At 63.7% G+C, this 99,484-nt stretch carries 97 protein-coding genes and 5 pseudogenes; 52 read left to right on the top strand and 50 right to left on the bottom strand.

Features of this window, described 5'->3' with window-relative positions; translation table 11 throughout:
* Positions 1–57 precede the first annotated feature (57 nt).
* Positions 58–663: a hypothetical protein gene (locus IPF36_RS18560; protein ID WP_255519833.1), complete on the top strand. Its 606-nt coding sequence runs from the start codon at positions 58–60 to the stop codon at positions 661–663.
* 227 nt (positions 664–890) lie between these two features.
* Here the strand turns inward: IPF36_RS18560 and IPF36_RS18555 are convergent, their stop codons facing one another.
* Together IPF36_RS18555 and IPF36_RS18550 are read right to left on the bottom strand one after the other, a co-directional pair.
* Positions 891–1,586, bottom strand: coding sequence for a hypothetical protein (locus IPF36_RS18555; protein ID WP_195429486.1), 696 nt, complete (start codon positions 1,584–1,586; stop codon positions 891–893).
* Positions 1,587–2,386: 800 nt separating this feature from the next.
* A complete protein-coding gene (locus IPF36_RS18550) occupies positions 2,387–2,965 on the bottom strand; it encodes an NnrU family protein (protein WP_195429484.1) in 579 nt (192 codons plus the stop codon).
* A gap of 78 nt (positions 2,966–3,043) precedes the next feature.
* Here IPF36_RS18550 and IPF36_RS18545 point away from each other — a divergent pair, with 78 nt between their 5' ends.
* Complete coding sequence (locus tag IPF36_RS18545; RefSeq protein ID WP_133098012.1) at positions 3,044–3,448, top strand: VOC family protein; 405 nt, start codon at positions 3,044–3,046, stop codon at positions 3,446–3,448.
* 440 nt (positions 3,449–3,888) lie between these two features.
* Here the strand turns inward: IPF36_RS18545 and IPF36_RS18540 are convergent, their stop codons facing one another.
* The 5 genes and pseudogenes from IPF36_RS18540 to IPF36_RS34740 all read right to left on the bottom strand — a co-directional run.
* Positions 3,889–5,094 (bottom strand): ABC transporter permease, encoded by a 1,206-nt coding sequence (locus tag IPF36_RS18540; protein WP_195429482.1) that lies wholly within the window; start codon positions 5,092–5,094, stop codon positions 3,889–3,891.
* 5 nt (positions 5,095–5,099) lie between these two features.
* The gene (locus tag IPF36_RS18535) at positions 5,100–6,308 is read right to left on the bottom strand and encodes an ABC transporter permease (protein ID WP_133098014.1); all 1,209 of its coding nucleotides are present in this window, start codon (positions 6,306–6,308) and stop codon (positions 5,100–5,102) included.
* Complete coding sequence (locus IPF36_RS18530; RefSeq protein WP_133098015.1) at positions 6,295–6,975, bottom strand: ABC transporter ATP-binding protein; 681 nt, start codon at positions 6,973–6,975, stop codon at positions 6,295–6,297. Before IPF36_RS18530 ends, IPF36_RS18535 begins: the two co-directional genes overlap by 14 nt.
* Positions 6,972–8,150 (bottom strand): efflux RND transporter periplasmic adaptor subunit, encoded by a 1,179-nt coding sequence (locus IPF36_RS18525; RefSeq protein ID WP_133098016.1) that lies wholly within the window; start codon positions 8,148–8,150, stop codon positions 6,972–6,974. The genes IPF36_RS18530 and IPF36_RS18525 overlap by 4 nt, the downstream gene beginning before the upstream one ends.
* 442 nt (positions 8,151–8,592) lie before the next feature.
* Positions 8,593–8,776 (bottom strand): annotated as a pseudogene (locus IPF36_RS34740) (PLP-dependent aminotransferase family protein); the annotation flags it as partial.
* Positions 8,777–9,183: 407 nt separating this feature from the next.
* On the opposite strand from IPF36_RS34740, the gene IPF36_RS18520 reads away from it, so the two are divergent.
* Entirely contained in the window at positions 9,184–9,582 is a 399-nt protein-coding gene (locus tag IPF36_RS18520) for a VOC family protein (protein ID WP_133098017.1), read from the top strand.
* Positions 9,583–9,849: 267 nt separating this feature from the next.
* Here the strand turns inward: IPF36_RS18520 and IPF36_RS18515 are convergent, their stop codons facing one another.
* A complete protein-coding gene (locus tag IPF36_RS18515) occupies positions 9,850–10,758 on the bottom strand; it encodes a LysR family transcriptional regulator (protein WP_255519832.1) in 909 nt (302 codons plus the stop codon).
* Positions 10,759–10,877: 119 nt separating this feature from the next.
* Here IPF36_RS18515 and IPF36_RS18510 point away from each other — a divergent pair, with 119 nt between their 5' ends.
* Positions 10,878–11,273, top strand: a complete 396-nt coding sequence (locus tag IPF36_RS18510; protein ID WP_062799615.1) for a GFA family protein — start codon at positions 10,878–10,880, stop codon at positions 11,271–11,273.
* Positions 11,274–11,397: 124 nt separating this feature from the next.
* Here IPF36_RS18510 and IPF36_RS18505 read toward each other — a convergent pair whose 3' ends face one another.
* Entirely contained in the window at positions 11,398–12,297 is a 900-nt protein-coding gene (locus tag IPF36_RS18505) for an AraC family transcriptional regulator (protein ID WP_195429480.1), read from the bottom strand.
* A gap of 211 nt (positions 12,298–12,508) precedes the next feature.
* Here IPF36_RS18505 and IPF36_RS18500 point away from each other — a divergent pair, with 211 nt between their 5' ends.
* From IPF36_RS18500 to IPF36_RS18470, 7 genes are all read left to right on the top strand, one after another.
* Entirely contained in the window at positions 12,509–13,225 is a 717-nt protein-coding gene (locus IPF36_RS18500; protein ID WP_195429478.1) for a fumarylacetoacetate hydrolase family protein, read from the top strand.
* A gap of 24 nt (positions 13,226–13,249) precedes the next feature.
* Positions 13,250–14,128 (top strand): polysaccharide deacetylase family protein, encoded by an 879-nt coding sequence (locus IPF36_RS18495; RefSeq protein WP_133098019.1) that lies wholly within the window; start codon positions 13,250–13,252, stop codon positions 14,126–14,128.
* Positions 14,129–14,190: 62 nt separating this feature from the next.
* Positions 14,191–15,441 (top strand): MFS transporter, encoded by a 1,251-nt coding sequence (locus IPF36_RS18490; protein ID WP_133098020.1) that lies wholly within the window; start codon positions 14,191–14,193, stop codon positions 15,439–15,441.
* Positions 15,438–16,193, top strand: a complete 756-nt coding sequence (locus IPF36_RS18485; RefSeq protein WP_133098021.1) for a sulfite exporter TauE/SafE family protein — start codon at positions 15,438–15,440, stop codon at positions 16,191–16,193. Before IPF36_RS18490 ends, IPF36_RS18485 begins: the two co-directional genes overlap by 4 nt.
* A 38-nt stretch (positions 16,194–16,231) precedes the next feature.
* On the top strand, positions 16,232–17,695 hold the full coding sequence (locus IPF36_RS18480; RefSeq protein WP_243737074.1) for an amidohydrolase family protein: 1,464 nt from the start codon (positions 16,232–16,234) through the stop codon (positions 17,693–17,695).
* A 154-nt stretch (positions 17,696–17,849) separates the two neighbouring features.
* Complete coding sequence (locus tag IPF36_RS18475) at positions 17,850–18,485, top strand: RidA family protein (protein ID WP_255519831.1); 636 nt, start codon at positions 17,850–17,852, stop codon at positions 18,483–18,485.
* Between the two features lie 253 nt (positions 18,486–18,738).
* Positions 18,739–19,122 carry a cytochrome c gene (locus IPF36_RS18470; RefSeq protein ID WP_133098023.1) on the top strand — a complete coding sequence of 128 codons (384 nt, stop codon included), beginning with the start codon at positions 18,739–18,741 and terminating at the stop codon, positions 19,120–19,122.
* 445 nt (positions 19,123–19,567) lie between these two features.
* Here the strand turns inward: IPF36_RS18470 and IPF36_RS18465 are convergent.
* A pseudogene (locus IPF36_RS18465) lies at positions 19,568–19,905 on the bottom strand (winged helix-turn-helix transcriptional regulator).
* Between the two features lie 90 nt (positions 19,906–19,995).
* On the opposite strand from IPF36_RS18465, the gene IPF36_RS18460 reads away from it, so the two are divergent.
* Together IPF36_RS18460 and IPF36_RS18455 are read left to right on the top strand one after the other, a co-directional pair.
* Complete coding sequence (locus tag IPF36_RS18460) at positions 19,996–20,322, top strand: nuclear transport factor 2 family protein (protein WP_133098025.1); 327 nt, start codon at positions 19,996–19,998, stop codon at positions 20,320–20,322.
* Positions 20,322–21,101 carry an SDR family oxidoreductase gene (locus IPF36_RS18455; protein ID WP_133098026.1) on the top strand — a complete coding sequence of 260 codons (780 nt, stop codon included), beginning with the start codon at positions 20,322–20,324 and terminating at the stop codon, positions 21,099–21,101. Before IPF36_RS18460 ends, IPF36_RS18455 begins: the two co-directional genes overlap by 1 nt.
* A gap of 19 nt (positions 21,102–21,120) precedes the next feature.
* Here the strand turns inward: IPF36_RS18455 and IPF36_RS18450 are convergent.
* The 3 genes and pseudogenes from IPF36_RS18450 to IPF36_RS18440 form a co-directional block, all read right to left on the bottom strand.
* A pseudogene (locus IPF36_RS18450) lies at positions 21,121–21,346 on the bottom strand (DUF308 domain-containing protein); the annotation flags it as partial.
* Between the two features lie 89 nt (positions 21,347–21,435).
* Positions 21,436–22,866 carry an amidase family protein gene (locus IPF36_RS18445; RefSeq protein WP_135706389.1) on the bottom strand — a complete coding sequence of 477 codons (1,431 nt, stop codon included), beginning with the start codon at positions 22,864–22,866 and terminating at the stop codon, positions 21,436–21,438.
* A 76-nt stretch (positions 22,867–22,942) separates the two neighbouring features.
* The gene (locus IPF36_RS18440) at positions 22,943–23,956 is read right to left on the bottom strand and encodes a tripartite tricarboxylate transporter substrate binding protein (RefSeq protein WP_255519830.1); all 1,014 of its coding nucleotides are present in this window, start codon (positions 23,954–23,956) and stop codon (positions 22,943–22,945) included.
* A 173-nt stretch (positions 23,957–24,129) separates the two neighbouring features.
* Between IPF36_RS18440 and IPF36_RS18435 the strand changes: the two genes are divergently transcribed.
* Positions 24,130–25,044, top strand: coding sequence for a LysR substrate-binding domain-containing protein (locus IPF36_RS18435; RefSeq protein WP_133098028.1), 915 nt, complete (start codon positions 24,130–24,132; stop codon positions 25,042–25,044).
* 78 nt (positions 25,045–25,122) lie between these two features.
* On the opposite strand, the gene IPF36_RS35105 is transcribed toward IPF36_RS18435, so the two are convergent.
* Positions 25,123–25,611 carry a DUF1484 family protein gene (locus tag IPF36_RS35105; protein ID WP_368671173.1) on the bottom strand — a complete coding sequence of 163 codons (489 nt, stop codon included), beginning with the start codon at positions 25,609–25,611 and terminating at the stop codon, positions 25,123–25,125.
* Between the two features lie 163 nt (positions 25,612–25,774).
* Positions 25,775–26,716 (bottom strand): AraC family transcriptional regulator, encoded by a 942-nt coding sequence (locus tag IPF36_RS18425; RefSeq protein ID WP_133098030.1) that lies wholly within the window; start codon positions 26,714–26,716, stop codon positions 25,775–25,777.
* 130 nt (positions 26,717–26,846) lie between these two features.
* On the opposite strand from IPF36_RS18425, the gene IPF36_RS18420 reads away from it, so the two are divergent.
* The 5 genes from IPF36_RS18420 (at position 26,847) to IPF36_RS18400 (ending at position 30,644) form a co-directional block, all read left to right on the top strand.
* Entirely contained in the window at positions 26,847–27,500 is a 654-nt protein-coding gene (locus IPF36_RS18420; protein ID WP_195429473.1) for a cysteine hydrolase, read from the top strand.
* Between the two features lie 173 nt (positions 27,501–27,673).
* Positions 27,674–27,886 carry a hypothetical protein gene (locus IPF36_RS18415; RefSeq protein ID WP_368671172.1) on the top strand — a complete coding sequence of 71 codons (213 nt, stop codon included), beginning with the start codon at positions 27,674–27,676 and terminating at the stop codon, positions 27,884–27,886.
* A 195-nt stretch (positions 27,887–28,081) separates the two neighbouring features.
* Entirely contained in the window at positions 28,082–28,906 is an 825-nt protein-coding gene (locus IPF36_RS18410) for an alpha/beta fold hydrolase (protein WP_133098105.1), read from the top strand.
* Positions 28,907–28,985: 79 nt separating this feature from the next.
* The gene (locus IPF36_RS18405) at positions 28,986–29,483 is read left to right on the top strand and encodes a hypothetical protein (RefSeq protein WP_133098032.1); all 498 of its coding nucleotides are present in this window, start codon (positions 28,986–28,988) and stop codon (positions 29,481–29,483) included.
* Between the two features lie 225 nt (positions 29,484–29,708).
* Positions 29,709–30,644: an alpha/beta fold hydrolase gene (locus IPF36_RS18400; RefSeq protein WP_195429471.1), complete on the top strand. Its 936-nt coding sequence runs from the start codon at positions 29,709–29,711 to the stop codon at positions 30,642–30,644.
* A 163-nt stretch (positions 30,645–30,807) separates the two neighbouring features.
* On the opposite strand, the gene IPF36_RS18395 is transcribed toward IPF36_RS18400, so the two are convergent.
* Together IPF36_RS18395 and IPF36_RS18390 are read right to left on the bottom strand one after the other, a co-directional pair.
* Entirely contained in the window at positions 30,808–32,238 is a 1,431-nt protein-coding gene (locus IPF36_RS18395; RefSeq protein ID WP_195429469.1) for a catalase, read from the bottom strand.
* A 134-nt stretch (positions 32,239–32,372) separates the two neighbouring features.
* Positions 32,373–33,203 (bottom strand): alpha/beta fold hydrolase, encoded by an 831-nt coding sequence (locus tag IPF36_RS18390; RefSeq protein ID WP_133098035.1) that lies wholly within the window; start codon positions 33,201–33,203, stop codon positions 32,373–32,375.
* 719 nt (positions 33,204–33,922) lie between these two features.
* Here IPF36_RS18390 and IPF36_RS18385 point away from each other — a divergent pair.
* Entirely contained in the window at positions 33,923–34,597 is a 675-nt protein-coding gene (locus IPF36_RS18385) for an isochorismatase family cysteine hydrolase (protein WP_243737083.1), read from the top strand.
* Here the strand turns inward: IPF36_RS18385 and IPF36_RS35100 are convergent.
* Both IPF36_RS35100 and IPF36_RS35095 read right to left on the bottom strand, forming a co-directional pair.
* Entirely contained in the window at positions 34,518–34,724 is a 207-nt protein-coding gene (locus IPF36_RS35100) for an integrase core domain-containing protein (protein WP_133098037.1), read from the bottom strand. The genes IPF36_RS18385 and IPF36_RS35100 overlap by 80 nt on opposite strands.
* Before the next feature lie 58 nt (positions 34,725–34,782).
* Positions 34,783–36,597: a LysR substrate-binding domain-containing protein gene (locus tag IPF36_RS35095; RefSeq protein ID WP_368671171.1), complete on the bottom strand. Its 1,815-nt coding sequence runs from the start codon at positions 36,595–36,597 to the stop codon at positions 34,783–34,785.
* 233 nt (positions 36,598–36,830) lie between these two features.
* Between IPF36_RS35095 and IPF36_RS18365 the strand changes: the two genes are divergently transcribed.
* The gene (locus IPF36_RS18365) at positions 36,831–38,378 is read left to right on the top strand and encodes a winged helix-turn-helix domain-containing protein (protein ID WP_133098038.1); all 1,548 of its coding nucleotides are present in this window, start codon (positions 36,831–36,833) and stop codon (positions 38,376–38,378) included.
* Between the two features lie 277 nt (positions 38,379–38,655).
* Here IPF36_RS18365 and IPF36_RS18360 read toward each other — a convergent pair whose 3' ends face one another.
* Genes IPF36_RS18360 through IPF36_RS18335 form a run of 6 tightly spaced genes read right to left on the bottom strand, consistent with a single transcriptional unit; the run spans position 38,656 to position 45,846 of the window.
* Entirely contained in the window at positions 38,656–40,311 is a 1,656-nt protein-coding gene (locus IPF36_RS18360) for an acyl-CoA synthetase (RefSeq protein WP_135706401.1), read from the bottom strand.
* 28 nt (positions 40,312–40,339) lie between these two features.
* On the bottom strand, positions 40,340–41,482 hold the full coding sequence (locus tag IPF36_RS18355) for an acyl-CoA dehydrogenase family protein (protein WP_195429466.1): 1,143 nt from the start codon (positions 41,480–41,482) through the stop codon (positions 40,340–40,342).
* An 11-nt stretch (positions 41,483–41,493) separates the two neighbouring features.
* Positions 41,494–42,624: an iron-containing alcohol dehydrogenase gene (locus IPF36_RS18350; RefSeq protein ID WP_195429464.1), complete on the bottom strand. Its 1,131-nt coding sequence runs from the start codon at positions 42,622–42,624 to the stop codon at positions 41,494–41,496.
* 26 nt (positions 42,625–42,650) lie between these two features.
* Positions 42,651–44,219, bottom strand: coding sequence for an acyl CoA:acetate/3-ketoacid CoA transferase (locus IPF36_RS18345; RefSeq protein ID WP_195429462.1), 1,569 nt, complete (start codon positions 44,217–44,219; stop codon positions 42,651–42,653).
* A 37-nt stretch (positions 44,220–44,256) separates the two neighbouring features.
* Positions 44,257–44,697 (bottom strand): MaoC/PaaZ C-terminal domain-containing protein, encoded by a 441-nt coding sequence (locus IPF36_RS18340; RefSeq protein ID WP_133098043.1) that lies wholly within the window; start codon positions 44,695–44,697, stop codon positions 44,257–44,259.
* A gap of 27 nt (positions 44,698–44,724) precedes the next feature.
* On the bottom strand, positions 44,725–45,846 hold the full coding sequence (locus IPF36_RS18335) for a glycoside hydrolase family 88 protein (protein ID WP_195429460.1): 1,122 nt from the start codon (positions 45,844–45,846) through the stop codon (positions 44,725–44,727).
* A 161-nt stretch (positions 45,847–46,007) separates the two neighbouring features.
* Here IPF36_RS18335 and IPF36_RS18330 point away from each other — a divergent pair, with 161 nt between their 5' ends.
* Entirely contained in the window at positions 46,008–46,904 is an 897-nt protein-coding gene (locus tag IPF36_RS18330; RefSeq protein ID WP_133098045.1) for a LysR family transcriptional regulator, read from the top strand.
* Positions 46,905–46,936: 32 nt separating this feature from the next.
* On the opposite strand, the gene IPF36_RS18325 is transcribed toward IPF36_RS18330, so the two are convergent.
* The 8 genes from IPF36_RS18325 to IPF36_RS18290 all read right to left on the bottom strand — a co-directional run bounded on the left by IPF36_RS18325 (position 46,937) and on the right by IPF36_RS18290 (position 55,226).
* Positions 46,937–47,170 carry a hypothetical protein gene (locus tag IPF36_RS18325; protein ID WP_133098046.1) on the bottom strand — a complete coding sequence of 78 codons (234 nt, stop codon included), beginning with the start codon at positions 47,168–47,170 and terminating at the stop codon, positions 46,937–46,939.
* Complete coding sequence (locus IPF36_RS18320) at positions 47,167–48,387, bottom strand: ABC transporter substrate-binding protein (RefSeq protein WP_195429458.1); 1,221 nt, start codon at positions 48,385–48,387, stop codon at positions 47,167–47,169. Before IPF36_RS18320 ends, IPF36_RS18325 begins: the two co-directional genes overlap by 4 nt.
* A 56-nt stretch (positions 48,388–48,443) precedes the next feature.
* Positions 48,444–49,472 (bottom strand): branched-chain amino acid ABC transporter permease, encoded by a 1,029-nt coding sequence (locus IPF36_RS18315; RefSeq protein ID WP_133098107.1) that lies wholly within the window; start codon positions 49,470–49,472, stop codon positions 48,444–48,446.
* A gap of 14 nt (positions 49,473–49,486) precedes the next feature.
* Complete coding sequence (locus IPF36_RS18310) at positions 49,487–50,374, bottom strand: branched-chain amino acid ABC transporter permease (RefSeq protein ID WP_135706407.1); 888 nt, start codon at positions 50,372–50,374, stop codon at positions 49,487–49,489.
* 21 nt (positions 50,375–50,395) lie between these two features.
* Entirely contained in the window at positions 50,396–51,100 is a 705-nt protein-coding gene (locus tag IPF36_RS18305; RefSeq protein ID WP_195429456.1) for an ABC transporter ATP-binding protein, read from the bottom strand.
* A gap of 2 nt (positions 51,101–51,102) precedes the next feature.
* Positions 51,103–51,882: an ABC transporter ATP-binding protein gene (locus tag IPF36_RS18300; protein WP_195429454.1), complete on the bottom strand. Its 780-nt coding sequence runs from the start codon at positions 51,880–51,882 to the stop codon at positions 51,103–51,105.
* A gap of 316 nt (positions 51,883–52,198) precedes the next feature.
* A complete protein-coding gene (locus IPF36_RS18295) occupies positions 52,199–54,190 on the bottom strand; it encodes a thioredoxin domain-containing protein (protein WP_195429452.1) in 1,992 nt (663 codons plus the stop codon).
* A 325-nt stretch (positions 54,191–54,515) separates the two neighbouring features.
* A complete protein-coding gene (locus IPF36_RS18290) occupies positions 54,516–55,226 on the bottom strand; it encodes an SDR family oxidoreductase (RefSeq protein ID WP_133098053.1) in 711 nt (236 codons plus the stop codon).
* 180 nt (positions 55,227–55,406) lie between these two features.
* Here IPF36_RS18290 and IPF36_RS18285 point away from each other — a divergent pair, with 180 nt between their 5' ends.
* The 10 genes from IPF36_RS18285 to IPF36_RS18240 all read left to right on the top strand — a co-directional run bounded on the left by IPF36_RS18285 (position 55,407) and on the right by IPF36_RS18240 (position 62,878).
* A complete protein-coding gene (locus tag IPF36_RS18285; protein WP_133098108.1) occupies positions 55,407–55,877 on the top strand; it encodes an SUF system Fe-S cluster assembly regulator in 471 nt (156 codons plus the stop codon).
* A 30-nt stretch (positions 55,878–55,907) separates the two neighbouring features.
* The gene (sufB, locus tag IPF36_RS18280) at positions 55,908–57,356 is read left to right on the top strand and encodes a Fe-S cluster assembly protein SufB (protein WP_133098054.1); all 1,449 of its coding nucleotides are present in this window, start codon (positions 55,908–55,910) and stop codon (positions 57,354–57,356) included.
* A 51-nt stretch (positions 57,357–57,407) separates the two neighbouring features.
* The gene (sufC, locus tag IPF36_RS18275) at positions 57,408–58,178 is read left to right on the top strand and encodes a Fe-S cluster assembly ATPase SufC (protein WP_133098055.1); all 771 of its coding nucleotides are present in this window, start codon (positions 57,408–57,410) and stop codon (positions 58,176–58,178) included.
* The gene (gene sufD / locus IPF36_RS18270) at positions 58,175–59,506 is read left to right on the top strand and encodes a Fe-S cluster assembly protein SufD (protein WP_195429450.1); all 1,332 of its coding nucleotides are present in this window, start codon (positions 58,175–58,177) and stop codon (positions 59,504–59,506) included. Before sufC ends, sufD begins: the two co-directional genes overlap by 4 nt.
* On the top strand, positions 59,503–60,771 hold the full coding sequence (locus IPF36_RS18265; RefSeq protein WP_133098057.1) for a cysteine desulfurase: 1,269 nt from the start codon (positions 59,503–59,505) through the stop codon (positions 60,769–60,771). The genes sufD and IPF36_RS18265 overlap by 4 nt, the downstream gene beginning before the upstream one ends.
* Positions 60,771–61,217 (top strand): Fe-S cluster assembly sulfur transfer protein SufU, encoded by a 447-nt coding sequence (gene sufU, locus IPF36_RS18260; RefSeq protein WP_133098058.1) that lies wholly within the window; start codon positions 60,771–60,773, stop codon positions 61,215–61,217. Before IPF36_RS18265 ends, sufU begins: the two co-directional genes overlap by 1 nt.
* A 4-nt stretch (positions 61,218–61,221) precedes the next feature.
* Positions 61,222–61,590: an SUF system Fe-S cluster assembly protein gene (locus tag IPF36_RS18255; protein WP_133098059.1), complete on the top strand. Its 369-nt coding sequence runs from the start codon at positions 61,222–61,224 to the stop codon at positions 61,588–61,590.
* 1 nt (position 61,591) lies between these two features.
* The gene (locus IPF36_RS18250) at positions 61,592–61,906 is read left to right on the top strand and encodes a non-heme iron oxygenase ferredoxin subunit (protein WP_133098060.1); all 315 of its coding nucleotides are present in this window, start codon (positions 61,592–61,594) and stop codon (positions 61,904–61,906) included.
* A gap of 224 nt (positions 61,907–62,130) precedes the next feature.
* Entirely contained in the window at positions 62,131–62,421 is a 291-nt protein-coding gene (locus tag IPF36_RS18245) for a hypothetical protein (RefSeq protein ID WP_133098061.1), read from the top strand.
* A gap of 148 nt (positions 62,422–62,569) precedes the next feature.
* Entirely contained in the window at positions 62,570–62,878 is a 309-nt protein-coding gene (locus IPF36_RS18240; protein ID WP_133098062.1) for an EthD family reductase, read from the top strand.
* A gap of 29 nt (positions 62,879–62,907) precedes the next feature.
* Here the strand turns inward: IPF36_RS18240 and IPF36_RS18235 are convergent, their stop codons facing one another.
* Complete coding sequence (locus tag IPF36_RS18235; protein ID WP_195429448.1) at positions 62,908–63,816, bottom strand: LysR family transcriptional regulator; 909 nt, start codon at positions 63,814–63,816, stop codon at positions 62,908–62,910.
* 128 nt (positions 63,817–63,944) lie between these two features.
* On the opposite strand from IPF36_RS18235, the gene IPF36_RS18230 reads away from it, so the two are divergent.
* From IPF36_RS18230 to IPF36_RS18210, 5 genes are read left to right on the top strand one after another with little or no spacing between them, the layout of a single operon-like run.
* A complete protein-coding gene (locus IPF36_RS18230; RefSeq protein ID WP_195429446.1) occupies positions 63,945–64,949 on the top strand; it encodes a tripartite tricarboxylate transporter substrate binding protein in 1,005 nt (334 codons plus the stop codon).
* Entirely contained in the window at positions 64,894–67,023 is a 2,130-nt protein-coding gene (locus IPF36_RS18225; protein ID WP_133098065.1) for an acetate--CoA ligase family protein, read from the top strand. The genes IPF36_RS18230 and IPF36_RS18225 overlap by 56 nt, the downstream gene beginning before the upstream one ends.
* A 4-nt stretch (positions 67,024–67,027) precedes the next feature.
* A complete protein-coding gene (locus IPF36_RS18220) occupies positions 67,028–67,798 on the top strand; it encodes an enoyl-CoA hydratase/isomerase family protein (protein WP_133098066.1) in 771 nt (256 codons plus the stop codon).
* Positions 67,795–69,210 carry an aldehyde dehydrogenase family protein gene (locus IPF36_RS18215; RefSeq protein WP_133098067.1) on the top strand — a complete coding sequence of 472 codons (1,416 nt, stop codon included), beginning with the start codon at positions 67,795–67,797 and terminating at the stop codon, positions 69,208–69,210. The genes IPF36_RS18220 and IPF36_RS18215 overlap by 4 nt, the downstream gene beginning before the upstream one ends.
* Positions 69,211–69,241: 31 nt before the next feature.
* Complete coding sequence (locus tag IPF36_RS18210) at positions 69,242–70,060, top strand: enoyl-CoA hydratase (RefSeq protein WP_195429444.1); 819 nt, start codon at positions 69,242–69,244, stop codon at positions 70,058–70,060.
* A 390-nt stretch (positions 70,061–70,450) separates the two neighbouring features.
* Here the strand turns inward: IPF36_RS18210 and IPF36_RS18205 are convergent, their stop codons facing one another.
* A complete protein-coding gene (locus tag IPF36_RS18205; RefSeq protein ID WP_133098069.1) occupies positions 70,451–70,900 on the bottom strand; it encodes an HU family DNA-binding protein in 450 nt (149 codons plus the stop codon).
* 413 nt (positions 70,901–71,313) lie between these two features.
* Here IPF36_RS18205 and IPF36_RS34730 point away from each other — a divergent pair.
* The 5 genes and pseudogenes from IPF36_RS34730 to IPF36_RS18185 all read left to right on the top strand — a co-directional run.
* A pseudogene (locus IPF36_RS34730) lies at positions 71,314–71,403 on the top strand (transcriptional regulator); the annotation flags it as partial.
* A 206-nt stretch (positions 71,404–71,609) separates the two neighbouring features.
* Positions 71,610–74,870, top strand: a complete 3,261-nt coding sequence (locus IPF36_RS18200) for an AAA family ATPase (RefSeq protein WP_195429442.1) — start codon at positions 71,610–71,612, stop codon at positions 74,868–74,870.
* Positions 74,871–74,991: 121 nt separating this feature from the next.
* Positions 74,992–76,377 carry an FAD-binding oxidoreductase gene (locus tag IPF36_RS18195; protein WP_195429440.1) on the top strand — a complete coding sequence of 462 codons (1,386 nt, stop codon included), beginning with the start codon at positions 74,992–74,994 and terminating at the stop codon, positions 76,375–76,377.
* A gap of 226 nt (positions 76,378–76,603) precedes the next feature.
* On the top strand, positions 76,604–76,957 hold the full coding sequence (locus IPF36_RS18190; protein ID WP_195429438.1) for a hypothetical protein: 354 nt from the start codon (positions 76,604–76,606) through the stop codon (positions 76,955–76,957).
* 676 nt (positions 76,958–77,633) lie between these two features.
* Positions 77,634–78,446, top strand: coding sequence for an SDR family NAD(P)-dependent oxidoreductase (locus IPF36_RS18185; protein WP_133098109.1), 813 nt, complete (start codon positions 77,634–77,636; stop codon positions 78,444–78,446).
* Positions 78,447–78,515: 69 nt separating this feature from the next.
* Here the strand turns inward: IPF36_RS18185 and IPF36_RS18180 are convergent, their stop codons facing one another.
* Together IPF36_RS18180 and IPF36_RS18175 are read right to left on the bottom strand one after the other, a co-directional pair.
* On the bottom strand, positions 78,516–79,274 hold the full coding sequence (locus IPF36_RS18180) for an SDR family NAD(P)-dependent oxidoreductase (RefSeq protein ID WP_195429436.1): 759 nt from the start codon (positions 79,272–79,274) through the stop codon (positions 78,516–78,518).
* Between the two features lie 292 nt (positions 79,275–79,566).
* Positions 79,567–80,583, bottom strand: coding sequence for an AraC family transcriptional regulator (locus IPF36_RS18175; RefSeq protein ID WP_133098075.1), 1,017 nt, complete (start codon positions 80,581–80,583; stop codon positions 79,567–79,569).
* A gap of 126 nt (positions 80,584–80,709) precedes the next feature.
* Here IPF36_RS18175 and IPF36_RS18170 point away from each other — a divergent pair, with 126 nt between their 5' ends.
* Together IPF36_RS18170 and IPF36_RS18165 are read left to right on the top strand one after the other, a co-directional pair.
* The gene (locus IPF36_RS18170) at positions 80,710–81,438 is read left to right on the top strand and encodes an SDR family NAD(P)-dependent oxidoreductase (RefSeq protein ID WP_133098076.1); all 729 of its coding nucleotides are present in this window, start codon (positions 80,710–80,712) and stop codon (positions 81,436–81,438) included.
* A 93-nt stretch (positions 81,439–81,531) separates the two neighbouring features.
* Complete coding sequence (locus tag IPF36_RS18165; RefSeq protein WP_195429434.1) at positions 81,532–82,590, top strand: AraC family transcriptional regulator; 1,059 nt, start codon at positions 81,532–81,534, stop codon at positions 82,588–82,590.
* Positions 82,591–82,718: 128 nt separating this feature from the next.
* Here IPF36_RS18165 and IPF36_RS18160 read toward each other — a convergent pair whose 3' ends face one another.
* The 5 genes from IPF36_RS18160 to IPF36_RS18140 all read right to left on the bottom strand — a co-directional run bounded on the left by IPF36_RS18160 (position 82,719) and on the right by IPF36_RS18140 (position 88,479).
* Positions 82,719–83,579: an SDR family oxidoreductase gene (locus IPF36_RS18160; RefSeq protein WP_133098078.1), complete on the bottom strand. Its 861-nt coding sequence runs from the start codon at positions 83,577–83,579 to the stop codon at positions 82,719–82,721.
* A gap of 35 nt (positions 83,580–83,614) precedes the next feature.
* The gene (locus IPF36_RS18155; protein ID WP_195429432.1) at positions 83,615–84,634 is read right to left on the bottom strand and encodes an NADP-dependent oxidoreductase; all 1,020 of its coding nucleotides are present in this window, start codon (positions 84,632–84,634) and stop codon (positions 83,615–83,617) included.
* Positions 84,635–84,711: 77 nt separating this feature from the next.
* Positions 84,712–85,974: a serine hydrolase gene (locus IPF36_RS18150; protein ID WP_243737079.1), complete on the bottom strand. Its 1,263-nt coding sequence runs from the start codon at positions 85,972–85,974 to the stop codon at positions 84,712–84,714.
* A 258-nt stretch (positions 85,975–86,232) separates the two neighbouring features.
* Entirely contained in the window at positions 86,233–87,210 is a 978-nt protein-coding gene (locus IPF36_RS18145; RefSeq protein ID WP_195429430.1) for a tripartite tricarboxylate transporter substrate binding protein, read from the bottom strand.
* A gap of 258 nt (positions 87,211–87,468) precedes the next feature.
* Positions 87,469–88,479, bottom strand: coding sequence for an AraC family transcriptional regulator (locus IPF36_RS18140; protein ID WP_195429428.1), 1,011 nt, complete (start codon positions 88,477–88,479; stop codon positions 87,469–87,471).
* Between the two features lie 167 nt (positions 88,480–88,646).
* Here IPF36_RS18140 and IPF36_RS18135 point away from each other — a divergent pair, with 167 nt between their 5' ends.
* The 8 genes and pseudogenes from IPF36_RS18135 (at position 88,647) to IPF36_RS18100 (ending at position 95,615) form a co-directional block, all read left to right on the top strand.
* Positions 88,647–89,705, top strand: coding sequence for a 3-keto-5-aminohexanoate cleavage protein (locus tag IPF36_RS18135; RefSeq protein ID WP_133098082.1), 1,059 nt, complete (start codon positions 88,647–88,649; stop codon positions 89,703–89,705).
* Between the two features lie 110 nt (positions 89,706–89,815).
* Positions 89,816–90,562, top strand: coding sequence for an SDR family NAD(P)-dependent oxidoreductase (locus tag IPF36_RS18130; RefSeq protein ID WP_133098083.1), 747 nt, complete (start codon positions 89,816–89,818; stop codon positions 90,560–90,562).
* Between the two features lie 76 nt (positions 90,563–90,638).
* The gene (locus IPF36_RS18125) at positions 90,639–91,610 is read left to right on the top strand and encodes a quinone oxidoreductase (protein ID WP_195429426.1); all 972 of its coding nucleotides are present in this window, start codon (positions 90,639–90,641) and stop codon (positions 91,608–91,610) included.
* Between the two features lie 124 nt (positions 91,611–91,734).
* Positions 91,735–92,715: a tripartite tricarboxylate transporter substrate binding protein gene (locus tag IPF36_RS18120; protein ID WP_133098085.1), complete on the top strand. Its 981-nt coding sequence runs from the start codon at positions 91,735–91,737 to the stop codon at positions 92,713–92,715.
* 12 nt (positions 92,716–92,727) lie between these two features.
* Positions 92,728–93,576, top strand: coding sequence for a TauD/TfdA family dioxygenase (locus IPF36_RS18115; RefSeq protein WP_133098086.1), 849 nt, complete (start codon positions 92,728–92,730; stop codon positions 93,574–93,576).
* A 165-nt stretch (positions 93,577–93,741) separates the two neighbouring features.
* Positions 93,742–94,374: pseudogene (locus IPF36_RS18110) on the top strand (porin); the annotation flags it as partial.
* 68 nt (positions 94,375–94,442) lie between these two features.
* The gene (locus tag IPF36_RS18105; protein WP_133098088.1) at positions 94,443–95,012 is read left to right on the top strand and encodes an alpha/beta hydrolase; all 570 of its coding nucleotides are present in this window, start codon (positions 94,443–94,445) and stop codon (positions 95,010–95,012) included.
* Between the two features lie 99 nt (positions 95,013–95,111).
* Positions 95,112–95,615 carry a hypothetical protein gene (locus IPF36_RS18100; RefSeq protein ID WP_243737080.1) on the top strand — a complete coding sequence of 168 codons (504 nt, stop codon included), beginning with the start codon at positions 95,112–95,114 and terminating at the stop codon, positions 95,613–95,615.
* A gap of 29 nt (positions 95,616–95,644) precedes the next feature.
* Here IPF36_RS18100 and IPF36_RS18095 read toward each other — a convergent pair whose 3' ends face one another.
* The 8 genes from IPF36_RS18095 to IPF36_RS18060 all read right to left on the bottom strand — a co-directional run bounded on the left by IPF36_RS18095 (position 95,645) and on the right by IPF36_RS18060 (position 99,447).
* The gene (locus IPF36_RS18095; RefSeq protein ID WP_133098089.1) at positions 95,645–95,980 is read right to left on the bottom strand and encodes a type II toxin-antitoxin system RelE/ParE family toxin; all 336 of its coding nucleotides are present in this window, start codon (positions 95,978–95,980) and stop codon (positions 95,645–95,647) included.
* On the bottom strand, positions 95,980–96,264 hold the full coding sequence (locus IPF36_RS18090) for a type II toxin-antitoxin system Phd/YefM family antitoxin (protein WP_133098090.1): 285 nt from the start codon (positions 96,262–96,264) through the stop codon (positions 95,980–95,982). Before IPF36_RS18090 ends, IPF36_RS18095 begins: the two co-directional genes overlap by 1 nt.
* A 222-nt stretch (positions 96,265–96,486) precedes the next feature.
* Positions 96,487–97,548, bottom strand: a complete 1,062-nt coding sequence (locus tag IPF36_RS18085) for a patatin-like phospholipase family protein (RefSeq protein ID WP_133098091.1) — start codon at positions 97,546–97,548, stop codon at positions 96,487–96,489.
* Positions 97,549–97,601: 53 nt separating this feature from the next.
* Positions 97,602–97,832 (bottom strand): hypothetical protein, encoded by a 231-nt coding sequence (locus IPF36_RS18080; RefSeq protein ID WP_195429422.1) that lies wholly within the window; start codon positions 97,830–97,832, stop codon positions 97,602–97,604.
* Entirely contained in the window at positions 97,825–98,331 is a 507-nt protein-coding gene (locus IPF36_RS18075) for an FAD-dependent oxidoreductase (protein WP_255519829.1), read from the bottom strand. Before IPF36_RS18075 ends, IPF36_RS18080 begins: the two co-directional genes overlap by 8 nt.
* Positions 98,328–98,468: a hypothetical protein gene (locus tag IPF36_RS18070; protein WP_195429420.1), complete on the bottom strand. Its 141-nt coding sequence runs from the start codon at positions 98,466–98,468 to the stop codon at positions 98,328–98,330. Before IPF36_RS18070 ends, IPF36_RS18075 begins: the two co-directional genes overlap by 4 nt.
* 44 nt (positions 98,469–98,512) lie before the next feature.
* Complete coding sequence (locus IPF36_RS18065) at positions 98,513–99,022, bottom strand: DoxX family protein (RefSeq protein WP_207951295.1); 510 nt, start codon at positions 99,020–99,022, stop codon at positions 98,513–98,515.
* Positions 99,023–99,120: 98 nt separating this feature from the next.
* The gene (locus IPF36_RS18060; RefSeq protein ID WP_133098092.1) at positions 99,121–99,447 is read right to left on the bottom strand and encodes a DUF2282 domain-containing protein; all 327 of its coding nucleotides are present in this window, start codon (positions 99,445–99,447) and stop codon (positions 99,121–99,123) included.
* Positions 99,448–99,484: the final 37 nt, after the last annotated feature.

The following is a 99,484-nucleotide window of genomic DNA, read 5'->3' as shown; positions in this document are numbered from 1 at the left end:
CCTGATCCACGATCTTAATCTAAGGACCAAGCGTGTCCGCCTCGATCAGGCTACCTCATGATCGGCTATTCCAAAGGTGCCCCCGATATCCTAGAGGCTGTCGTGACGTACCCTGAGATTCGCAGCCGTTTGGCCGCCGTGGTCACCGCGGCCGGTGCGGTTGGCGGTTCACCGCTCGCCAATGACGCGGAGCAGTATCAGGCCGACCTGCTGAGGCACTTCCCGGGTGCGACATGCTCGTCGGGAGATGGCGGCGCGGTGGAGAGCCTGCGTCCACAGACGCGCAAGGCATGGCTTGCGCAGAACCCGCTTCCCGACGATCTACCGATCTATTCGATCGTCACGTTCCCCCAGCCAGAGCGCATTTCTTCCATTCTCAGATCGAGCTACGACAAGCTGTCCCACATCGACGGGCTCAACGACAGCCAGATGATCTTCTATGACCAAATCGTGTCCGGCAGTACGCTTCTGGGCTACGTCAACGCAGACCATTGGGCGCTCGCCGTACCAATCGCGCGGACGCATGACACGATCGGATCGCTGTTCGTCACGCAAAATGCCTATCCGCGGGAGGCGCTGGTAGAGGCTTTGCTCCGTTTTGTTGAAGAGGACGGCGACAGCCGACGACCAATTCGGCGTGATCCGAGCATGAAAGGCCGTTGATGGAGCAGACCGGTCGCTTAGATGACCGTACTACCGCGAGGGCGAAGGGCGGCTTATGGCCGACTACAGCCATTGCGTTTCCGTCGTCCTTGGCCAGTTGCGGGGACACGTAATCCCGCGCGCACCGGCGCCGGGGGATGCAAAGGAAGGCCGAGCCCGCAGGGCGAGGCCCGTCGAGTGGAGCGCGTTGGGTTCGCGCCTAGAGCCCCTCATACTTGCCTTCGGCGTCAACGTAGAGAATGCTCGTCAGGAACCACGGAACCTGCTTCGTGAAGGTGATACTCGTAATCAGCGGTGAAAGTCACGTTATGCTTCGTCTTGGTGTGGCGCGTCCTTACTATACTAGCGTTCACCGCGCCGAATTCGGTGTCGAGGATTGCCTCGCGATTGTCGTGTGAACAGTCGTCGCCGAATGACACGGGCTGTGGGCGATGCCCCGGCGGGCAATATTTTGAGATCAGCGCGTTGTAAGCGGATTCCGCAGCATCGATACCTTGGAAAGTATCCTGCGCGTTTGCCTGATTAACGAAATCGTTCCATCTTTCATAGTCAGCGATGAGAGCACGAACCACGTCTTCGGGCTCCAAACCGTCAAGGGACGCTGCTGCCGGAGCGAACTCCGGCAGCGGTGCTTCAGGCTGTGGCGGTGCCTCGGGTTCCTGTAGTGCCTTTCCCCAAACCGCAACGCTTGCCTCGAAGTGACCCGGATCGCTGGCCGAAATCCGGATCATGCTTGGAATAAAACTCTTGCCCTCGTACTCCGGGGTGGCTGAGTAGCGGCGAATCTGCCCTTTCTGAGCGAGTGGCACGACGGTGCGCTGATCGATCCGAGCCTTCGATTCAGCGGCATGAGCCGGCACGTACACTGTGTTCGGAAGAATATCCTCGCCCCCGAACTCGAGAGGCATGAGCACTAGCTTCATGAGCTCTCCTCGCTTACATAAGTCTTCAGCTTTCCCGCGCGAATCGACGTGCCTGTAATCAGGCCCGACGCTGGGTGCGCCGAGCTTTTTGAACCATTTCAACATCGGCCTTCTCCCTGTGCCGCTCAACATTCGGCAGGAACCGCGACTTCCAGATAGCGCAACCGGCTTGAAGTTATCCGCTCGGCGGCGGGGTCACGGTTCGGATTGTTCATGCTCACGAAGCAGTTCCACGGCCCATTCCTGAAGGGACAAATATGCGACGCTTCTCGATTGATCGTCATGCCAGTAGTGCAGCAGCTTGCCCCTCGACGGACCCGCAGTTTCATACACAACGAAGTCTCCCGAGTCGTTGGTTAGAACGGGCAACCACAAGGGGCTCCATGGCTCCATGAAGTCGGACGTCGGATCTGCAAAGAACGAACATTCCCTCCCTATTTCGCTTACCGAGAGCAGCCGCCGATTGTCCTTTCGACTGAGCGGTGAGTTCCATGGCTGCCCATCGTGCCAAGAGAACAGCACGCACACGTCGGCTGGCAGTTGGCCAACTTCTGGGACGGATGAGACAAGCCCAGCCAGGTCTCCCGCCTCAGCCGGAGGCCGAAGCGTCGCGCGGATATGTGGCGGAAGGACTCGCTCGATGCTGGTAAGGACGATCCTCAATGCAGATGGCGCTTGCTCGTTCATTGGTTGAGGTGAACTTATGCTGCGTCCCTGATGTATCCGACGCTTCACAGCGTATAGAACCAAGGCGGGCTTGTCAGCTTCTGGATGAAAAGCCTAACTGCCAGATGTTCTGCTTACGCGAACGCCCGCACGGTGGTCATCCGTTCATGAAGCACGAATCCGAACAACGCCCAGGCCGCTAGTCCGGCGACTGTCACTATTGCATCACGCGCAGGTGTCCCGGCTGGGTAGCTGGTTCTTGCTTCCCGGTCCCGACGGCGCGCTGACACGAAATCTGCCACCGCCCACGCCAGGAACGCGCCAAACAGCACTACTGCGGCGAGTGTTCCGTTGGCAAGCAGGTGCGCCAGGGCCCAGGCCTGCACGCCTGCCAGCATCGGATGGCCGAGCGCAGCCTTGATGCGGTTGCCAGGCACGTATGCCGCCGCAATCAGCACGAAGGCCGGGATTGTGAGAAATGCCGCAAAGTGCCGCCCCCACGCCGGTGGCGTCCAGACCATCACAGGATGCGCGCTGGCCAGGCCGTAGCCCCAGACAACCACCGCCAGGCCGGCAATCGAAACCAGGGTGAACAAGCCTTTCCAGCGACGCGGGCCGAGCTTGGCAATCTGCGCGGTGCGCCATGAGTCAGCAACCATGCGCACCGAGTGCGCGCCCAGGAAAATGAACAATCCCAATACTAGTACCGTCATGAAGCGCCCCATTTCATTAACGTCCGGCACACGCCTAAGCTGGACTTATGCCTCCACCCCTACACAGGAGAGTTTCCCATGCTCCAAAACAGTGACGTCGCGACCAGGATTCCTGCACAAGACCTCGCACGAGCGAGAAGCTTCTACTCGAGCAAGCTTGGTCTTGAGCCGGTAGAGGAACGGCCTGGCGGCCTCCGCTACAAATGCGGCAACAGCTACTTCGTACTTTTCGAGTCGGCTGGATCGGCCTCTGGCAGTCACACACAAATGGCCTGGGAGGTCGATGACATTCAGGCAATCGTTAGCGAACTGCGGCACCGGGGAGTCACATTCGAAGAATACGATCTTCCCGGTCTCAAGACCATCAATGGGATCGCCGAGATCCAGGGAAACTACCCGTCCAAGGGTGGCATTGGCGAGAAAGGTGCTTGGTTCAGAGATTGCGAGGGCAACCTTCTTGCCATCGGCCAACCGGTCAAATGAGTCCGTCGACCTCATCGGACGACGATCAAATCGAAGTAGAGCCGACCACCGTGGCGCGATCAGCGATTCGGGGACAATCCATCCGCCAGATCTGCGTCTCACCCGTCTCACTGAGTGCCACACAATGTTCGCCTTGCAGTCGCCCGTCATCGGTACCTTTGGAACCGCGTCGGGGAATCGGCATGCTCCTGGCCGCGCGGGAGTGGGAGCCAACCGTATTTGCGAGCTTGTACAAACCGTCAAGGTAAGAGGAATGGATGCTATTTCCGCAGTTTGGAGGATGCAGCCATGTGGGCTGGTGCAAATCTACTGGGATGATGACAGTCGCAAAGCGACCCATTGCGGCCTGTCGACCCAGCGTGACATCTATGGCGGCTTGGCGGGTCGATGCAGCTCTATTTGGCTTAAGTTTGCAGAGGAATTTGCAGGCAGTATCTACCTCACTCCGACCGCAGCGCCTGCTGCGGCTCCAGCCGCGCCGCCCGCCGTGCCGGCAGCACGCCGGCGGCCAGGCCCACCACCACCGCCACCACCTCGGCGCCCACGGCGTAGGACCACGGCGTGCGCACCGGCAGCGCAGGCACCAGGACATCGAGCACGACGGCGATCAGCCAGCCCACTAGCAGCCCGGCCAGCCCGCCGATAGCGGCCAGCATGGTGGCCTCGGCGAGAAACAGCGCCAGCACCTGCCGGTGCGTGGCGCCGACCGCGCGCAGCAGGCCGATCTCCGCGGTCCGCTCCGATACCGCGATGGTGAGGATGGTCAGGATGCCCACGCCACCCACCACCAGCGACACCGCGCCGATGGCCGCCACCGCGAAAGTCACCGCATCGAGCACCGTGCCGAACACCTCCAGCATCTTCTGCTGCGGGGTGACGGTGAAATCCTCAGCCCCGTGGCGCGCCCGCAGCAAGCGCTTGATCCCCGCCTCCACCTCGGCCACCTGCGCGGCCGGGTCATAAGTCACCTCGATCTCCACCAGGCTTTCGCGGTTGAACAGCTCCAGCGCTCGCCCGGCGGGGATGTAGACGGTATCGTCCAGGTCGAAGCCGAGCATCTGCCCCTTGGCCTCCATCACGCCGACCACCCGGTAGCGCTGCGCGCCGACGCGGATGCGCGCCCCCAGTGGGCTCTTTGCGCCGAACAGCTCGCGCGCCACGCGGGCGCCCAGCACCGCCAGCGGGCGTGCGGCGCGCTGGTCGTCGTCGGGCAGGAACTGACCACTCGCCACGCGCATCGACAGCGCCTCGGTAAATCCCGCGCCGACGCCATAGAGCGTCACGCGCCGGCGCAGACTGCCGTACTCCACCTCGGCATTACCCTGCACCATGGGATTGGTCATGCGCACGTGCGGGGCCTGGCGCAGCGCCACGGCGTCGTCGATGCTCAGCGGGCGGACGGTGTTGATCGAGCCGAGCGAACCCATCCCGCCCTTGGTCTGCGTGCGCCCCGGCGTCACCCCGATCAGGTTGGTGCCGAACTGCCTGAATTCGGCGATCACGAAGCGGTGCAGTCCCTCGCCAATCGAGGTCAGCAGGATCACGGCGGTGATGCCGATGGCAATGCCCAGCGCGCTCAGTGCGGTGCGCAGGCGGTGCGCCGCCAGCGCGGTCAGGGTGAAGCGGAGCAGGTCGGCCCAGCGCATGGTGATCAGCGGCGCGACAGCGCCTGCACGGGATCGAGACGCGCCGCCTGTGAGGCCGGCGCGAGCGTGAAGGCCAGCGCGGTGGCCAGCGCGGTGCCTGGCGCCGCCAGGAGCGCCCACCACGGTGGCGCGAACGGGATGGAAGGATAGATCCGCCCCACCGCCAGGCAGCCCAGGCCGCCCAGCGCCAGCCCGGCGGCGGCGCCGGCCAGCGCCATCAGCGCCGCCTCGCTGAGGAACAGCAGTCGGATCTCCCCCGCCGTGGCGCCGATGGCCTTCAGCAGGCCGATCTCGTGGCGGCGCTGCGTCACCGCGATCAGCATCACGTTCATGATCAGGATGCCCGCCACGGCGAGGCTGATGGCGGCAATTGCGCTGACGGCCAGGGTCAGCGCGCGAAGGATGCGGTCGAAGGTCGCCAGCACCGCATCCTGCGTGATCACCGTGACGTCGCGCTCACCTTCGTGGCGCAGGCGCAGGATGGCCTCGGCGTCGGCGCGGGCATCGACCACCTGTGCGCGCGAGCGGGCTTCCACCAGGATGCGGAACAGCGAGTTGGTATTGAAGAGCGCCTGTGCGGCCGCGACCGGCACAATCACCAGCTCGTCGGTATTGAAGCCGAGCGACTGTCCCTGTCCAGCCAGCAACCCGATTACGCGGAAGCGTCGGTCGCCGATGCGCAGCCATTCGCCCAGCGCTGGACGGCTGCCGAACAGGTCGGCGGCCACGCGTGCGCCGATCACGCAGACGGGCTGGCCGTGGTGCAGGTCGCCCTCGGGCAGGAAACTGCCCAGCGCCAGCTCCATATGCCGCACCGGCAGCAGCTCGGCGGTGGAGCCCAGCACCGGCGCCTCGCGGCGGCGTGCACCGGCATGCAGGTCGGCGTCGCCGACGATCAGCGGCGCCACGTGCAGTACGGCGGCGCTGCGGCGCAGCGCCAGCGCGTCGTCCAGTGTCAGGTCGCGGGTGGTGGCACCCAGCACGATGCCCGGCGCCGCGCCGACCGTCTCGCTGCGCCCCGGCAGCACGATCACGAGATTGGTGCCGAGCGCGCCGAACTGGTCGACCACGTAGCGCCGCGCCCCCTCGCCCAGCGCCGTGACGATCACCACCGCCGCCACGCCGATGCCCATCGCCAGTAGGATCAGCAGCGTGCGGGCGCGGTTGCCGCGCAGCACCTGCCAGGTGAAAGCGAGCACGTCAGAGCAACGCATGGCGGTCCTCGACGATGGCGCCGTCCACCATGCGCAGGCGACGGTGCGCGCGCTGGCCGATCTCGGGGTCGTGCGTGACCACCAGCAGCGTGCCGCCACGCGTGTGCAGCCCTTCGAGCACGGCCATCACGTCCATGCCGGTGTGGCGGTCGAGATTGCCGGTGGGCTCGTCGGCGAGAATCACCGACGGCTGCATCGCCATCGCACGGGCGATGGCCACGCGCTGGCACTGGCCGCCCGACAACTGATCGGGCCGATGCCCGGCGCGTTCGCTAAGCCCGTACTCCTCCAGCAGCGCGGCCACGCGCCGCTGGCGCTGCGCCGGGTCGATGCCGGCCAGCACCATCGGCAACTCGATATTGCCGGCGGCAGTCAGGCGCGGCACCAGGTGGAACAACTGGAACACGAAGCCCATCTTCTCGCGCCGCACGGCGGCCAGCTCGTTCTCGCTCAGAGCGGTCACGTCACGGCCGTCCAGCAGGTAGCGTCCCGCAGCGGCGCGGTCGAGCAGGCCGATGATATTGAGCAAGGTGGACTTGCCCGATCCGGACGGCCCCATGATCGACAGGTATTCGCCCAGCTCGACCCGCAGGCTGACATCGCGCAGCGCGTGGACGGTCTCGCCGCCAAGCACGAATTCGCGGCGGATGCCTTCCAGCTCGATCATCGCGGGGCCTCCTCCTCCACTGCCCGGGCGCCGGATTTGACGCCGCTGCGGTCAAGCGAGACGACCACCCGGTCCCCGCGCGCCAGGCCGCCGCGCACCTCGGTGAACTCGGGATTGGCCAGCCCGGCCTGCACCTGCCGCGCCTGCAGGCGGCCCCCGGCCAGCACCAGCGCGCGGCCGCCGGCGTCGAGCGCCGCGCTGGGAGCCCGCAGCACGCCATCGCGCACCTCGGTGACGATCTCCACATCGGCGCTGTAGCCGACTAGCAGTTCGCTGGCCGGGGCCCGGCGGTCGAGTTCCACCTCGACCTCGACCGTGCGCGCCTGCTTCTCCAGCGCCAGCACGTAAGGTGCGATGCGCCGCACCTTACCGTCGAAATGCCTGCCGCGGAAGGCATCCAGCGTAATGCGGGCCGGCATTCCGAGGCGCACGCGCGCGGCGTCAATCTCGTCGATGGGCGCGGAAACGTAGAGGCATGAATCGTCGATCAGGTCGACTGCCGGCAAGGTCGGGATGCCGGGGGGCGACGGCGTCAGGTATTCGCCGACCTCGCCGTTGATTTCGGCGATCACGCCGCTGAAGGGTGCGACCAGCACCGTGCGCGCCGTGTCCGCCCGGGCGGCAGCGATGCGGGCGCCGGCTTCCTTGACGGTAGCGCGGGCCGATTCGCAAGCGGCTTGCCGCGATCCGGCCTCGGCATCGGCCCGCTCCATGACCTGCGGCGAAACAAAGCCCTTTGCCACCAGCCCGCGTGTGCGGCGGGCGTCGGACGCCGCCAGCCGCGCCAGCGCGCACACCTCGCCCACATGCGCTGCCGCCGTGCGCGACTGCTCCTTCGCCAGCCGCTCGCGCGCGGCAAGATCGTCGTTCCACAGCGTTAGCAGGACCTGCCCGGTCCGCACGCGGTCGCCCTTGTGAATATTCAGGGATTCGATGCGCCCGGCGGCGGGCGGCGCCAGCTTGGCGCGGCGGCAGGCTTCGACCGAGCCTGCGCGGGTATTGGAGACGGAGGCTTCCACCCGGCCGGGCGCGACCAGGGCAGTGACGACGGGCACCGGCTTGTCACGGGTGGCCCACCAGAGCCCCCCGCCCGCCACGGCCAGCGCAGCCAGCGGCAGCGCCAGCTTGGCGAACAGGCGGCGCGGCGCTTGCGGAGGGCTTGAAGGCGGGGACATGGGCACATCTATCCTAGGAAATCAGGATGACTGTATCCAGGCACCTGAGCGGGGGAGCAGTGGGCAGCGCGGCTCGTGGCGTGCAGCCAGCCGGATGGCCACCAGAATAGGGTAGCGGGGCGGGAATGACGTCGCCTCGCGACGGTGGGCGGGGCGCGGATCGACAGGCCGCGAGCCGGCTTGCCGAGTGCCACAATCTCACGCAACATGCCGGATGCGGCACAACAAACCGCCCATGTTCCCTTTTTAGGCTGAGTGTCAGAAGGATGGCCATTGCTGCCGCCGGTGGGAGTGGGCTTGACCCAGAAGCTGTGACGGTTGCTGCCGAGTTCGTAGCCTGCTCGGACACAGAGGCGCGGGCGCCGCGCAAAGGAGGTCTGTAGCCACCCCATCGGCTTGCGTTATGAGCGGCGATTCACCGGCGCTTTTGGCAGGCATGCCCTGCGGCATTCTCCTGCCGCAGCGCCGCGAGCATCTCGTCCGCCGTGCCGTCCTTGATCCGGGCCGTGGCGAGCAGAGTGGTGAAGGGGGGCCATCACCGTGGTGGCGCGCAAAGTCCCGGCCAGGCGTTGCGCCTGTCTTGGTGTGGGAGCCAGGACGAAGGCGGTACGCAGCCCGGCGCCGAAGCGGCCGACAACGCTCCCGACATGATCCATACACGAGGGGCCGCTATCTGGGCGGGAACTGACGCTCGGATGTCTGTGTGAAGCCTCGGGCGAGAGTCCGCAGATGGCCGGCTGCGGCCGTTGCGACGCTCTCCATCGTTGGCATTTCAATTGGCTCAAGGGTGCGGAAATCCTGGATCGGGGAGGAAGGCAGTCCGGACGGTCGTGCTCAATGACCAGTTGCTGTCGCACGTTGAGCGACGGTTTCCATCTATTGCCGCAGAAGAACAACATCGCCTTGCCGCTTAATTAGCCCCGATTTTGCGTTTCGGTATCGGACCGGCGAGGCTGACGTGGGGAGGCTAGGAGCGATGCCACCTCACAGCCGTGATAATGTTCGTCGCCGCCACCTTCCTGGGAGACGCAAAGTGATTTCGCACATTTTTCTTGGCGTTAACGACTTCGATCGTGCTTTTGAGTTTTATTCGGCGTTGATGCATGAACTAGGACACAACCTCAAATTCTGCGAGCGCGACACGCCATGGGCAGGGTGGATGGCAACGGACGCACCGCGGCCGCTGTTCCTTATTGGCAAGCCATATGACGGCAATGCTGCGCGAGGTGGGAATGGTCAAATGGTGGCATTGCTTGCGCGTGACCGGCAGACCGTTGACCAGGCATACGCCCGTGCGCTCGCAAACGGAGCAAATTGCGAAGGCGCTCCTGGCCTAAGAGCCCAGTATCACCCTCACTTCTACGGCGCATACTTCCGAGATGCTGATGGAAACAAGCTTTGCGTATGCTGTCATCACCCGGTGTCGGTTTAGCGTTATCGATTTAGCACTGACCTGCCTCTACGCCTGTCGACACGGCCAGCGCCTCAGATGGGTGTCGACGCGCTGGCGCGGGCAACGGAAGCCGAAGCGGACGGCGCATATACGGCGTTGAACGCCATCCTTGTCGAAGGAAACCACTTGCCACCGCCGACGATAGCTGTCATCCGAGCCATCCGTCCGGTCAAGGAAACGATGGGCGCCTGCGATCCCAGCAAGACACTCGATATATGGCGCACGACCCTCGCCCCGTTTGTGACGCTACTGGTGGGATGCTGAGGCGATCTTTTGAGAAAAAAACTTCACGAAAGCCTCGACCTTCCTCGGGTGATTGCGAGGTTTCGGAAACACCGCATATATTCCCGGCTGCTTAGACGCACCAATCTCGTCGTACTCTTCCAGCAGCCGAATCAAGCCACCGCTGAGCAAGTCCTGCGCGACAAGCCAGTCGGGCTGCCGGGTGATTCCCTTGCCTGCCTTGGCCCATGCAATCAGCGCATGCGATTCGTTACTCGAAAATGGCCCATCTACCGGAATTGCCATAGTTGTGCCGTCCACCTGGTACTGCCAAGATGAGGAATGCGGTTCATGGCGGTAAATCAGGCACTGATGTCGTGCCAGTTCGGCCGGATGCCGGGGGGCGCCATGAGATGCCAGATAGGCGGGGCTGGCGCATGTTACGCGGCGGTACGTGCTGAGGCATCGAGCGGAGAAATCGGAATCCCCCGGTCGCCCCGCCCGCAGGGCGAGATCGAAGCCGTTGGCGACAAGGTCGAGAATCCGGTCGCTAACCTGGAGATCGAGGCTGATTCTCGGGAAGCGTGCCGTGAACTCATGGAGATGCGGGTACACAAAGGTCAGCGCCACGCCCAACGGTAATGTCACGCGCAGCTCACCCCTTGGTTCCGACGCAAGGCGCCGGACCGCATCTTCAGCTTCATGCGACTGTTCAATGATGCGCTTCGCGTGTTTGTACCAGAGCCTGCCCGCCTCGGTCACGGCGATGCGACGCGTCGTCCGGTCGAGCAGGCGTGCGCCAAGCCGTTTTTCTATTCGAGCTAGTGCGCCGGTCACCGTCGCAGGCGCGAGTCCGAGGACCCGGGCTGCCTGCGCCATGCTCCCCGAGTCCACGATCTGGCAGAACACCTGCATGCTGAACAGCTGATCCATCGTCGATTATTCGTAAATCATGAAGAATCCATTCATGGGCGGCTACTTTATCAAAATTTCCGCACACCCTACGATCTTCTCCAATTTGGCATTCATCGCAACACTACCTGGAGAAGCCCATGACCCAGCACGGCAGTTGTCTCTGCGGACGCATCAAATATCGAATCCACGGCCCGCTAACCGACGTCCTGAATTGTCATTGTTCGATGTGCCGAAAGCTCCATGCCTCGGCCTTCCGCACGAGAGCCAAGGTGGCGATTAGGGATTGGGAATGGGTATCGGGGCAGAACACCGTCAAGTTTTACGAGTCCTCGCCTGGCGAGCACAAGGGATTTTGCAGCGAATGTGGCTCAAGCATATTGACGCGATTTGACTGCAATCCCGAGGTATTCGGATTCCCGCTCGGTACGCTTGATAGCGATCCCGGCGTGAAGGCCGAGCGTCATGTTTTTGTCGGCAGCAAGGCGTCGTGGTATGACATCACCGATACGCTTCCGCAGCACAAGGAATACTGAGGCCAGTCGGAGGGCAGTACACATACAAGGTAAATATCACGAATAAGAAGCTTGAAATAAAGAATAGTGGAAAGCCCCAACAATGCCAGTCTCATCGGCTAGCCCTCAGCTCACCACCGTGGTCTTACTCAACCCAAGTTCGCGCGCCCACGCCTTGGAATTGGCGTCGATATGCCAAAGGTGTCGAACCTACGATCTGCCGAAACCGCCTAGCAAAGTTATTTGGTTCACCGAATCCCGTGCTTTGCCCGATTTCTGCGGCCGAGGCGGATGTGAAAGCCAGCAAAGTCTTTGCCCGCTCGATCCGCCTTTCAGTCACGATCTCCAGAAAGGTCTTTCCGGTTTCACTCTTCAGCAGGTGGGCCAGGTGTGTTGCTGACACATGACTGGCCTGCGCAGCGTCGCCCAAGGTCAGTTCCCGCGAAAGGTTTTGGGTGATATACCGAATGCAGCGCAGCACGGACTGCTTGTACGACTGCAGCAACATCCCGTTGCCCTCGCAAAGACGGATCTTGTCACCGTGGCGTCGCCACACCATGCCAATCAGGTTTAGCAAGTGGCTGCGGATCAGCAAGTTGCTGGCCGTATCGTCACTGGGCGATTGCTGGGATTCTTGCGCCATGCGCTCGCAGAGCTCCTGAAGGTACTGGGTGTCCAGTTCATCGAACTGAAAATCCAGACAATGCTGAAAGCGGAAGGGACCAAGCTCTGGCGCGCGCGCGAGCGGGACTTCCGACAACTCGAAGACATCAAGGTTAAGCGACGGCAGCAAATACTCTTTGCTGATGTTGATTACGTGGAACTTGCCATCCGCTACGTTCGGAATGTAGTGAACCAGAAACGGCAGGACGAAACTCACGGTGCCGGGGTGAATGGGCCGCTGCTGGCCCGCAATGTAGTGAGTGGTCTCGCCTAGCGTGTTGACGTAAATCTGGAAGTACTCGTGACGGTGCGGCACCGGGTTCGGCAGACAGTTGCTCTGATCGTGGATGCCAAAGTAGGCGCTCTGCGCCCGGGCCGCCATGGTGTAGTTCCGGATGACAGCGCCCTTTTTGCCCTCGTGGTCGAGGGGCGTCAGTGGGGCGTTCGAGGGATTCGCTCTGTGCATGGAAACGTGAGGAGCAAAGGATCGTAAGGATTGCGCATCTTTTCGCAAGCCTGTGCGTTGAGGCCGAACGACCGCGTCTCTAAACTCTAGCCACTCCGTTCAATAATCTTACACAGAGACAATCCTTATGCCTAGAGCCAGTGCGGACAGCGTCGTCGTGCAATCGACGAAGGTCCCGAGCGTTACCCCCGCCTTTATTGGTATCGTCGGCAGCGATCAGCGCTTCCCGGTACGGCGCGTCTATTGCGTGGGGCGCAACTATCTTGCCCATATCCGGGAAATGGGGGAGGGTGACGAACGCGACCCGCCATTCTTCTTCCAGAAGCCGGCCGATGCCATTGTGACCGATGGACGCGTCCCGTATCCGACGTTCACAGACGACTTTCAGTTCGAATTTGAACTCGTCGTTGCTATCGGCAGTGAAGCGGCGGACGTGCCGCCGGATACTGCATTGGATCATGTCTTCGGCTACGCCGCAGGGCTTGACATGACGCGGCGTGACCGCCAACGCGAATGCAACAAGCGCGGCCTGCCGTGGGAGCTGGGCAAGTCATTCGACCATTCGGCGCCATGCGGTCCCATCCATCCCGTGGCGAAGGTCGGCCATCTCCGTTCGGGCGCACTGAGCCTGGCGGTAAACGGTGACGTACGACAGCACTCGGTCCTGGAGAAGATGATCTGGAACGTCCATGAAATCGTCAGCGAGCTTTCCAGGCAGTACCGCCTGCTTCCTGGGGACTTGATCTTTACCGGCACGCCAGAAGGCGTTGGGCCGGTGCAGCGCGGTGACAGGTTGATCGGCCGTATTGAAGGACTCGACCCCTTGCAGGTCGAGATCGTCTGAGTCCCGGGTCAAAGGAAACACGCCATGAAACCACTCGAACGCATCTCATTTTCGGCCATTTCCGAGCGTCCCGCCCTGACGCTGCCGGATGGCAAGCGCCTGGCCGTTTGGGTCATCGTCAATGTTGAGGAATGGGATATCAACGAGACCATGCCGCGCACGGTTCTCACGCCTCCGGCGGGCGGTTCGCCGATGCCAGACATCCCGAACTGGGCCTGGCACGAGTACGGTAACCGCGTCGGCTTTTGGCGCATGCTGGACGTCATTGACGGGCTTGGGATCAATGCAACGCTCGCCATCAACGGCTCCGCCATCGATGCCTACGAGCCTATCGCCAAGGCGGCGATGGCTCGTAACTGGGAGTTCATCGGCCATGGCTTTGGGCAGCGCAACATGCAGAAGGTGCCCGACGAAGCGGTCGACATCGCAAAGACCACCGAGGCCATTCGCGCCTACACCGGGAAGCGCCCCCGCGGCTGGCTTGGACCGGGGCTCACCGAGACCTGGAACACGCCTGACATCCTCGCGGAGCAAGGCTACGAGTACGTGTGCGACTGGGTGCTCGACGATCAGCCCGTGGAACTGAGGACGCGAGATGGCGGCCGTATCGTGAACGTGCCCTACACACAGGAGTGCAACGATGTAGCGATGATGCTGATCCAGCATCACAAGGCCAGCGAGTATCGCGACCGCGCTATCGACCAGTTCGAGCAGCTCTACGCCGATGCGAAGGACTCAGCCCGGGTGATGGCGCTGGTCGTGCATCCGTACATCATGGGCGCGCCACACCGCCTGCGCTATTTCCGGGAGGCGCTGGCGCACATTCGGGCACACGACGACGTTGCCTTCCTGACGGGAGAGCAGATCCTCGATTGGTATAAGGCAGCGCGCGCGGGCTCATAGCCGGATCCGTGCATCGCCAGGAACTCGAACAAATCTCTCGCTTGACGAGAAGGAGACAACACGTGAATTCCTCGACTTCGGCCGGCTCGCTGACCGGAGACGTGCGCAGCGATGCGCCCGTCACGGCATTGGAGATCGGCATGTTTCTTGTGCTGCTTGCCTCCTATGCGCTCAACGCGATGGACCGGCAGATCTTTCCGCTGATCGCCGCAGATGTGCGAAGGGAGTTTGGGTTCGGCCTCGCCGACACCGGCCTGCTTTCGACCATCTTTACGCTCGGCATGGCACTAGCCGGGGTGCCCACAGGCTACCTGCTGGCGCGGTGGTCGCGCAAGGCCGTGCTCCAGATTGGCATCGCGATTTTCTCGCTTGGCACGCTGTTGACTGCCTACTCGAGCGGCTTCGCCGACATGATCCTCTACCGCGCCGCTACTGGCATCGGCGAAGCGATGCAGCTGACTGTGGTGATCGCCATCGCGGCCAGCTATTTCGCTCGCTTCCGCGCGACCGCCGTTGGGGCCATCAACTTCTCCTTCGGTGTCGGCGCCATCGTGGGACCGCTGCTCGGTGGGCACCTGATCGGCATCGAGCGCAACTGGCGCTTGCCGCTGGTGGTGTTTGGCCTGACCGGATTTGTCGCCATGGCGCTGATCGCGGCTACCGTGAGCAAGCGCATGACAGAAAAGGCCAGCGCGATCGCCACGCACATCGACACGCGCGGTGCAACCACGATGTGGAACCGCAACACGGCTCTCTTGACTGTGATGAGCATCATTGGCGGGTTATGCATCTATGGCTACCTCGGCATGTACCCCACGTTCCTGCGCGAGCATCTGCACTACACGCCGGCGGACACTGGTCGCGTCATGAGTATCTTCGGGTGCGGCGTGTTCGCCTCTATCTTTGGCGGCTGGCTTGGCGACCGCTTCCACCCCAAGCTTGTGTTGTCGCTGAGCTTTGCGGGGACCGGGCTGCTCGGCTTCCTTCTGTTCTCGGGGCCGACGGGCATGTTGGTCCAATCGGTGCTGTCATTCGTGTGGGGGCTGGTGGTGAGTGGCGTGCTGTACGTGAACCTGGCCGGCTACCATATCAAGTCCGTGCGCTCTTCGCTCACGAATCGGGCCACGGGTGTCTTTGTCACGACGCTCTACGGCGCGGGCGCTTTCGCGGGCTACATCATCGGCGGCATCGCGGCGCGCTTTGGCTGGAGCACCGCCGGCTTTGCGCAGATCACCTTGTTATCGGTCTTCGGAATAGTACTCACCCTGCTACTGCGGACCGACCGGATGTCCTTGCCTGTGCGTAAGCCATGACGCCGGCCGAACGGGTGCTGCTCGGTGGCGCTGCGACTTTCGCCGGGACGCGAAATGCGGTGGCAGGCGGCGGTAGTTTCCTGACACTGCCGGCCTTGGCGATGGTGGGCGTGCCGCTGGTATCTGCCAACGCCACCGGGACCGCCGCGCTCCTGCCTGGCTATATGGCGGGTGCCTGGGCACAGCGCAAGGATCTGTCGGCGCCGATGGCACCCTCGCTTCTTCGGCTAAGCGTACTGTCGGTGCTGGGCGGTGCGGCAGGCGCTACGTTGCTGCTGTCGACCTCGAACACCGACTTCGGGCGCATTGTGCCATGGTTGCTGTTAGCCGCGACCCTTCTCTTTGCCTGTGGGCCAAGGCTTCTGCGCAAAGGAGCCGTCGCGTCGCAGTCCCCCAGTGAATGGATCACGGACATCAGCATCGCTGCGGTCGCGCTCTACGGTGGCTATTTCAACGGCGGTCTCGGCATCTTGCTGCTGGCGGTTCTCGGGGCGCTTGGGCACACCGACATGAGCCGGATGAACGGCATCAAGAACTTCGTCTCCGTGATCCTGACGCTGATGGCAGTCGTTATCTATGGGGCCAGCGGTGCCATCGCTTGGACGCATGCACTATGGATGGCGATAGGCGCAACGGCCGGCGGATACTTCGGCGGCGTCCTCGCTCGGCGACTGAAGCCGGCACTTGTGCGCGGCTTCGTCGTCATGACAGGGCTGGCAATGACGACAGCATTTTTTCTCAAGACGAACTGACCGCACCTCTCGCAAACCAGATTGTATCGGATAGAGATATGAGAACAACCAGAAGAGAATTCACTAAGGCCGCCGGCGCATTGATGGTCGCGGCAACCGGGATCCCATCGCTTGTCGCTCCGGCATCGGCTTCGGCGCGGGGCGGCACGCCATCCGCAGCGACCGGAGTCCGTCGAGGCACCTACCTAATCAAAAATGGCATGGTCATCACGGTCGACCGGACGCATGGTGTTTTGCCGCGCGCCGACATACTGATTCGCAACGGCGTGATCGATAAGATCGGTCGGGGTCTGAGCGCATCCGGCGCGCAGACGATCGATGCCACTGACATGATCGTCATGCCCGGCTTCGTCAACTCTCACTACCATATGTGGAGCGCGATCGGACGCAGCTTCACTGCGCGGAACGGCGGCTTCTCCTACTACCCGGCCAAGAGCGCCACATCCGCCTTGTACACGCCCGAGGACTTCTACAACAGCGTGCTCCTGGCGTGCGCCGAACTAGCGAACGGCGGGACCACTACCGTGCACAACTGGTCGCATAACACCCGCTCCGCGGCTCATGCGGATGCCGAACTTCGCGCGCACCAGCACTCTCTGCTGAGGGCCCGTTACTCGTACGGCCACATTGACAAGCTCCCGGTAGACGAGGTGAACAGGTTCGGCGACCTTGCGCGCATCCAGCGCAAATGGTTCGGTGCAAACTCCCCATTCGAAGGTTTGGTGCACCTGGGACTGAATCTGCGTGGTCCGCAACAGAGCACCGATGATGTCTTTCACGAGGAAATGAAGTTCGTCAAGAAGAGTGGGCTTCCCGTAGCGATCCACGCGCCGCAGGAGTCGCCCAACAATGTCGATGCTGTCGACTACGAGAGGCGCGGTTACCTCGGCCCCGATTTCATGATCGCGCATTACGTCCCGGCGACGACCGAGGACTTGATGGCGATGGCGCGCACGAAGACACCGCTCTCCTTTGCGACACATTCCGAGCTCCGGCTCAGCAGCACAGGCGATGCCCGGGCTGCGCTGTTCGCGATGCGTGCCGCGGGGCTGACTATCTCATTATCAAGCGACGCGACGTCTATTGCCCCACCGGACATGTTCGAAATGATGCGTTTCACCTGGAACCTCGGGGTGCCCTGGGTTGGCACCCCGAGCGAGCGGGCAAGGGCGGTCAGCGTGCAAGAGGTAATCGAGATGGCGACGATCAATGGAGCCATCGCGATGGGGGTCGGCGACATCACTGGATCGATCACTGAAGGCAAGCGCGCAGACATCATTCTGGTGCGGGCCAAGGATCTGAACATCTGGCCAATAGGCAATATCGAAACGGCGATTGTGCAGAGCGGCAGCGCTAGCAACGTCGACACGGTGTTAGTCGATGGCCGAATAATAAAGAGAAGCGGTCGCTTGCTAGCCTACAACGTGGACAGCATTGTTCGCGGTGCTCAGCAGTCCTCCAACCGGATTCTCAATGCGGCTGATGAGATGATGAAGTTATGAGTATTCTAAAGAGTGAGTGGACCCAACGCCGCCTTCTGTTCGAGATGAAATGCACACCGAACTCCCTCCGTGGACCAGACAGCGGGAGTCATTTGTCCGCCCAAGGGGCGACCACTCGATTTAGTCGAGACGAACGCGAATACGTTCTTCGCATATGCGTTCTTCGTTTTGTACGGTCCGGCAAGGCAACGCCGCGTTGTCCGGACCTTCATCCTTTACTTCCCAGGCCCTGCCCATGCGCACAGCACGCTTGCTATCAAGTAGTTCTATCGCGGCCCTTGCCACCCTCGTTGTGCCGGCGCTCTGCATCGCCAATGCCAACGCCGCCGAGCAGATCGTCAGGCATCGCAACCCGGCGCACATGACCGAACCGTGGGCGCGTGAGTTCGCGGAGGTGATTGAGATTCCCGCCAATGCGCAGCTGCTTGTGCTCAGCGGCGTGGGGCCCGCGGTGGCGAATGCCTCGGCGCCGCCCGATACCGCGGCCTCCTATGGCGACACCGCAACCCAGACTCGCAGCGTGCTTGGCCAGATCGAGCGCATCCTCCAGGATCGCGGCTATCGCATGGGCGACATCGTCTCCATGCAGGCGTTGATTGTGGCAGACCCGGCCACGGGCAAGCCAGACTTTACCGGCTTCTCGAGCGCCTATAAGCAATACTTCGGAACAGACAAGCAGCCCAACGTGCCGGTGCGCACGCGAGCCGAAGTCTTGCGGCTGGTGCCGCCAGGATGGCTAGTCGAAGTCACCGTCATGGCGAGCCGTGTGCCGTCGCGGCGGGCACGGTAGAAGACATAGGCTAACTAGCGGTGCCGCAACCGGGAGGGCGGAGCTTGAGTTGGCCGGGCGCAGATAGTGGGACAGCGCACCTAACTCTCGGTGGAACATGACTGAGTGCGCCGAGCCGCCGCCTGCGAGGCGGGTTGCCCAGGAATCGGCTTGGCGGCCCGACGAGCTGTCGCGTGTCGTGGCCCTCATGTGTTGCAGTGGTGCTCCCCGGTATTTGCTCGCGATTATGATCTGATTTATACAATAAGGCTAAATGAAAGTAAGAGAGTTATGTATCGCTTCGCTAGGAGTTGTAGTGCTAACTCAAACATCACTATCCTGGGCGCAAAGTTTTAATGGGAAAAATCTCTTTACGCAGAGATGTGCCATGTGCCATGGAGCAGACCTCAAAGGCACAGGGCCATTGGCCAAGAAAAGCACTCCTCCCACACCTGATCTGACAACCGCCGCTTTCAAAAGACGACTCAATGATTATCCTGGTGTTATTGTTTCATCGGTGATACTTCGTCCAAATGGAGACTTGATTCCAAGAACTTTGCAAGAGAATGGTGTAAGACTGGCGCCGCACTCTTGGACTGTTCAAGATTTTCGAGATTTAAATAAATACATGAGTGGTGTGATTTCAAATAGCCGATGATCTTGAGGTACAAGCCGACACGAAAGTTCGATGATCGCGGCCACTTATCCTTGGGGCCGGCCGTTAGCCAGACGACATTCGTCTGGCGTGAAGGGCAGCCAGATTCAAAGTGACTGCTCTGGATTTGAACCGTCGTCTGTGCCGGTTCGTAGGCAGTTCAACTATGGATTGCGCGTTGACTGACTGTCTGCAAGGGGCCAACTCAGCGGTCGGTCGCCGGAAGGTTGGGCGGCCGAGAATGGCGGGACTTAGCCATCGGGCGGGTCAGGTGCAAGGGGCGTGGTAACAGGGCCGCTTCCGACCCAGTGCTGCCCCTGAAATAGGATTGACGACCGTCAGGTTCCGGCCCGACATGAGACGATCGCGGATGAGGCCACGTCGATGACTTGCGAAATCGGAGTTCTGGATGACAGGCTTCTTCTCACGCACGCAAGCTCGGCGCAGCCTACGGAAAGTCTTCACGGCGCTCCGCCCATGTCAGGATCGCATCCAGTGCCGGACACAACGCCTGGCCCCAATCAGTCAGGCGGTAGTCCACCTTCGGCGGCACCTGATGATAGACCGTACGCATCACGATGCCGTCCGCTTCGAGGCGGCGTAGCTGCTGGGCAAGCATCTTCTGTGTGATGCCGGGGATCAGTCTCTCGAGGTCCGAAAAGCGCTGTACCTGACCACCGAAAAGGTGAAACAAGATACCAGCTTCCAGCGGCCTTCCAGCAGTTTGAATGCGGCTTCAACATCGATTGCGGCAGTCGCGGGAGTGTAGTTTTTTCGGTTAGCCAAGGGTTACTTACTTTCTTGTGCGTTCTTGCGATACGGTAACTGTAGCGCCATGATTGGGGCATGAAAACCTTCACGTTGAGGTGAACCCCGATGAACATGATGCTGCCCCCGCCACTGGATGCCTATCTACTCGCGGAAACCGTCACCGACTCCGCCCCTCTCTCGAACTGCTTTGCCGCCGATGCCGTCGTGCGGGACGAAGGCCGCACGATCAAGGGGCTGGAAGCCATCCAGGCCTGGAAGAAGGACAGCAAATCCAGGTACCAGTACAGCATTGAGCCGTTGGACGTATCCCAGGACGGCGCCACTGTGACGATGCACGCACGGCTCACGGGCACCTTTCCCGGTAGCCCAGTCGTGCTGACATATACGTTCGTCCTGGCTGGCGGCAGGATTGCGTCGCTGGAGATTCGCTAATGAACTCCGCACCCGAACTTCTGGGGCTTCGGGCGCTCGTTACGGGCGGAACCAAAGGCGTCGGCAAGGCCGTTGTCGCACGCCTTTGCGAGGCAGGTGCGAACGTTCTGACGACTGCGCGTTCCCGTCCCGATGAACTTGCCGAAGAACGGTTCATCGGGGCGGACATCACAACGGCCGAGGGCTGTAACGCCATCGTCGACGCAGTGCACGAGCGGTTCGGTGGCGTCGATATAGTCGTGCACGTCGTGGGCGGATCATCTGCACCGGCCGGTGGCTTCAGCGTGCTAGATGACGATGAATGGAACAAGGCATTGAGCCTGAACCTATTCCCGGCAGTGCGCATCGATCGCGCGCTGTTGCCCTCGATGGTCGAGCAGCGTTCGGGCGTCATTATCCACGTCACGTCGATCCAGCGGCAATTACCGTTGCCGCAGGCGACGATTGCCTATGCCGCCGCCAAGGCTGCCCTGTCAAACTACAGCAAAGCCTTGTCCAAGGAGGTCAGTCCGAAGGGCGTTCGCGTCGTGCGTGTCTCCCCGGGCTGGGTCGAGACGGATGCCGCCGCAGGTCTCGTTGCCGAGATCGCCCGACAAGGCGGCATCGACACGGAAGGCGCCCGCAAGATCATCATGGATTCGCTCGGCGGCATTCCTCTTGGCCGGCCATGCTCACCCCGGGAAGTGGCAGAACTCATTGGTTTCCTCGTCTCTGGCCGCGCCAGTGCCATCACCGGCACTGAGTACGTCATCGACGGAGGAACTGTTCCGACTGCGTGATCTGAGCCGCTTGCCCGGCCAGCCCCGGCGTCCACGCCATCGTCGCCGCACGCTTGCGTAAGTGCGCAGCTACCCAGAGGTCAGTCGTCCAGCAGGCGGAACAGTGGCCACCAGCCGATGAGGCATGCCCACACGCGCGCGGCGCCGCCTTCCAGCGCGGCGTCGAGCGCGTGCGCCACAGTGCTGGAGCAGTTGCGGTGCATGAGGTTGTAGGTGGCATTCTGGCGACACTCGTCCCAGAATGCACGCTCACGGCAGGGCCCAGCGCCCGGTCACCGCTGCGCCGCATGCCCATAAGCTTCCGATGCGGCTCGAACACGGGGCGCTCCCTCAGTCAGGACCGGTTAGCCCGCATCTCGGCCAGCCCCGACCAGCCGGCGCACCGTTCGATGGCCTCGCCAGCCGCCAGGCAAAGCGCCTCCTGGAAGCGCCCCGCCACCAATTGCACACCCATCGGCGTGCTGCCTGCCATGCCGGTCGGCACCGACAAGCCCGGCAGTCCGAGCATGGCCGGCGCCAGCAGCGGGCTTTGCGCGTCCAGGATCTCGCGCATGGCGGCATCGCCCTGCTGGTCCGCGTCGACCGCAAACGGGCGCTGCCATGAAACCGGCATCAGCAGCAGCGGATATTGCGCAAGAAAGAGCTGCCAGTCGCGTAGCAGGTTGGAGCGCAGGGCCAGGGCGTCCATATAGCCCACGAGATCCAGATCCGGGGCCAGCCGGTACATGCTGCCGAAGGCGCGGCGGATTGCGTCATCGCCGTCGGTCTCTACGGCTTGCCGTACGCTGGCTTTGGTCTCGTTCATGGTGAGTGCCAGCCACAGCTCCGCTGCCTCGGTGAAGCGCGGCGGTGCGGCTTCCTCGACCGTATAGCCGGCCTGTTCCAACCATCGTGCCGCCTGCGCGACCGCAGCGACAACCTCGGGGTCGGCGCGGTAGCCCGGCAGCGAGGTACATACGGCCACTCTTGTACCAGGCTTGTAGGCATTGGCCGGCTGGGCAGCATCCAGCGGCGCGGGCGTCCACCACGGATCCCTGGCATCGGCCGCGGACATCGCCGCCAGCGCCAGGCGCAGGTCCGCCACGCTGCGCGCGAGCGGCCCCTGCACCGAGGTCATGTGCATGCCGATGGTGCGCTCCCGCGACTGGGACGGATTGAACGCCGGCACCCGACCGAAGCTCGGCCGCAGGCCTGCCACGCCGCAGGCATAGGCCGGATAGCGGATCGACCCGCCCTGGTCGTTGCCGTGCGCCAGCGGGCCGATGCCGGCCGCAACCGCTGCCGCCGCGCCGCCGCTGGAGCCACCGGGTGTACGCGTGGCGTCGTAGGGATTGAGCGTGCGGCCGTGCGGGGCGTTGTCGGTGAACCAGCGCATCGAGAACGCCGGCGTATTGTTGCGGCCGATGATGATGGCGCCCGCCTTGCGCAGGTTGGCGACCGCTGGGCTGTCGGCAGTGGCCACGGTGCTGCGGTAGGCCGCTACGCCATTGGTAGTGGCGCGCCCCGCCTGGTCCACGTTCACCTTGATCGTCACGGGCACGCCGTGTAGCGGGCCCACCGGCTCGCCGCGTGCCAGCATGGCATCGGCTTCGGCGGCAGTGTGCAGGGCCTCGTCGGCCAGCACCTCGACCACCGCGTTGAGGCGGGGGTTGACGTCGTCCAGCCGGGCCAGGCAGCTTGCCGCCGCCTCGCGGCACGAGATTTCCCGGGAGGCGATATGCCGCGCGAGATCGACGGCGCTCAGGCGCCACAGTTCGTTGCTCATGGATGGTCCGTTGTGGTTGTGGATGCGATGCAATCGGTGATGCGCACGGCTGCCCGGCGCGGCGGCAAGCGCGCGATCAGTCGGCCTTGATGCCGGCGCGCCTGACGGTGGCGCCCCAGCGGGGCACCTCGCTGCGGATCAGGCTGGCAAACGCCTCGGGCGTGGAGGGCATGGCCTCGATCGACAGCGCGGCATTCGCCTTGACCACGGCGGGATCTGCCAGGGCCTTGTTGAGCGCAGCGTTGAGTTTGCGGATGACGGGCATGGGCGTACCCGCCGGCGCTACCAGCCCGCCCCAGGCCACCACCTCGAAGCCCTTGATGCCGCTCTCGTCCACGGTGGGCACCTGCGGCAGCACCGGCACGCGCTGCAGGCTGGTCACGGCCAGCGCCTTGATCTGCTTGCCGGCAATGAACTGCTGGATGCCCGAGACGTTGTCGAACATCACATCGACCTGGCCGTTGACCATGTCGCCCAGCGCCTGCGCGCCGCTCTTGTAGGGCACATGCATCATCCTGATGCCGGTGCTGCCCTGTACCAGCTCACCCGCCAGGTGAGCGCCCGAGCCGATGCCCAGCGACCCCATCACCACCTTGCCGGGGTGCTGCTTCGCGTACGCGACCAGCTCGGCAAGGTTGTTGGCCGGCAGGTCCTTGCGCGCCACCAGCACATAGGCGTTGCCAATTGCCAGACCAATCGGCGCGAGATCCTTTTCCGGGTCGTAGGGCAGCCTGGTGTAGAAGGTGCGGTTGACGGCCAGCGTGACCATATTGCCGTAGCCGATGGTGTAGCCGTCGGCGGCGGAGGTGGCCACCAGTTGGGTCCCGACGATGCCGCCGGCGCTGGGCCGGTTGTCGATCACCACCGGCTTGCCCAGTTCGCGGCCCATCGCCTCTGCGATCGGGCGCAGCGCCACGTCCACGCCCGCACCGGCCGCATAGGGCACCACCATCTTGAGTGGCCGCTCCGGCCACTCGGCCCGCGCCAGCAGTGGCGCGGTGCATAGGGCTGTTATCGCCAGGGCGGCCATTGCCCGCACGGCGAAACGGGTGACGACCGGTCGTTCTGTCGGGGTGCGCGTCTTCTCCATGTGTCTCCTCGCTGTTTTCTTTGCATTGGCATGGGGTTCGCAACAAGGCTACGCAGATAGAATGAAAGCCAAAAGACGCTAAATTCTTTGTGATGACAACTCAGGGTTGTCGTCATTATCGCCAGCAAGCGCAAGACATCCCGGCCCATGGACCGGGAAGCGAGGGAGACAACGTGAAGGACCATCACCTGAAGGCCTGGCTGAGCCTGGTGGAGACCGGCAGCATCCGCGGCGCGGCACGCGGCCTGCACCTGAGTCAAGCCGCCATTACCAAGGCCATCCGCGAACTGGAACAGGACCTGGATGCGCCGCTGATTGTGCGCAGCTCGCGCGGCGTGACGCTGACCGAATGCGGCCACCAGCTCACCCTGCGGGCGCGGCTGGCGCAGGCGCAGCTTGCACTGGCACGGCAGGACATCCGCCAGTTGCAGGGCGGCAAGCAGGCGCACGTATCGGTAGCGGTCACGCCGATGGTCTTCCTGAGCCTGCTGCCCGACGTAATCCGCGCCTTCCGCAAGCGCATGCCGCTGGCCGAGCTCACGCTGGAAGAAGGCATGATGCCGCTGGTGCTGCCCGCACTGCGCGACGGCACCGTCGACTTTGCCGTCGCCGCGCCGGGACAGCAGGCCATTGGCAGCGAGTTCGTCTTCGAGCCGCTGCAGACGCTGGAGATCATGGTCGCCTGCCGCCGTGGCCATCCGCTGGAACACGCGACCGAGTGGGAACAACTGCTTGAATGCGAATGGCTGATGCATCTGTCGCCAGGCAGTCACCACACCTATATGCTCGACCAGTTGCGGGAGGCTGGTATTCCCGTGCCGGCACGGATCATCAAGGCCAATACCTTTGGCGTGAGCTGGAACCTGATGACGCGCAGCGATGCGCTGCTTTCATGTCCGGCCGGGCTGCTCGGCGTGGAACCGTATGCGCAGCAGGTTAGCCGGGTCCCGTTGCGGATGCCGTTGCCGCCGATCACGCTGGGGATTCTGACGCTGCGGGATACGCCGCTGTCGTTGGCGGCGGAGACTATGGCGGAATTGTTCAGGAGGGAAATTGCGGTGAATGGAGAGAAGCTGGCGACGGGATGACGGGTTCAGGACTCGGCTGCAACAGCATCGAGCGAACCATCGGCAGTGCGGATTGTGCCGACGGTTCGAGCTGCCAAATCAGTCAGCGAAGCAAACTTTGGCTGAGAGCTGATCGAGCTGGGATTTGACCGTTAACAGCAGGCAGTGGGTGCCGTGGATTTCTTCCGAGTGATCGCTTTGGGATTCCAGAAGGAAGAGGATGCCGGAGAGGCTGGCGCTGAGGTGGTGCAGGGCTGATGGAGGGCGTCGATAGGATGTTTCGCACTGTGCAATTTGCGAATGAAGTCCCAAGAGTGGAAGGCGCACCTCTCCGCTAGCGGATCTTGATAGCTTCCGGGCGCAAGACCGGCTTATCGCCAGAGAATGGTGACTGTAGAGCGCCACGAAGAGCCGTATGGCAATCAGTCGCGAAGAATTGGCATATGGCGGCTTCCGACCCTTCTGAGCCGTTCGACTCCTCCACAACTCGGTGGCGGCTATCCGAGTCCAACAGTCATCCGCTTCCACTGTCGCTTTGGCAGTTGATCGGCCGACGCGGGCGATCGCTTGTCGACGGCTGTTCCGCATAGCCAATCCAGAGCATGATAAAGGGATCGCCGTTGTCCAGGCCCACGGTCCGCTCTATGTCAGGTTCGCCATATACCACGGCGTATTGGAGACGTTTGCGCCTGCTATCTCGCATTGCAGTCGCCCGTCCGCTGGTGCCCCCAACCTATCCACATTCTCCCCCTCATCCACGCCGGCGCTGTCGAAGCGTCTGCGATGGGAGAACGCCAAAGTGGGCGCGATAGAGCGCGGCGAACCGGCCAAAGTCCCAGACACCAAATCGTCCGCAGATCGCGGATACCGTATCGCCCGGCCTCGCATTGCAGAGGGCTGCGCGAATGGCATGCATGCGGTACAGCGCTAGGTAGCGATGCGGTCCCATGCCAAGGTATCGATGAAACACGTTGCGAACCGTGCGTTCGGATGCATCGGCAGCCGCGCAGAGGTCGTCCACAAGGACCGTCGTTTCCCCCACGCACTTGAGGTAGCCCAGCGCCCTGCTCAGGATCTGACGATGACGTGGCTTGAGCCGGAGATGGGTCGCGCCATCGTCGACCGTCAGCACGGCGCGAAACACGAGGTTGATCAGTTCGGCGCGAGCCGTGAGCGTGGCGGCCGGATGGCGCAATTGGTCAGGGTCGTCGCGCTCGACGCGCAAGATGCGCCGAATCGTTGCCAGCAGTTGCGGCACGCCGTTTCGACCGGTGCAGACCAGATTGTTGGAGAGCAGCGTGGCGTCAAACTCGTCGACGTGCGTGTGGACCCAGTGCAGGACCAATGGCGCCGATATCGCCACCGTCAGCCAGCTTGCCGCCCGCTCCGCAACGATGTGGAACATCTGGTCGGGCGCCATCCAGCCGACCGTGCGCTCGTCGAAGGCATGGCCATCGACAATGGTGCATTGTTGTGCACTCAACGGCACGAAGATATTGAAGTAGTCGGGCATGCCGATACCCGAATAGGCCGTGGAGGCGCCCTCCCGGCCCATCATGATCGCCACGCCATCGAGGTCGATCACCTTGAGCTGCCAGTCTCGCTGCGGCCGGGACCGCAAGACATACCTTCCCTGGACGCCGTAAAGCGCCGCCTCGAATTCGTCGAACTCCGGGCAGACCAGCTTCGTCAATGGATTGCTCCCTGGGCGGCCCTTCACGGCGGGTTGCCATGCAAGTCCAGGCGACATTTGCCGATTTTACGTAGCCGGGGACCAAGGTTTCAAGAAATGATTAGCAGCAAATGGATGCGAAGGGGAGACCATGACGGAATCAAGCCAACCAGGGACGTATCCCGCGGCTTCCACAGGATTGCTGCTTGTGGATCCCTACAACGATTTCCTCAGTGAGGGCGGCAAGCTCAACGGCCGGGCAAAGCCGGTAGCCGACCAGGTCGGCACACTGGCCAACCTGAAAAGGACGGTAACCATCGTCCGCGCAAGGGGCATCCAGGTGTTCTATGTGCCACATCATCGCGCGAGGTCTGGTGACTTCTCCACGTGGAGGCATCCCAGCCCATACCAGTTGGGCGCCAGCCGTGCGCAGGTTTTTGCCGTGGGAAGCTGGGGAGGCCAGTGGCATCCGGATTTCGAGCCCCTTCCCGGAGACATCATCATTCACGAACATTGGGGCGGCAGCGGCTTTGCCAACACCGACCTTGACTTGCAACTTAAGCAGCATGGTATCCAGAAGGTCATTCTGGTCGGGATGCTGGCCAATACCTGCATCGAGGCGACAGGACGCTTTGCGACGGAACTCGGCTATCACGTGACGCTGGTGCGCGATGCCACGGCAGCGTTCTCGGCGGAGGCCATGCATGCCGCGCATGAGATCAACGGACCAACGTTCGCCCACGCCATCGTCACGACCGCGGAGTTGTGTTCGGCGCTGGGTGGCGCGGGCGGCGTGCCACGGTAAGCAATCCTGAGATCGCCGCTTGCGGGGGAGCGCCGATTTTCTCCCTAACCTCCGGGAAGGTGCCTCCTGCACCGATCGCCGGAGCGACAGAAGACGTTCATAGCGAGGAATACTATGTCCAGGCGCGCACTTATCGTCATCGATATTCAGAACGACTACTTCCCGGGTGGCCGGTGGACGCTCTCGCAGATGGATCGGGCGGCCGACAACGCGGCTGCACTGATCGCGGCGATGCGCATGACGCATGCGCGTCGCGCGATCTGGAGTTCGAAGGCGTCGAGGTGCCGGCCGCGCAGGCCCACGCGGCCTTCATGGCCGCGCTCAGGTTTGCCTATGCCCGCGTCATCTCGACAAGGGAATGGCTGGATGAGCAGCACCCTCGATAGGGGACCGTACTGACCGGACGCAAGGGGAAGCGCAAAATGAACGACGAAAATGGGTCGGTGATGACAGCGACGCGCCGTGGCGTCCTGAAGGCCGTCGCGTCAGTGGCGGCATTGTTCACGATGTCTCGACCGGCGGACGCCGCCACCAACGCGACCGCCCCGGCGAGCAGGGGCAAACAACAAGGAGGGAATGCCATGCAAACAGTCAGGACGAAGGATGGTGTCGACATCTTTTACAAGGACTGGGGCAGTGGCCAGCCCATCGTCTTTTCCCACGGATGGCCGCTGAGCGCGGACGACTGGGACGCGCAGATGATGTTTTTCCTGAACCATGGATTCCGTGTAATTGCGCATGACCGGCGTGGCCACGGCCGGTCCACGCAGATCGCCAGCGGCCACGACATGAATCACTATGCCGACGACCTGGCAATGCTGACTGCCCATCTGGACCTGAAAAACGCCATTCACATTGGCCACTCCACCGGCGGCGGTGAAGTCGTGCGCTATCTAGCGCGACACGGCGATAGCCGCGTGGCGAAGGCAGTCCTGATCGCCGCTGTGCCGCCGTTGATGGTGAAGACGCAAGCCAATCCGGGCGGATTGCCAAAGGAAGTCTTCGACGGCTTCCAGGCGCAGGTTGCAAACAACCGGGCACAGTTCTACCGCGATATCCCTGCTGGTCCCTTCTATGGCTTCAACCGGCCGGGCATCAAGCCGGACGAAGGGGTGATTGGAAACTGGTGGCGCCAGGGCATGCAGGGTGGCGCCAAGGCGCACTACGACGGCATCGTCGCCTTTTCACAGACCGATTTCACGGAGGACCTGAAGAAGATCACTGTGCCGACGCTGGTAATGCATGGCGACGACGACCAGATTGTGCCCTATGCCGACTCCGCACCCCTTTCGGCAAAGCTGTTGCGCAATGGCATCCTGAAGACATACAAGGGATTCCCACATGGCATGCCTACCACGCATGCCGAGACGATTAACGCCGACCTGTTGGCTTTCGTTCGCTCCTGATTATTCCCCCCGCTCGCGCAGACGTGCTGCCGATACGGATTCTCCACGGCGTCTAAGCAGGCGAACCCGGAGTGCCATCATGCTCAACCTCAGTCCGCTCGGAATACTCCACACCTCGATTGCCCTGGTGGCAGTGGCGTGTGGTCTGGTGGCGTTGTTTAAGCACGGCGAAATCGAGATGAGGACGCGATCCGGCCGGCTCTATATATGGCTGACGGCAGCGACGGCATTCACCGGGCTCTTTATTTTCCGCCATGGCGGATTCGGGCCGCCCCATGCACTGTCAATCCTGACGTTGGCAGTGCTCGCCATTGCCAGTGCCTGCGAGCGACATAGGGAAGCGGGCGTAGCACGCTACCTGGCCGTACTGGGCTACTCGCTTACGCTGTTCTTCCATCTGATCCCAGGATTGACGGAGACCGGCACGCGCATCCCGATCGGCAATCCGGCCTTCAGCGGTCCGGAAGATCCGACACTGAAGGCGATGGTTGGCATCGGCTTCCTCGTCTATCTGACTGGCGCGACGGTCCAGGCGATGCGTATCCGCCGCTCCCACCGACTGACGGTCACCCCCTGAATCTCTGTTGCCCTTGTGATGAGCCAGCCAGAACAAGGACAGCCGAGGCTATTCGCCCAACCGATTCCGAAAGGATTTCTGGCCGACGTATTAGCGCTGTTTCCCAACGCCGGATTCCACCGCTGTCTTCTTGACTGACATGCCGGCACGCCGTCCTGCACCCGCTCAAGCCACTCCCAATGATCCGGTGGTGAGATAGCCACCAACTTTCCAGGAGATGCAGTCATGAAGCGTTTGTTCGCCCAACGCATGCCGGCCTTCGGTGTTCTCCCCACTGCGGGCCACGCGGCTGCCGCCGATGCCGCGGTCTCCGCGGGGACCGCCCCGACGTCCTACGTGACGGTCGAGGGCGACAGGATTGCCTACCGCAAGATCGGGCAGGGACCGACGATCATTCTCGCCAACCGCTTACGGGGGACGCTCGACACATGGGATCCGTTGTTTCTTGACGGACTAGCGTCGCGGTACACCGTCGTCACCGTCGACTATCCCGGCATCGGTTACTCGACTGGCAAACTGCCCGACTCCATGGCATCGGCGTCGAAGTTCATCGATGAGTTCGCCAATGCAATCGAGGCCGATCGTTTCGTCATCCTCGGCTGGTCGTGGGGAGGACTTGTGGCTCAGACCTATCTTCTGGACCACGCGCAACGCGTTACTCAGGCGATCCTCATCGGAACCAACCCACCCGGACATAACGAGATCCCACTGCAGCAGGTGTTTCTCGATCGTGCATTCAAGCCTGTGAACGATCTGGCGGATGAGGAGGTTTTGTTTTTCGAGCCCGCCTCCCAGGCAAGCCGTGCCGAGGCCAAGGCATCTCACGAACGCATCTACGCAAGGGCTGACGTTACCTCCAGGATACCCTCCAGGCCCGACGAGTTGGCGCCGTACTTTACGGCGGCAGAGGGCTTCCACAAGGATGAGGAGCACCGGCGCGATCGCATGGGGCAGGTGAATGTGCCGATCCTGGTAATCGCAGGAGACCACGATACGAGCACCGCTGGGCAGAACTGGTTTCCTTTGATCGGGAAGATGCGACAAGCACAATTCATCTTCTTCTCTGAAGCGGGGCACGCACCACAGCACCAACACCCCGAACTTATTTCCGACTACATTCACGATTTTCTCGTTAGGACTTCTCGCGACGGCGAGAGATGAACTCTGCGCTGGGCGGCCTTCTTCCGCGACAGTCGTCGACCATGGCTGACGTGAGGTCAACTGTCAGTGTCAGGTCGGCCGTAGCGGCCGATCGGATGAAGCCGCTCGCGCGGTAGGAGGCTCAGTTCCAGTGTGGAGGGGTGTTGGAGGTTCCGGTCCCTGACTAGCGGTTCTTCAGCGCCTCGGCAACCCCTGCGCCATAGGCGCGATCGGCCATCGTGCAATTGCGGATATGCCGTTGCTGCACGTCCTCGCTCGCGCCGCCGAGCGCGCGCGCCGTGTTGTCGAAGAGCTGCAGCTTCTGCTCGGGCGACATCAGTCGGAACAGCGCCCCCGGCTGCGAGTAGTAGTCCTCGTCCGCGCGATGGTCCCAGTGCGCGGCTGCGCCCGAGAGCGCCAGCGGCGGCTCCGCCAGCCGCGGGCTGTCGGCCCACTCGCCGCGGCTGTTGGGCACGATGCCGGGCAGCCCGCCCTGGTTGCCGTCCACGCGCATCGCGCCGTCGCGGTGATAGCTGTGCACCGGGCAGCGCGGGGCGTTCACCGGAATCTGGTGCGCGTTCACGCCTAGCCGGTAGCGGACCGCATCGCCGTAGCTGAAGAGCCGCCCCTGCAGCATCTTGTCCGGCGAGAAGCCAATGCCCGGCACGATGTTGGCGGGCGAGAACGCCGCCTGCTCCACATCGGCGAAGTAGTTGTCGGGGTTGCGGTTGAGCTCCAGCACACCCACCTCGATTAGCGGGTAGTCGCCGTGCGGCCAGACCTTGGTGAGGTCGAAGGGATTGAACGGGCAGACCTGCGCCTGCTGCTCGCTCATCACCTGGATGCACAACGTCCAGCGCGGGAAGTCGCCGCCGTCGATCGCCTCGAGCAGGTCGCGCTGCGCGCTCTCGCGGTCGTTGGCGACGATCGCGGCGGCCTGTGCGTCGGTGAGGTTACGGATGCCTTGCCGGCTGCGCAGGTGAAACTTCACCCAGCGCCGCTCGTTGTCCGCGTTGATGAGGCTGAACGTGTGGCTGCCGAAACCGTGCATGTGGCGATAGCCATCGGGCAGGCCGCGATCGCTCATCACGATGGTCACCTGGTGCAGCGCCTCGGGTAGCAGCGTCCAGAAGTCCCAGTTGTTCTGGGCGCTGCGCAGGTTGCTGCGCGGGTCGCGCTTGACTGCGTGGTTCAGGTCGGGAAATCGCAGCGGGTCGCGCAGGAAGAACACGGGCGTGTTGTTGCCCACCAGGTCCCAATTGCCTTCCTCGGTATAGAACTTCACCGCGAAGCCGCGGATGTCTCGCTCGGCATCCGCCGCGCCGCGCTCGCCGGCCACGGTGGAGAAGCGCACGAAGACGTCCGTCTTCTTGCCGACGCCGGAAAAGAGCCTGGCCTTCGAGTACACCGTGATGTCGTGCGTCACCGTGAAGTGGCCGAAAGCGCCGGAGCCCTTGGCGTGCATGCGCCGCTCGGGGATCACCTCGCGGTCGAAGTGGGCGAGCTTCTCGAGCAGCCAGATGTCCTGCAGCAGCGCGGGGCCGCGCGCGCCGGTGGTCTCGATGTTGAAGTTGTCGACAACGGGGGCGCCGTTGGCATGAGTCAGTTTGGTCATGGCAATGTGGGCAAAAAGGGGGGGCAGCGGAGCGTCTTCAGGAGGGAGGACTGGACGTCCAGAGTGGGAGTCGCGTCGATGGCCTCCCCTAAAGGGTCGACCGGCCATCGACGGTGCCGACTGATTCGACGCAATCAGGCCTTGATATAAGCCAGCAGGTCCGCGTTGATGACGTCCGCGTGCGTTGTCGGCATGCCGTGCGGGAAGCCCTTGTAGGTCTTCAGCGTGCCGTTCTTCAGCAGCTTGGCCGACAGCGGCGCGGAATCGGCGTAGGGGACGATCTGGTCGTCGTCGCCGTGCATTACCAGCACCGGCAGTCCGATTTTCTTCAGGTCGTCGGTGAAGTCGGTCTGCGAGAACGCGACGACGCCGTCGTAGTGCGCCTTGGCGCTGCCCATCATCCCCTGGCGCCACCAGTTCTGGATGATGCCTTCCTGCGGCTTCACGCCCGGCCGGTTGAAGCCGTAGAACGGCCCGGCGGGAATATCGCGGTAGAACTGCGCCCGGTTCGTGGCCGTCTGCACTTGCAGGCCGTCGAACACGTCCTTCGGCAGGCCGCCGGGATTCGACGCGGTCTTGACCATCAGCGGCGGCACGGCGTTAATGAGGCAGGCCTTCGCGGCCCGCTTCTCGCCGTGGCGAGCCAGATAGCGCACGACCTCGCCGCCGCCGGTGGAGTGGCCGATGTGGATCGCGCCCTTGAGGTCGAGATGGTTCACGACCGCGGCGAGGTCATCGGCGTAGTGATCCATGTCGTGGCCGTTCCAGACTTGCGCCGAGCGGCCATGCCCGCGCCGATCGTGCGCGACGACACGATAGCCCTTGGAGAGGAAGAACATCATCTGCGCGTCCCAATCGTCGGAGCTCAGAGGCCATCCGTGCGAGAAGACGATCGGAGTGCCATTGGAGGGACCCAAATCCTTGTAGAAGATCTGGACCCCGTCTTTGGTGGTGACATAGCTCATGGGCGGATTTCCTTCCGGAGTTTCAGCGCCATTCGGCGCAGTAGGCGCAGCGTACGCTGCGAATGGCAAAGCCGCTGCTGCTGCAGTGCCTGCCCCAATGACCAACAACTGACGGCGCGTGACTCGAGCGAAGCTAGGCCGTGTTGGCGCGGGATCAATCTTCATGGGTATAGATCTGAGTGGAGACGCGATCAGTCTAGCCATGGACTCCTCGCCGCGCGATATGCATCACGGGCAATTCGATGTTGCCGGATCTTCACCAATGTCGCGGCAACGCATCCGGCGCGTGCCGCTGGGTCGTTCACCGAGCTTAGCCATCCGCGCGACAGGATCTTCAAATGCGCCGGCCCATTCTTGACGGACTCTGGCTGAGCGCGATTGGTACTTCGCGATCAACAGATTTGTCCATACCCAGTCCCTAGTGCAGGCGGGCATTTGCTTCTAGATTTCAACGCATCACGTCAGCATCGATGCATCGGATCGAGACCCTCGCGGCGTGTTCGTTGTCCACCCCAGTCCGAGGAACCAACATGACCCAACGCAGTAACTACCAACAGCAGTCGTCGGAGCCTTTCAAGAACCGTGACTACCGATGCGTTGCTCGCGCCACGCTTCGGTTGACGGCCGCGCTTGCGATGGCCGTTGCAAGCATCGCAACCGCCACGGCACATCCACATCTGGTACAACCGGCGCAGTACACCGATCCGACCGAGCGCGCCATGCCCGTTCCCACGATGACACTCGATCTGGAACGCACCGCCCTGGTTGTGATCGATCCCCAGATCGACTTCATGAGCCCGAAGGGAGCCGCTTGGTCCGCTGTGGGTGAAGCCGTCACCGAGAAACGGCTCGTGCCGAACCTGCTGCGCCTGTTCGAGTCCTCGAAGAGGGCGGGCATCGTCGTCGCGATCTCGCCTCACTACTACTACCCGCACGACCACCAATGGAAGTTCCAGGCCCCCGCCGAGCTCTTCCAGCACAAGATCAAGATCTTCGACAGGCCCAGCGCACTGAGCCTGGATGGGTTCCGCGGTTCGGGCGCGGACTTCATGCCCGAGTTCAAGCGCTACATCGAGGACGGTAAGACGATCGTCGCTTCGCCCCACAAGCTCTACAGCCCGCAGACCAACGATCTCGCGTTCCAGCTTCGCAAGCAGGGGGTCACCAAGATCGTCCTCGCCGGGATGCTGGCCAACCTGTGCGTGGAGTCCCACTTGCGTGAGTTTGCGGAGCAGGGCTTCGAGGTGGCCATTGTGCGTGATGCGGTCGCGGCCCCGAAGCTGCCTGAGGGCGACGGCAATCTCAGCGCGCTGATCAATTTCCGCTACATCGCCAACGCGCTGTGGACGACCGACGAGGTCGTCGCCCGGCTCGCGAAGCCCACCGCGCGGTGACCTGTGATTGCCTCGCCCTCGCATCGGCGGGCGAATTCGGTGGGGTGGCCCAGTCCGGCGCAGAGTGGGGTCGACTCTCGTTGTGGCGGGTCCGCCAGGCAGAGATCTTGGCCCTGGCGTCGTCCACTCCTGGCGCAGCCGCTCATTGAAGCTCTCCGCGCGCGTTGTCAGTCGTCTTGCCAAGTCTATTGATCCCGCAGGGGCACCAATGGTGCCAAGGCGACCTGTCGATCCTCAGGCGTTAGTGAGAAAGCACCCGCGCATTGAAGGTCCAGCGCCCGGATCGCTGCCGTCATGTGGTCGACGAACACGCGGATGCGCGACGGCAGGTGCTGACGGCTCAGGTAGCAGATGTAGTGGCCCTGGTCATCGGGTGCGTACTGTGGCATGGAGTGAACCAGTTTCCCCTCGCGCAGCAAATCGCAGATCAGGTACCCGCCCAACTGAGCGATGCCTTTGCCTTGGAGGACGGCCTCCAGCACGAGCCCGTCATCGTTGAACATGATGCGCGATGGCGGAGTCAGCTTTCGCAATCCCCCCTCCACCTTGAACTCCCATTCGTAGACGCGGCCCGACGGCAGACGGACGTTGATGCAGTCGTGCTGCATCAACGCGTCCGGCGACTCGGGCATACCGCGCCTTACCGCATACGCGGGCGAGGCGCACACCAAAGTCTGCATCGGGACGATCCGTTTCGCGACGATCCGGGAGTCGGCCAGGCGTCCGTTGAGAAACGAGACGTCGATGCGGTCCGACGTGAAGTCGCTCGCGACGCAGCTCAGGTGCAGCTCGATCTCGATGTCGGGGTACTTTTCCTGGAAGGCCCACAGCAGCGGCGCGACCACCTTGCGGCCGAAACCCACGGAAGCGGAGACCCGCAGGCGTCCTCGCGGCGGACCGTCGCGCAGATCGCGCAGGTCCTCCATCGCCTCTGTGATGAGAGCGACGCTGGGCTGGCAGCGGGCATGAAGGATCTCGCCTTCGCCCGTGAGCGAAATGCTGCGCGTCGTCCGACTCAACAGACGCAAGCCGACCTGCGCCTCCAGCTTCTGGATGCAGCGGCTGACCGCGGAACGAGTGATCCCGAGCCGGTCAGCGGCCTTGGAAAAGCCGCCTTCGGCCACGACGGTGATGAAGGCGACGACTCCGGGATAGCTCGTCGCGAAGCTCGATGCAAGCGCCTCCGAGTTGTCCGCACCGGCAGTCGCCAAAAGAGGGGACTGCATGGCGAAGCAGGACTTAGCCTGGTAGCGAACGAGCCAGTCCTCGAACCGGATCGCGCCGATGCGGGGGTTCTCCCCGGGTGTGAGCGTCCGATCGGAGAGGAGGCCACCAAAGTAGCGCGCGTGGACGTCCGGCACGACCTTGCGCGTATCCTGCGTCGCCCGCAGGAAGCGCCTGACCAGTTCGTCCAGTGGCATCGCCTCCGGACCGGCGACTTCGACCGTGCCGTTGACTGGCGGCGCGACTGCAACCTCGGCAAGCGCCGCTGCCACGTCCGCTGACGCGATCGGCTGGATCAGCGCCGGCGACAAGCGAATCTCCTTGCCTAAGGTGTCCAACGGGGCAGCCGACTGGGCAATGTCGCCGACAAACTCGTAGAATTGCGTCGCACGCACGATGGTGTAGGGAATGCCGGACGCCTTGATGAGGCTCTCCTGCGCGACCTTCGCCCGGAAATAGCCGCAGTCGGGAAGCCGTTCGCTACCAACGATCGACAGGGCGACATGGTGGCGTACGCCGGCGGCAGCGCCCGCAGCCAGGAGGTTGCGGCCCGATCGCTCGAGAAACTCGAGGGCCATCTCGTCTTCCCATACTGGCGCATTCGCCACATCGACGACGACCTCGGCGCCGTCGAGCGCTTTGGCCAAGCCCTCGCGGGTGATGGTGTGGACGCCGGTGTCATGGACGGCTGCGAGCACCTCATGGCCGCGCTTGCGAAGGTCCTCCACAAGCTTCGTTCCGATGAAGCCGGTGCACCCGATGACGACAATCTTCATGTTTCTCTCCGTTTCTCGACGCAAACCGTTGCCGTCGATGTGCATGGAGATTGCCCGCGCGATCCTGGGAGGTCCTTGCCTTCACCTTGAATTTCTCTGCAGGAGAGCTTGGTTCTTCGTCCAAGCATTGCCCGATCGGGATGAGATGCTCTCACCACCGGTTGCAGTATCATCCATGGAGGGAATTCACCAGTTGCCCCCACCTGGGAGCCGGATCGGCCAGGGGATGTCAAGTGCAGTTCGTGTTTGAAGACTACGTGATCGACCCGGAACGCCGGGAGCTTTCGCATCGCGCGAAAGTCGTACCTGTCGGGCCGCAGGTCTTCGATCTACTGCTGCATCTCGTCAGGAACCGCGACCGTGTCGTCAGCAAGGACGACCTGCTGCAGGCGGTATGGCGCGGCCGAATCGTCTCGGAATCGACGATCACCAGTCACATCAATGCGGTTCGCAAGGCCATTGGCGACACCGGCGGGGAACAGCGCTTGGTCAGGACTGTCGCCCGCAAGGGTTTCCGCTTCGTCGGCGAGATCGGCGAACACATCTCCAGAGAATCGAGGGAGCCGCCGTCCGCGCTCCTCCTTCCGGGTAAACCTTCCATTACCGTATTGCCCTTCCAGAACCTGAGCGGCGATCCCGAGCAGGAGTATTTCGCCGACGGCGTGGTGGAGGACATCATCGCTGCGTTGTCGCGCATACGCTGGCTGTTCGTCATCGCGAGCGACTCAAGCTTCACCTACAAGGGCCGCGCAGTCGAGGTGAAGGACGTTGGTCGCGAGCTTGGCGTGCGCTACGTGCTGGAAGGCAGCATGCGCAAGACCGGCAACAAGGTGCGCATCACAGGGCAGCTCATCGATGCCAGGACCGGGACACATCTCTGGGCGGAGCGCTTCGAAGGCACGCTGGACGACATCTTCGAACTGCAGGACCAGGTTGCGGAAAGCGTGGTCGGCGCCATCGCGCCGCAGCTCGAGCGGGCGGAGATCGAGCGTGCCAAGCGCAAGCCGACGGAGAACCTGTGCGCCTACGACTATTACCTTCGCGGCACCGCGCAGGTGCACAGCGGAACGCGCGAATCAATCGAGGCGGCGCTGCCCTTGTTCTACAAGGCCACCGAGCTCGATCCGGATTTCGCATCGGCCTATGGCATGGCGGCCTGGTGTTATATCTGGCGCAAGATGAATGGCTGGATGACCGATCAGCCCCGGGAGATTGCCGAGGGCACTCGCCTGGCCCGACTGGCGGTGGAGCTCGGCCGGGACGATGCTGTGGCGCTCACGAGAGGAGCTCATGCACTTGGGCATCTGACCGGCGACCTCGACGGCGGTATCGCCCTGTTCGACAGAGCTTTGCTGCTTAATCCGAACCACGCACCTGCATGGTCCCTGTGTGGGTGCCTGCACGCTTGTCGCGGTGAAACAGACGCTGCGATTAAGTATTTGGCGCGTGCCGTTCGCTTGAGTCCATTGGATCCGGAAATGTTCAGGATGCAGGCTGGGATGGCGCTGGCGCATTTCTTCGCGGGACGATTCGACGCCGCTTCGGATTGGGCCGAAAGGGCCAAATGCAATCTACCGAGTTTCCTTGCCCCGGCCGGCATTCTGGCGGCGAGTCATGCGCTCGCTGGCCGCATGGACAAAGCGAAGGAGGCGATGCAGCGCCTGCGCACGCTCGATCCGTCACTCCGCGTCTCCAATCTCAAGGACTGGCTTCCGATCCGTCGCCCAGAAGACCTGACCCAGTTTGCGGAGGGGCTGCGGCTGGCCGGATTGCCCGAATGACTACGGCACGATTGCTCCTCGCCGATGGCGCGTACCGGGCCGAGCAGAGCCCTCGACAAGGAGCGTGCCGCAAGTCTGAACGATATACCGACCGTGCCTGCCGTGCTGTAGTACCGCGCCAGTCACGCATCTCGCGCAAGATGTCGCCAAGGCGGTCGGTCAACCGGTCTTCGCTCCCAATGCAGAGTCTTCTGCTCCGCCACGACCGGGCGCTCTCGGATATCCCGAACGTGGAGAGCAGGCTCGGCCGGCCACCGAAACACATTCACGGGGGACGTCACGCCGGTACGTGGCCGGGCCAGGGAGCGCCGGAGCTTGCTCGTTGCCTGAGGAGGAACTTCTGGATCTTGCCGGTCGACGTCCTGGGAAGGTGGCCGATGACTACTTTCTTCGGCGCCTTGAAGTGTGCCAAATGGGCGCGGCAATGTTCGATCAGTTCGCGCTCGCCAACCCTGGCGCCATCGACGACTTCGACAAATGCGCATGGCGTCTCCCCCCAACGCTCGTCGGGCTGGGCGACGACGGCTGCCACGCGCACCGCAGGGTGCCGGTAGAGCACCTCTTCAACCTCCAGTGAGTTGATATTCTCTCCGCCCGAAATGATGACGTCCTTGGAACGGTCCCGGATCTGTACATAGCCATCCGGGCAGACGACTGCGAGGTCACCCGAGTGGAACCAGCCGCCGGCAAAAGCTTCCGCCGTGGCCTCGGGGTTCTTCAGGTAGCCCTTCATCGTCATGTTGCCGCGGAACATGACTTCGCCGATGGTCTTCCCGTCCCACGGCACCGGCACAAGGGTTTCGGGATGCAGCACGGCCATGCCTTCCTGTGCGGTGTAGCGGACGCCTTGCCGTCCTTTTCGTTCCGCCAGCGCACCGATGCCGAGTTCCTCCCATTCGGGCTGCTCCACGCAAACCGCAGCGGGGCCGTAGACCTCGGTCAGCCCGTAGATCTGGGTGATCCTGATCCCCATGCGCATCAGGCCTTCGATCACCGGGATCGGCGGGGGGGCGCCGCCGATGAGTCCGTGGACCGGATGGTCGATGCCCGCCTTCCACGCTTCGGGTGCGTGGGCAAGCATCGCATGCACGATCGGCGCCCCGCAGTAATGCGTGACCTGGCACGCGCGAATCGCATCGAGCACGGCGGCAGCCTCCACCCGCCGCAGGCAGACGCTGGTACCGGCGTTGGCAGCCAGCGTCCAGGCGAAGCACCAGCCATTGCAGTGGAACAGCGGCAGCGTCCACAGGAAAACGGCGTGCCGGGGCATGCCCCAGTCGAGCATGTTCGACAGCGCAGCCAGATAGGCGCCGCGATGGTGGTAGACCACGCCCTTTGGGTTGCCTGTGGTGCCGGAGGTATAGTTGAGGGCGATGGCCTGCCATTCGTCGGCAGGCTCGCCGCCCTCCCAGTGCGGATCGCCCCCGGCCAGGAAGCCCTCGTATTCGATCTCCGCCAGCCTGCGGCCCCCTTCGACGGCGGGATCGATGATGTCAATCACCAGCGGCTTGTCGTCGAGCAGCGTCAGTGCGGCTTCGACTACGTCAGCGTACTCCGTGTCGGTGACCAGCACCTTTGCATCCGCGTGCCTGAGCATGAAGGCGATGGCGGCCGCGTCCAAGCGCACGTTTAACGTGTTCAGCATGGCGCCACTCATGGGCACGCCGAAATGCATCTCCAGCATCTCCGGCGTGTTGGCGGCCATCACGGCTACCGTATCGCCAGTCCTGACGCCGGCGGCCACCAGCGCCGACGCGAGGCGGCGGCTGCGCTCCAGCATTGCCCGCCAGCTCGTGCGGCGCTCGCCGTAGACGATGGCTGTACGCTCAGGGTAGACCTCGGCCGTCCTGCGCAGGAAGGAGATCGGCGTCAGGGGCACGAAGTTGACCGGGCTGCGCTCCAGCCCATCCGCGCTGTGTTCGACGTGTTCCATGGATTGCCTCACTGGCTGCAGCCGTGCGTCAGCGCATTACGTCGCGGGAGATGATCATCCGCTGGATCTCGGAGGTCCCCTCAACGATCTCGAGCACCTTGGCATCCCCGAACGCGCGCGATACCGCGTACTCCGTCATGATCCCGTTGCCGCCGTGGATCTGCACGGCCTGGTGGGCCGCCTCCATGGCCTTCTCGGTTGCGAAGAGCTTTGCCATCGAGGCCTGCCGATCGTAGGGCCGGCCCTCGTCCTTGGCCACCGCGGCGTCGTAGAGCATCAGGCGGGCAGCGTGCGCGTGGGTCGCCATGTCGGCCAGCTTGAACTGCAGCGACTGGAACTGGTCGAGCGTCTTGCCGAACGCTGTGCGCTCGCTCATGTAGCGGACAGAACGTTCCAGCGAGCCCTGCAGGATGCCCAGGCCCAGCGTTCCGATCAGGATGCGGCCGGTGCTCACCTGTGACAGGGTCTGCCGGAGGCCGGCCCCGACCTCGCCGAGCAGGTGCTCGGCAGGAATGGCGCAGTCCTCGAAGAACAGCTCGAATGTGGTCGATCCGCGCCAGCCGATCTTGTGCAGCTTCTTGCCATGGCTGAAGCCGGGCGTACCGTTCGGCACGATGAAGTTCGAAATCTCCTTGCGGCCGTCGGGCCGGGTTCCCGTCACCGCCGCAATGACGATCGGGCCGGTGATCTCGGAACCCGAGTTGCTGATGAAGGTCTTGGCGCCATTGATAACCCAGCAGCCATCCTTCAGCACGGCGCGGGTCTGGATATTGGCGGCATCGGAGCCGGCGTTCGGCTCTGTCAGGCCGATGCAGCCGACCTGCGTGCCCGCCAGGATCGGCCGCAGGAAGCGCGCCTTCTGGCCGTCGGTGCCGTAGTTGTTAAGCAGGCTGGCCGCCGTGGAGTTGGCCATGATGGCTACCGCCACGGCGCAATCGACGCGGGCGATCTCTTCCAGCGCAATGGCGAAGCCAAGCCAGTCGCCGCCGCTGCCTCCCCAGGCTTCGGGGTACGGCAGCCCGATATAGCCCAGTTCGCCGGCCCGGCGCCAGATCTCGTAGGGAAAACTCTCCTCTTCCCACAACCGGTGGGCGACCGGTGCGATCTCTTCCTCGGCGAAACGGCGCACCGCCTGCCGGATAATCTCGTGGTGTTCTGCGATGTATGACATCGTCTTTCTCCTCAATACGATTCCTGCAGCATCGCCAGGTAGTCGTCGACCGTGGCAGTGCGGGGATTGGTGGCGTGGCAGTGGTCCTTCGTGGCGGCGACCGCGATGTCCTCCAACACGTCACGCGGCACGCCCATGGCGCCGAGACCAGCCGGCAAGCCGAGACGGGCGTTGAGTTCGCTGATGGCCTGAGCCGGGTCCCCGCCGGCGGGCAGGCCCATGGCCTGGACAAGTGCGGCCTGCTTGGCTTCGGTCGCCGGCTTGTTGAAGCGCAGCACGGCCGGCAGCAGCACGGCATTCAGCGTGCCGTGGTGCAACGAGACGCCGGGCACCGCGCCCAGCGGGTGCGACAGTGCATGCACCGCGCCCAGCCCCTTCTGGAAGGCCAGCGCGCCTTCCATGGCGGCCATCATCATGTTCCAGCGCGCGTCGCGGTCGCAGCCGTCGGCGGTGGCCTTGCCGATATTGGCTATGCCGCGGCGCAGACCGTCCAGGGCGATCGCTTCGGCGGGCGGGTTGATGGCCGGCGACAGGAAGGTCTCGATGCAGTGGGCGATGGCGTCCATGCCGGTCGCGGCGGTCAGGGCCCGCGGCAGGCCCAGCGTCAGTTCCGGGTCGCAGATGGCGAGCTTCGGCAGCAGGAACGGACTAAGGAGGCCGAGCTTGCGGCCGGACTCCATGACGATGACCGCGCCCCGGCCCACTTCGCTGCCGGTACCCGCGGTTGTCGGGATGGCCACCAGCGGGGCGACCCGGCTGGTGATCCGGCTCGCGCCGCCCTCCACCGCCGCGTAGGTCTGCAGCGGTGCCGGGTGGGTCGCCAGCAGCGCGGTGGCCTTGCCCAGGTCCATGGGCGATCCGCCGCCCACGGCCACGATGCCGTCGCAGCCGTTGCCCAGGTAAAGGCCGGTCGCGGCGGACACGGCGGCTTCCGTCGGGTTGGGAGGGGTGTCCTCGAAGACGGTGGGAGTGCAATCCGGGCCCAGGGCGTCGAGCACCTTGTCGGCGATACCGGCGGCGCGGATGCCGCGATCGGTGACGATCAGCGGTCGCTGGATGCCCAGGCGCTGCAGCTCGGCCCCCAGCATCCGGATGGCGCCGAAGTCGATGTGGACGGTAGTCAGGTAGTTGATGACAGCCATGTTTTCCTCGTAGATAGGTCGATGCGTCAGGCGCGGAATAGCGTCGGGTCCATGCGCGGAAGCGGCTCCGCCATGCGCACCGGAGGGAAGGCCATCAGGTCTAGTACCTGGGACCTGACGTCTACACCGGGCGCAACCTCCTCCAGCACCAGTCCGTCTGCCGCCACTGAGAAAACTGCGCGCTCGGTGATGACCTTGGCCTCCTGGCCGCGCTCGGTCACGTTGCGCCCCAGTGGATAGGTGATCTCATCCACGCGCTCGACGAACTTGCGCACGCTCCCCTCACGCCCGACCGACAGGAAGCCGTCGGTGGTGTCGGCGGCGAGGCCGCCGGTGGTGAAGGTGCCGGTGAACAGCAGCTTGCGCGCGTTGTAGGCGATGTCGATGAAGCCGCCCGGCCCCGGATTGGCCGCGCCGAAGCGGCTGACGTTGATGTTCCCGGCCCGGTCGAACTGGGCAAAGGCCAGCGCCGCCATCGGGCAGTTGCCGCCGTCGATGAAGTCGAACTGCGAAGGGCCGTCGATCAAGGCCTCCGGATACTTGTTGGCGGAGAATTGCCAGCCGCTCATCACGACGCCGCCGAAGGGGCCGTGCTCGGTGGTAAAGCTGTAGCGACGCAGGCCGCCGTCGGCGAACAGGCCATCTTCCATCATCACCGTGGGCACGTCGGACGAAGCACCGAAGCCAAAGATGCTGACCTCGCCGGGCCTGATTTCCCGAGCCGCCCGCCGGGCGATCACCTTGTCGGCGCCGGGCGGCAGGCGGTCCGAGGCGCGGCCGTCGAAAAGCTGGCCGCCGAGATAGGCATCGTCGTACCGGATGTCGGTGGTCATCATGGCGTCGGGTTCCACCACGACGCGATCCACCAGCACGCCGGGAATCCGCACCGCGTGCGCCGGCCGGGCGTGGCGCGGCACCAGCTTGCGCACCTGTGCGATCACGGTGCCGCCTGACGCCTTCACCGCCAGCGCCATGGCCAGCGCGCACGACGTGATCGGCTCGTCCTCGAAGCTCAGGTTGCCGTCCTCGTCGGCACTGGTGGCACGCAGGAACCCCACGTCGAGCGGCCAGCTCGGATAGAACAGGTATTCCTTGCCGTCCAGCTCCTGCACCCGCACCAGGTCGTCGGTGGCGCGCGCCGTGTACTTGCCGCCCTGCTGGCGCGGGTCGATGTAGGAGCCGAGGCCGATGCGGGTCAGGTAGCCTGGGCTGCGCCGGGCGACTTCGCGCAGCCAGTGCATGGTGGCGCCGATCGGCCAGCAATAGGCTTCCACCCGATTCTCGCGGATCAGGCGCATGAACTCCGGGCGCTTGCCGGTGGCCGGATTCACCGCGTTGGTAAAGTTGCCCGACACGATCCGCTTCATCAGCCCTTCGACTGCTACGTGATCCATGCCGCGGATGCCAATGCCGTCGCCGACACTGACCGGGAAGAAGAACGTCAGGTCACGAGGCGACCCAGTCTCGTGGAAGCGTTGCGCCAGCGCCTGGAACAACGCGTCCGGCGTCAGCCAGCCGATCACGCCCACGCTGCCCACGCTCTGGCCGGGCCGGATATCTGAAACGGCCTGCGCCGCAGTACAGATCTTGCTCATGCGATCTCTCACCTTTCTCGCCGCTCGCAGCCCGGGCTCAGGCCTGGAAATGGATGATGTGGGTACCGACGCAGACCGTCTCGCCCCGCTGGTTGATTAGCGTTGCCTCAGCCCACAGGCGCTTCTTCTCGTCGTCGGCGCGGGCAATGCGGTAGTTCACGGTGAGGGTGTCTCCGATGCGAACGGGCTTGGTGAAGCGCACGTTGTCGTAGCCGTAGGAGACCGCCGGGCGCTGGATCATGTCGAGATACTTGGTCACGGCGCCGGCGATGAAACCGACCATCATGGCGCCCTGCGCGATGCGGCCGCCGAAGCCCATGCGCTTGCAGTATTCGTCGTCCATGTGGTTGGGGTGGTTGTCACCGCTGATGCCGGCGAAGGCATAGATGTCGTACTCGCCGAGGGTGCGGGTGTAGCTGGTGTGCGTGCCAATAAGGGTGGATACGTTGCCTTCGTGCGGGATCTTGATGTCGGACATGTGGGTTCTCCGGAAGTGGATTGGGGTTCAGACCTGGGTGGCGTCGATCCTGCTCGCGAGGATGAGCAGGGATTCGAGGAGAAAGTAGTCGCCCCAAACCAGTTCGTTGTCTAAGGCGACGTTATTGCGCTTGTTGAAGCAGCCGCCGGTGAGGATGCCAGGCTGCCGTTCATCGCCTGGACCGATCGGGGTCAGGAAGCGGGTCACGACTTGCTCGATGCTGTTGACGGCAGCCTGGCGGTAGACCGCCGCGCGCTCCGGGACAAGCGCGGCCAGTTTGAGCAGGCTGGCGGCGGCGATGGCGGTGGCCGAGGTGTCGCGGTTAGTGTGCGGGATGGCGGGATCGTCGAAATCCCAGAAGGCCACGCGGTCGGCGGGCAGGTGCGCGACCCACCAATCTGCCACGCGGATCGCGTCGGATTTGAACGCCTGCTCGCCGCACGACAGCGCCTGTGCGAGGCCAAGCATGCCCCACGCCTGGGCGCGGGCCCACGTGCTGCTGTCATGGATGCCCTTGTGCGTGTAGCGCTTCACGAGCGAGCCATCGGCAGCGTTGAATGTGGCGGACTGGCAAACCGAGCCATCCTCCCGCACGCACAGGGCAATGTGCTGGCGCAGGTGCTGGCGGCCGATCTCGCCCGTACCGAGAGCGGCGTCGTGCCGCAGCAGCAGCGCCACGGTGCCCGGAATCGCATCGATGTTGGCCTCGCTCGTCCCCACGCTGGAAGCCTCCTCGGCCTCGGTGCCGAGCGGGATCAGGCGGGCCGCTTCGCTGTACATTTCCGCCAGGCCACGCGTGCCGTCGAGGGCGAGCCGCGCGGCCTGCGGATCGGCCAGCAGCGAGCCGCCGAGTTGCGCGCCGTACCAGAAGAGGAATCCTTTGAACACCGACTTCGACGCCACCCGCGGCGCCAGCCGTGCGGACCACATGCGGGCGCTGTCGCGGTACTTCTGATCGCCAGTGCGCAAGGCAGCCAGCCACAGCATCCCGACCCAGAAGCCGCCGGTCCAGTCGCCGGCCGGGGAGCGTGTCCAGGTGCCGTCGGCCGGATTGCCATAGTGCGGAAAGCCCGCCTCGTCCTGCGCGATCGTCGCATCGATGCGTTGCAGGATGCGATCGAGCGCATCATCGATCAGTCTGGAATCCATAGTTTTGTCTCCATGCATACATTGGCTTCTCCGGTCTTCGCTGCCAGCCTTGCGGACCTCGGGGTGGAGCGCGGAGCGGGGTATGCATGGAATCGTAGGGATTGCGCAAACTAGCGTCCAATATATAATTAATCGCTCTTTTATACTTACAGGATATAGCGATGGATCTTCGCCACCTCCGGTACTTCATCGCCGTCGCCGAGGAACTCAACTTCACGCGGGCGGCCGAGCGCCTGCACATCGCCCAGCCGCCGCTGAGCCTGCAGATCCGCCAACTCGAGGAGGAGATGGATGTGACACTGCTGAACCGCTCGCGTCGGCACGTGGAGCTGACCGAGGCGGGTCGCATTTTCCTGGAGCAGGCGCGGCAGATCCTGCGCGCTACCGAGAGTGCGGTCATCCAGACGCAGCGCGCGCATCGCGGTGAGACTGGCCGGCTGACGGTCGGCTTCTTCGAGCACACGTCCTATACGCTGCTGCCGCCCATCCTGCGCGCCTACCGGGAGCGTTTTCCCTCCGTGGAAATCCTGCTGCGCTGGTTTCCGGTCGTTGAACAGGCAGAAGCGCTGCGGCGGGGTGACGCGGATATCTCCTTCATGCGGCCCGTGCCCGACCTCGAGGACGTGACGTGGGAAACCATCCTCGAAGAGCCGTTCGTGCTGGCTGTGCCGGCAAGGCACCCATTCGCGAACGCGGAGTCAATCTCGCTGAAGGATTGCGCGCAGGAGCCCTTCATCATGTACATGCCCGAGGCGGCGCCGGACTTCCACGCCATGAACATGCGCATGTGCGCGTCGGCGGGTTTCGTGCCGAAGGTCGTGTCTGAAGTGGGGCAGGTCTACACGCTGGTCGGGTTGGTCAGCTCCGGTGCGGGCATTGGCTTCGTGCCGGCATCGGTCCGGCAGATGAAGTTCGACCACGTCGTCTACAAGCCGATCAAAGGCCGGCAACCAACAGTCGAGATCATGCTCGGCTATAGCCAGCGCACCCCAACGCCGCTGATGACGGCTTTCATCGAGACGGCGAAAAGCATGCTCCCCGGGCCTCGCCCGCTGTAACGTTGGCGAGGCCCGGAGAATGGCGCGGACGTTCAGTCGCGCCGGGCTGCCGGCAATAGGCGGCAGCCGTACGTGGCGGTCGAACGCCAGCGAGTTGCCGTCGGCCAGGGCGGCCCGCAACAGGCGTGAGAGGAAGTTCTGATAACAGGGCGGTCTCGGCCATTGCGCTCGGTGAGGGCGTAGCCCAGCCCTTCGATGCCGAGGTCGATGGCCTCCCGGAAGCTGGCGCTCGCCTCGGGCGTCGTCTCGCGACAGGTGATCTTCATGACGTCTTCTTCCCAACCAGCGGGCAGCTACCTTCTTCCATCGGCCGGAACGCCTCGTTGGCGGGAATGGAGGCGATGAGCTTGTAGAAGTCGCCCGCATACTTCGATTCCGACGGCTTCTTCACCTCGAACAGATAGAGCGGGTGGATCTTCCGGCCGTCTTCGCGAATGCTGCCCTTGCCGAACAGCTTGTCGTCGGTGGGCATCGCCTTCATCTTCGCTACCACGGCGCCGCCGTCGCCATCCGCCTTCATCGCCGTTACTGCCTTCAGGTAGTGGATCACAGCCGAGTACGTACCCGCCTGCGCCATGGTCGGGAACTTGCCGTTGTTGGCGGCGGCGAATTCCTTGCCAAACCTGCGGTTCTCGTCGGTCATATCCCAATACCAGGTCTCGCTCAGCAACAGGCCCTGTGCAGCCTTGAGGCCGAGCGCCTGGACGTCGCTGCTGAAGACGAGCAGGCCTGCCAGCTTCTGACCGCCGGCGGTCACGCCGAACTCGGCGGCCTGCTTGACCGCGCCGATGGTGTCGCCCCCGGCGTTGGCCAGGCCCACTACCTGCGCCTTCGAGGCCTGAGCCTGAAGCAGGTAGGAGGAGAAATCGTTGCCCGGGAAAGGATGCCGGACCTTGCCGAGGACCTTGCCACCGTTCTTGGCGACAACGGCCTCGGTGTCGCGTTCGAGCGAGTGGCCGAAGGCGTAGTCGGCAGTCACGAAGAACCAACTCTTGCCCCCCGACTTGACAACCGCCTTACCAGTCCCATTCGCCAGTGCCCACGTGTCGTAGGCCCAGTGGATCGCGTTGGGCGTGCAGGCCTTGCCGGTGAGGTCGGAGGTGCCGCCGCCGGTGACAATCATCACCTTGTTCTTCTCCTTGGCCACCTGGTTGACCGCCAGGACGACCGACGAGGTCGGCACGTCGACGATAGCGTCCACCTTGTCCACGTCGAACCAGCGGCGGGCGATGCTCGCCCCGACGTCCGGCTTATTCTGGTGGTCGGCGGCCACGATCTCCACCTTCAGACCATGCTTCTCGGGCGCAAAGTCCTGGACCGCCTTCTTCGCGGCCCAGACCGAACCGGGACCGGCCAGCCCGGCATAAACTCCGGTCTGATCGTTGAGCACGCCGATCCGGACCACGCCGCCCGTGATCTCGGCCTGCGCCGTCGAGGCCGCCAGCAGCGCGGCGAGCGAAAGCAGCTTGATGCGATTGTTCATCCTGTGTCTCCTCTACTGTGGGGATATATATGGGGTGTTCCGTTCAGCGCTTGATTTCATGCCTTTCCTTCCACGCGCCGGGCATGCACGCCCGCTCCGGCGGGCGTTTCGTCATGACTTGGTGCCGGCACGGCAGCGTGGCGCGGTGCGGGCCGGACGCGGCGGTTGCCCACGATGTTCTGGCACAACGCGTTCAACTCGCCGACGATGCCGCGGCGGAACGCAAGCACGCACACGACGAAGATGCTCCCCATGATCACGGTGATCATGGAACCGACCTTGTCCGCCAAGGCGTTCTGGATGGCGACCACGATGCCCGCGCCCACCACCGGGCCGAAGGCAGTGCCAAGGCCGCCCAACAGCGTCATCAGTACGACTTCGCCGGAGGTGTGCCAGTGCGCGTCGGTCAGTGTGGCGAACTGAAAGACAAGGGTCTTGGTGGCCCCGGCAAGGCCGGCCAGGCCCGCCGAGAGGACGAAGGCCAGCAGCTTGTAGCGCGCGACGTCGTAGCCCAGCGAAGTGGTGCGCGCCTCGTTCTCGCGGATCGCCTTCAGAATCTGGCCGAAAGGCGAATGGATGATGCGGTGGATCAGCCAGAAGGTGAACAGGAAGATCGCCAGAACGAAGTAGTACATGCGCAGGTCCGACGCCAGGTCGAGCAGGCCGAACAGCCTGCCTCGCGGAATGGCCTGCATGCCATCCTCGCCGCCTGTGAACGGCGCCTGCAGGAACAGGAAGTACAACATCTGTGCCAAAGCAAGCGTGATCATCGCGAAGTAGATGCCCTGTCGGCGAATAGCGAGCGCCCCGACGACAAAGCCCGCGGCAGCCGAGACGGCCGTGCCGAGCAGAAGGCCGAGTTCCGGGGTGAGCCCCCAGGTCTTCATGCCATAGCCCGATATATAGGCCGCGGTGCCCAGGAACGCCGCATGGCCGAACGAGAGCAGGCCGGTATAGCCGAGCAGCAGGTTGAAGGCGCAGGCGAACAAGGCGAAGCACAGAACCTTCATCAGCATCACCGGATAGAGCACCGCCGGGGCCGCCAGCGCGCCCAGCAGCAGGACTCCGTAGCCAAGATTTCTCATTTTCATACTTGACCTCACTTTTCCTTGCCAAACAGGCCTGCCGGCCGAACCATCAGTACGATGACCATGATCACGAAAACCACCGTGGCCGACGCCTCTGGATAAAACACCTTGGTCAGTCCTTCGACCACGCCCAGTCCCAGTCCGGCGACGATCGCGCCAAGGATGGAACCCATGCCGCCGATCACCACCACCGCGAACACGACGATGATCAGGTTCGACCCCATCAGCGGACTTAGTTGCCCCGTCGGTGCTGCCAGCACGCCGGCCAGCCCGGCCAGGCCCACGCCGAAGGCATAGGTCATCATCACCATCACCGGCACATTGATGCCGAAGGCTTGGGTAATGCTTGGGTTCTCGGTGGCGGCGCGCAGGTAGGCGCCGAGGCGGGTCTTCTCGATCGTGAACCAGGTCAGCAGGCACACTGTGAGCGAGCCGCCGATGACCCACGCGCGGTATTTCGGCAGAATCATGAAGCCGAGGTTGAAGGCGCCGGCCACCTCGTCGGGAATCGAATACGGCTGCCCCGAGACGCCGAACTGGAAGCGGAACAGGCCTTCGATAATGAGCGCCAGCCCGAAGGTCAGCAGCAGCCCGTACAGGTGGTCGAGCTTGTACAGCCACCGCAGCAGGCCGCGCTCGATGGCGATACCCATCAGCCCTACCAGCACCGGCGCCGCCAGCAGCGACCACCAGTAGCTGACGCCGAGATACTCCAGGCCCGCCCAGGCGACGAATGCGCCCACCATGAACATCGCGCCGTGGGCAAAGTTGATGATGTTGAGCATGCCGAAGATCACGGCAAGCCCGAGGCTGAGAATCGCGTAAAACGAGCCGTTTACCAGCCCGAGCACGAGTTGCCCCAACAGCCCCTGTAGCGGGACTCCCAGAATCGTTGTCATGTTGTCTCCTCCGCAGCGGTCTCAGACACCCAGGAGTTCCTGGAGCAGGTGCTGCTTCTCGTGAATCTCGTGCTGCTGGATCTCCGCGGCGATTTGGCCGTGCTCCACCACGTACATGCGGTCGGCCAGCGGCGCGGCGAACCGGAAGTTCTGCTCCACCAGCACGATCGTGTAGCCCTTTGCCTTGAGGTCGCGGATGACCTCGGCGAGCTTCTGCACGATCACCGGCGCCAGTCCCTCGGAGATCTCGTCCAGCAGCAGCAACCGCGCTCCGGTGCGCAGGATGCGCGCCATCGCCAGCATCTGTTGCTCGCCGCCCGAGAGCCGCGTGCCCTGGCTATGCCGCCGCTCGTGGAGATTGGGGAACATCGCGTAGATCTCGTCGAGGCTCATCCCGCCGCCGCCCACCTGCGGCGGCAGCAGGAGGTTCTCCTCGCACGAGAGGCTGGAGTAAATCGCCCGCTCCTCCGGGCAGAAGCCGACGCCGAGACGCGCGATGCGATGGGCCGGCATGCCGATTGCCTCGCGGCCGTCGATCATGACCGAGCCGGCGCGACGCCCCGTCAGGCCCATGATGGCGCGCAGGGTGGTGGTACGGCCTGCCCCGTTGCGGCCGAGCAGGGTCACGCACTCTCCCTCGTTCACCAGCAAGTCGATGCCGTGCAGGATGTGCGATTCGCCGTAGAAGGCATGGAGGTCGGTGACCCGCAGGTATTCCGTCGCCATGATCAATGCCCTCCCGGCGCCGCGAGCGCGGCATCAGCGCTGCCCATATAGGCCTCGATGACCTGCTGGTTGGCGGAGACTTCTGCGTATGTGCCCTCGGCCAGCACGCTGCCGCGCGCCAGCACCGTGATGGCGTCGCAGATGCCGGACACCACTTTCATGTTGTGCTCCACCATCAGGATGCTGCGATTGGCCGAGACCTTCTTGATGAGCTGCATGACGCGGTCAACGTCTTCGTGGCCCATGCCCTGCGTAGGCTCGTCGAGCAGCATCAGCTCGGGGTCGAGGGCCAGCGTGGTGGCGATTTCCAGCGCCCGCTTGCGGCCGTACGGCATCTCGGCGGTCGTCATGTCGGCGAAGTCCTCCAGTCCGACGTCGGCGAGCAATGCCATGGCCCTGTCATCGAGCGATGCGAGGACTTTCGGCGAGCGCCAGAACTGGAAGGAAATCCCGAGCCTGCGCTGCAGCGGGATACGCACGTTGTCAAGCACGGTCAGGTGCGGAAACACCGCCGAGATCTGGAAGGAGCGCACCACGCCCCGGCGCGCGACCTGCGCCGGCTTCTCGCCGGTGATCTCGGCACCGTTGAACCGGATGGTGCCGCGCGTGGGATCCAGGAACTTGGTAAGGAGGTTGAAGCAGGTGGTCTTGCCTGCACCGTTCGGACCGATCAGTGCGTGGATGTGCCCACGCCTGACCTTGAGGCTGACGTCGTTTACGGCGACGAATCCCTTGAACTCCTTCCTCAGTCCGACGGTTTCAAGAATGAGATTGCTTGCCATGGTCATTTCCGCGCCCGTTGTTGGGGTCTGCTGGAGAATATGGCTGCAGCTAGATCACGTCCAATATATTATTGGTTAGTTATTGACACTTTTTGTGTATATATGTCGGAGGCGCGCAACCTGGGTCGCGTGCCTGCGCACTATCCGCCGCTGCACGCTGCGCTACGCGCTCGAGACCGAGCGCATCGAGGGCTGGTTGCTGGAGGGCCGCCTGCAGGAAACCGGCGCTCGCGCTCGAAGCGGCGTCATGAGCAATCCCAATTTGGTTTGCGGACCCCCCAGGAATCGCGGCAAAGGCCGAGTCGCATCGTGACAGTCACGCCATGCAGCGTTCAAGGAGCGCCTGGCCACTGGTTACCGGTGCGGTACAGGTGCGATGTCGGCACACGTAGGCTGCCGGCCGGCCGTCGACCGGGTGCCGCCCCTGGCCGACCGGAACATCTTCGGCGAATGCCAGGACGCGTGCCGGAAGGTAGGCACGGTGAACGCTTTTTACCAATGGGGCGGCAGCCGCCTTATCGCCGGCAAATATGATCCCGAGCGCGCCGCGCTGCGCGAAGTCCCTGGCGGCCAGGAGGTGCACGAAGCCGGCCGGGGCCGCGGTGGCGGCAGCCCCATATCGCTGGAACTCTTGCTCGGCGAAGTCGCGATAGCGATCCCCGCCGGTGAGTTCATGCAAGCGCAGGAAGGAGAACACGCTGGCTGAAATGCCCGACGGCCAGGCGCTGTCGTACGGCGCGCGAGGCCTGTGCACCAATGTCTCGGCATCGTGGGACGTGAAATAAAGCCCGTCTTCCCAGAACTTATCGAGTATCAGTGCCACCAGTTCGGCTGCGCGATCAAGGTATCGCCTGTCGAAGCAGGATTCGTAGAGGTCGATCAGAGCGTTGGCCAGGAAGGCATAGTCCTCCAGGAACCCTGGTACCTTGACTGTGCCGTCCTTCCAGTACCGGTACACGCCGCCGTCCGGCATGGCGAGCTTATCCTCGATAAAGCTGGCGGCACGCCTTGCGGCGCAGAGGTGTGCGGGGTTGCCCGTCGCCTGGTAAGCCGCGCAGAGCCCCTGGATCATGAGACCGTTCCAGCCGGCGAGAATGTTCTCGTCACGGCCGGGGCGCACACGCTGGGCGCGTGCTGCCAACAGCCGATTGCGCCAGCCTTCGAGTCGCGCCTCCTCCAGGGCGGGCAGCGTGACCGCACGGTGGAGCACCGATCTGCCGGGTGCAAAGTTCCCGCCGTCGGTCACGCCATAGGCGCGACATGCCAGGGCCCCCTCGGATTCGCCCAGGACAGCCTTCACCTCGGCCGGCGTCCAGGCATAAAAGCGGCCTTCCTCGCCTTCGCTGTCGGCATCTTCGCCAGCGTAAAAGCCGCCATCGGGGTGCGTCATGTCCCGCAGAATGTACGCGATAGTCCCCTCGAATACGCGGCGCCAGGCTTGCTTGCCGGTCAGGCGATAGGCGTCCGCGTACAGTTTGACGAGCAGGCCGTTGTCGTAAAGCATTTTTTCGAAGTGGGGCACGGCCCAGCGTTCATCGACACTGTAGCGGGCGAACCCACCACCGAGCTGGTCATGGATGCCGCCGGCCGCCATGCCGTCGAGCGTGCGCTCCAGCGCTTCAAGCAGCGCGGGTTCACCAGTTCGTTGATAGATGCGCAGCACGAGGTCGTAGGCGCTTGCGTTGGGAAACTTGGGCGCTCCGCCTAACCCGCCGTGGATCGGATCCGTATTTCGCGCGAGGGCGAGGGCTGTCTGCGCGGGCAGATCCTCGACTTCCGCGGCTTCACGGCTGAGGTCCGCGTCTTCTAGCTGCCGGAACCCCTGCTGAAACCGCGCGATGGTGTCGCGCAGTTCCTCGCGCCGATGCGTCCAGGCTTCGCTCAGGCTCAGCAGCACACGTTCCAAGCCGGGGCGCCCGTAGCGGTCATCCGGCGGAAAGTAGGTGCCACCAAAGAACGGCTCTCCTTGCGGCGTCAGGAACACCGTGAGCGGCCAGCCGCCCCCCTGTCCCATCATCTGGGGAACTTTCTGGTAAACGTCGTCGAGGTCGGGGCGTTCCTGCCGGTCAACCTTGATGCTGATGAAACGCTCGTTCATCAGGCCGGCGATCCGGGGATTCTCGAACGATTCGTGCGCCATGACATGGCACCAATGGCATGTGGCGTAGCCGACGGAAAGCAGTACCGGCTTGTCCTCGTCGCGCGCGCGGCGAAACGCCTCTTCGCACCAGGGATACCAGTCGACCGGATTCTCCGCGTGTTGCCGGAGGTAAGGCGAGGTTTCTGTGGCGAGCCGGTTTCTCGTCATGATCTTCAGGCAGGCAGGCCAGGGGGGACAGCTGTGACGCAGAACAAGGCGCGCGGCAAGCGCGAGGCTCCCCGGCATACCTCGATGAACCATACAAAAAAGCACCTGCTACAGGTGCTCGGTGCTTCCAACCGTGGGCGTCTGCGTCCGAACCGGGTCAGCAACTCATGATCCGGTTCGGACCTGCAGGCTTGTGAGGCCTGCACGATCACGCTTCATATAGGAAACACGATCGTTTCGCTGACCTACCTTCGCTTTGTCAAAGCGTGTCTCAGTCAGCACTTGAATTATAGGACGGGCGACAATCAGGTCAATCCGAATCTGGCTACCATGGAATCGACTGGCGATCGCGGAAGAAGCCACCGGTGGGGCCATCGTCGGGCAGCGTTGCCAGCCACACCACGGAGTCGATGCCCTGCTCGGGCGAGCGCGGCGCATCGGGGCCGCCCAGGTCGGTGCGACACCAGCCGGGGCACACTGAGTTGACCTTGACGCCGCTGTCGGTCATTTCGGCGGCCAGGATGCGTGTGACGGCGTTCAGCGCCGTTTTCGAGATTCGGTAGGCTGGCACGCCGCTCCCCATTTCCGCCAGCTGTCCCATGCCCGAAGCCAGGTTGACCACCCGGCCGGCGCGGCTGGCGCGCAGCAGCGGCGCTAACGCCTGTGTGATCCGGAGCACGCCGAAAAGATTGATATCCAAGGTACGGCGCAGCGTCTCGAGCGGCATTTCGAGCAGGCTGGTGTCGTAGTGGTCGAGCGATACACCAGCGTTGTTGATCAGCGCGTCCACGCGACCGAAGCGTTCGGTCAGCCAGCTGGCCAGCGCAGCCGCCGAACTGTCTTCCGTAACGTCAAGGGGATGGCAAGCGATCGGATGACCCGCAAGCCGGAGCTCTGTCTCCAGCAACTCGAGGTCCGTCGGCCTGCGCGCCGTGGCGACGACCAGATGGCCTTCCACGGTGGCCAGCCGGCACGCGGCCGCGCGGCCCAAGCCGCGGCTCGCGCCAGTGATGACGGTAACAGGTTGGTTGACCATGTCTGAGTCTCCTCGCCGCTCTCGGGGCTCGCATGCCCCCATAGCTGCGGCTACTCATCTATACACCGTCGACGGTGACCTGGTGATAGCGGATTCCCAGATCCTGGCCTGGCGCGAAACAGGGATGCTGGAACAATTGAGGACTGATTTGGTTCTAATTGACAAATACTGGTGGCGACGATGCTCAGACTCAGCAAGCTGACCGACTACGGCACGGTGATCATGACGCACCTGGCGCGAAACCCGGGCCGGATTTACAGTGCCGCCGAACTCGCCGCCGCAATCGGCGTGTCTGTACCGACGGCAAGCAAGATCCTGAAGACGCTGGCAAGGCACCACTTGCTGCAGTCATTGCGCGGCGCCAATGGCGGCTATCTGCTGGCACGACCGCCGGAACAGATTTCGATCGCACAGGTGATCGACGCCATGGAAGGCCCGGCCGGCGTGACCGAGTGCAGCGTCGCTGCCGGCCTGTGTGCGCAGGAAGGGCTGTGCGCCATCCGCGCCAACTGGCAATCGATCAATAGAGTGATCTTTATGGTGCTTGACGGCGTGACACTGGCAGATATGGCACAACCGGTATTGCACGCGGTAGATATTGGCGCCTTGCACGCCCGACGCGCACACGGGCCGCAAGCTGGCATTTCGTGACGTCGATAACAGTGGCAAGCGAAGCAGAACATGGCAACCCCGGCACGCAAGCTCGATGAACTGATCAGCCAAGGCTATAAGCATGGCTTCTACACGCCCGTGGAGACGGACACGGTGCCGTGCGGGCTGAATGAGGACGTGATCCGCATGATCTCGGCCATCAAGGGCGAGCCGGAATTCATGCGGGAGTGGCGTCTCAAGGCCTTCCGCCACTGGCTGACGATGTCCGAGCCGCACTGGGCGACGGTCAAGCACCCGCCCATCGACTACCAGGCGATCGCATACTATGCCGCGCCGCGCTCCCAGAAAGCGGGACCGAAGACGCTGGACGAAGTCGATCCGGAGTTGTTGCGTACCTACGAAAAGCTGGGCGTGCCCCTGCACGAGCGTGAACTGCTGGCAGGCGTGGCGGTGGACGCGGTATTCGACAGCGTCTCGGTGGCCACCACCTTCAAGCAGAAACTGGGCGAGCTCGGCATCATCTTCTGCTCGTTTTCCGAGGCGGTGCGGGAGCATCCGGCGCTGGTGCAGCAGTATCTCGGCTCGGTCGTGCCCTATACCGACAACTTCTTCGCCTCGCTCAACTCCGCCGTGTTCAGCGACGGCTCGTTCTGCTATATCCCGCCCGGGGTACGCTGCCCGATGGAGCTGTCGACCTACTTCCGCATCAATGCCAGCAACACCGGCCAGTTCGAGCGCACCCTGATCATCGCCGACCAGGGCGCTTACGTCAGCTATCTGGAGGGTTGCACCGCGCCGATGCGCGACGAGAACCAGCTGCATGCCGCGGTGGTGGAGCTGATCGCGCTGGAAGATGCACAGATCAAATACTCGACCGTGCAGAACTGGTATCCGGGCGACAAGGAAGGCAAGGGCGGCATCTACAACTTCGTCACCAAGCGCGGCGATTGCCGCGGCGCGCGCTCGAAGATTTCCTGGACCCAGGTGGAGACCGGCTCCGCCATTACGTGGAAGTATCCAAGCGTGATCCTGCAGGGCGACGATTCGGTCGGCGAGTTCTATTCGGTCGCGCTGACCAATCACTACCAGCAGGCGGACACCGGCACCAAGATGACCCACCTTGGCAGGAATACGAGGAGCACCATCCTTTCCAAGGGCATTTCGGCCGGTCACGGCCAGAATGCCTACCGCGGGCTGGTGAGGATGGCCAGGAGCGCAGTCGGCGCGCGCAACTACTCGCAGTGCGATTCGCTGCTGCTTGGCGACAAATGCGCTGCCCACACCTTCCCTTATATCGAGGTGAAGAACGCCACCGGCCAGGTTGAGCACGAGGCATCGACTTCGCGCATCGGCGAGGACCAGCTGTTCTATTGCCAGAGCCGCGGTGTCAGCGCCGAGGATGCCGTGTCGATGATCGTGAATGGATTCTGCAAGGAAGTATTCAAGGAGCTGCCGATGGAATTCGCGGTGGAAGCCCAGAAGCTGCTGGGCGTGAGCCTGGAAGGCAGTATCGGGTAAGGGTGGCGCGCACGAGGCGCGCTGCAGGCGCATCGGAGGAAGAAGCCAGCCATGCTTGAGATTCGCAAGCTGCACGTCAGCGTAGACGACAAGCCCATCCTGCACGGCATCGACCTCAGCGTGCAGGCCGGCGAGGTGCACGCCATCATGGGCCCCAACGGTTCGGGCAAGAGCACCCTGGCCCATGTACTGGCCGGGCGCGACCGCTTTACCGTGACTGCGGGCGAAGTCCTTTACGACGGCACGAACCTGCTTGGGATGCCACCGGAAGAGCGCGCCCGCGCGGGCATCTTCCTCGCCTTCCAGTATCCGGTGGAGATCCCCGGCGTCTCGAATATCTACCTGCTCAAGGCGGGGCTCAACGCGATCCGCAAGCACCGCGGCGAGCAGGAGCTGGACGCCATGGATTTTCTCGCCCTGGTCAAGGACAAGCTCCAGCTCATGGAGATGGACCAGGACCTGCTTTACCGCTCGGTGAACGAGGGCTTCTCCGGCGGCGAGAAGAAGCGCAACGAGATCCTGCAGATGGCGGTGCTGGAGCCCCGGCTCGCCATTCTCGACGAGACCGACTCCGGCCTCGACATCGATGCGCTCAAGATCGTCGCCAGGGGCATCGAGGCCATGCGCAGCCCGCAACGCGCCATTGTGCTGGTCACGCACTACCAGCGCCTGCTCGATTACATCGTGCCGGACCAGGTCCACGTGCTTGCGCACGGCCGCATCGCCAGGTCCGGCGGCCCCGAGCTGGCGCGCGAACTGGAGCGCACCGGCTATGCCGCGATGGAGGCGCAAGCCGTCACCGGGATGGAGTCTTCAGCATGAGCGCAAGCGGACTGGAGCACTATCTCGCCGAGTTCGACCGCGTCGAGGCCGCGCTGCCGGGCCGTCGCCTGAGCTGGCTCGAGCACGCGCGCCGGCAGGCGCTGGATCATTTCGCCCATACGGGGTTCCCCACGCTGCGGCAGGAGGACTGGAAATACACCAACGTGGCGGCACTCGAGAGAAGCCGTTTTGCCGTGGCTCTGCCACAGGCCGCAGACGGCCTGGACACTGCAGTGGCGGCGCAGATCGAGGCGTTGGCCCTGGCCGGCGCGCACCTGATGGTGTTCGTCAATGGTGTGCACCAGCCGCAATGGTCGCGCATCGCTGCCCTGCCTGAGGGGATGGAGCTCGCCAGCCTCGCCGCCATGCTGGAGCGCGCACCGGACTGCCTGGAAGCGCTACTGCTGCGCGGCGCAGGCGACTACCCGTCCGGTTTCGCCGCCCTGAACATGGCGTTCATGACCGACGGTGCCTATATCCGCGTGGCGGCCGGCACCGTCCTCGAACAGCCGATCCACTTGCTGTTCCTCGCCACCGCCGGCGAACTGGCAACCCATGCGCGCAATGTGGTGGTGGCGCAAGCCGGCAGCCGGGTCTGCATTGTGGAGCACCACGCGGGCCTGGATGGCCTGGGCTATTGCACCAATACCATCACTGACATCGTTGCCGAGCGCGATGCGCAGGTCGGACATCACAAGCTGCAGCAGGAGAGCCTCAAAGCCTTCCATATTGCCGGGGTGCACCTCGACCAGCAGCAGGGAAGCCGCTTCGACTCCAGTTCGTTTGCTCTCGGCAGCGCCCTCGCGCGTGTTGACATCGAAATCGGGCTGAATGCCGAGCATACCGAGTGTTCGCTGGACGGGCTGTATATGACCGCCGGGCGGCAGCATATCGACCACCACACCCGCATCGACCACGCCAGCCCGCACAGCAAGAGTCGCGAGTTGTATAAGGGCGTGCTGGCGGGCGCCTCGCGCGCCGTCTTCAACGGCAAGGTGGTGGTGCATGCCGATGCCCAGCACAGCGATGCCCACCAGTCCAACCGCAACCTGCTGCTGTCCGAGCAGGCCGAGGTCGACACCAAGCCGCAGCTGGAGATCTATGCCGACGACGTCAAATGCGGCCACGGCGCCACCGTCGGCCAGCTCGATGCCGAGCAGATCTACTACCTGCGCTCGCGCGGGATGGACGATGCCGCGGCGCGTGCCCTGCTGACCTTTGCCTTTGCCGAAGAGGTCGTCAAGCGGCTCGGCTCTGTCCCATTGCGCACGCGGCTGGAAGCGCTCCTGCGCGGCAAGCTGCCGGAGCCTGTGAAGGAGTTGCCATGAACACGGCAGCGCATGAATTGATGGCCGTGGGGCGCGCGGTGCCGCCCGCCGGCCTGGAGGTAGAGCGGCTGCGCCAGGATTTCCCCATCCTGCGCCAGACCGTCAACGGCAAGCCGCTGGTCTATCTGGACAACGCCGCCACCACCCAGAAGCCGCAAAGCGTGATCCATTGCGAAGCGCGTTACTACAGCGCGCTCAACGCCAACATCCACCGCGGCCTGCACACCCTGAGCCAGCGCGCCACCGATGCCTACGAAGCCGCGCGCGACGCCGTGCGAGACCTGATCAACGCGGCCCGGCGCGAGGAAATCGTGTTCGTGCGCGGCACCACCGAGGCGATCAACCTGGTGGCGGCAAGCTTTGGCCAGCGCCTGCGCCCGGGCGACGAGATCCTGATCAGCACGATGGAGCACCACTCCAATATCGTGCCGTGGCAACTGGCGTGCCAGCGCACCGGCGCCTTGCTGCAGGTCGCGCCGATCAACGATGCCGGCGAGTTGATGCTGGAACAGTTCGCGCAATTGCTCGGCCCCCGCACCAGGCTGGTCGCGTTGGCGCACCTCTCCAACGCGCTCGGCACGGTCAACCCGGTGCGAGACATCATCGAGCTGGCGCATGCCCGGGACATCCCGGTGCTGATCGATGGCGCCCAGGCGGTGCCGCACCTCAAGGTCGACGTACAGGACCTCGATTGCGATTTCTACGCCTTCTCCGGGCACAAGCTCTACGGCCCCACCGGCGTCGGCGTGCTCTATGGCAAGGCTGCGCTGCTCGACGCCATGCCGCCTTACCAGGGCGGCGGGGACATGATCCGCGAGGTCACGTTCCATAAAACCACTTACAACGATATTCCCTACAAGTTCGAGGCCGGCACCCCCAATATCGCCGGCGTCATCGGCCTTGGCGCGGCCATCGGGTATGTGCGCGCGGTCGGCCTGGAGGCCATCGCCGCTCACGAGCATGCGCTGCTCGCGTACGCCAGCGCGCGGGCGGGGAAGGTCTCCGGGCTGCGCATGATCGGCACGGCTGCCAACAAGGCGAGCATCCTCTCGTTCACCCTGGACGGCATCCATGCCCACGATGTCGGCAGCATCCTCGATCAGCACGGCGTGGCGGTCCGTGCCGGCCACCATTGCGCCATGCCTGTGATGGAGCGTTTCGGCGTGCCTGCCACGGTGCGCGCTTCCTTCGCGCTGTACAACACGCGTGAAGAAGTGGATGCGCTGTTTGCTGCGGTGCGCGCGGCGCAGGAGGTATTCGCCTGATGTCCGACCTGCGCAACCTCTACCAGGAAGTGGTGGTCGACCACAGCCGCTCGCCGCGCAATTTCGGGCGGCTGGCGGTAGCGAACCGCAGTGCCGAGGGCTTTAACCCGCTGTGCGGCGACCGGCTGACGCTGTACCTGAGCATCCGCGACGGGGTGATCGAGGACGCCAGCTTCGAGGGCTCGGGCTGTGCCATCTCCACCGCCTCGGCCTCGCTGATGACAGAAGCGCTCAAGGGCAAGACCGAGGCAGAGGCACGGGCGCTGTTCTCGGGCTTTCACGCGCTGGTGACCGGCGTGCCGGGGCAGGCCGGTGTGCCGATGGGCAAGCTGGAGGTCCTGGCCGGTGTGCGCGAGTTCCCGGCACGCGTGAAGTGCGCGACCCTGGCCTGGCATACCATGCAAGCCGCTTTGGATAACACCACCAGGCCGGTCTCAACGGAGTGAAACGATGGGCATGATCGATTGGCTGCGCAAGGCTGAGGAACACGAAGACAGGCTCGAGCCCGAATCGGACAGCCTCGAGGGGCGGGTGATAGCGGCCTTGCGTACGGTGTACGACCCCGAGATCCCGGTCAACATCTACGACCTTGGCCTGGTCTACCAGTTATCGGCGGACGAAGCCAGCGGCAAGGTGGGCATCCGGATGACGCTGACCGCACCGGGCTGCCCGGTGGCGCAGGCCTTCCCGAGTGTGGTGCAGGACGCCGTGATGGAAGCCGGCGGGGTGAACGAAGTCGAGGTTGAACTGGTATGGGAGCCGCCCTGGTCGAGAGAACGAATGAGCGAGGCGGCCCGCCTGGAACTGGGGCTGATCTGAGATGAGCGAGTGGATCGATGTCGCCCGCGCCGAGGACTTCGCGCCGGGCACCTGCCGCAACGTCGATGTCGGTGGCGTAGAGGTCGCGGTATTCAATGTGGATGGCAATTACTACGCCATCGAGGCCCTCTGCTCGCACGAGGCCGAGCCGCTTTGCGGCGGCGACCTGGAAGGCCAGGAGGTCGTCTGCCCGCGCCACGGCTCGCACTTTTCCCTGCTGACGGGCGAGGCGCTGTGCCCGCCTGCCTATGAGCCCGTGGCGACCTTTCCGGTCCGGGTGGAGGACGGCAAGGTGCAGGTCAGGGACGAGCGCTGAGACGAGACTCTTCGAAACCCTGATGCAAGAATTGGGGCTGGACGTCCGCGCGATGAGTGTGGTTCAGAGCCTTGACGCAGGCTACTACGCTGCACAGACCTTCCTAGCGTTCAGCGCCGAAAAACGGGCTTTGGCAAGGCTCGTATCCCAACTAGACTGATGCAGTCAAAGCATTCCGTGATTGGCTGCGCAAAAACCGGGGCCATATGCTGGAGGGGCGGATCATGCACACTGTTATCAGAACCTATTCCGGAAGCGGCGCTAAGGAGCTATTTGCGCTGCTTGAAACACGGACAGCAGAGATTGAATCGTTGATGCGCTCGGTTCAGGGTTTCGTGAGTTACACCCTGGCGCGAACCGCCGATGGCGGCTTTTCCGTCACGACCTGCAATGACAAGGCCGGCACGGATGAGAGCGTCAAGGTGGCGAAGGACTGGATCGCCATGAACGCTGCTGGCACGGCCGCCAATGCGCCGTCGATATCCGAGGGAACTGTCATCCTGCACGTGAAATAGTCGCGGGATAACGAGCACGCCAGACCGAAAATTAAGCGATCGGTTGCTTGCAAGGCAACCGATCGTCTTATCAATCTACTTAAAGCACCGCTGCCGTGAGGCGTACCCCTGCGGTCCGCACTCAGAGGCGCGCGACAGGACGAACAAGATGGCAAAGCTTGTGGCACTGTACAAAAAGCCGGACGACAAGGCAGCGTTCGATTCGTATTACTTTTCGAAGCACGTTCCGCTGGCTAAGAAAATTCCCGGCTTGCGAGCTTACGAGGTGAGCGACGGGTCGGTGGCAACCCCTTTAGGAGAGTCCCCGTTCCATCTGGTAGCGTTGCTCAGCTTCGATTCTCTGGAGGCCATCCAACAGGGGCTGGCGTCGCCGGAAGGCGCCGCAACAGCGGCCGATCTAGCCAATTTTGCTGGGGCAGGCGTGGACCTTTTGATCTTCGACACCAAAGCGGTCTAGCCGGCCTAGACGCGACGCTGTTTACAGCGTCATGCAGGTTTCGCGCTTGCGACACGTGGCACCAATGCGCGAAGCCGGGAAAGAACCAGCCGGGCCGCACGGGACAGCGGGTGGTGCTGCGTGACGCCGAGCGCGATTGACCTGAGCAGGTCGGGGTCGACGATCTCGACCGCTGCCAGCCGGCCCTCAGCCACTTCGTCATCGACGGCAAGCAAAGGCAGGATCGTCATGGCATGCCCGCACAAGGCGACTTCCTTCATGGTGTTGAGCGACTCCACCTCAAGCGCGACGTCAAGGACAATGCCTTGCTGGCGCGCATGTTGGTCAAGGATGGAGCGAAGGCCATTCGGCGTAGGCGGCAGGACCAGGGGTACGCCATGCAGTCGATGGAAGGCGACAGTCGGCTCGCCAGCCAAGGCATGCTGGGGCGGACATACCAGGTAAGTTGAAACTGTCGCCAGGATATCCTCGGCCTGCCGCGGTCCAGGACCATAGCGGTTAATGACTGCGATATCGAGGTGGCCGGATTCCAGCTGCTCATCGAGTTGGCCGCTGAAGCCTTCCGTCACGCGCAAGCGAACGCCCGGTGCGCTCGCGCGCAGGTCGGCAAATAAGGCGGGAACGAGCCGGCGCGTCATAGAGGGGAGGACGCCGATACGTACCACCCCGAACGGAATACCGGCCGCGTTCCGGACTTCATCATTGAGTCGCGCCGACTGAGCAAGCAGAAGTTCAATGTGCGGAAAAATCCGCTTGCCGAACTCTGACAGCACCACCCCGCGACCGGTCCGATCGAACAACCTGTCGCCCCACTCCGTCTCAATCTGAGCAATGGTGCGGCTCACCAGGGACTGGGCGATTCCGAGCGCACGCGCGGCACGCGACAGCGACCCCACTTCGGCCACCAGCGCCACGGTCTCCAGTTGCTTCAGGTTCACAGCGCTTCCTATCTATAAAATCGATATCAGGTATCGCAGATTCTACTCTTTTGCGTTGGCTCTGGACTCCATACACTGCAATCAGCCCTTCCCGCAGGAGGAGGGGGCCAGACAGATATGGAGACAACATGCCCCATTTTTCCGCATTACTCAGCGCATTCCGGCGACAGCTGTGCGCGCTGATGCTTGCCGCGGGCCCACTCGCATTTGGTGCCGTGGCCGGTGCTGCCACCGGGTATCCCACCAAGCCGATCCGCCTGGTCGTGCCCTTCCCGGCGGGCGGCCCCACCGATGCCATGGCGCGGCTGATCGGCCAGCACCTGTCGCAGCAGCTTGGGCAGCCAGTAGTGATCGACAACCGCGGCGGGGCGGGCGGCACCATCGCCACCGAAGCGGTCGCGCAGGCGGCGCCCGACGGCTACACGTTGTTCTTTTCCACCACGGGCACCATGGCGATCAACCCGGTGCTCTATCGCTCGCTGAAGGTGGATCCGCTCAAGTCGTTCGAGGCCGTGGGCTCGGTAGCCTCGACGGTAAACGTGCTGGTGGTCCCGAACAGCTTGCCGGTCAGCAACATCAAGGACCTGATGGCGTTAGCCAGGCAGAAGCCGGGCACGCTGACATTCGGTTCGGCTGGCAACGGCAGCTCCAATCACCTGTCGGGCGAGCTCTTCAAATCGATGGCCGGCATCGATATCGTCCATGTGCCATACAAGGGGTCGGCAGCGGCGTTCACCGACCTGCTCGGCGGTCGCATCTCGATGATGTTCGATACGGTATCGAGCCAGGTGCAGTACATCGGCAGCGGCAAGGTCAAGGCGCTGGGCGTCACGGGCACCAAGCGCTCGGATGCGCTGCCCAAGGTGCCAACGATTGCGGAAGCTGGCCTGCCCAGCTTCGACGTAACGATTTGGTTCGGGCTGTCCGCGCCAAAAGGCACCACGCCAGAAGTGATCCGCCGCCTCAACAGCGAACTGCAGACTGTGCTCGCACAGGCCGAGGTACAGAGCCAGCTGGCCGCGCTTGGCGCGCGCCCCTTGCCTGGCACGCCGGCTGATTTCTCCACGCTGATCCAGCATGACGCCGGCAAGTGGTCGCCGGTGGTTAAGGCCTCGGGAGCGACCCTTGACTGAAACTTTCAACGCATTGTTCGCGCCCGCATCGGTGGCCGTCGTCGGCGCCTCGGACAATCCCAACAAGGTAGGTGGCCGGCCGGTGCACTACATGCGCACGTTTGGCTACACCGGTGAAGTCTTCCCTGTGAATCCGGCGCGAGACACCATACAGGGCTATCGCGCGTATCCGGATCTCGGAGCCATTGGCAAGACGCCGGACGCAGTCGTCATTGCCGTGTCAGGCGATGCCACGCTGGAGCAGGTGCGGCAATGCGGCGCGGCCGGTGTCAAGGCGGCGGTGATCATGGCGTCGGGGTTTGCCGAGACCGGCACGGCCGGCCGGGAGCGCCAGCAGGAACTGGTGAGCGTAGCCAACGCCAGCGGGATGCGGCTCGTAGGCCCGAATGCACAGGGCACGGCGAACTTCGCCAGTGGGGCGGTCCTGAACTTCTCCACGATGTTCATGGAGGTTGCGCCAAAGGATGGCCCGATAGCGATCATTAGCCAGAGTGGCGCGGCGAGCGTCATGCCCTATGCGCTTTTGCGGCAGGCCGGCTACGGCGTGCGCTATCTGGTGGCCACCGGCAACGACGCGGACCTTGATGCCTGCGCAATGGCTGCAGCCGTGGCGGAGGATCCCGAAGTGCGGCTGATCCTCGTCTACCTGGAATCGATCTCGGACCCCGCACAGCTTGCTCGGGCTGCGGACGTAGCGCGAGCACGCGGGGCCAGCATTGTGGCGATCAAGGCCGGCAACAGCCGGCGTGGTGCCCAGGCGGCGGCCTCCCATACCGGCGCACTGGTTGGTAACGACGCAGCCATCGACGCATTCCTCGCCCGCCACGGTATCTGGCGCGCGGGCGATATCGGCGAACTGGTCCGTGCCGTCCCCCTTTATCTGCAGGGCCGGGCGCCAGGGCAGGGCCGCACGGTGGTGATGAGCCACAGCGGCGCCGTTGGCGTGATGGCGGCCGATTTGGCCGAACAGCAAGCGCTGCCGCTCACCGACCTGCAGCCTGCAACGCTGCGCGAACTGGGCAAGATCCTCCCTGAATTCGGCACCGCCAGCAACCCGCTCGACATGACGGCGGCCTTGCTGGGCAAGGGCGATATGTTCCCGCGCGTGCTGCATGCGCTGGCAGCCGATCCGCAGGCAGACATGGTGATGGTTGGCATTCCGGTGGCGGGCCCAGGTTACGACGTTGAGGCGTTGGCCCGTGATGCCGCCGCGTTCAGCGGGCATTACGGCAAGCCGCTTGTCGCCAGCGCTCCGCAGCAGACCGTGCGCGAGGTGTTTGCACGCCATGGCGTACCGGCGTTTGTCACCGAAGCGGACGCCATCGCGGCGCTGGCGCAGTATGCCGCCCACCATCAGTTGAACGCTGTCGCCCTCACATCGCCGCGCCTGGAGCCATGTCCGCTCGACGGTCGCGGCATGCAGGATGAAGCAAGGAGCCTGTCGCTGCTTGCCGAAGCAGGCGTGCCGGTGGTGCCATACCGCTTCTGCGCGAGCGTCGACGAGGCTGTGACGGCGTTCAGCGCATTGGGTGGCGTGCCTGTGGTGGTCAAGGGCTGCGCAGCAGCCGTGCCGCACAAGAGCGAGCACGGCCTCGTGCATCTTCGCCTGACCGATGCCGCTGGCGTCGCCCACGCCGCGCAGGACTGTTTCGACAAGCTGCAGCGGCTTGGCGTGGCATCGCCGCGCGTGGTGGTCGCGACGATGGTCAAGGGGCGCCATGAGTTCGCGCTAGGCGTATCGGTCGACCCTGTGTTCGGCCCGCTGGTGATGATCGGCGAGGGGGGGACGCTGCTCGAACTGCGCAAGGACATCGTCACGCTGTTGGCGCCCTTTAGCGCCAATGACGTAAAGGCAGCCTGTGCGCGGTTGCGGCTGGCGCCGTTGTTCGAGGGCTACCGCGATATCCCGGCGCTCGATCTCGAAGCGCTGGCGTCTGCCGCCGTCGCACTCGGCAACTGGGCGTTGCGTCATTGCACGGCGCTGAAATCGGTCGACATCAACCCGCTGATGGTGATGGCTGCTGGCGAAGGGGTCAGCGCCGTCGACGCCGTCGTGGAACTGCAGGGAGCCTGAGAACGTGGAAGCCATACGGATTGAACAGGATCGCGACATCAGCATCGTCACACTTGACCGCCCCGCGCGAATGAATGCGGTCAACGATGTCCTGCGAGGCCAGTTGATTGACGCGCTAAGCCGCCTCAATGCGGACCCCGCCGTGCGCGCCATCGTGCTGAACGGTGCCGGGGAGCGCGCATTCTGCGCCGGGCAGGATCTTGAAGAAGCGGCAGGCGTGACATGGCAGCAAATCGTGCCCTGGCTGAACCGGCAACGGGCCATGTACCAGGCCGTGCGCGACCTCGATAAGCCCTGCGTGGCCGCCGTACGCGGCGTGGCCGCGGGAGCGGGTTTTCAACTCGCCCTGTGCGCTGATTGGCGCTTGGCCACGCCGGATAGCCGCTGGGGCCAGCCTGAAGTGAAGGCAGGACTGGCAAGCATCGTCGGTTCGTACCTGATGACGCTGCACGTCGGGCACACCCACAACGTACAGATGTCGCTGTCCGGCGAATTGATCAGCGGCCAGCGAGCCTTCGATGTCGGGCTGGTGACCGGACTTAGCAGTGAATCGGACCTCATGGCGACGGCCGTTGCCCGCGCCCGGTCGCTCGGTGCATTGCCGCCGACGGCCATGCGCCTGTCCAAGCAACGTTTCCGGGCGATGACGCAACCGGGTTTTGACGAAGCTTGCATCGCCGGGATTCGGGCGCAGCTGGAGTGCTACGCCGATGGTGAGCCGCAGCGCGTGATGGCCGGATTCCTGGGCAAACGTAACTCAAGGGAATCACAGTGAAACAGTTGTCCGAACACTATATTGGCGGTGAGCGCACCCCGATCCGCAGCAACGAAACGATTCTGGTCTGCGATGCCGCGACCGAAACTCCTTTGGTCGAGGTTCGTCTTGGCGATACCGATGACGTTGCTGAGGCGGTCGCGGCGGCCAGGAGGGCACTGCCGGCTTGGCATGGCATCGGTGCAACACTGCGGGCATCGTATCTGCGAGCACTGGCCGACGTATTGGAAACGTCCGCCGCAGAGCTCGCGCACGACATCTCCCGTGAAGTCGGCATGCCGCTCAAGCTGTCTCGGCGGATCCAGGTCGACGCGCCGATCGCCGCGTGGCGCGCCACGGCGGCGCTAGCGGAGACGTTTTCGTTTGTCAGCACGGTCGGCAATTCGCGTGTCACGATGACCCCTGTCGGCGTGGTGGCGGCGATTACGCCATGGAACTACCCCCTGCACCAGATTACTGCCAAGCTGGCACCAGCATTACTGGCTGGCTGCACGGTCGTGCTCAAGCCGTCGGAGTTGGCACCATCGGTGACCGGGCGACTGATCGCCGCCTGCGAAGCGGCAAAGCTGCCCGCTGGCGTCCTCAACATTGTTTCGGGTGGTGCGGTTGCTGGTGAGGCGCTGGTGTCGCACCCCGATGTCCAGATGGTGTCGTTCACAGGCTCCACGGCGGTGGGACGCAAGGTGGCCGCGCTGGCTGCCCGTGATATGAAGCGCCTGTCGATGGAACTTGGCGGCAAGTCCGCAGCCGTGGTGCTTCCTGGCGCTGACCTGGCGAAGGCGGTCAAGGCGACTGTCAGTTCTTGCTTTCTCAACTCGGGACAGACCTGCAGTGCGACAACCCGGCTGATTGTTGCGCGTGAGGACTACGCGCTTTGCAGGCAGTTGCTTGCCGATGCGGCGGCAGCGATGCGGCTTGGTGATCCAGCCGATCCGGATACGCGCATCGGCCCCTTGTTGTCGGCGCAGCAACGTGACCGCGTGCGGGCGCATATTGCGGAGGCACAGCAAGCAGGGTTCGATCTCATCGCTGGCGGACTTGACGCACCGGTGCCGGACGCAGGCTATTTCGTTGCCCCGACAATCTTCGGCAACGTTGCTTCCGACAGCCGCCTGGCAAACGAGGAGATCTTCGGTCCGGTGCTTGCGGTATTGACCTATGAGACGGTTGACGAGGGCGTCACCTTAGCCAACGCCACACCCTATGGACTGGCGGCGGCGGTCTGGGCCGCGGACGACGCCACGGGTATGACTGTGGCCAATGACCTGCGGGCAGGGCAGGTCGACGTCAATGGCGCGCGGTTTAACCCAGCGGCGCCGTTCGGGGGCTTTGGCATGTCCGGTGTCGGGCGAGAAGGGGGCGTCTATGGGCTCGAAGAGTTCCTGGAGCCGAAATCGATTCAGCTTCCGTAATCCACAAGCAATGTATTGACAGGAACACGACATGGAAAGCCAGATTACCGTTACTCGCGCCGGCAAGAGCGAGCACATTGCCGTCGTCACGATGAACCGCCCCGACAAGCTCAACGCGCTGACCAAGGTCATGGAGGCGGAACTACGCGACACGATGGAAGCGGCTGACCGCGACGATAACGTCCGTGTGGTGGTGCTGACCGGCGCAGGGAAGGGCTTCTGCGCAGGGATGGACATCAATGAACTTGAAGTGCTCCCGCCGGGCGACATCCGCGCCGAGCAATGGATGCGGCCGTTTGACATGAACCGGCGAGCCGATTACCAGACCCGATATGGTTATTTCCCTGCGATGCGAAAGCCGGTGATTTCTGCCATTAATGGCGCAGCTGCCGGGTTGGGCCTGGTATTTGCCCTATACAGTGACATGCGCTTTGCCAGTAGCAGCGCCGCGTTCAGCACCGCTTTCTCTCGCCGGGGCCTGATTGCCGAACACGGTATCTCGTGGCTGCTGCCGCGCGTGGTGGGCCCCGGCCATGCAGCCGACCTGCTGTATTCCGCGCGCAAGGTGCTGGGGGAAGAAGCCTTGCGGATCGGGCTGGTGGACCGTGTGTTTGATCCGGATGCGCTGATGGCGCAGACGCTCCACTATGCCGACGATCTTGCCCAGAACGTCTCGCCACGTTCCATCCGGGTGATGAAGCGGCAGTTGTGGGAGCAACCCTTCCAGTCGCTGGCCGACGCCACGCGCATGGCCAACGCAGAAATGTTCGACAGCATCCAGAGCGAAGATTTCACCGAGGGCGTCGCACATTTTATTGAGCGTCGCCCAGCGAAATTCACGGGAAGGTGAACGCGATCTTTCTAACTGTGCTGTCCGCGAAGCGATCCGGCGGCTAGTCAGGTGGCCGATACCTCTCCCGCATCAGTCAAAGTAGTGTCGTCGTTGGGGCTACCGGCGTACTTCGCGTGAAGGCAGGCGAACAGACTGACGTGGTAGCCAATCGCCAAGGAATAGACGCCATGTCCGACGGACGAGCGGTGACGATTGGGCTTCCCGGCGAACTGGATTGCCGAGACTGATATCGGGGAAGGTTCGATCACTGCTTATGACATCTACAAGTGGTCGCGCGGCTTTGGGCCGTAGCTGTGGGCAGCAGTGCCCGCACTGCGGCGTTCTTACGCCATTCTCAGTAAAAAAAGCCCCGATGGGGCTTTTTTTCTGCTTGTGGAGCCGTCACGATTACGCTGCAGCGTCCTTCAGCTTTTTCATTGCGCGAACCTTCACCTTCACGCTGGCCGGCTTGGCGGCGAACCACTGCTCCTGGCCCGTGAACGGATTCTTGCCGAAGCGCTTCTTCGTGGCCGGGACCTGGATAGCCGAGACCTTGAACAGGCCGGGGAAGGTGAATTCGCCAGCGCCCTTCTTGTGGATTGCGCTCACCATGGTGTTTTCCAGGTGGGCCAGAACGGTTTGGACGGTCTTTTTGTCCAGTTCGGTCTGGGCGACCAGGTGGGCAAGGAGGCTCGATTTGTTGAAGGTGTCCTTCAGCGGCTTTGCGACCGGGGCCGCTGCAGCAGGCTTCTTGGCAGGAGCGGCCGGCTTTGCTGTCGCAGCCTTCTTAGCCGGGGCAGCTTTTTTCGCTGCGGTCTTCGTTGCAGTCTTTGCTACGGGTTTCGCTTTCGTGGCCATAGTCGTGTCTTGGTAGATTTATGCGCGCCTGACAGCAATTTTTGGATGTGGCGCACCGGCGAAGAATAGCAAAAGCGGCCGCGTATGCAAGAGGGATGACGGAAATTTGTTGAAATCGCTCGGGAACTGTGGGCGCATGTAGCCGTCCGAAGCAAGCGAAACGCCTGGCACGAGACCGGCACCACTGTCGGTGGAGCGGTGAATCGCATTGCGCTTGCCATGAGCTGCCGGCCAATACCGGTTCCGCGTAATGAATCATCTACGATGAACCAAGAAAGCTGGGCGAGACCCCATTCGCCCAAGGCTTGTTTAGGCGCTTCGTTCAGCACTACCGATCACCAGAAAATTAAGCAGTAGAAACCGGTTGCTTATGCTCCGACGACCCGGCTGAAGGCAGCATGCTCCGGCAGTGCCTGATTACTGTCCTGCCAGGTGATCGGATCCGTCTGCGCGTCATGCGCGATTTTGACTGGCTGCCTGATGGCCCCATACGCGATTTCTTCAGGGAAGAGGGGCTGAACGGCGGGGGGAGGGAGTGAACTGCTTGTCCCGCTGTTGCCCGGATGGGACGCACCAACGCGAGTATAGTCACGAATGACGCTCGCGCAGGCTGGGGGCGTTGGAGAGTTCCGCACGAGCGCTACCGCAGTGCGCACCGCAAGCCGCCTGCAGGAGTTCCCCATCGCTATGTGCCGCATTGCGCTCCAGCATGACTGCCCAGGCCCGCTTCTCCGTCCATTTGTTTGGCGAGTTCCAGCTCGACGGCGCTGACGCGCCCCGGTTTAGCGCAAACGCGCCCCGCTTGCAGTCGCTGCTCGCCTGCCTTGTCCTGCATCGTGACGCACCGCTGACGCGGCAGCAGCTCGCCTTACTGTTCTGGCCTGATTCCTCGCAGACGCAGGCGCGCAACGCCCTGCGTCAACTGCTGTTTCAGCTGCGCAAGGCCTGGCCGGAGGCTGATCAGTTTATCCATGCCGATGCGCAATCGGTGCGATGGCTGCCCGATTCGGCGCTCGACGTCGACGTGGCGCAGTTCCAGTCCGCGCTTGCGGCTGCGGCAAGGGCCTTGAGGCACGGCGACGCAGGCGCTGAAGAAGCGCTGCTGACGCATGCCGCGGATCTCTATCGCGGTGACCTGCTGGCCAACTGCTATGACGAGTGGATCCATCCCGAGCGCGAAAGGTTGCGCGAACAGTGCATCGCGGCGCTCGCGCGCCTCGGTCAACTGAGTGAGGAGCGGCGAGACTATGCCAAGGCGTTGAAGTACACACAGCAGTTGCAGCGGCTCGATCCGTGCCGGGAACCCACCTGCCTGGCGCTGATGCGCCTGCATGCGCTGAACCACGATCACGCATCGGCCATGCGCGCCTATCGTAGCTGTGTGGAGACGCTCGCTCGCGAACTGAGCGTCCTGCCGGGCGAGCCCCTGCGCGAGGCCTATGCACGGCTGGCTGCGCAGGACGCCTCAATGCAGCGCCAGCGCCCGCGGGACGCGATGCTGCCAATGATCGGCCGGCATGACGAATGGCGCCGGCTGCTTGAAGTCTGGCAGCGCACCCAGCTGGGGGACAAGCAGTTTGTCCTGATCCTCGGCGAAGCCGGCATCGGCAAATCGCGCCTGGCGGAGGAATTGCTCGTCCATCTGGCCGAGCAAGGCATCACTGTGGCGCATGCGCGCGCCTATGCGGCCGAGGGCCAGCTCGCGTTTGCGCCGGTGACCGGCTGGCTGCGCAGTCCTGGCCTGAGTGGCGCAATCGGCAAGCTCGACAGGGTGTGGCTGACCGAAGTCACGCGCCTGTTGCCCGAACTGCTCACGCAGCAATCCGGACTGTCGCCGCCGTCGCCTCTTACCGAATACTGGCAGCGCCAGCGGTTCTTCGAGGCGCTTGCACGGGCGGTGCTTGCGCCCTGCGGGCCGTTGTTGCTGCTGCTGGACGACCTGCAATGGTGCGACGGCGAGACGCTCGAATGGCTGCGCTTCCTGATGCGTTTCGACGCGGCCGCAAAGCTGATGGTGGTCGCAACGGCGCGCCCCGAGGAAATCATGCCGCGACACGCTTCGAACCGGCTGCTGGACGCACTACGCCGCGACGATCAGCTCATCGAGATCTCATTGGCAACACTCGATGCCGCCGAAACGGCAAAGGTAGCAGCCCAGATCCTGAACCGACCACTGGCCGACGCGGAGGCAACCCGGCTGTTCAAGGAGAGCGAGGGTAACCCGCTGTTTGCGATCGAAATGATGCGGGCTCGCTCCGACTCGATGCCGGTCGGGAACGCACAGGGCGGCATGGCGTCGAAGTTGCCGCCCAAGGTTTACACCATCATCTCGAACCGGCTGGCGCAGCTTTCCCCCGGCGCTCGCGATATCGTCGGGGTTGCCGCAATCATTGGACGGGCATTCACGACCGACATCCTTGCCCAGGCCAGCGACCTCGGCGATGCTGCCCTGGCAGGGGCGCTGGACGAGCTGTGGCAGCGGCGCATCGTGCGCCAGACCGACGGTAGCGGCCTGGCTTTTGACTTCAGCCATGACAAGATCCGCGACGTGGCATACGCCGAAGTAAGCCCGCTGCAGCGCCGCCGCCTGCATTTGCGCGTGGCGCGAGCGCTCGAGCAGGCGCCGGGCGATGGGCCCGACTTGGCAAGCGCGCAGATCGCGTGGCACTATGCGCAGGCGGGCCTGCCAGCCGAGGCGGCGGCATTCTATCGGCGCGCGGCGGCCGTTGCGCAAAGTGTTTATGCCTATGACGATGCCATCGCATTGCTGATGCGCGGCCTGGTGCAAGCGGACCGGATTGCCGATCCGCAGGAGCGCGCCAGTCAGTCGCTGGCCCTGCAACTCGACCTTGCGCCACCGATTCGCATCGCCCGGGGCTGGGCCGCCCCCGAACTGGAGGCGCCGCTGCGACGCGCGGTGGAACTGAGCCGGCTGGCGGGTGACACCAGCCAGCAGGCACGCGCCCAGGTCAGTCTTTCATTTTTTCTGGCGGTGAGGGCGGAACTTGCACAGGCACGCAGCCTGAGCGAGGAACTGATTGCGAGGTTGGGGCCGCTGGGCTCCGATACTTACTCGGTGATGGCATGGACCAACGTCATGGGTAGCCTGGTCCAGCAAGGCGACTGGATGGCCGCCGAGCCCGCATATCAACGTGCGCACCGCGCTTATGACGAAACCCAGCACGCGGAGCATACGTCCCTGATGGGCGGTAACTTCGGCGTGCTGGCCGCAGCGTGGTCGGCGCACGCATTGTGGTTCGGCGGGCTTGCCGATCAGGCCCTTCAGCGTGGACACGAAGCGCTGGGGGCGGCGAACCGGGTAGCGCACCCGTTCTCCCAGGCGCTCGCGCTGTCATACCTCGCGACGCAGCATGCGCTGCGACGTGAGCACGGTCTCACGCTGCGCTATGCCCGCCAGGCGCACGAGATTGCCGACCAGTACCACGTTGGCTACTACCTCGCGTGGTCAGGCATGCTGCTCGCCTGGGCCAATGCGAAACAGTCTCCTGGCGCCGACGCGGTGGCGTCGATGCAGGCGGCGATCGAGGATTTTCACGCGACGGGTGCACGCCTGCGCCTGCCGCTCTACCTGGCCATGCTGGCTGAATGCCTGGGCGACGCAGGCGAGACCGAGGCTGCGTTGGCGGCCCTTGACCAGGCGCTCGAATGCGCCGGGCGCACGGGCGAGCACTGGATGGATGCCGAACTGCACCGTCTGCGCGGTGAATTGTTGCTGCGCAGCAGTGCCGATCTTGCCGCAGCCGAGTCTTCGCTGATGCAGGCGATCGAGATCGCCACAGCCCAACGCGCGCTGCCGCTGGAACTGCGTGCAGCCCTGTCGTGGGCAACGCTGCGAACCTCGCAGGGGCGCGTCGATCCGCATAAGGTGGTCGAGGCGCCGCTTGCGCGATGCACCGAGGGCTTCGATCAGCCCGACATCGTCAGCGCGCGGGCGTTACTCGCGCGTTAGTTCCGGCTCGGCCACCGCGCGCCGGTGGAGCGGCAGGATCCCCCATGTAACGGCTCACCTAACGCTTTCGAAACGCCCGGGTTGCTAAAACTCCTGCATACCAGCCGGACAGGAGGCAACCATGGCAGCTTCATTGAGCGAACCCGTCGCAACCGCACTCAAGGCGCATTTCCGGGGACAGCTGATTCAGCCGGGTGAGGCGGCTTACGACCAGGCGCGCGCCGTGTACAACGGCATGATCGACAAGCATCCCGCGATCATCGCGCGCTGCGTCGATGTGGCGGACGTCATCGCAGCGGTCAACGCCGCGCGCGACGGCCGGATGCTGCTGGCCGTGCGTGGCGGCGCGCACAATGGCGCCGGGCTGGGCACCTGCGATGGTGGACTGGTGATCGACCTGTCGCCAATGAAGGGCGTGCTTGTCGACGCCGCACGCAAGACGTTGCGGGTTGGCGGTGGCTGCACCTGGGGCGACGTGGATCACGCCGCCAGTGCCTATGGGCTGGCAACGCCGAGTGGTTTTATCTCGACCACCGGTGTAGGTGGACTGACGCTCGGTGGCGGCATCGGCTACCTCAGCCGCGCCTACGGCCTGACGATCGACAATCTGCTCAGCGCCGAGGTTGTGCTGGCCGACGGGCGCGTCGTCACCGCAAGCGAAGAGGAAAATGCCGACCTGTTCTGGGCGTTGCGCGGTGGCGGTGGCAACTTTGGCGCGGTGACATCGTTCGAGTTCAAGGCGCATCCCGTTGCGACGGTCTATGGCGGCCCGATGCTGTGGCCGATGGAGCAGGCACGCGAGCTGATGACATGGTGGCGCGACTTCATCCTGAGCGCGCCGCAGCACATCAACGGCTGGTTCGGTTTCGTCACCGTGCCGCCGGCGGCGCCTTTCCCGGAGGAAGTCCACCTGCAGAAGATGTGTGCCGTGGTGTGGTGCTACACCGGGCCGCTCGACCAGGCCGAAACGCATTTCCGTGCGATTCGCGAGGTCATGCCGCCAGCGGTGGACTTCGCCGGCCCAATCCCCTGGCCTGTCCTGCAGAGCCTGTTCGATGGACTGTATCCGGCTGGCTTGCAGTGGTACTGGAAAGCCGACTTCGTCAGCGACCTGAGCGACAAAGCCATCGATCTGCACATCAAGTACGCGCAGCAGTTGCCGTCGATGCACTCGACCATGCACCTGTATCCGATCAATGGTGCCGCGCATCGTGCCGGTTGCGGCGACACGGCCTTCAGCTACCGCGATGCCAACTTTGCCAGCGTGATTGTCGGCGTGGATCCCGACCCGGCCAACAACGATCGCATCGTGCAGTGGGCGAAGGACTACTGGCTGGCGCTGCATCCGTACTCTGCTGGCGGCGGCTATATCAACATGATGATGGATGAGGGCGATGACAACGTGAGGGCGTCCTATCGCGACAACTATGCGCGGCTGGCGCAGATCAAGCGCAAATACGACCCGGCCAACCTGTTCCGCGTGAACCAGAACATCAGGCCTGCCTGACACAACAAGCTAGCGCCCCGAGGAAGGGCCCGCCTTTCCCCGCGCATGCGTACTAACTGATCCATGATTCCGGCGCAACGCCGCTGCCACGAGATGGCAGCCGGCCCGCGCCAGGCAACGGCTTGCACGGCAGAGGCGATCCCGTGCGGCCCGCGACGTTCCCTGTGATCGCCTGTAGAAGAGTGCCGTCGCGGCAACGCCGCCGGCACCCCTGTTGGAGATAGCAATGCATAAGAAACTCGCCAAGACCCTGCTTGCCACTGCCGCACTTGCCGCCGGGCTCAGCCAGACCGCCCACGCCGGTTCATACGCTGATGCACTGATCGTTGCCACGCCGGAACACAGCGGCCAGCGCGACGTCTTTACCGAGGGCGCGCGCGGTCTGGCCAGCGAGGCCACCATGCTGCCCGTCGTCGCATATCAGGGCAGGTTCGTGTGCGCGGTCCGTGGCTTTGATCCGCACCGGGACGGCATGCGCAAGCCTGATCCTTACACCGATGGCGCCCGCATCAGCTCGCGCGACGGCTTCACCGACGGCGCGCGCGGCGAGGCGCGCGACAGCGGCGAGTGCCTGACCTGAGCGGTGCAAGGCAATGGAGCAACGTTCAGCCCGATGTCCGTCGGGCTTTGGCGAGGGCAATCTGCCTACCTAAGGGAGCACTTAGGGGCGGCATGCATCACTGACCAGGGCGGAAAACACCGTGCGCGTCTTGCCATTATTGACCACATAGGGATCAGGTCTTGTCGTCTGGACTTCTATCGCCGTGACAACTACCCTGCTTGGAATCGCTGGTCCGCCGTTGCGGCGACCGGCGCTTCTTTTTCCGCATATGGGGAGCAGGGGGCCGATGTCCTGGTCATGGGACACATCCCATCACTTGCCCTGCCCCAAACTGTCAATCCTGTGCCCCGGATTGTCAACTCAAGTGGTCGTCATCCCTGGATACTTGCTGGGCTTGCATGCGATGGCGCGTCTCGTTGCGCCCTCCGCCTGACTAGCCATCTTCCGGCCGGCATGGAATTTCCCATCCGAATCCGCAGAAGGAGACCCATGAGCAAGACAAGCAGCGAGCCGACGTACTTGCCAGTTTCGAACGTGTCGCTGCGCTGGCGCGGGACTGGGATCTCGCGGGCTTTCGGGACGTGATGCGGCGGCATCACGAACTGTATCCGGCCGCCACTAGCGGCGGCCCGACCCACAACACGCGCGGCACGCGCAGGGCATGGATCCGGCGCAGCTTCGCAAGGAGACGACATTGGAACTGAAGGACAAAGTAGCCATCATCACCGGGGCTGGCCAGGGTGGCGGCGAAGGCATCGCGCACGTGCTGGCGCGGGAAGGGGCCAGGATCGCCGTGGTTGACCTGAACCTTGAGGCGGCCCGGCGCGTCGCTTCCAGCCTCGATCCGGAGGGAAAGCGTGCCATTGCCATCCGCGCCGACGTCAGCAAGAAGGCCGAAGCGCAAGCCATGGCCACCCAGACCCTCGAGGCGTTCGGTGCCATCGACATCCTGGTCAACAATGCCGGCGTGGGTGGGGCCTCCGCCCTGGTCTGCGACGTGACCGAGGAGAACTGGGACCGCGTGATGGGGGTGAATGCCAAGGGCATCCTGTTCTGCTGCCAGGCGGTCATCCCGGCAATGAGGGCGCAGGGGAAGGGCAAGATCGTCAATATCGATTCGATCGCCGGCATTCGCATGGCGTACTTCAGCAGCGTCGATTACACCGCCTCCAAGCATGCGGTAACGGGACTGACCCAGCATCTTGCATGGGAGTTGGCCGACCAGCGCATCAACGTCAATGCGGTATGTCCCGGCGGCATCCGGACGCCTGCGATCGAAGCATACGCAAGCCCCGAAAAGCGCGAGGCCCTGATCCGGCGCACGGTACCGCTGGGCCGGTTCTGCGAGCCCTCGGAGATCGGTGAAGCGGTGTCCTTTCTCGCCAGCGAGCGCGCGGACATGATCACGGGCCAGATGCTGGCGGTGGACGGCGGCACCCTTACCGGCTACGGCGAGGATCTGCGTGCGGTGTTGCGCCAGCGGCTCCAGGAAGGCAACAGCCACTGAGGCCGGCAGCAAGCCGCGGGCCCCGCTTCGTCCAGGGGCCCGCAGGTCAACCCGCCGATGGCGGCGAAGTCAGTAGTGGATGATGCCCGGCGTCCCGCCGCCGACTGCGATGGCCTCACCGTTGATTGCCACGCTCAATGGCGAGGCGAGGAAGGTCACCACGCAAGCGACCTCGCTGGCATCGACCATGCGGCCAAGGGAACTCCTGGTCGCCGCCCATGCCTCGGTTGCCGCGTCGGTCTTCTCGGTGCGCGTTGGCCCGGGATGGACCGCCGTGACATTGATGCCTTTCGGGCCAAGTTCGTCAGCAAGGTTCTTGGTGATGGCCGCCACGCCGACGTTGCGCAGTGTGGCGACGGGCCGGCCCGTGTGGTAAATCGCCAGGCCACCGATATTGATGATGCGGCCCCAGCCATTCGCGGCGAGATGCGGGGCCAGCGCCCGCGCGGTGCGAAGGTAGCCGATGACCTTGATGTCGATGTCTTCGAGCGCTTGCGCATCGACGATCTCGTCGAGCCGCGTGGCTGGCGAAATGCCGCCCGGCATGGCCGCAGCATTGATCAGGATATCGATGCCGCCCAGGGCTTCAATGGCCCGCGCCACCATGGCGTCGACGGAAGCCTTGTCGGCGGTGTCGACCGTGAGCGGCACAATGCGGCGGCCGGTCAGCGCCGCAAGTTCCGCGGCGGTCGCTTCCAGCGCTTCTTTCGCGCGAGCGGCGAGCACGACGTCCACCCCTTCCTGCGCGAGCTGAAGGGCAATCGTCTTGCCAATGCCGCGGCTGCCGCCGGTCACGATTGCACGCTTGCCTTCTAACTTCAGGTCCATGATCTCTCCGATTTCCTTCAATGGCTTTGGGGCGATCGTGCCATGAACACGTCGCCCCCTGGTCGCTTTGGGTCAACGCGTACACGGCCATCCGTTTCGTCGAGCGGGACCAGCAGGTGGCGGCACGTGACGACGTCGGCATCGGGACAAAGGTGGCTCATGTCGGCACCCCGACCAGTACACGCCCTTGCTCCAGCGCGCACGCGTCCATGATTTGCATCGAATACACCTCGTGTTCCGTTTCGACCCGGACGCATGCCAGCCGCGGCGCACCTGATGCCACTGCGCAGCACTAGCGCGTATTTTCCGGTGCCGGTGGTTGACGGCGCCACGCCGACACGCTGCAGCCGAAGCGCATGGAGAACCACCGGGAGAAGGCACTGAGCGAGGAAAAGCCCATCAGGATCGCAACCTCCGACAGCGGTCGTTCGCTGTTCTTCACGTACCTCGTGACGAGATCGACCCTGACTGCATCGACGACGGCCAGGTAGTTCTGTCCATAGGCAGCCAGATGGCGATGCATCGTCTTGCGGTCGATGCCAAGCTGCCGGGCCACCTGTTCGGCCCCGCACTCGCCGGCTGGCAACAGCGCGAATACCAGCTTCCGTACCTTGTCGGGCATGGTGGAGCCGGATTGCGCCAGCTTGATATCCAGGAATTCGCGCGCATGCCGGCCCAGCGCCGGATCCGAGGCTGCGCCAGCCACGTCGAGATCGGAGGCAGCCAGCACGATGCCATCGAAATCCTGGCGGAATCGCACCGGTACACCGAACACGCGCCGATGCGTGGCAAGGCTGGCTGGCGCGGCGTGGCTGAAGCAGACGCTGCGTGGCTTCCATGCCGACCCGGCAAGCAGCTTGAACAACCGGAACCAGAGGCAAATGACGAATTCCGTCGATTGCCGCATAGAACCTTCCACGGACACGAGGAGTTCAAGCCTGACAAGCGCGGCGTCCCCGACCGTCTCGATGCGCAAATCGATACCTTCGTTGAGCAAATGCAGATAGCGCGCCATCGCATCCAGCGCATTGCGCAGCGTGGCGCCCTCGCGCATCACCGTCCACAGGGGGCCCTGTGTTGTCAGTTGACGGGCTTCCGCCACGCGTAGCCCAAGATCTTCCAGGCCGGCAAGCTGCGCCGAATCTTCCAGCAACTGCGTGACCGACTTCGCCGGCACCCGCATTTCCGGGTCCACCAGGGCCGTCGGGCTGATACCCGCCTGCCGGAGTTGGCGGTAGGGATCCAGGCCGAGTTGGCGGGCCACGTCGACAAACTCCGTCAGGTTCACGTGTTGCAGCAGCGTCGACATAGGAGTTCCCCCAAGGTGCCCCAAAATGTAAAGTCGCTGCCCCGGAATGTCAATGCATCGCGCGGCGGTTCTTCGATACTTGCATCGACCCTTCTGCTTCCGCAAAGCGAGACTGAGAGACTGACAATGAGCCAGATCGACCCCAACCTGCTCAAGGACAAAGTTGCCGTGATCACCGGCGCGGGCCGCGGCATCGGACGCACCATTGCACTGGCCTATGCCAGCGCCGGTGCTGCGGTGGTATGCAGCGCCCGCAGCGAGGCCGACATCGGGCAGACAGCCGCGCTGATCCGCGAAGCGGGTGGCCGGGCCATTGCCCAGACCGTAGACGTGGCGGACTACGAGACCGTCGCGAGCCTGTTCCGGCGCGCCAGCGATACCTTTGGCGGTGTCGATATCGTCGTGGCCAATGCCGGTGTCGCGCTCGAGCAGCGCAGGATCGCTGACGGCGATCCCGCGCTCTGGCGCAAGACCATCGATATCAACCTGACCGGTGCCTACCACACTGCCCATGCCGCCATTCCCCACCTGCGGCGCCGCGGCACCGGCAAGATCATCATGATCGGTTCCGGCCAGCGCAAGCGGCCCAACGCGGGCTTTTCGGCCTACTCGTGCTCCAAGAGCGGCCTGTGGATGCTTACCCAGTCGCTGGCGTTGGAGCTCCAGGAGGACAACATCAGCGTCAATGAGCTGATACCGGGGCCGGTCAGGACCGACATGACGCGCGACGTTGCCGTGCCGCCCGGCGAATGGTTCAAGGATCCCGCGGACGTCGTCCCGCTTGCCCTGTTCCTGGCCGGCATGCCCGATTTCGGCCCCAGCGCGCAGAGCTACAGCCTGATGCGCCGCGCCTGACGCCAAGGTGGGCGACAGACCCGGCGCAGACACAGTTCCCGCGACAACCGCCGCTGCAATGGCCTTGCAGCCGCTGCCCGTGCAAGGAGGCCCATGAGCCGTTTGGTCCGCAGTGCCACGCTGACGCGCTATACCGAGGTGGCCCGCTCGGTTGGGGTGGATCCACTGCAAATCCTGGCAAAAGTGGGGCTGCCGCCAAGCTGCCTGGACGCCGGCGACAACCTGGTCTGCGCCAGCGCAGTCTGCCGGCTTCTCGAAATGACCGCCGCAGCCTCCGATGCCGAAGACTTCGGCCTGCGCATGGGGGAGGGCCGTCAACTATCGGTTCTCGGGCCCCTCGGCATGGCCGTGCGTGATTCGCGGACGCTGCGCGATGCGCTTGGTGCGATGGTGCGCTACATCACGCTGCACAGCGAGGCTCTGTTCCTCGGCGTGGAGGAACGGGAGGGCGCTCTTGTCATCCGCGTGTCGCTGATGGTCGAGCATTCCGGGCCGACACGCCAGGCCGACGAAATGGTAGTGCTTTCGCTTTACCGGATGCTCCAGGAACTGATCGGTCCACGGTGGCGCGCGCGCCGTATCTGCCTTTCGCATGGCGCCCCAAGCAATCCGGCATCGCACGCGCGCGTGTTCGGCCGGCCGGTGGATTTCGGTTGCGACTTTACCGGCATTGTCTGCGATCTGAAGGACATGGAGGCAGTGCCGTGCTCCGCGCGCCCGGAGCTGGCGCAGTACGCGCATGCCTATCTGGACTCGCTGACTGCGCGTGCGGCCCTGTCCATGACCGAAAAAGTCCGGCGCATGGTGCTGTCCTTGCTCCCTTCGGGAAACTGCAGTGTGGAGCGCGTCGCCAGCCAGCTTGGTGTCGACCGGCGCACGGTCCACCGCAAGCTGCTGCAGGAAGGCTCGACCTTCAGCAGCATTCTCGATGAGGTCCGGGCCTCGCTGGCGGTGCAGTATCTCCGGCATGCGGAACGCCCGGTCAGCTACGTGGCCGTGTTGCTCGGGTTTTCGATGCAGAGCGCGTTCTCGCGCTGGTTCCGCGATCATTTTGGCTGCAGCCCCAGTGCATGGCGCAGCGATGGCGCGCAGTCGGCCGGGCCCGTTGCACGGCAAGTGCTGGTGGCGGCAAGCACGGAGCAGCGCGTCTAGAACCGAATTGCCCAGGCCACCCGTGCCTTGACTGATTCGCGCAAGAGCGGCGAGCACGCCGCTGCCTGCAGCACCGCATCTTCCGCGGACCAGACCTGCGCCTCACCGTCGAAGCGCGGCTGGATGGATCATGCCGGGGGCGCTCCGGTGGCGATGGCAGGTGCGCGCTCCAGTGCGCCGAGAATCCGCGCGAATCGCGCTTCCAGCCGCGGCCGCATGCGTGTCGGCGTGAAGATATAGAACTCGCCCGCGCGAATGGCCTCCAGTGCCTGGCTGGCCACCAGTTCCGGCGCCGTGCCAGCGGCAATACTGGCCTTGAACGATTCGCTGGCATGGCTTGAGCGTGCGGCGATGAGGGTCTTCACCGGACCCGGACAAAGCACCGAGACGCCAATGCCGGTGCCGTCGAGCTCCTGCTCTAGTGCCTCGCAGAGGGCCACGACGCTGTATTTGGTGGCTGCGTACGCTCCCATCGGAAAGTTGCCGTTCACCCAGAAGCCAGCGCCTGACGCCGTTGCGACGAAATGGGCTGGCTCGCCGTGCCGCCGCAGCAGCGGCAGGAAGTGACGGATGCCGTGAATCACGCCAAACACGTTGATGCCGAACGCGCGTGTCCAGTCCTGCTCGGACAGCGATGCCAGTTCGCCGCTCATATCGATGCCGGCATTGTTGAAGACCAGGTGGATGCGCCCCAGTTTTGCCGCGAACTCCGCCGCCGCATCGCGCACGTCCGCGTCGGAGGAAACATCCAGTACGCGCGTGCAGATGCGCCTGCCGGTCGATGCGAGCCGCTCGCGTGCAGCGTCAAGTCCGTGCGCGTCGATGTCGGCCAGCGCAAGGTCGGCACCGCGCGCCGCCAGTGTATCGGCCAGTGCGAGGCCGATGCCGGACGCGGCGCCCGTGATGATTGCCGTCTTGCCCTGAAAGTCCTGAAGGCGGGGTCGCGCGTCCGGCAGGGATTCGTAGCTGTCGATGTCAGGATGAATCATGGATGTCGCAAGTAAGGACTGAGGGGCCGCGGCATTCAGCCGATGACGGATTCGGGGGCAAGGCGGACAAGCTGCTTGCCGATGTTCTTGCCGGTAAACAGGCGGTTCAGGGCGGCGGGCGCCTGCTCGATGCCCTCAATGACGTCGACCCGGTACTTGAGCTGGCCGTCCCTGACCCATTTCGCCATGGCTTCCACGGCTTCGTGGGACCTCGGCCGGTAGTCCGAAATGAGGAACCCTTCGATGCGGGCGCGTTTCATGATGACGTTGCGGAACATCTTCGGGCTCCACCAGTCACCGCTCGCGTTGTAAGTCGAGATCATTCCGCATAGCGCGATACGGGCACCCGGGTTGATCAGTGCCAGCACGGCGTCCATGGTGTCCCCGCCCACGTTCTCGAAATCGATGTCGATGCCGTCCGGGCAGGCGGCGCGAAGGTCGGCAAGCACGTTGCCCGCCTTGTAGTCGATACAGGCATCCAGGCCAAACTCATCCATGACGAACCGGCATTTGCCCTGGCCGCCCGCAACGCCCACCACCCGGCAGCCGAGTATCTTGCCGATCTGGCCGGCGATCGAGCCGACGCCGCCTGCGGCGGCCGACACCACAATGGTTTCGCCAGCCTTGGGCCTGGCAATGTCGAGCATGCCGAAATAGGCCGTCATGCCGGAGCTGCCCAGCACGCTCGCATAGGCATGCAGGGGCAGGCCGTACTCCACCGGGACGCGCCGGGCAGTTCTTGTTACCGAATACTCTTCCCACGCCATGCCGCCTTCGACAATGTCGCCAGGCTTGAAGTCCGGGTGATGGGACTCCACGACCACGCCCATGGTGACGCCGCGCATCACCTCGCCAAGCGCCACCGGGGCCATGTACTGGTCGATATCGCTCATCCAGACGCGGTTGGTCGGCGCCACCATGAGATAGATGTTGCGCACCAGGATCTCGCCGTCCCGCGGTTGTGGCAGCGGCGCTTCCACGAGCTGCAGATCGTTGTCGCCGATATCGCCGACGGGGCGCTGCCTGAGGATCCAGCGCCGGTTCATTGTCTTCATGCTTGCTCCTCCGTAATTCGTGCCTGGCGCCGTGTGTGCGCGGGCCGCACTGCCGGTCGCCGCAATGCGCTCGCTGCTCAGTCTTCCAGCGCGCCGTATACGATGTTGCGTAACAGGGACCGGTATCCGACGCGCGTCGCCAGGTCGTTTTCCTGAAGCATCAGGATGGCGAGCAGCTGCTCTTGCGGATCCGCCCAGAAATAGGTCCCGAGCGCGCCGCCCCAGTAGAAATCGCCGACCGAACCCGGCACCGGGCTCAACCCCCGCGCGGTGCGCACACCCACTGTCAGGCCATGGCCCTGGCCGAGTTCGGGCAATGGTGCGTTGATGCCGAGCCCTGTTGTCGAATTGCCAAAGCGCGTGGACCAGGGCAGGTGGTTGCCAAGCATCAATTCGACGGTCTTCCTGGAGAGCAGGCGCACGTCATCGAGCACACCGCCGTTGAGCAGCATCTGGCAGAACCGCGCGTAGTCGCCGGCCGTGGACAGCAGGCCGGCGCCCCCGGAATGCCAGCGAGGCGGGTCCTGCTCGTCGTAGTCGAACAGGGCGGTGGATTTGCCGGATGCGCCGGAGGGCAGCGCCAGGCCCGCGCCGTCCTGCCTGATCAACCGGAAGCCTGTTGCATGCATGCGCAGTGGCCGCGCCACGCGCTCCGCGACGAAGCGAGCGAGGTCCATGCCCGAGACGATCTCGACAATGCGGCCAAGCACGTCGGTGGACATGCCATATTCGAACACCTCGCCCGGCTGGCATTGCAGCGGGATGGCCGCCAGCTTCGCGACCATCTCGGCATTGGTCTGTCCGGGATCCATCAGGCCGCTATCGCGATACTGGCGCTGCACCAGCGAATCGCCGAATTGCCCGTATGTCAGACCGGAGGTGTGCCGGAACAGGTCGTGAACGTTCATGGCGCGGCGCATGGGTTCGAGCGCAAGGCGGCGCTCCCCGGTGTTCGCATCGGCCGACTCGACGCCGACCTGTAGGCGGGCGAACTCGGGGATGTAGCGTTCGACCGGGTCGTTCAGGGCCAGCCGGCCCTCTTCCATCAATATCAGCGCCGCCACGCCGACGACGGGCCGCGTCATCGCTGCAATGCGGAAGACCGAATTGCGCTGCATCGGACGCGACGGGGTATCCGCATGCTCGAAGCCAAACGCATCGAACCAGGCGATGCGGCCTTTGCGCGCAACAAGCACGACAGCGCCCGGGATCTTGCGCCGGTCGACATCCGCATTGATCACCAACGAGATCGACTGCAGCCGCCGCGCGGACAGCCCCACCTCTTCGGGGGTGTCGGCATAGTCCAGGGCATGGGTGAGAGGCAAAGCAAGCTCCTGCAAGGTTCGGCGGAGTGAGGGGCGGCGGTGCGCGGTGCGCTGTGCCGTGAGGTATGTGTGCCGATTCTAGGCAGACGGTCGGCCTGGCGATTGATGATAGGGGTCTTTGCCGTGACCGCCGGGGACATTGCGCAAGCGGGTGTCGATGGAGATCGGGGAGGAGGGAGCGATCGGCGAAGGTTGAAGAATCGCGCCGATCGTCGCGATGGCCTAAAGCTCCGGCAGGAAGGAAACAGCCAACGCCGCCAGAGCCGCTGACAGTCAGGGCTGGATGTTATTGGCCTTCACGATGGCGGCATTGCGATCGTATTCGGCGCGCAAGGCCTGACCAAGCTGAGCCAGGGTTTGCGCTGGCACGGTCTCGAAGCCGAGCCCGAGAATCCGGTCCTGCACCTTGGACGTCGAGGCTGCCTTGTAGACGGCAGCCTGGATCTTCTGGACCACGTCTGACGGCACCCTGGACGATACGAACACGCCCGCCCAGTTGTTGAAGTCAATGTCCGGATAGCCCAGCTCGGCAAAGGTCGGGACCTGTGGCAGCAGCGGCGAACGCTGTTTCGCGGCCAGGGCATAGGCCTGCAGCTTGCCGGCCTTGATCATCGGCAGCGAGGTCACCATCCCGTCGTACATCACGGCGATCTGTCCGCCCATGACCTGTGTCAGCGCCGGCGGAGAGCCGGCAAAAGGCACGTGCTGCAGATCCATGCCAGCTTTCTGGTTCATGATCAGACCGGCATAGTGGGCGACCGTGCCTGCGCTGTAGGAAGCAAAACTGAGCTGGCCCGAATGGGCCTTCGCATAGCTGACCAGGCCTGGCAGGTCCTTGGGCGGCAGGCTCGTCGACCCGACCAGCACGAGGGTCGACCTGGCCACTGCGGCCACGGGCTTCACGTCCTTTATTGGATCGAAGGACGTCTTCATCACATGCGGGATTTCCGTGAGCACGTTGGTGGTCGACACCAGGATGGTCTGCCCGTCAGCCGGCGCCGCCAGCATGGTGTTGATCGCAATGCTGCCGCCGGCGCCCGGCTTGTTATCGACCAACACGGGCTGGCCGAGTTCCGCCGTGAGCGCTTCGGACAGCACGCGTGCCAGCACATCCATGGTGCCGCCGGCAGGCGCAGGGATCAGTACCCGGACCGGCTTGTTGGTCCATGCCATGGCGACGGGCATGGACAGGGCCAGGACAGCGCAAACGGCGGCGCGGCGCACGCAGTTCAGGGCAGGGCGGATTTGCATAGATGTCTCCCCGTTATGGGTGTGGGCTCGAAATGGGTGCCATTGACGACGGAAGTCGTGCGAGAAGTATGAGCGGTCGATGCAAAGCCTCTTAACATTCGGGGGCAAATACTTGACATTTCGGGACAGTTAGGGAAAGCCCAATGGGGGCCTTCGGGCCGCGTGCAGGAACACGAGAAGATGCCGGCGAACATGATCGCCACCGTTAGTTGAGAGACCGGCGTCGGAGTGGCGAATAAAGCCGCATAGGCACGCGGCTCATCTCAAGCTTCGCAGCTTCGTGCTGCGCCACTGCGTCGGCGTCATGCCGAACTGCGCCGTGAACCAGCGGACGAACGAGCCATAAGCAGAGTAGCCAAGCGATTCGGCAATGCGTCCAAGCGAGTAACTTCTGTTGTCCATATAGTGGGTAACGAGATCGCGCCGTACGCCATTGACCATGTCTGAGAAGACCTTTCCAGCGCCTTCGAGTTGGCGCTGCAGTGTACGCACGTTCATCCCCAGGCCCTGAGCAACCTGCTCGATCGTCGCGCGTCCGGCCGGAAGCATCAGATAGATGGCCTTGCGCACCTCGAGCACAATCGATGGCTCGTTGGCGCCCGGCAGGCCTGCAAGCAGGCGTTGCGCATGGCGTGCCATGACCGGGTCGGCAATCGGGTTGGGCAAGTCCAGGTCGGCAGCGCGGCAGATCAAGCCATTGAAAGCGCTTGCAAACTCCAGCTTCCCCCCGAAGATGCGGCGGTGCAGCCGCAGATCATCGGGAGCGTCATGAGTGAAATGGACGCTGAGGGGATGCCAGGACGTGCCGATCAGTGTGCTGCACATGCGTGACAGTGTGCCCAGTGCCAGCTCGACGGACTGCATGGTCGGCCCGGCCTCATCCGCGACGACGTCCTCACGCACGATGACCTTCCTGCCGGTCTCCTCAATACGGATGACCAGGAATTCATTCATCAGGTGGCGATACTGAACCATGGTTCCAAGCGCGTCGCGCAGCGTTCTTTGATGCGTGAGCAATACGCTGACGACGCCGAGGTCGGACAGCTGCCACAGGTCGGCCATACGCAGCCCGAACGTCGGGCATTGCGTGAGTCGCGCTGACTCTTCCAGCAAGGTTACGGCGGCACTTCCGGAAATCCAGTGTTCCGGGTCTGCAAGCATCTCGCTGCTCAACCCCAGCTTGCGCAGCAACGGCCGCGGTTCAAGGTCCAGTTGCTTCGCAACCTTGAAATAGTGGGTCAGCACGCCAGTGCGAATCAATGTGCTCATTGCCTCTCCTTCACCCGGTGTAGCCCGGATCCATTCGTTCCGGGGAAACCCGAATGCCTCGGCATTCTGTCACGAAATGAGACATGAATGTCGTGAAATGAGAGACAGCGCCCAACCCGGGATTACTAGACTAATCCCGTGAATCGACGATGAACAAGGAGATAGAAATGCAATTTCTGGATGACTCGCTGCACCCCGAGAACATGGACAAGGTGGTCATCACCGTGGCTCCGTACGGCCCGGAGTGGATGCCGGAAGATTTCCCCGAAGACATCCCCGTGACCATGGAAGAGCAGATCCAGAAAGCGGTGGATTGCTATGAGGCCGGCGCCAGCGTGCTGCACCTGCACGTACGTGAGCCGGATGGCAAGGGGTCCAAGCGCCTGTCCATGTTCAACGAACTGATCGCCGGCGTGCGCAAGGCGGTGCCGGACATGATCATCCAGGTCGGCGGCTCGATCTCGTTCGCACCGGAAGATGAAGGCCAGGCCGCGAAGTGGCTGGATGATGACACGCGTCACGCGCTGGCGGATCTCGACCCCAAGCCGGACCAGGTGACGGTAGCACTCAACACCATCCAGATGAACATCATGGAGTTGATCTACCCGGAGTTCTACGAGAACACGCACATGGCCAACCCGGCCGTCTACGACGCCTACCGTGAAATGATCGTTCCGGCCGGCCCGGCCTGGGCGGAAGAGCACCTGCGCCGCCTGCAGGAAGCCGGCATCCAGCCGCACTTTCAGCTGGTGGGCATGCATGCGCTCGAAACGCTGGACCGCATGGTGCGCAGGGGCCTCTACAAGGGCCCGCTGAACCTTACCTGCATCGGCATCGGTGGCGGCCACCACGGACCGCATCCGTACAACCTGTTCGACTTCATCCAGCGGGCGCCGGACGGCTGCACCATCACCTCGGAGTCATTGTTCAAGAACGTACTGCCGTGGAACACGATGGCGCTGGCAATGGGTATGCACGTGCGCTGCGGCATCGAGGACACCCTCATCGATCAGCACGGCAATCGCTTCACCTCGGTGCAGCAGATCCAGCAGACCGTGCGTATCGCCAAGGAGTTGGGCCGCGAGATCGCCGATGGCAAGGAAGCGCGGGAAATCTACCGCATCGGCACCTGGTACGACGATGTCGATGAAACCCTGGCCGCCAACGGCATGACCCCGAACCGCAAGCCTGGTGTCAAGAACGTGCCGCTGCGCAACGCAGCCTGAGCCGCCGGCTACGGCGCAGACAATGAATCGATCCGGTTGATGTGTGCACTCCAGCCTGAATTGGTGCAACTGGATCGATCTGTTTTGACTTGATTCAAATAGGGAATGTCATGACTCGTACCGTCGTTCTCGTTACGGGAGCCACGTCTGGAATCGGCCGCGCAACCGCGCTTGCATTTGGCCGTGATGGGGCACAAGTGGTTTGCTCCGGCCGCAATGCCACCGCAGGCGCCGCACTTGTGTCTCAACTCCGGGAGCTCGGTGCCGAAGCCGAGTTCGTGCCCGCTGACGTAGCTAATGAGGAGCAGGTCCGCCAACTTGTCGAGCACACCGTCACCCGCTTTGGACGGCTCGATGTCGCAGTGAACAGTGCCGGGACGGAAGGCACGCCAGGGTCGATCGTCGACCAGACGGTGGAATCCTATGCAGCGACCTTCGACGCCAATGTCCTTGGGACGTTCCTGAGCATGAAGTACGAGTTGCGCGTCATGCTGGAGCAGAAGGAGGGCGTTGTGATCAACCTCTCCTCCACCATGGGAAGCCGCGGCAACGCACAGAATCCGATGTATGTGGCCAGCAAGCACGCAATCGAAGGCTTGACCAAGGCCGCAGCACTCGATGCGGCCAGATCGAATGTACGAGTGAATGCGGTTGCCCCTGGACCGATCGAGACCGGGATGCTGGATCGCATCGCGGGAGGCGCCGAGAAAGTTGCGGCAGTTGCCGCGAGTATCCCGGCGGGTCGCATCGGGACCCCGGAGGAGGTCGCCGACGCCATCGTGTTCCTGGCCTCCCCACGGTCCAGGTACATAACGGGCCAGATTGTCGCAGTCAATGGCGGCAAGACAGCGATGTAGTCGCCGACGCGCTGGGCAGAGGGATTGCCCCCGGCGCGCTCAGAGGCAATAAGCAAAGAATTTCAGGAGACAAGTCATGGCAAAAGCAATCCGGTTCTACGAGACGGGCAGCGCAGACGTGCTCAAGCTCGAGACCGTGGAAGTCGGCAACCCCGGCCCCGGCCAGGCGCGCGTGCGGCACAGCTACATCGCCGTCAATTTCATCGATATCTATTTCCGCACCGGCCACTACCCGCTGGACCTGCCCAATGGCCTCGGCTCTGATGCCGTGGGTGTGGTCGAGGCAGTGGGCCCCGGCGTCACCGACATCCGCGTGGGCGACCGCGTGGGCTACCTGCTCGGCCCGCAGGGCGCCTACTCGGACGTGCGGGTCATGCCTGCCGAGTGGCTGATCCCGCTGCCGGACGGCGTCTCCGACCGCGTCGCCTCGACGCTCATCATGAAGGGCTTGACGGCGCAATACCTGTTCCGACAGGTCTACCCGCTCAAGGGCGGCGAAACCATCCTCTATCACGCCGCAGCCGGCGGCGTGGGCCTGATCGCCTGCCAGTGGGCACGCGCGCTTGGCGTGAACATGATCGGGACGGTCAGCACCGACGAGAAGGCGGAGCTTGCCAGGGCCAACGGCTGTTCGCACGTCATCGTCACCTCGCGCGAGAACATCGTCGATCGCGTGATGGAAATCACCGACGGCAAGAAGGTTCCGGTGGTGTTCGATTCGGTCGGCAAGTCGACGCTGGACGCCTCGCTGTCCTGCCTGCAGGTGCGCGGCACGCTGGTCAGCAACGGCACGACTTCTGGCCCCGTCGAGATCGACAGCCGCACGCTCGCGGCGAAGGGCTCGCTCTGGGTCACGCGTCCGGCCATGGTCCACTATGCCACCCCGCGCTCGCACATGCTCGCCATGGCCAGCGAGGTGTTCGACATGGTGATAGCAGGAAAGATCACCAGCGAGCCGAAGCAGCAGTTTGCGCTGGAAGAGGCCGCGCAGGCCCATCGCGCGCTGGAAAACAGGCAGACGAGCGGTGCCACCGTACTGGTGCCGTAAAGCCGTCCCGTAGTCCCTCCCATGCCGCGGTCGCTTTTTCCCCCCTCGCCGGGGCGAGGGTGGGGGACGGCTGCGCCCTCGAAAGCAAGTTCACATTGCTGGAAACACCGAGATGGAGACAAAGATGTCAGTCCGACCTGCCGTTCTGCGCGTGCGCCGCGTCGTCGCCGCATCGATCCTTGCACTTGCCATGCCCGCCGCCATGGCGTGGACCAACAAGCCGGTGCGCGTACTGGTGCCAGCGCCTGCCGGCGGCACGATGGACGTGATGGCCCGCATACTGTCCGAACAACTCACGGCAGACCTGGGCCAGCCCGTGGTTGTCGACAACAAGCCGGGTGCCGGCGGTGCCATCGCGGTCGGCGCATTGCTGGCGGCGCCGCCCGATGGCCAGACCATCCTGGTGTCGGCGACCAACGTGTTCGCGGAAATCCCGCACGCGATGAAGGTGCCTTACGATCCGATGAAGGACGTGAAGCCGGTTGCGGCCGCGGCCAGGTCGACCCTGCTGCTCGTCAGCGCGCCCGGCCTGCCCGCCAAGGACCTGCCGGGGCTGATCAGCTACGTGAAAGCGCATCCGGGTAACCTGAGCTTTGCCACCTACGGCCCGGGCACGGCCTCGCAGTACGCCGGCATGATCATGAACCAGAAGGCGGGGATGGATCTCCAGAACATCCCGTTCGCGGGATCGCCGCAGGCCCTGACGCAGGTGATGGGCGGGCAGATCGCCGTGATGTATGACGGCATGGTGACATCGCTGCCATACCTAAAGGCGGGCAAGCTCAAGGCCTATGCCGTGGCCGCCAGGCAGCGCTTGCCGATGCTCCCGCAGGTGCCGACCTTCGCCGAACTGGGCTATCCGGAGGTTGACTTCAGCAACTGGACCGGCGTGTTCGTGTCGTCCACGGTGCCGGCAGAGCTGACCGAGAAGATCCAGGCCGCGGTCCACAAGGCAGCCTCCAGGGCCGGCGTGCAGGAACGGATTGCCGCGCTCGGGTTCGAGCCGCTGCAGCCGCAGAGCCTTGGCCAGCTCAGCCACGATCTGCGCGCCGATTTCGATCGCAACGCCCGCATCGTGAAGACCTTCAACCTCCAGCCGCAATGACATCCATCGACCATGCGAGTTGAACAACTTACCTGTGCGATCGGCGCGGAACTCATTGGGGTCAGCCTGGCCGATGCGATCCATGATGATGGCCTGTTCGCCGGCATCCGCGAAGCGCTGCTCAAACACCGCGTGCTGTTCCTGCGCGACCAGGACATCACGGCTGCCCAGCACGTGGCCTTTGCGCACCGCTTCGGGGAGTTGGAGGATCACCCCGTGACGGGCAGCGACCCGGAGAATCCGGGGTTGGTGCAGATCTACAAGACGCCGGCCAACCCGCCGGATCGCTACGAGAACGCCTGGCACACGGATGCGACCTGGCGCGAAGTGCCGCCGCTTGGCGCCGTGTTGCGGTGCCGGGAGTGCCCGCCAGTCGGGGGCGACACCATGTGGGCCAACATGGTGCTTGCGTACGAGAACCTGCCCGGCCACGTCAAGGAGCAGATCGCCGACCTGCGGGCGCGTCACAGCATCGAGGCGAGCTTTGGCGCCGCCATGCCAATCGAGCGGCGCCTGGCGCTGAAGAGCCAGTTCCCTGACGCCGAGCACCCGGTGGTGCGGACCCACCCGGAGACTGGCGAGAAGGTGCTGTTCGTCAACGGATTTACCACTCACTTCACCAACTTCCACACGCCGGCGCGCGTGCGCTTCGGGCAGGACCACAGCCCCGGCGGCGCCGACCTGCTGCGCTACCTGGTCACGCAGGCCTATATCCCCGAACACCAGGTCCGCTGGCGCTGGACGAAGAACAGCGTGGCCATCTGGGACAACCGTTCGACCCAGCATTACGCCGTCATGGACTATCCGCCGTGCCACCGGAGGATGGACCGCGCCACCATCGTCGGAGACCGTCCTTTCTGATCACAGCAGGCCGCCGCATACCGGGAGGGTGCTGGCTGCCGATCGTTGAACTGGGGGGCGGATTGCACGACCCATCCCCCCTGTAGTAGCGGCGCACCAGACGCCGGAAGTCGTAGTGACTGAGCCTGAGAACAATCAAATGAAAACGATGAACCATGGAGGATGGCGCACTGGTCGTTCGGCGTCGGTACGACGCTGCCGCAGATCAATCCCGGTATTCCCACGTTGGGCGGCAACGGCGAAGTGCCGGGCCAGTTCCGCCGGGATTCGGCCTACGGTGCGGGCGTGACCTACATGAACGGCCCGCTCGGGCTGGGCGTTGCCTACGACCAGTGGAACCCGACGATCGGCACGAGCAACGGCACGTTGAAGAAGGCGGCCGTCATGGCCAGCTATGCGATTGGCGCGGGTAAGTTGATGGGCGGCTACCGCTGGGGGCAGAACAAGGACCAGACCGGCAGGGAGTTCCTGCGCGACGACTTCTACTGGATCGGTGGCCAGTACCGCGTGTCGGCTGTGCTGGACTTCACGCTGGAGTATGACTACCAGAACCTGAAGAATGTCGGCGGCAACACGCACGCGGCAAATCCGTGGCAGATCGCTCTGATCGCCGACTACGCGCTCTCGAAGCGGACTGACGTGTATCTGACCACTGCGTATACCCGCAACGCAGGCCTGACCATGGACTCGGCAGCGAGCGGCTTCGCTACCAGCCTGGCGCTGGGCAATAGCTACTCGCTGTCCAATGGGCAGAAGTCCATGTTCGGTGCGGCCGTGGGCATCCGCCATATCTTCTGACCGTTGCGTACATCCCGCAGGGCAGGGAGCGATCACGCTCCGGATCTCAACCGAGGAAATCGATTTCCATGACTTCTACCAACCTGCCGACGGTCGTGATTGTTCCCGGTCTTCGCGACCACATGCCGGAGCACTGGCAAACGCTGCTCGCCGAACAACTGCAAGCGCAGGGAAGGGCAGTGCAGATCGTGCCGCAGATCGACCATGACAAGGCCCTGCGCAGCGCCAGGGTGGCGAACCTCGAGCGCGTCGTCAGCGGCATCGAAGGGCCGATCGTCCTGGTGGCCCATAGCATGGGATGCTGCATCACCGTGCACTGGGCGCAGCAGACGACGCGCGAGGTCCAGGGCGCTTTGCTCGCGGCCCCCGCCGACCTCGACACGCCCCTGCCCGCCGGCTACTCCGATCCGCAGACGCTGGCTGCCAACGGCTGGACGCCGCTGCCCAGGGCGCGCCTGCCGTTCCCGAGCATCGTGGTCGGCAGCCGCAACGACCCGATCGGAGGATTCGAGCAGGTCCACGCCCTTGCGCAAGCCTGGGGTAGCCGCTTCGTCGATGGCGGCGACATCGGCCACCTCTCGCCGCTCGACGGATATGGCAACTGGCCGAAAGCCGCGGAGTTGCTCCGCGAGCTGTGACATTCATCATTCATCGCGTCTCCACTCCGGGTGCCGACCTCCGGTCCTGATGACACTTTCCACGGCAGCCGGGCTTCGGAGGTTCCACAGGCAACGCCTGTGGAACCTCTTCTTTGTTTTCAACAGGCTGTCGCGATCGAAGCGGTGGACTGCCCCCGGCAGGATCCGGGGCGAACGCGGTGGCGAACCTTAACGGTGCGGTATATTCAGAGCTTCGAGAACACGCGCAAGACAGACGGCATGGCTCACAAATCCATTCGGGTATCGCATGTTGGCGTACCCGGCGACCTAAGCGTCCTGAAACTGAAGGGCTATCTGAAATCCGCACTCGCGGGTGTGGCGCAAAGCGCCGCCGACGATGAGATCCTGCTGGTCAAGGTACTGGTGCCACGATCGCTCGGTCTGCAAGCCGGTGAAAAACTATTGGACAAGATCTTGCAGGGGATCGTTGACAGAGATTCACGCGTAAGCCGGGTATCAGTGGAATTTGTCGACGGCGAAGTCACACCAGAGAAGATCGCGGAAAGCCAGGTGCGAACGCAAAAGGAAATTGACGCCTACGGCCACCTGCTTCAGTCGACGGACAACGAACAACCGGATTGACCAGGGTTCGCGACGCTGGTCGTCTCTTCTTACACCTGCAGGATGATTTTTTGTAGCAGGGCAGTCAGATCTCGACGCTGATCTATGATCAAGTGCACAAAAATGGTGTCATCCCTGACTTCATAAATAATGCGATTTTTTCCGCAATGCACTTCGCGGAACCTGTTCGCGGTTAGCCCACTGAGTTCATCGACAATGTGCCCGCATTCGGGAAACTCCCGGATGCGAGTCATGGACGCCTGGATCTGAGCATATGAGTCTTCCCAGGCGGCCATGCCAAATGCGTCCACCACATAGCGGCGCACCCGCTTCAGTTCGGTTTTACCGCTGTCGAGAAGCTTTGCCTTCAGTAATTTGGAGGCCATCAGCGCTGCTTCTCTTTCCGGTCCAGTTCGTCCAGCTCTGCGAACACCTCATCGATGTCGGAAAACTTCTCCTGCTCGATCTGCTTCTGCCCCAGTGCCAGAATCTTTAGCAGGGCTAATGTCTGCCGGTCGGATTCGTAGCTGCGCACGTCTTGGACAACGAGCTTGGCTTCGCCGTTTTGGGTGATGATTAATGGTTCACCGGATTCAGCGAGGTCCTTGACGATCTGCGCGGCTTCACTCTTGAGATAGCTGATCGGCTTGACGTGATCGGCGATTCGCATCGCACCCTCCTGTGGATGACATGACTGGACCGAATATAGTCCGTTAACAGTCTTTCGTCAACGTTGCCCGACTCGACGCCGTACTCGGGCGGCCGCGCGGTTCCCCAAAAATGAAAATCACTATCCGCGTTGAGGTCACCTCGGATATTGCGAAACCGCCACTTTTAGGTGCGTAATTGAAGAGATCGGCGCCGTCCGTTGCGGCAGCGCTGCGTGGTTGGATCAAAGAAATTCCTGTTGCAGGTCGACGGTGCACCGTTCACCGATGGCGTCATAGTTCTGCTGTAACCAGCGCCCCGCCTGGTCCCGGCCCTGGTCGCGCAGGTAGCAAAGAAAGTCCCAGTCCGCGTTGAGCTTGCTGGAGACGCCGAGCGCCATCATGGTCTGGTCGGATCGGATCGAGTGGATCAGCATTTCCTTCATGTCCCCGCCGCGGACCTTGCCATCCTGGATCAGTCGGGTGACAAAGCTGATCGCGCGCAGTTCGCGGATCAACGAGGAATTGAAGCTGACCTCGTTGATGCGGTTGAGGATCTCCGCGGCGGTCTTCGGCACACCCTTGCGCACGATGGGATTGATATGGACGATCACCACGTCACGTGCGCCGCAGTTGTATATCAGCGGGAAAATGGCCGGGTTGCCGACATAGCCACCGTCCCAGTAGTGTTCGCCGTCGATTTCGACGGCCTGGAACAGGAACGGCAGGCAGGCCGACGCCAGCACCGCCTTCAGTGAGATGTCGTCGCGTGAGAACACGCGTATCTTCCCGTTCTCGATGTTGGTCGCGCACAGGTAGAGCTGGATCGGGCAGCGCTGGTTCAGCGCGTCAAAGTCAACATGGCGGGCTAGTACATCGCGCAGCGGGTTGAAATTGAGCGGGTTGAACTGGTAGGGCGACAGCACCCGCAGCGTGATGTCCGTCAACAAGTACATCGGCGAGTAATCGAGCCCATAGCCACTGGACAGCCAGTATTCCCATGGCAGCTTGCGGAACGGGCTGTGGACGCGCGCGGTGCTGGCAATATCGCGCCAGAAGTCGTGCAGGGCGGTGCGGGCGCGGGGCGGCCCGCCCTGGAGCAGGCCGTACGCGAGTACCGCGGCGTTCATCGCGCCGGCACTGGTCGCGCTGACGCCCTCGATCGCCAGCCGGCCGTCTTCTAGCAGGCGATCCAGCACGCCCCAGGCAAAGGCACCATGGGCTCCTCCGCCCTGCAACGCCAGCGTGACCGGCTTCACGGCCTGGCTGGGTTGGCCGGACTCTTGCACTCCAGTATCGGTCGGCATGGCGTGTCTCTAGTGCTGTGTCCAGCCACCATCCATGGCGAGCTCCGTGGCGGTCATGGAGGCGGCATTGTCTGTTGGATGCCTGCGTTATTGACGATGAGGTCAACCTTGCCGAACTCGGTAGCTGCAAATTCCGCCATGTCGCGAACCGGTTTAGGCCGGCGCGCCGGCGAATAGCGCACAACGCACGCCGTACCCGCGCCGCGGATGGCAAAGGCGTGCGCAACGCCAAGCACGATACCTCTGCTGTAGCCGGTAACGATAGCGGATCTTCCTTTAAGCATGTTGATCTCCGGTTAGCGTCGGGGTAGGGTGGGGCGCCCGCGGTACGCCGGAAGCTTTATGCGTTGCCATGTGGGCCCAGAGACGCAGCTTGCGGCCGAGGGTCGGCATACGCATCAGGTATAGCGCACGCCAGGCCAGCCAGGCCGGCAAGCCGGAGAAGCTGAAGCCATAGACCTGGGCAACGCCCTTCATATGCCCGATGCTGGCCATTGCGCCTTTGCGATCGGTGGCGGCATTGGCCACGCGTGCGCAATCGCCGATGGCCCACAGTCCGGGCATGCCGCGCACCGACATATCCGGGTTGGTCTCGATGCGTCCGCGCCGGGTGGCCAACGCGAGATTGCGCTCGAGCGTGGCGACCAGCGGATTCGGCTTGGTGCCGACCGTGCAGATCACCGTCGCGCCCTCGATCCTTTCGCCGTCTGCGAGCACCACGGTGTCGGCTTCGCAGCGGGCGGCGCGGGTGCCGAGCCTGAGCCGGATGCCGCGCGCGGTCATATGGCGTGCCGCGGCCAGGCCAAGCGAGGCGGGCAGCTCGGGAAGGAGTTGTGCGGTGTCCGCTTCTCCAGCGCCTGGGCCTGCGTGGTGCCGGCGAATCCGCCACCGACAATGACGATGTTGTTTTCTGCAAGCATGACGGTTCCTTGTTCGCCCTGGGACGGCGCGTGTGACTGTCGAGCTAGTGGCTGGCTTTGCCGCGCAGCAGGAAGCGGTCGATCAGGTGGTCCAGCGACAGCTGCCCGGGGCCATGCAGCAGCGTGACCAGCAGCAGCAGCCCCCAATACTGGTGGTCCTTCAGGCCAACTTCGCCCAATCCGGGATACGAGATCACTGCGACGATGTTGAAGACGAACAAGGCCAGCGCGGCGGCCCGCGTGCCGAGCCCGAGCACGAGCAGCACCGGCAGGCTCAGCTCTGCGGCGGTACCAAGATAGGCGGCCAGGGCCGGGTTCAGGAGCGGCACGGTGTACTCGCTTTCGAACAGCGCAAGCGTGGTGGACCAGCTGGCGAGCTTGGTCAGCCCGGACTGGAAGAACACCAGGCCGATCAGGACACGAATGCCGAGATCGAGCACGGGAGCCAGGGTTTGCAGCAGGCGGATTGCCGCCTGTGCGGCGGTAATGATGCGCGAAGACTTTTTGCCGCCCACATCCAGCGGCGCGGACGACAGGGGGGTAGTGCATTTCATTTTGGGCCACCTTGCGAAGCGGTCAAGGACGGGGGCAGGCCGGGGTAGCCGTGACGCGGTGACGCGTCACGGCATTCCGCTGCAGGCTCGGGTGCCGTTCAGGCCGGGGAGGCCGCCTTGGCGGTCGGGCTGAGCTCGCCGCTCTTGCCACCTGGCTTGGCGAACTCGGACGTCTGCAGCCGGCCCCCGGAGATTTTTTCGCAAGTGCCCTTGGGCACGAGGATCCAGGCCTCCGCGTCACGATCGACCTTCGCTGTGGCAGCACAGGAGCTCTTGCTGGTGCCGCAGTCGTTCTTGCCGGCCTTGGCAATGCCGGCGCATTTTTCATGGCTGCCCGCCGCGGCCATGGCCTGGGAGGTGGCGCCGGCAATACCAAGCGCCAGCATGCCTGCAATGGCACCGCGGATGATTTGATCGCTGTTCATGATGCACACTCCGTATTCGGTTGGGTTCAGGACAGGA

This window comes from Cupriavidus sp. IK-TO18 (assembly GCF_015549295.1).
Taxonomy (GTDB): Bacteria; Pseudomonadota; Gammaproteobacteria; order Burkholderiales; family Burkholderiaceae; genus Cupriavidus; species Cupriavidus oxalaticus_A.
The sequence above is the reverse complement of the archived record's forward strand: the minus strand, read 5'-3'. Positions and strand labels throughout refer to the sequence as shown.

Coding starts and splice junctions, on each gene's coding strand:
- IPF36_RS18560 (WP_255519833.1), top strand. CDS start 58: ATGATCGGCTATTCCAAAGGTGCCCCCGATATCCTAGAGGCTGTCGTG.
- IPF36_RS18555 (WP_195429486.1), bottom strand. CDS start 1,586: ATGAAGCTAGTGCTCATGCCTCTCGAGTTCGGGGGCGAGGATATTCTT.
- IPF36_RS18550 (WP_195429484.1), bottom strand. CDS start 2,965: ATGACGGTACTAGTATTGGGATTGTTCATTTTCCTGGGCGCGCACTCG.
- IPF36_RS18545 (WP_133098012.1), top strand. CDS start 3,044: ATGCTCCAAAACAGTGACGTCGCGACCAGGATTCCTGCACAAGACCTC.
- IPF36_RS18540 (WP_195429482.1), bottom strand. CDS start 5,094: ATGCGCTGGGCCGACCTGCTCCGCTTCACCCTGACCGCGCTGGCGGCG.
- IPF36_RS18535 (WP_133098014.1), bottom strand. CDS start 6,308: ATGCGTTGCTCTGACGTGCTCGCTTTCACCTGGCAGGTGCTGCGCGGC.
- IPF36_RS18530 (WP_133098015.1), bottom strand. CDS start 6,975: ATGATCGAGCTGGAAGGCATCCGCCGCGAATTCGTGCTTGGCGGCGAG.
- IPF36_RS18525 (WP_133098016.1), bottom strand. CDS start 8,150: ATGTCCCCGCCTTCAAGCCCTCCGCAAGCGCCGCGCCGCCTGTTCGCC.
- IPF36_RS18515 (WP_255519832.1), bottom strand. CDS start 10,758: ATGGATCAGCTGTTCAGCATGCAGGTGTTCTGCCAGATCGTGGACTCG.
- IPF36_RS18510 (WP_062799615.1), top strand. CDS start 10,878: ATGACCCAGCACGGCAGTTGTCTCTGCGGACGCATCAAATATCGAATC.
- IPF36_RS18505 (WP_195429480.1), bottom strand. CDS start 12,297: ATGGCGGCCCGGGCGCAGAGCGCCTACTTTGGCATCCACGATCAGAGC.
- IPF36_RS18500 (WP_195429478.1), top strand. CDS start 12,509: ATGCCTAGAGCCAGTGCGGACAGCGTCGTCGTGCAATCGACGAAGGTC.
- IPF36_RS18495 (WP_133098019.1), top strand. CDS start 13,250: ATGAAACCACTCGAACGCATCTCATTTTCGGCCATTTCCGAGCGTCCC.
- IPF36_RS18485 (WP_133098021.1), top strand. CDS start 15,438: ATGACGCCGGCCGAACGGGTGCTGCTCGGTGGCGCTGCGACTTTCGCC.
- IPF36_RS18480 (WP_243737074.1), top strand. CDS start 16,232: ATGAGAACAACCAGAAGAGAATTCACTAAGGCCGCCGGCGCATTGATG.
- IPF36_RS18475 (WP_255519831.1), top strand. CDS start 17,850: ATGCGTTCTTCGTTTTGTACGGTCCGGCAAGGCAACGCCGCGTTGTCC.
- IPF36_RS18470 (WP_133098023.1), top strand. CDS start 18,739: ATGAAAGTAAGAGAGTTATGTATCGCTTCGCTAGGAGTTGTAGTGCTA.
- IPF36_RS18460 (WP_133098025.1), top strand. CDS start 19,996: ATGAACATGATGCTGCCCCCGCCACTGGATGCCTATCTACTCGCGGAA.
- IPF36_RS18455 (WP_133098026.1), top strand. CDS start 20,322: ATGAACTCCGCACCCGAACTTCTGGGGCTTCGGGCGCTCGTTACGGGC.
- IPF36_RS18445 (WP_135706389.1), bottom strand. CDS start 22,866: ATGAGCAACGAACTGTGGCGCCTGAGCGCCGTCGATCTCGCGCGGCAT.
- IPF36_RS18440 (WP_255519830.1), bottom strand. CDS start 23,956: ATGGAGAAGACGCGCACCCCGACAGAACGACCGGTCGTCACCCGTTTC.
- IPF36_RS35105 (WP_368671173.1), bottom strand. CDS start 25,611: ATGCGGAACAGCCGTCGACAAGCGATCGCCCGCGTCGGCCGATCAACT.
- IPF36_RS18420 (WP_195429473.1), top strand. CDS start 26,847: ATGACGGAATCAAGCCAACCAGGGACGTATCCCGCGGCTTCCACAGGA.
- IPF36_RS18410 (WP_133098105.1), top strand. CDS start 28,082: ATGCAAACAGTCAGGACGAAGGATGGTGTCGACATCTTTTACAAGGAC.
- IPF36_RS18405 (WP_133098032.1), top strand. CDS start 28,986: ATGCTCAACCTCAGTCCGCTCGGAATACTCCACACCTCGATTGCCCTG.
- IPF36_RS18400 (WP_195429471.1), top strand. CDS start 29,709: ATGAAGCGTTTGTTCGCCCAACGCATGCCGGCCTTCGGTGTTCTCCCC.
- IPF36_RS18395 (WP_195429469.1), bottom strand. CDS start 32,238: ATGACCAAACTGACTCATGCCAACGGCGCCCCCGTTGTCGACAACTTC.
- IPF36_RS18390 (WP_133098035.1), bottom strand. CDS start 33,203: ATGAGCTATGTCACCACCAAAGACGGGGTCCAGATCTTCTACAAGGAT.
- IPF36_RS18385 (WP_243737083.1), top strand. CDS start 33,923: ATGCCCGTTCCCACGATGACACTCGATCTGGAACGCACCGCCCTGGTT.
- IPF36_RS35095 (WP_368671171.1), bottom strand. CDS start 36,597: ATGAAGATTGTCGTCATCGGGTGCACCGGCTTCATCGGAACGAAGCTT.
- IPF36_RS18360 (WP_135706401.1), bottom strand. CDS start 40,311: ATGGAACACGTCGAACACAGCGCGGATGGGCTGGAGCGCAGCCCGGTC.
- IPF36_RS18355 (WP_195429466.1), bottom strand. CDS start 41,482: ATGTCATACATCGCAGAACACCACGAGATTATCCGGCAGGCGGTGCGC.
- IPF36_RS18350 (WP_195429464.1), bottom strand. CDS start 42,624: ATGGCTGTCATCAACTACCTGACTACCGTCCACATCGACTTCGGCGCC.
- IPF36_RS18345 (WP_195429462.1), bottom strand. CDS start 44,219: ATGAGCAAGATCTGTACTGCGGCGCAGGCCGTTTCAGATATCCGGCCC.
- IPF36_RS18340 (WP_133098043.1), bottom strand. CDS start 44,697: ATGTCCGACATCAAGATCCCGCACGAAGGCAACGTATCCACCCTTATT.
- IPF36_RS18335 (WP_195429460.1), bottom strand. CDS start 45,846: ATGGATTCCAGACTGATCGATGATGCGCTCGATCGCATCCTGCAACGC.
- IPF36_RS18330 (WP_133098045.1), top strand. CDS start 46,008: ATGGATCTTCGCCACCTCCGGTACTTCATCGCCGTCGCCGAGGAACTC.
- IPF36_RS18325 (WP_133098046.1), bottom strand. CDS start 47,170: ATGAAGATCACCTGTCGCGAGACGACGCCCGAGGCGAGCGCCAGCTTC.
- IPF36_RS18320 (WP_195429458.1), bottom strand. CDS start 48,387: ATGAACAATCGCATCAAGCTGCTTTCGCTCGCCGCGCTGCTGGCGGCC.
- IPF36_RS18315 (WP_133098107.1), bottom strand. CDS start 49,472: ATGAGAAATCTTGGCTACGGAGTCCTGCTGCTGGGCGCGCTGGCGGCC.
- IPF36_RS18310 (WP_135706407.1), bottom strand. CDS start 50,374: ATGACAACGATTCTGGGAGTCCCGCTACAGGGGCTGTTGGGGCAACTC.
- IPF36_RS18305 (WP_195429456.1), bottom strand. CDS start 51,100: ATGGCGACGGAATACCTGCGGGTCACCGACCTCCATGCCTTCTACGGC.
- IPF36_RS18300 (WP_195429454.1), bottom strand. CDS start 51,882: ATGGCAAGCAATCTCATTCTTGAAACCGTCGGACTGAGGAAGGAGTTC.
- IPF36_RS18295 (WP_195429452.1), bottom strand. CDS start 54,190: ATGACGAGAAACCGGCTCGCCACAGAAACCTCGCCTTACCTCCGGCAA.
- IPF36_RS18290 (WP_133098053.1), bottom strand. CDS start 55,226: ATGGTCAACCAACCTGTTACCGTCATCACTGGCGCGAGCCGCGGCTTG.
- IPF36_RS18285 (WP_133098108.1), top strand. CDS start 55,407: ATGCTCAGACTCAGCAAGCTGACCGACTACGGCACGGTGATCATGACG.
- sufB (WP_133098054.1), top strand. CDS start 55,908: ATGGCAACCCCGGCACGCAAGCTCGATGAACTGATCAGCCAAGGCTAT.
- sufC (WP_133098055.1), top strand. CDS start 57,408: ATGCTTGAGATTCGCAAGCTGCACGTCAGCGTAGACGACAAGCCCATC.
- sufD (WP_195429450.1), top strand. CDS start 58,175: ATGAGCGCAAGCGGACTGGAGCACTATCTCGCCGAGTTCGACCGCGTC.
- IPF36_RS18265 (WP_133098057.1), top strand. CDS start 59,503: ATGAACACGGCAGCGCATGAATTGATGGCCGTGGGGCGCGCGGTGCCG.
- sufU (WP_133098058.1), top strand. CDS start 60,771: ATGTCCGACCTGCGCAACCTCTACCAGGAAGTGGTGGTCGACCACAGC.
- IPF36_RS18255 (WP_133098059.1), top strand. CDS start 61,222: ATGGGCATGATCGATTGGCTGCGCAAGGCTGAGGAACACGAAGACAGG.
- IPF36_RS18250 (WP_133098060.1), top strand. CDS start 61,592: ATGAGCGAGTGGATCGATGTCGCCCGCGCCGAGGACTTCGCGCCGGGC.
- IPF36_RS18245 (WP_133098061.1), top strand. CDS start 62,131: ATGCACACTGTTATCAGAACCTATTCCGGAAGCGGCGCTAAGGAGCTA.
- IPF36_RS18240 (WP_133098062.1), top strand. CDS start 62,570: ATGGCAAAGCTTGTGGCACTGTACAAAAAGCCGGACGACAAGGCAGCG.
- IPF36_RS18230 (WP_195429446.1), top strand. CDS start 63,945: ATGCCCCATTTTTCCGCATTACTCAGCGCATTCCGGCGACAGCTGTGC.
- IPF36_RS18225 (WP_133098065.1), top strand. CDS start 64,894: ATGACGCCGGCAAGTGGTCGCCGGTGGTTAAGGCCTCGGGAGCGACCC.
- IPF36_RS18210 (WP_195429444.1), top strand. CDS start 69,242: ATGGAAAGCCAGATTACCGTTACTCGCGCCGGCAAGAGCGAGCACATT.
- IPF36_RS18205 (WP_133098069.1), bottom strand. CDS start 70,900: ATGGCCACGAAAGCGAAACCCGTAGCAAAGACTGCAACGAAGACCGCA.
- IPF36_RS18200 (WP_195429442.1), top strand. CDS start 71,610: ATGACTGCCCAGGCCCGCTTCTCCGTCCATTTGTTTGGCGAGTTCCAG.
- IPF36_RS18195 (WP_195429440.1), top strand. CDS start 74,992: ATGGCAGCTTCATTGAGCGAACCCGTCGCAACCGCACTCAAGGCGCAT.
- IPF36_RS18190 (WP_195429438.1), top strand. CDS start 76,604: ATGCATAAGAAACTCGCCAAGACCCTGCTTGCCACTGCCGCACTTGCC.
- IPF36_RS18180 (WP_195429436.1), bottom strand. CDS start 79,274: ATGGACCTGAAGTTAGAAGGCAAGCGTGCAATCGTGACCGGCGGCAGC.
- IPF36_RS18175 (WP_133098075.1), bottom strand. CDS start 80,583: ATGTCGACGCTGCTGCAACACGTGAACCTGACGGAGTTTGTCGACGTG.
- IPF36_RS18170 (WP_133098076.1), top strand. CDS start 80,710: ATGAGCCAGATCGACCCCAACCTGCTCAAGGACAAAGTTGCCGTGATC.
- IPF36_RS18165 (WP_195429434.1), top strand. CDS start 81,532: ATGAGCCGTTTGGTCCGCAGTGCCACGCTGACGCGCTATACCGAGGTG.
- IPF36_RS18160 (WP_133098078.1), bottom strand. CDS start 83,579: ATGATTCATCCTGACATCGACAGCTACGAATCCCTGCCGGACGCGCGA.
- IPF36_RS18155 (WP_195429432.1), bottom strand. CDS start 84,634: ATGAAGACAATGAACCGGCGCTGGATCCTCAGGCAGCGCCCCGTCGGC.
- IPF36_RS18145 (WP_195429430.1), bottom strand. CDS start 87,210: ATGCAAATCCGCCCTGCCCTGAACTGCGTGCGCCGCGCCGCCGTTTGC.
- IPF36_RS18140 (WP_195429428.1), bottom strand. CDS start 88,479: ATGAGCACATTGATTCGCACTGGCGTGCTGACCCACTATTTCAAGGTT.
- IPF36_RS18135 (WP_133098082.1), top strand. CDS start 88,647: ATGCAATTTCTGGATGACTCGCTGCACCCCGAGAACATGGACAAGGTG.
- IPF36_RS18130 (WP_133098083.1), top strand. CDS start 89,816: ATGACTCGTACCGTCGTTCTCGTTACGGGAGCCACGTCTGGAATCGGC.
- IPF36_RS18125 (WP_195429426.1), top strand. CDS start 90,639: ATGGCAAAAGCAATCCGGTTCTACGAGACGGGCAGCGCAGACGTGCTC.
- IPF36_RS18120 (WP_133098085.1), top strand. CDS start 91,735: ATGTCAGTCCGACCTGCCGTTCTGCGCGTGCGCCGCGTCGTCGCCGCA.
- IPF36_RS18115 (WP_133098086.1), top strand. CDS start 92,728: ATGCGAGTTGAACAACTTACCTGTGCGATCGGCGCGGAACTCATTGGG.
- IPF36_RS18105 (WP_133098088.1), top strand. CDS start 94,443: ATGACTTCTACCAACCTGCCGACGGTCGTGATTGTTCCCGGTCTTCGC.
- IPF36_RS18095 (WP_133098089.1), bottom strand. CDS start 95,980: ATGGCCTCCAAATTACTGAAGGCAAAGCTTCTCGACAGCGGTAAAACC.
- IPF36_RS18090 (WP_133098090.1), bottom strand. CDS start 96,264: ATGCGAATCGCCGATCACGTCAAGCCGATCAGCTATCTCAAGAGTGAA.
- IPF36_RS18085 (WP_133098091.1), bottom strand. CDS start 97,548: ATGCCGACCGATACTGGAGTGCAAGAGTCCGGCCAACCCAGCCAGGCC.
- IPF36_RS18080 (WP_195429422.1), bottom strand. CDS start 97,832: ATGCTTAAAGGAAGATCCGCTATCGTTACCGGCTACAGCAGAGGTATC.
- IPF36_RS18075 (WP_255519829.1), bottom strand. CDS start 98,331: ATGACCGCGCGCGGCATCCGGCTCAGGCTCGGCACCCGCGCCGCCCGC.
- IPF36_RS18070 (WP_195429420.1), bottom strand. CDS start 98,468: ATGCTTGCAGAAAACAACATCGTCATTGTCGGTGGCGGATTCGCCGGC.
- IPF36_RS18065 (WP_207951295.1), bottom strand. CDS start 99,022: ATGAAATGCACTACCCCCCTGTCGTCCGCGCCGCTGGATGTGGGCGGC.
- IPF36_RS18060 (WP_133098092.1), bottom strand. CDS start 99,447: ATGAACAGCGATCAAATCATCCGCGGTGCCATTGCAGGCATGCTGGCG.